General features: G+C 46.1%; 90 protein-coding genes, 4 pseudogenes and 4 riboswitches (2 of these 98 only partly in view). Of the genes and pseudogenes, 71 read left to right on the plus strand and 23 right to left on the minus strand.

The window, feature by feature from the left end; translation table 11 throughout:
- Positions 1-2492: the 5' portion of an aconitate hydratase AcnA gene (gene acnA, locus B9Y93_RS16060; protein ID WP_085495858.1), read on the minus strand. It extends 235 nt beyond the left edge of the window; 2492 of the gene's 2727 nt are visible here — the first part of the coding sequence; the start codon lies at positions 2490-2492; its stop codon lies beyond the left edge, outside the window.
- 365 nt (positions 2493-2857) lie between these two features.
- Between acnA and B9Y93_RS16065 the strand changes: the two genes are divergently transcribed.
- Together B9Y93_RS16065 and B9Y93_RS16070 are read left to right on the plus strand one after the other, a co-directional pair.
- A complete protein-coding gene (locus B9Y93_RS16065) occupies positions 2858-3850 on the plus strand; it encodes an amidase domain-containing protein (RefSeq protein ID WP_085495860.1) in 993 nt (330 codons plus the stop codon).
- 154 nt (positions 3851-4004) lie between these two features.
- Complete coding sequence (locus B9Y93_RS16070; RefSeq protein ID WP_085495861.1) at positions 4005-5108, plus strand: D-alanine--D-alanine ligase; 1104 nt, start codon at positions 4005-4007, stop codon at positions 5106-5108.
- A 397-nt stretch (positions 5109-5505) separates the two neighbouring features.
- On the opposite strand, the gene B9Y93_RS16075 is transcribed toward B9Y93_RS16070, so the two are convergent.
- Entirely contained in the window at positions 5506-6096 is a 591-nt protein-coding gene (locus B9Y93_RS16075) for a hypothetical protein (RefSeq protein ID WP_085495863.1), read from the minus strand.
- Positions 6097-6766: 670 nt separating this feature from the next.
- Between B9Y93_RS16075 and B9Y93_RS16080 the strand changes: the two genes are divergently transcribed.
- The 11 genes from B9Y93_RS16080 to B9Y93_RS16130 all read left to right on the plus strand — a co-directional run bounded on the left by B9Y93_RS16080 (position 6767) and on the right by B9Y93_RS16130 (position 20619).
- A complete protein-coding gene (locus tag B9Y93_RS16080) occupies positions 6767-7087 on the plus strand; it encodes a hypothetical protein (protein WP_085495865.1) in 321 nt (106 codons plus the stop codon).
- A gap of 710 nt (positions 7088-7797) precedes the next feature.
- The gene (locus tag B9Y93_RS16085; protein WP_085495867.1) at positions 7798-8757 is read left to right on the plus strand and encodes an ABC transporter permease; all 960 of its coding nucleotides are present in this window, start codon (positions 7798-7800) and stop codon (positions 8755-8757) included.
- A 15-nt stretch (positions 8758-8772) separates the two neighbouring features.
- Positions 8773-9684, plus strand: coding sequence for a carbohydrate ABC transporter permease (locus tag B9Y93_RS16090; RefSeq protein WP_085495870.1), 912 nt, complete (start codon positions 8773-8775; stop codon positions 9682-9684).
- Positions 9685-9785: 101 nt separating this feature from the next.
- Positions 9786-11375: an extracellular solute-binding protein gene (locus B9Y93_RS16095; RefSeq protein ID WP_085495873.1), complete on the plus strand. Its 1590-nt coding sequence runs from the start codon at positions 9786-9788 to the stop codon at positions 11373-11375.
- A 90-nt stretch (positions 11376-11465) separates the two neighbouring features.
- On the plus strand, positions 11466-12509 hold the full coding sequence (locus tag B9Y93_RS16100) for a carbohydrate-binding family 9-like protein (protein ID WP_085495876.1): 1044 nt from the start codon (positions 11466-11468) through the stop codon (positions 12507-12509).
- 32 nt (positions 12510-12541) lie between these two features.
- Complete coding sequence (locus tag B9Y93_RS16105; protein ID WP_244903436.1) at positions 12542-15130, plus strand: transglutaminase-like domain-containing protein; 2589 nt, start codon at positions 12542-12544, stop codon at positions 15128-15130.
- 50 nt (positions 15131-15180) lie between these two features.
- Positions 15181-16848, plus strand: coding sequence for an aspartate 4-decarboxylase (aspD, locus tag B9Y93_RS16110; RefSeq protein WP_085495878.1), 1668 nt, complete (start codon positions 15181-15183; stop codon positions 16846-16848).
- A gap of 323 nt (positions 16849-17171) precedes the next feature.
- Positions 17172-18176: a UV DNA damage repair endonuclease UvsE gene (gene uvsE, locus B9Y93_RS16115; protein WP_085495879.1), complete on the plus strand. Its 1005-nt coding sequence runs from the start codon at positions 17172-17174 to the stop codon at positions 18174-18176.
- A 217-nt stretch (positions 18177-18393) separates the two neighbouring features.
- The gene (gene fabI, locus B9Y93_RS16120) at positions 18394-19164 is read left to right on the plus strand and encodes an enoyl-ACP reductase FabI (protein ID WP_085495881.1); all 771 of its coding nucleotides are present in this window, start codon (positions 18394-18396) and stop codon (positions 19162-19164) included.
- A 230-nt stretch (positions 19165-19394) separates the two neighbouring features.
- Positions 19395-20252 (plus strand): inositol monophosphatase family protein, encoded by an 858-nt coding sequence (locus B9Y93_RS16125; RefSeq protein ID WP_085495884.1) that lies wholly within the window; start codon positions 19395-19397, stop codon positions 20250-20252.
- Positions 20253-20310: 58 nt separating this feature from the next.
- Positions 20311-20619 carry a hypothetical protein gene (locus tag B9Y93_RS16130; RefSeq protein ID WP_425320348.1) on the plus strand — a complete coding sequence of 103 codons (309 nt, stop codon included), beginning with the start codon at positions 20311-20313 and terminating at the stop codon, positions 20617-20619.
- A 165-nt stretch (positions 20620-20784) separates the two neighbouring features.
- On the opposite strand, the gene B9Y93_RS16135 is transcribed toward B9Y93_RS16130, so the two are convergent.
- Positions 20785-22086 carry a C39 family peptidase gene (locus B9Y93_RS16135; protein ID WP_085495886.1) on the minus strand — a complete coding sequence of 434 codons (1302 nt, stop codon included), beginning with the start codon at positions 22084-22086 and terminating at the stop codon, positions 20785-20787.
- Positions 22087-22376: 290 nt separating this feature from the next.
- On the opposite strand from B9Y93_RS16135, the gene B9Y93_RS16140 reads away from it, so the two are divergent.
- The 7 genes from B9Y93_RS16140 (at position 22377) to B9Y93_RS24610 (ending at position 29252) form a co-directional block, all read left to right on the plus strand.
- The gene (locus B9Y93_RS16140; protein ID WP_085495888.1) at positions 22377-23264 is read left to right on the plus strand and encodes an ROK family protein; all 888 of its coding nucleotides are present in this window, start codon (positions 22377-22379) and stop codon (positions 23262-23264) included.
- A gap of 409 nt (positions 23265-23673) precedes the next feature.
- Positions 23674-24504, plus strand: coding sequence for a dethiobiotin synthase (bioD, locus tag B9Y93_RS16145; protein ID WP_097676168.1), 831 nt, complete (start codon positions 23674-23676; stop codon positions 24502-24504).
- A gap of 80 nt (positions 24505-24584) precedes the next feature.
- Positions 24585-25607, plus strand: coding sequence for a biotin synthase BioB (bioB, locus tag B9Y93_RS16150; protein WP_097676171.1), 1023 nt, complete (start codon positions 24585-24587; stop codon positions 25605-25607).
- Positions 25595-27046 carry an aminotransferase class I/II-fold pyridoxal phosphate-dependent enzyme gene (locus B9Y93_RS16155; protein ID WP_244903437.1) on the plus strand — a complete coding sequence of 484 codons (1452 nt, stop codon included), beginning with the start codon at positions 25595-25597 and terminating at the stop codon, positions 27044-27046. The genes bioB and B9Y93_RS16155 overlap by 13 nt, the downstream gene beginning before the upstream one ends.
- 84 nt (positions 27047-27130) lie before the next feature.
- Positions 27131-28048 carry an alpha/beta fold hydrolase gene (locus B9Y93_RS16160; protein WP_176228951.1) on the plus strand — a complete coding sequence of 306 codons (918 nt, stop codon included), beginning with the start codon at positions 27131-27133 and terminating at the stop codon, positions 28046-28048.
- A complete protein-coding gene (locus tag B9Y93_RS16165) occupies positions 28029-28967 on the plus strand; it encodes a methyltransferase domain-containing protein (RefSeq protein WP_085495892.1) in 939 nt (312 codons plus the stop codon). The genes B9Y93_RS16160 and B9Y93_RS16165 overlap by 20 nt, the downstream gene beginning before the upstream one ends.
- Before the next feature lie 135 nt (positions 28968-29102).
- Complete coding sequence (locus B9Y93_RS24610) at positions 29103-29252, plus strand: hypothetical protein (protein ID WP_176228952.1); 150 nt, start codon at positions 29103-29105, stop codon at positions 29250-29252.
- A gap of 189 nt (positions 29253-29441) precedes the next feature.
- Here the strand turns inward: B9Y93_RS24610 and pfkB are convergent, their stop codons facing one another.
- Complete coding sequence (pfkB, locus tag B9Y93_RS16170) at positions 29442-30374, minus strand: 1-phosphofructokinase (protein ID WP_085495894.1); 933 nt, start codon at positions 30372-30374, stop codon at positions 29442-29444.
- Between the two features lie 84 nt (positions 30375-30458).
- Positions 30459-31325 (minus strand): class II fructose-bisphosphate aldolase, encoded by an 867-nt coding sequence (locus B9Y93_RS16175; protein ID WP_085495896.1) that lies wholly within the window; start codon positions 31323-31325, stop codon positions 30459-30461.
- 278 nt (positions 31326-31603) lie between these two features.
- On the opposite strand from B9Y93_RS16175, the gene B9Y93_RS16185 reads away from it, so the two are divergent.
- From B9Y93_RS16185 to B9Y93_RS24615, 7 genes are all read left to right on the plus strand, one after another.
- On the plus strand, positions 31604-32383 hold the full coding sequence (locus B9Y93_RS16185) for a DeoR/GlpR family DNA-binding transcription regulator (protein WP_085495900.1): 780 nt from the start codon (positions 31604-31606) through the stop codon (positions 32381-32383).
- A 352-nt stretch (positions 32384-32735) separates the two neighbouring features.
- Positions 32736-33218, plus strand: a complete 483-nt coding sequence (locus B9Y93_RS16190; RefSeq protein WP_085495902.1) for a PTS sugar transporter subunit IIA — start codon at positions 32736-32738, stop codon at positions 33216-33218.
- Positions 33219-33275: 57 nt separating this feature from the next.
- The gene (locus B9Y93_RS16195; protein ID WP_085495904.1) at positions 33276-33536 is read left to right on the plus strand and encodes an HPr family phosphocarrier protein; all 261 of its coding nucleotides are present in this window, start codon (positions 33276-33278) and stop codon (positions 33534-33536) included.
- A 63-nt stretch (positions 33537-33599) separates the two neighbouring features.
- A complete protein-coding gene (gene ptsP, locus B9Y93_RS16200; RefSeq protein ID WP_085495906.1) occupies positions 33600-35339 on the plus strand; it encodes a phosphoenolpyruvate--protein phosphotransferase in 1740 nt (579 codons plus the stop codon).
- Positions 35340-35624: 285 nt separating this feature from the next.
- Entirely contained in the window at positions 35625-36482 is an 858-nt protein-coding gene (locus B9Y93_RS16205) for a BglG family transcription antiterminator (RefSeq protein ID WP_085495907.1), read from the plus strand.
- A 228-nt stretch (positions 36483-36710) separates the two neighbouring features.
- Positions 36711-38171 carry an N-acetylglucosamine-specific PTS transporter subunit IIBC gene (nagE, locus tag B9Y93_RS16210; RefSeq protein WP_085495909.1) on the plus strand — a complete coding sequence of 487 codons (1461 nt, stop codon included), beginning with the start codon at positions 36711-36713 and terminating at the stop codon, positions 38169-38171.
- Between the two features lie 310 nt (positions 38172-38481).
- A complete protein-coding gene (locus B9Y93_RS24615; protein ID WP_169027088.1) occupies positions 38482-38658 on the plus strand; it encodes a hypothetical protein in 177 nt (58 codons plus the stop codon).
- A 68-nt stretch (positions 38659-38726) separates the two neighbouring features.
- Here the strand turns inward: B9Y93_RS24615 and B9Y93_RS16215 are convergent, their stop codons facing one another.
- Together B9Y93_RS16215 and B9Y93_RS16220 are read right to left on the minus strand one after the other, a co-directional pair.
- A complete protein-coding gene (locus tag B9Y93_RS16215; RefSeq protein ID WP_085495910.1) occupies positions 38727-40049 on the minus strand; it encodes a glutamate-1-semialdehyde 2,1-aminomutase in 1323 nt (440 codons plus the stop codon).
- Between the two features lie 162 nt (positions 40050-40211).
- Positions 40212-41258, minus strand: a complete 1047-nt coding sequence (locus B9Y93_RS16220) for an LCP family protein (protein ID WP_085495912.1) — start codon at positions 41256-41258, stop codon at positions 40212-40214.
- A gap of 278 nt (positions 41259-41536) precedes the next feature.
- Here B9Y93_RS16220 and B9Y93_RS16225 point away from each other — a divergent pair.
- The 5 genes and pseudogenes from B9Y93_RS16225 to B9Y93_RS16245 all read left to right on the plus strand — a co-directional run.
- Positions 41537-42574, plus strand: a pseudogene (locus tag B9Y93_RS16225) (ABC transporter ATP-binding protein); the annotation flags it as partial.
- A gap of 193 nt (positions 42575-42767) precedes the next feature.
- On the plus strand, positions 42768-43562 hold the full coding sequence (locus B9Y93_RS16230) for an ABC transporter permease (protein WP_085495916.1): 795 nt from the start codon (positions 42768-42770) through the stop codon (positions 43560-43562).
- Positions 43563-43570: 8 nt separating this feature from the next.
- Positions 43571-44356, plus strand: coding sequence for an ABC transporter permease (locus B9Y93_RS16235; protein ID WP_085495918.1), 786 nt, complete (start codon positions 43571-43573; stop codon positions 44354-44356).
- Between the two features lie 171 nt (positions 44357-44527).
- The gene (gene bcp, locus B9Y93_RS16240; protein ID WP_425320349.1) at positions 44528-44998 is read left to right on the plus strand and encodes a thioredoxin-dependent thiol peroxidase; all 471 of its coding nucleotides are present in this window, start codon (positions 44528-44530) and stop codon (positions 44996-44998) included.
- Between the two features lie 292 nt (positions 44999-45290).
- Complete coding sequence (locus tag B9Y93_RS16245; protein WP_085495923.1) at positions 45291-46019, plus strand: N-acetylmuramoyl-L-alanine amidase; 729 nt, start codon at positions 45291-45293, stop codon at positions 46017-46019.
- A gap of 450 nt (positions 46020-46469) precedes the next feature.
- Here the strand turns inward: B9Y93_RS16245 and B9Y93_RS16250 are convergent, their stop codons facing one another.
- A complete protein-coding gene (locus B9Y93_RS16250; protein WP_085495925.1) occupies positions 46470-48263 on the minus strand; it encodes a flavocytochrome c in 1794 nt (597 codons plus the stop codon).
- A 230-nt stretch (positions 48264-48493) separates the two neighbouring features.
- Here B9Y93_RS16250 and B9Y93_RS16255 point away from each other — a divergent pair, with 230 nt between their 5' ends.
- The 7 genes from B9Y93_RS16255 (at position 48494) to B9Y93_RS16285 (ending at position 59488) form a co-directional block, all read left to right on the plus strand.
- Positions 48494-50110 (plus strand): sensor histidine kinase, encoded by a 1617-nt coding sequence (locus B9Y93_RS16255; RefSeq protein WP_176228953.1) that lies wholly within the window; start codon positions 48494-48496, stop codon positions 50108-50110.
- A 7-nt stretch (positions 50111-50117) separates the two neighbouring features.
- Entirely contained in the window at positions 50118-50909 is a 792-nt protein-coding gene (locus B9Y93_RS16260) for a response regulator transcription factor (RefSeq protein ID WP_085495929.1), read from the plus strand.
- A 294-nt stretch (positions 50910-51203) separates the two neighbouring features.
- Positions 51204-52427 (plus strand): polysaccharide deacetylase family protein, encoded by a 1224-nt coding sequence (locus B9Y93_RS24620; RefSeq protein WP_085495931.1) that lies wholly within the window; start codon positions 51204-51206, stop codon positions 52425-52427.
- 77 nt (positions 52428-52504) lie between these two features.
- Positions 52505-52641, plus strand: a riboswitch (cyclic di-AMP (ydaO/yuaA leader).
- Between the two features lie 153 nt (positions 52642-52794).
- On the plus strand, positions 52795-53964 hold the full coding sequence (locus B9Y93_RS16270) for a KamA family radical SAM protein (RefSeq protein ID WP_085495933.1): 1170 nt from the start codon (positions 52795-52797) through the stop codon (positions 53962-53964).
- Positions 53965-54241: 277 nt separating this feature from the next.
- Positions 54242-55477: an AAA family ATPase gene (locus tag B9Y93_RS16275; RefSeq protein WP_217809696.1), complete on the plus strand. Its 1236-nt coding sequence runs from the start codon at positions 54242-54244 to the stop codon at positions 55475-55477.
- Positions 55474-56754 carry a DUF58 domain-containing protein gene (locus B9Y93_RS16280; protein ID WP_085495934.1) on the plus strand — a complete coding sequence of 427 codons (1281 nt, stop codon included), beginning with the start codon at positions 55474-55476 and terminating at the stop codon, positions 56752-56754. Before B9Y93_RS16275 ends, B9Y93_RS16280 begins: the two co-directional genes overlap by 4 nt.
- On the plus strand, positions 56726-59488 hold the full coding sequence (locus B9Y93_RS16285) for a transglutaminase-like domain-containing protein (protein WP_085495936.1): 2763 nt from the start codon (positions 56726-56728) through the stop codon (positions 59486-59488). The genes B9Y93_RS16280 and B9Y93_RS16285 overlap by 29 nt, the downstream gene beginning before the upstream one ends.
- A 323-nt stretch (positions 59489-59811) precedes the next feature.
- On the opposite strand, the gene B9Y93_RS16290 is transcribed toward B9Y93_RS16285, so the two are convergent.
- Positions 59812-60747 carry an alpha/beta fold hydrolase gene (locus tag B9Y93_RS16290; protein ID WP_085495938.1) on the minus strand — a complete coding sequence of 312 codons (936 nt, stop codon included), beginning with the start codon at positions 60745-60747 and terminating at the stop codon, positions 59812-59814.
- A 340-nt stretch (positions 60748-61087) separates the two neighbouring features.
- Positions 61088-62095 carry a LacI family DNA-binding transcriptional regulator gene (locus tag B9Y93_RS16295; RefSeq protein WP_085495941.1) on the minus strand — a complete coding sequence of 336 codons (1008 nt, stop codon included), beginning with the start codon at positions 62093-62095 and terminating at the stop codon, positions 61088-61090.
- 346 nt (positions 62096-62441) lie between these two features.
- On the opposite strand from B9Y93_RS16295, the gene B9Y93_RS16300 reads away from it, so the two are divergent.
- Positions 62442-63236 carry a Cof-type HAD-IIB family hydrolase gene (locus tag B9Y93_RS16300; RefSeq protein WP_176228954.1) on the plus strand — a complete coding sequence of 265 codons (795 nt, stop codon included), beginning with the start codon at positions 62442-62444 and terminating at the stop codon, positions 63234-63236.
- Positions 63237-63263: 27 nt separating this feature from the next.
- Here the strand turns inward: B9Y93_RS16300 and B9Y93_RS16305 are convergent, their stop codons facing one another.
- The 3 genes from B9Y93_RS16305 to B9Y93_RS16315 all read right to left on the minus strand — a co-directional run bounded on the left by B9Y93_RS16305 (position 63264) and on the right by B9Y93_RS16315 (position 66348).
- Positions 63264-63461 (minus strand): hypothetical protein, encoded by a 198-nt coding sequence (locus B9Y93_RS16305; protein WP_085495945.1) that lies wholly within the window; start codon positions 63459-63461, stop codon positions 63264-63266.
- A 94-nt stretch (positions 63462-63555) separates the two neighbouring features.
- Positions 63556-65277, minus strand: a complete 1722-nt coding sequence (locus tag B9Y93_RS16310) for a phospho-sugar mutase (protein ID WP_085495947.1) — start codon at positions 65275-65277, stop codon at positions 63556-63558.
- Between the two features lie 48 nt (positions 65278-65325).
- Positions 65326-66348 carry a LacI family DNA-binding transcriptional regulator gene (locus B9Y93_RS16315; protein ID WP_085496132.1) on the minus strand — a complete coding sequence of 341 codons (1023 nt, stop codon included), beginning with the start codon at positions 66346-66348 and terminating at the stop codon, positions 65326-65328.
- Between the two features lie 415 nt (positions 66349-66763).
- Between B9Y93_RS16315 and B9Y93_RS16320 the strand changes: the two genes are divergently transcribed.
- The 10 genes from B9Y93_RS16320 to B9Y93_RS16365 all read left to right on the plus strand — a co-directional run bounded on the left by B9Y93_RS16320 (position 66764) and on the right by B9Y93_RS16365 (position 80824).
- The gene (locus B9Y93_RS16320; protein WP_085495950.1) at positions 66764-68077 is read left to right on the plus strand and encodes an extracellular solute-binding protein; all 1314 of its coding nucleotides are present in this window, start codon (positions 66764-66766) and stop codon (positions 68075-68077) included.
- The gene (locus B9Y93_RS16325) at positions 68077-68955 is read left to right on the plus strand and encodes a carbohydrate ABC transporter permease (RefSeq protein WP_244903443.1); all 879 of its coding nucleotides are present in this window, start codon (positions 68077-68079) and stop codon (positions 68953-68955) included. The genes B9Y93_RS16320 and B9Y93_RS16325 overlap by 1 nt, the downstream gene beginning before the upstream one ends.
- Positions 68942-69781 (plus strand): carbohydrate ABC transporter permease, encoded by an 840-nt coding sequence (locus B9Y93_RS16330; RefSeq protein WP_085495953.1) that lies wholly within the window; start codon positions 68942-68944, stop codon positions 69779-69781. Before B9Y93_RS16325 ends, B9Y93_RS16330 begins: the two co-directional genes overlap by 14 nt.
- A 156-nt stretch (positions 69782-69937) precedes the next feature.
- Entirely contained in the window at positions 69938-71581 is a 1644-nt protein-coding gene (locus B9Y93_RS16335; protein ID WP_085495955.1) for an alpha-glucosidase, read from the plus strand.
- 208 nt (positions 71582-71789) lie between these two features.
- On the plus strand, positions 71790-72737 hold the full coding sequence (locus tag B9Y93_RS16340; RefSeq protein ID WP_085495957.1) for an MTP-1 family protein: 948 nt from the start codon (positions 71790-71792) through the stop codon (positions 72735-72737).
- Between the two features lie 24 nt (positions 72738-72761).
- Positions 72762-73823 carry a BtaManbiosPhlase gene (locus B9Y93_RS16345; RefSeq protein WP_085495959.1) on the plus strand — a complete coding sequence of 354 codons (1062 nt, stop codon included), beginning with the start codon at positions 72762-72764 and terminating at the stop codon, positions 73821-73823.
- Positions 73824-73929: 106 nt separating this feature from the next.
- Positions 73930-76506, plus strand: coding sequence for a beta-mannosidase (locus tag B9Y93_RS16350; RefSeq protein WP_085495962.1), 2577 nt, complete (start codon positions 73930-73932; stop codon positions 76504-76506).
- Positions 76507-76619: 113 nt separating this feature from the next.
- The gene (locus B9Y93_RS16355; protein ID WP_085495964.1) at positions 76620-77780 is read left to right on the plus strand and encodes an iron-containing alcohol dehydrogenase; all 1161 of its coding nucleotides are present in this window, start codon (positions 76620-76622) and stop codon (positions 77778-77780) included.
- Positions 77781-78195: 415 nt separating this feature from the next.
- Positions 78196-79734, plus strand: coding sequence for a glutamine-hydrolyzing GMP synthase (gene guaA, locus B9Y93_RS16360; RefSeq protein WP_085495966.1), 1539 nt, complete (start codon positions 78196-78198; stop codon positions 79732-79734).
- A 160-nt stretch (positions 79735-79894) separates the two neighbouring features.
- Positions 79895-80824, plus strand: coding sequence for a tyrosine-type recombinase/integrase (locus tag B9Y93_RS16365; protein ID WP_085495969.1), 930 nt, complete (start codon positions 79895-79897; stop codon positions 80822-80824).
- A 287-nt stretch (positions 80825-81111) separates the two neighbouring features.
- On the opposite strand, the gene B9Y93_RS16370 is transcribed toward B9Y93_RS16365, so the two are convergent.
- The gene (locus B9Y93_RS16370) at positions 81112-81339 is read right to left on the minus strand and encodes a helix-turn-helix domain-containing protein (protein WP_085495971.1); all 228 of its coding nucleotides are present in this window, start codon (positions 81337-81339) and stop codon (positions 81112-81114) included.
- 179 nt (positions 81340-81518) lie between these two features.
- Between B9Y93_RS16370 and B9Y93_RS16375 the strand changes: the two genes are divergently transcribed.
- From B9Y93_RS16375 to B9Y93_RS16385, 3 genes and pseudogenes are all read left to right on the plus strand, one after another.
- A complete protein-coding gene (locus B9Y93_RS16375) occupies positions 81519-82001 on the plus strand; it encodes a hypothetical protein (protein WP_085495973.1) in 483 nt (160 codons plus the stop codon).
- A 193-nt stretch (positions 82002-82194) separates the two neighbouring features.
- Positions 82195-83367: pseudogene (locus B9Y93_RS16380) on the plus strand (IS3 family transposase).
- 510 nt (positions 83368-83877) lie between these two features.
- Positions 83878-84525 (plus strand): hypothetical protein, encoded by a 648-nt coding sequence (locus B9Y93_RS16385; RefSeq protein ID WP_085495975.1) that lies wholly within the window; start codon positions 83878-83880, stop codon positions 84523-84525.
- Between the two features lie 204 nt (positions 84526-84729).
- On the opposite strand, the gene B9Y93_RS16390 is transcribed toward B9Y93_RS16385, so the two are convergent.
- The 5 genes from B9Y93_RS16390 to B9Y93_RS16410 form a co-directional block, all read right to left on the minus strand.
- A complete protein-coding gene (locus B9Y93_RS16390) occupies positions 84730-85092 on the minus strand; it encodes a hypothetical protein (RefSeq protein ID WP_085495977.1) in 363 nt (120 codons plus the stop codon).
- Positions 85093-85178: 86 nt separating this feature from the next.
- The gene (locus tag B9Y93_RS16395; protein WP_085495979.1) at positions 85179-85358 is read right to left on the minus strand and encodes a hypothetical protein; all 180 of its coding nucleotides are present in this window, start codon (positions 85356-85358) and stop codon (positions 85179-85181) included.
- Positions 85359-85484: 126 nt separating this feature from the next.
- The gene (locus tag B9Y93_RS24625) at positions 85485-85853 is read right to left on the minus strand and encodes a hypothetical protein (RefSeq protein ID WP_085495982.1); all 369 of its coding nucleotides are present in this window, start codon (positions 85851-85853) and stop codon (positions 85485-85487) included.
- A gap of 295 nt (positions 85854-86148) precedes the next feature.
- A complete protein-coding gene (locus B9Y93_RS16405) occupies positions 86149-87351 on the minus strand; it encodes a hypothetical protein (RefSeq protein ID WP_176228955.1) in 1203 nt (400 codons plus the stop codon).
- A gap of 501 nt (positions 87352-87852) precedes the next feature.
- On the minus strand, positions 87853-88428 hold the full coding sequence (locus B9Y93_RS16410) for an NUMOD4 motif-containing HNH endonuclease (protein ID WP_085495984.1): 576 nt from the start codon (positions 88426-88428) through the stop codon (positions 87853-87855).
- A gap of 1353 nt (positions 88429-89781) precedes the next feature.
- Between B9Y93_RS16410 and B9Y93_RS16415 the strand changes: the two genes are divergently transcribed.
- From B9Y93_RS16415 to B9Y93_RS16480, 14 genes and pseudogenes are all read left to right on the plus strand, one after another.
- Entirely contained in the window at positions 89782-90036 is a 255-nt protein-coding gene (locus tag B9Y93_RS16415; protein ID WP_176228956.1) for a hypothetical protein, read from the plus strand.
- On the plus strand, positions 90029-93058 hold the full coding sequence (locus tag B9Y93_RS16420) for a hypothetical protein (protein WP_176228957.1): 3030 nt from the start codon (positions 90029-90031) through the stop codon (positions 93056-93058). The genes B9Y93_RS16415 and B9Y93_RS16420 overlap by 8 nt, the downstream gene beginning before the upstream one ends.
- 1006 nt (positions 93059-94064) lie before the next feature.
- Positions 94065-95153 (plus strand): hypothetical protein, encoded by a 1089-nt coding sequence (locus B9Y93_RS16425; RefSeq protein WP_085495985.1) that lies wholly within the window; start codon positions 94065-94067, stop codon positions 95151-95153.
- Positions 95154-95922: 769 nt separating this feature from the next.
- Entirely contained in the window at positions 95923-96555 is a 633-nt protein-coding gene (locus B9Y93_RS16430; protein ID WP_085495987.1) for a GIY-YIG nuclease family protein, read from the plus strand.
- Between the two features lie 20 nt (positions 96556-96575).
- The gene (locus tag B9Y93_RS16435; RefSeq protein ID WP_280522897.1) at positions 96576-96896 is read left to right on the plus strand and encodes a Fic family protein; all 321 of its coding nucleotides are present in this window, start codon (positions 96576-96578) and stop codon (positions 96894-96896) included.
- Positions 96897-96955: 59 nt separating this feature from the next.
- Positions 96956-97990 (plus strand): hypothetical protein, encoded by a 1035-nt coding sequence (locus B9Y93_RS16440; RefSeq protein ID WP_085495991.1) that lies wholly within the window; start codon positions 96956-96958, stop codon positions 97988-97990.
- A gap of 555 nt (positions 97991-98545) precedes the next feature.
- Positions 98546-98884 (plus strand): nucleotide pyrophosphohydrolase, encoded by a 339-nt coding sequence (locus B9Y93_RS16445; RefSeq protein ID WP_085496134.1) that lies wholly within the window; start codon positions 98546-98548, stop codon positions 98882-98884.
- A 3-nt stretch (positions 98885-98887) separates the two neighbouring features.
- The gene (locus B9Y93_RS16450; protein WP_085495993.1) at positions 98888-100633 is read left to right on the plus strand and encodes a DUF2075 domain-containing protein; all 1746 of its coding nucleotides are present in this window, start codon (positions 98888-98890) and stop codon (positions 100631-100633) included.
- A gap of 179 nt (positions 100634-100812) precedes the next feature.
- Positions 100813-101016: pseudogene (locus B9Y93_RS25225) on the plus strand (hypothetical protein); the annotation flags it as partial.
- On the plus strand, positions 100979-101386 hold the full coding sequence (locus tag B9Y93_RS16460) for a winged helix-turn-helix transcriptional regulator (RefSeq protein ID WP_085495995.1): 408 nt from the start codon (positions 100979-100981) through the stop codon (positions 101384-101386). The pseudogene B9Y93_RS25225 and the gene B9Y93_RS16460, both read left to right, overlap by 38 nt.
- 211 nt (positions 101387-101597) lie before the next feature.
- Positions 101598-101801: pseudogene (locus tag B9Y93_RS16465) on the plus strand (GMP synthase (glutamine-hydrolyzing)); the annotation flags it as partial.
- 335 nt (positions 101802-102136) lie between these two features.
- Complete coding sequence (locus B9Y93_RS24905) at positions 102137-103966, plus strand: flagellin N-terminal helical domain-containing protein (protein WP_085495997.1); 1830 nt, start codon at positions 102137-102139, stop codon at positions 103964-103966.
- Positions 103967-104043: 77 nt separating this feature from the next.
- Positions 104044-104454, plus strand: a complete 411-nt coding sequence (locus B9Y93_RS16475) for a hypothetical protein (protein WP_085495999.1) — start codon at positions 104044-104046, stop codon at positions 104452-104454.
- Positions 104455-104760: 306 nt separating this feature from the next.
- Positions 104761-104876: riboswitch (glycine riboswitch) on the plus strand.
- 151 nt (positions 104877-105027) lie between these two features.
- Positions 105028-106371, plus strand: a complete 1344-nt coding sequence (locus tag B9Y93_RS16480; protein WP_085496001.1) for an alanine/glycine:cation symporter family protein — start codon at positions 105028-105030, stop codon at positions 106369-106371.
- 118 nt (positions 106372-106489) lie between these two features.
- Here the strand turns inward: B9Y93_RS16480 and B9Y93_RS16485 are convergent, their stop codons facing one another.
- Positions 106490-108061 carry an MFS transporter gene (locus B9Y93_RS16485; protein WP_085496002.1) on the minus strand — a complete coding sequence of 524 codons (1572 nt, stop codon included), beginning with the start codon at positions 108059-108061 and terminating at the stop codon, positions 106490-106492.
- Between the two features lie 178 nt (positions 108062-108239).
- Between B9Y93_RS16485 and B9Y93_RS16490 the strand changes: the two genes are divergently transcribed.
- The 4 genes from B9Y93_RS16490 to B9Y93_RS16505 all read left to right on the plus strand — a co-directional run bounded on the left by B9Y93_RS16490 (position 108240) and on the right by B9Y93_RS16505 (position 112505).
- Positions 108240-108779 (plus strand): PadR family transcriptional regulator, encoded by a 540-nt coding sequence (locus B9Y93_RS16490; RefSeq protein ID WP_240968298.1) that lies wholly within the window; start codon positions 108240-108242, stop codon positions 108777-108779.
- 231 nt (positions 108780-109010) lie between these two features.
- On the plus strand, positions 109011-109229 hold the full coding sequence (locus tag B9Y93_RS16495; protein WP_085496004.1) for a hypothetical protein: 219 nt from the start codon (positions 109011-109013) through the stop codon (positions 109227-109229).
- 47 nt (positions 109230-109276) lie between these two features.
- A riboswitch (FMN riboswitch) is annotated at positions 109277-109425 on the plus strand.
- 125 nt (positions 109426-109550) lie between these two features.
- Positions 109551-110498 (plus strand): DMT family transporter, encoded by a 948-nt coding sequence (locus B9Y93_RS16500; RefSeq protein WP_085496006.1) that lies wholly within the window; start codon positions 109551-109553, stop codon positions 110496-110498.
- Positions 110499-110841: 343 nt separating this feature from the next.
- Positions 110842-110941: riboswitch (purine riboswitch) on the plus strand.
- 151 nt (positions 110942-111092) lie between these two features.
- On the plus strand, positions 111093-112505 hold the full coding sequence (locus tag B9Y93_RS16505) for an NCS2 family permease (RefSeq protein ID WP_085496007.1): 1413 nt from the start codon (positions 111093-111095) through the stop codon (positions 112503-112505).
- Positions 112506-112622: 117 nt separating this feature from the next.
- Here the strand turns inward: B9Y93_RS16505 and B9Y93_RS16510 are convergent, their stop codons facing one another.
- From B9Y93_RS16510 to rihC, 3 genes are all read right to left on the minus strand, one after another.
- On the minus strand, positions 112623-113639 hold the full coding sequence (locus B9Y93_RS16510) for a LacI family DNA-binding transcriptional regulator (protein ID WP_085496009.1): 1017 nt from the start codon (positions 113637-113639) through the stop codon (positions 112623-112625).
- A gap of 187 nt (positions 113640-113826) precedes the next feature.
- On the minus strand, positions 113827-115242 hold the full coding sequence (gene dcuC / locus B9Y93_RS16515; RefSeq protein ID WP_085496011.1) for a C4-dicarboxylate transporter DcuC: 1416 nt from the start codon (positions 115240-115242) through the stop codon (positions 113827-113829).
- 74 nt (positions 115243-115316) lie between these two features.
- A protein-coding gene (gene rihC, locus B9Y93_RS16520) for a ribonucleoside hydrolase RihC (RefSeq protein WP_085496013.1) crosses the window boundary here: on the minus strand, positions 115317-115343 show its end. 894 nt of this gene lie beyond the right edge of the window; only the last 27 of its 921 coding nucleotides appear in the window; its start codon lies off the right edge, out of view; it ends in the stop codon at positions 115317-115319.

Below are 115343 nucleotides of genomic sequence, written 5' to 3' on the forward strand. Positions count from 1 at the left end.
CTTTGGCCTTGCTCGAATTGAAGCGGGAGAACGCCCATGCCGACAAGATTCGAACGATGGATACGCTCGAAGCTTTCCGCGATGACGGCTTTGACGCCAAGGAGATACGTTCCTTTTGCCGCCCAGTCACGGGAGCTTCCTGTACCGTACTCTTTGCCTGCGATAACCACGAGATTTTTGCCGCTGTCCTGATACTTCATGGAAGCATCATAGATGGACATCACTTCGTCAGTTGGCAGGTACTTCGTCACGCCGCCTTCTGTACCCGGCGCCACTTGGTTGCGGATACGGATGTTCGCGAACGTTCCGCGCATCATGACTTCATGGTTACCACGGCGGGAACCGTAGGAGTTGAAGTCTTTGCGCTCTACGCCATGCTTGGTCAAGTATTCGCCAGCCGGGCTGTCGATCTTGATGTTGCCTGCAGGCGAGATATGGTCTGTCGTTACAGAATCGCCAAGCAGGGCAAGCACGCCTGCATCCTTGATATCCTGGATATTATTGAGCGTATCGCCAAGGTTCGTAAAGAACGGCGGGTTCTGAATATAAGTGGACTTCTCATCCCACTCGTACAATTCGCCTTCAGGAACCGGAATGGCGTTCCAGCGCTCATTTTGCGTAAAGATATGCTCATATTTCTCACGGAACATATCCGGCGTGATCGCTTGAGCTACAGCTTCCTTGATCTCTGCGTTTGTAGGCCAGATATCCTTGAGATATACAGGCTGATCGTTCTGATCGTAACCGATTGGATCGTTCGCAAGGTCAATGTTCACAGTGCCTGCCAGCGCGTAAGCGACAACCAGCGGCGGAGATGCCAAGTAGTTCGCTTTCACTTGAGCATGCACACGGCCTTCGAAGTTGCGGTTACCCGACAACACAGCGGCTACAGTCAAATCATTGTCTGCAATCGCTTGGCTCACTTCATCTGGAAGCGGACCGGAGTTGCCGATACAAGTTGCGCAGCCGTAGCCGGCTACGTGGAAGCCAAGTGACTCAAGGGAGTCAAGCAGGTTCGCTTTTTGCAAATACTCCGTAACGACAAGGGAGCCTGGCGTCAAGCTGCTCTTCACATATGCAGGCTTCTTCAAGCCGCGCTCTACTGCCTTCTTCGCCACCAAGCCAGCACCGATCATGACGCTTGGGTTGGATGTATTCGTACAGCTCGTAATCGCCGCGATCACGACAGCGCCAGCACCAAGCTTGGTCTCCTCGCCATTGGCATGCTTCACGGTAACCGATTCTTGAATCTTCTCATCGGACAAGCCGTATCCGCCTTTGTCGATTGGCGTGCGAATAATCTCGTTAAACGCATCTTTCATATTTGTCAGTTCTACGCGGTCTTGCGGACGCTTAGGACCTGCCAAGCTTGGAACAACAGAACCAAGATCAAGCTCAATTGTATCCGTGAAGACTGGATCTTCCATATCATCGGTACGGAACATGCCTTGTGTGCGATAGTAGGATTCTACAAGTGCGATTTGCTCTTCGGAACGGCCTGTTCCTCTCATATAGTTCAGTGTTTCGCTGTCTACAGGGAAGAAGCCGACAGTTGCACCATACTCAGGCGCCATATTAGCTACAGTAGCGCGGTCTGCGAGACCGATGCTGCTAAGGCCGGAGCCATAGAATTCAACGAATTTGCCGACAACGCCTTTTTTGCGGAGCATTTGCGTTACGGTAAGGGCAAGGTCTGTTGCCGTTGCGCCCTCAGCCAGCGTGCCAGTCAGCTTGAACCCGATTACCTCAGGTGTAACGAAGTAGAGCGGTTGGCCAAGCATTCCAGCTTCTGCCTCGATACCGCCTACGCCCCAACCGACAACGCCAAGGCCATTGATCATGGTCGTATGGGAGTCAGTGCCGACGAGGGAGTCAGGGAACACTTCTGTTGCGCCATCAACTTCCTTCGTTGCCGCTACAGATGCGAGATACTCCAAGTTCACTTGGTGAACGATACCGGTTGCCGGAGGCACAGCGCGGAAGTTGTTGAACGCAGTCTGTGCCCATCTTAAGAAGCGGTAGCGCTCTTCATTGCGTTCAAACTCTATATTCATATTGTAATCAAGCGCATCCTTCGTGCCGAATGCGTCTACCATGACGGAGTGGTCGATGACGAGGTCAACCGGCACAAGCGGATTGATGGATTTTGGATCTCCACCAGCCTTCTTCACCGTGTCGCGCATGGCTGCAAGATCGACGACGACAGGCACACCTGTGAAGTCTTGCAAGACGATTCGCGCAGGGATGAACGGAATCTCTTTATTATTGTCACGATCTTTTGCCCAATTCGCGATCTGTTGAACATGCTCTTCTGTAATCGCTCTGCCGTCAAATTGACGAATGGCAGCTTCAAGCAGCACCTTAATTGAAAAAGGAAGACGGGATATGTTGTCGAAGCCACGATTAGATAAAGCGTCCAGACTGAAATAACGGTAGTTCTTGTCTCCAACGCTCAGTTCGCGAGCAGCGGAGAATGCGTCAGTTCTTGCCATAAATGTACCTCCTCCATGGTTGTGTGAATAATGGTATCAAGCAGTGGTTTGAATGGTCGTTCATGTACAAAGCGATACGAGGATCCACTTTGTATTCTCTGTATGTTCCATCAGATGAAACCTTATTTCAAAATATAATTTACAATTTCAGTATACCGTTTCTTCGTGTTTTGGTAAAGAACTTTTCCTGCAAAAAAATGCCTAAAGTCAAGCCTGTTCCGCATACAATGTCTCAAAAGAAGTGATGCAGGTTGGTCAAGCTTAGCCAGTAATAGAAGAAGGGACAACTTAGATGAAGAAAGCGTGATCGATCCTTTGCATCTTCAAATAAAATGGATGATACATCATCATTGGAGGCGAGAGGGATGCAGCAGGTGTGGAAAAATACGCTCTACTTATATGTCGATCAGCATAATCGTCAAGAGGTGGATGACCGGCATCATGCGATCAAGGCTCCGATTACGGATATGGACTATAACCTCCGCATGAGCGAACGAAGCGCAAGATTGAAGGATTGGTATAAGCAGCGTGGAGCGATGCCAGCGAAGAGCCAGACCAAAGCCAAGCTAGTCAGAACCTACGAAGGAGACGGCGAGGTGCTGGTGGATATGGAGTTTCACATCCAGCGCACGATGGATCAGCAGGGCTTTCTCATGCTGGAGGAACGTATTGAGAAGGAGCGGATTACACTAAGTAAAGAAGGCGATAGCTGGGTTGTCGCCAGAGTGGAGCATAAGGAACCAGAACGCGCTGTACGAAGGGATATAAAGGAAGAGGAGCAAGCCTTGATCAAGAGCCGCTCCAAGCCTTACTTGAATCCAAGTCTACTTGGTAGTGCGAGAACGGCCAGAAGAGTCAATTATCGTCGCGATAAAGCGGTGGAGTATGCGGAGCAGTGGTGGAACGAGCCTAATCCACGCTTTGAGATCTTTGAGCTTGACTGCACCAATTATGTCTCGCAGTGCCTCTTTGCAGGGGGGGCGCCTATGGACTATACTGGGAGAAGAGAATCGGGCTGGTGGTATCGGGGGAAAGTCAATGGCAAGGAGAGCTGGAGCTACAGCTGGTCCGTTGCGAACAGCTTGGAGCACTTTCTCTTGAGCAGCAAGGCGGGACTCCGGGCTGAGCTTGTCGATCATCCGAATGAACTGAAGCTTGGCGATGTGATTCAGTATGATTGGGATGGAGACGGCAATTATCAGCATAGTACAATCGTAACTGCATTTGATCTATATGGCATGCCGCTTGTCAATGCACATACCACCAACAGCCGACATCGGTATTGGGATTATCAGGATTCCTATGCATGGAATGAAGCGACCAACTATCGCTTTTTTCATATCGCAGACATCTTCTAAGCAAGTCGTTCACTGACAATGAAGTGCAGATTAGGCATGATATCTGTTGAGTTCGCGATTTTATCGTCTCGTTAGCAGCAGCAAGCCAATGTCAGTACAGCATTAAGAGATGTCTTCAAGAGATATTGGCGCATTCGCGCTGACGGAGGGAATTATGGAACAACAACGCAAATTGCGCGTCGGGATCGTATACGGCGGCAAATCAGGGGAGCATGAAGTATCTTTATCTACCGCACAGGCAGTCATGAATGCCTTTGACTATGACAAGTATGAACTGATTCCTTTCTATATTATGAAGTCGGGGCAATGGCGAGTAGGAAGCACGCTTGAAGGGCCGCTCTCCTCACAAGAGGATCTGCAGCTTGAGAGCGCCGCAGGCGGCACGGTGAAAGCAATGGAGATGCTGTTCACAGGCTTAGAGTCGCCTAGCGCACACCAGCAGGGTATTGATGTGATGTTCCCGCTTGTGCATGGCACAAACGGAGAGGACGGCACTATTCAAGGCTTATTCGAAATGGCAAATGTGCCTTACGTCGGCGCTGGTGTACTGGCATCCGCTGTCGGGATGGATAAAGCCTTTATGAAGCAGGCTTTCCACATTGCAGGGTTGCCGCAGTGCAAATATGTAGACTTTATTGCAGCTGAATGGAATCGCAATCAAGATGAGGTGCTTGACCGCACGGAGCAAGTGCTTGGTTATCCTTGCTTCGTAAAGCCAGCCAACCTTGGCTCCTCAGTCGGCATCTCCAAGGCTCGCAACCGTGCAGAGCTTGTTGACGCTGTCGCTTATGCCTTGAAGTACGACCGCAAGGTTGTTGTCGAAGAGTTCGTAGACGCTCGTGAAGTCGAAGTCAGTGTGCTTGGCAACGATGAGCCTATGGCTTCTGTGCCAGGGGAGATTATGTCTTCCAATGAATTCTACGATTACAAAGCGAAGTATGTTGATGGGAAGTCCAAAATGGCGATACCGGCACCAATCGATGTTGAGCTTGCGGCACGCATTCGGGAGATGGCCGTTACCGCTTATCGAGCGATTGATGGCTCAGGCTTGTCGCGTGTCGATTTCTTCGTGCGCCGCTCTGACATGCAGGTATTTATTAATGAAGTAAATACAATGCCGGGCTTTACTCCGTTCAGCATGTATCCTCTGATGTGGAAAGAGACGGGCGTATCGTATCAAGAGCTGCTGGACCGACTGATCGAGCTGGCGTTAGAGCGATTTGAAGCGAAGCAGAAGCTTTTTTATGAGAATATATAAATAACGAAATGCACATAGCCTATGGTCAAAAGCCGTTTATGCAGCCAGCATAAGCGGCTTTTGCTGTATTCCAGATCAACATGGCGAAGCGGCGCCACAACGTGATCAATCGCATTGATTAGGATTCTATTACTTCATTATAAGCTTTGTGCTCTGATAAAGCCCAATACATTGACAATGGTCCGATGGAGTTGTTCTGGGGAACCTTAAATGCGAGAAGTATTATTTACACACTTACGAAACCTTCGAGGCTCAAGAGAGACGTTGACGCATACATGTGCTTCTAAGATTACGAACTGCTGCAGAGAAAATTAAATGGCCTCAGTCCAATGGAAGACCAAGGCCGCCTAACTGATTTTAATTTTTTATACTGTCTACTTGACGGGGAGCAGATCACTTATTGGACAGCCCCTTTTAATTCCTTAGCAAAATTCGTTGTAAGTTCTGTAAACATACGCTGCTTGCTTGGACTTCCTTTTGAGTCATCTGAATCCGTTCCATCAAGATTGAATTTACCAGCCTGCATATTAATTACGCTGTACTGGCCATAGCTGTTTTTCTTCAAAAAGATCAAATATTTGCTGCCTTTTTTCATTTCTGTATACCCTTCATACGCAATTCTTTTCTTCCCTTTGAACGTTTGATATACTCCGATGGGTTCGATCACTGTAAGATTTACTGCATCCTCTTCGGGACCTTTTAGTACCTTTTCCACATTGATCTCTGTAAACGTAACAATATCAGCAACAAAGCCTTTAGGTAATTCAGTCAAATGTACCTCACGGTCACCAAAATCTTTGGCAGGGGTTCCAATAACAATCAATTCAGCACTGTTAAATAGTCGATTACCTGTAGAGTATCCAACATAATCCGAGGATACATATACGTCACTAACAGAATGATAAATAGCAAAATAATAAAAGCAGCAAGCTCCGAGCATGAGAGCCAGAACAAGAGAAATAATTGTGCTTTTCTTTTTCAATAACATTAGATAATCCTCCGGTGTATTTAATTTCCTCATTTGTACTTCAATTCGCCTTTGTCATAGGTTGAAGGCGAGGTTACGTTTCGGTCTCGATTCGTGATGCGCATAACCCCTTTTGTGTAGGGGGAATTTTCGCGAAGGGTAAATAGATTGTAGAAACCAACTTTGTTTATTTCAATGTACGGCTCAGTCTGAGAGACTAGTTCAGACCTGCTTACATATCCTGTTCCCTTATCTTCTGTTTTTTCTAAAAAAATCTACAATTCCAATGATCAATAAGAACGCTGCATACAAAGACATCATGATTAAGTTAGCATCTGACACATAAATAACGAATGCAGTGATGAAAAATAATAATAGAAATAAAGATAATCTTTTCAAGACACACCCTCCTAACTAACAAGTATTCCTGATGAGAAACGGCTTGCTGTACAAGTGCGGTTAGTACTTTCAGTGTTTGATGTTAAACTATCTCATGTTAATAGTGTAATATATTGGTAACCGTACATCAAAATGATCTATTCTGCAATTATCGGATGAAAGACCGATTACGGGGATGATGATCATATTGATTGTTCAGACACTGCAATAGGAATTGTGAAGCTTAAGGATTGCAGTCCCTAACAAGCCATGGTTCAATAGAGAGAGATTACATGATGGGAGGAAGGCACGGATGGGATTCCAGACGGAGTTCAACTCTGTTTGCAAGTTCAAGAGCGAGCAGGAATTGTATGAACTATTGGAGTACGGCCGCGGCAAGATGAAGAAGTCGGGACTTCGCATCTTCCCAACAGGTCAAAAGGTCATTGCCTACACACCTGACAATACAGCGGTTGCGATTGTACGAATTGTTGCATCGATTGCTGAGATTAACTTTCAAGGTGAAGAGGTAACGGAAGTTGAGATGGAACTGGTTCGCAAGCTGACAGACGAGGAGTCCAACATTCAAACGGCGTTAGCGGATGAAATGTTTTTTGGACAACAGCAGGCGTAAGCAGCAATAATGAAATCGAGAAGCAGAAGCATGGATCAGCAGTTCGGATCCGTGCTTTTTTGTGCTATATGAGCCAATTGGTCAAATATGCACCTGACAATCACATCAAGATTGACACATTACAATCTTCAAAGCCATGGGCGGGCATGAATAGAGGCAGGGGAGAGCGAATCCTGCGGCAGTGGGAAATAAAAAGAGTAATCAGATAAATGATAGCGATAACTCCAAAAAGGGAATCAGGATCGCCATAACATTTGACAATGGCAGATTACCACTGAGATCAGCAATGGATGATTCGGAATAAGCAGAATAGGGAGTGAAGGAGGAAACTAAAAAAGAAAGCTGTTCCAGTATTGTGCAAAAGTCATAAAAATAGTAACAAGAATATGCTAAATATTTTGGAAAATGCTAGGTCTGATTTGATGCCAAAGGGCAAATGTAACACATTTTAGCCTCGGTTTTTGATTGTCATTTGGTAGTGAAATCAAGCAAAACCCTTGGAGCGTAAGGGATTGTTTGCATTTGACCTAGTGTGAAATCAACATATTTACGATTTCATTGTTTAAATCTACAATCAAATTTGTAAACGCTAACAATAACAGATATATCCTAGGCAAGCCGAAAGGGTTGTTGGCAAGACAGGATGTTTAAATCTTACACACTTTTCATTATTGTCATCAGCGTTACTTACACAGAAAGGAATGAACACCATGCAGCAAAATGGGGTAACGGCCATGCCTGTACAAGGGGTTCCACTAAAGAAGAAAAACACATTGTGGAAAAGGATCGCTCAGAACTGGGAGCTGTACTTATTAATTGCACCAGCCTTCTTCTACTTCTTGATCTTCCATTATGGTCCTATGTACGGCATTCAGATTGCATTTAAGAATTTCATTCCGGCAAAAGGGATTTGGGGCAGCCCATGGGTAGGATTTGACCATTTTACACGATTCTTTGATTCCTACTACTTCTGGGACCTGCTTTGGAACACCTTGAGCATCAGCTTGTACGAGCTTGCTGTCGGGTTCCCGCTGCCAATTATTTTGGCACTTGCCTTTAACGAAATTCGGACCGGATTCTTTAAGAAATCCGTGCAAACGGTTACTTATGCACCACACTTTATTTCCATGGTTGTTATGGCAGGTATCATCATCACTTTCTTATCCCCTTCTACAGGGATTATTAATCACATGATTCAATGGTTCGGCTTTGAACCGATCAACTTCCTGACGGAGCCAAAATGGTTTAAGACCATGTACGTCTTGTCTGGCGTGTGGCAGGGAACCGGCTGGGGAACGATCATTTATCTTGCCGCCTTGTCTGGTGTTGATCCACAGCTTCATGAAGCAGCGATTGTGGACGGCGCAAGCCGCTGGCAGCGTATTCTTAACATTAACATTCCGGCAATTCTCCCTACGATCACGATCCTCATGATCTTGAACATGGGCGGTATCTTGGGTGTCGGTTACGAGAAGATTCTCTTGCTCCAGAACTCGCTGAACATGAGCTCTTCCGACGTCATCTCGACTTTCGTTTATCGTTCAGGTCTTGTGGACGCGCAGTACAGCTTCTCCACGGCCGTTGGCTTGTTCAACTCGGTCATTAACGCTGCGCTGCTCATTATTGTGAACCAAATCGCCCGCAAAACGAGCGAAAACAGCCTGTGGTAAAGGAGGGAGAAGGATATGTCAGTCGCAGCAGTAAAAGAAACAAAAACGGATAAGATCTTTCTGACCTGTAACTATATTTATCTCACAATTGCCTTGCTCTTGGTGTTGTACCCATTGCTCTATATTGTCAGTGCATCCATCAGTGATCCTAAGCTGGTCGCTTCTGGCGAGATGTGGCTGTTCCCGAAGGGGATCACCTTTGAGGGCTACAAGATGGTATTCCAGAACGATAAGATCTGGATGGGTTACGGCAACACCATTCTATACACCGTTATTGGTACATGTGTGAACTTGATTGTCACGATTCCAGCAGCCTATGCGCTGAGCCGTAAAGACTTTGTTGGACGCAACTTCTTCATGGGAATGTTCATGGTCACGATGTTCATTGGCGGCGGTCTTGTACCGGGTTACTTGCTCATTAAGAACTTGGGACTTGTGAACAGCATGTGGGCCTTGATTCTGCCAGGGGCAGCGTCGATCTGGAACATTATCGTATCCCGTACCTTCTTTGCATCCACCATCCCGCGTGAATTGCAGGAGGCGGCACAGATTGACGGGTGTACGAACATGCGTCTCTTTATCAAGATTGTGTTACCGCTATCCGCCCCGATTATTGCGGTTATGGCCTTGTTCTACGGAGTAGGACACTGGAACAGCTACTTTAGCGCCTTGATCTACTTGAATGATGAATCGAAGTTCCCACTTCAGATGATCTTGCGCCAAATTCTCGTCTTGAACGAGATCTCTGCGGACACAGCAGGTGCGATTAACGCCTCTGTAGCAGAAGCGATGAACAACAAAGCCGAAGTTGCAGCACTGCTCAAATACGGCGTTATCATCGTATCGACCTTGCCGGTCATCGCGATCTATCCGTTCTTGCAGCGCTACTTCGTGCAAGGGGTTATGATCGGTTCGGTAAAAGGTTAATAAGCTCGCGTTTAACTATCAATAATAACTTGGGCAAACGCCTCTGTTTATTGCATACTAGTCAGTTATTTCGTTGAATTAGCCATTAGGAGGGTTTTGAAATGATGAAAGGAAAGAAGCTTGTCGCACTGCTCTTGTCATTGACATTGTGCGCTTCTCTGCTCGCTGCATGTGGAGGTAAATCCTCTTCTGGCAGCTCGGCTTCTGAAGTAGTAGTAAATAAAGAAGGATATCCCGTTGTAAGCGAACCGCTTACCATGACGGTGATGGGTCCGGATATCGGGATCACAAAGTGGGATACGATGCCTTTCTTCAAGACGATGGAAGAAAAAACAGGCATTAAGCTTGAATTCCGCAACGCCCCTAACGACAGCTTTGAAACAAAGCGCAACTTGGTACTCGCTAGCGGCGACTATCCTGACATTTTCTTCGGCGGGCAATTCAAATCCGCGGATGAAGTCAACTACGGCGGCCAAGGCGTATTGCTTCCGCTAGAAGAGTTGATTGAGCAATATGCACCTAACATCAAAAAGATCTTGGATGAGAATCCAGACATTCGCAAGTCGATCACAACGCCAGACGGTCATATCTATACCTTGCCTAAGATTGATTTGAACGCAGTATGGTATATGGGACCATTGTGGTATAACGGCGAATTCCTACAAAAGCTTGGCTATGACAAAGTGCCGCAAACGGTAGATGAGCTGTACACGTACCTGAAGCGCGTGAAGACAGAAGATCCTAACGGCAATGGCCAAGCGGATGAGATTCCTTTGACATCCACGAAGCTCAAAGACGGCGTTCGCATGTGGCTGATGAGCTCCTTCGGCTTGGGCTTGGAAGATATCTACTCCGATGCGAATGACAAAGTCCATTATGCATTCACAGCTGATGGCTATAAGGATTACCTGACATTCATGAACAAGCTGTGGAATGAAGATTTGCTTGATCATGAGACATTCTCTCAAACCGATGAGCAAAAGAAAGCAAAAGGTAAAAACAATCAAGTCGGCCTGATTCCAGATTACTATGCTTACTTCAGCTACGGCGGCGAGCCTAGCGACAAGCATCCAATGTATCAGCCGGTAGCAAGCAGCATTGACGGAACACCTGTCATTCCTAAGCATCCAGGTTTGGCGAAGGGCGCATTTGCAATCTCAAGCTCTAACCCATCCCCAGAAGCTACAATTCGCTGGATTGATTACTTGTACTCCACAGAAGGCGCTGAATTGCTTGCTAAGGGTCCAGAAGGCACACTGTGGGATTATGTAAACAAAGATACACATGAGAAGAAGTGGAACGAGGCACCAAATGGTGAAGATCGTGAAGAATATCGTGGCAAGTTGACGCCAGACTATGGTATTGTTGTACCAGGTATTGTAAATGAAGAAGTAAACAACGGCTTCACAAGCGACTTTGACAAATGGATCACGCAGCAAAATGAAGAAAAGATTCTTCCGAATGCAAAAGTTCCATTCCCAAGCGTATACTTGTCTGAGAGCGACCAGCAGCGCGTATCTGCTATCCGTTCTGACTTGAACACGTTCGTGGAACAAATGGAAGCGAAGTTCATCACAGGTCAAGAGCCGCTTAGCAACTACGACAAATACCTCGAAACAGCGAACAAAATGGGCGCTGATGAAATGGTGAAGATCTATCAAGCTGCGTACGATCAGTGGAAACAAAACTAATCTGAACGCCTTGTAGCGAATATCCCCGAGATGAGCCTATTCGTCTCGGGGATTTGTCTTCATAGGGCGTTACTGATGGGAGGCAACAGGATGAACCGAAGTGGTATGCCGGAACCAAACGGCACGTTTAACCCGAAGCATTATATTTGCCATCGTGCACAAGGTCCTTTGGAGCTCGATGGACGCCTTGACAAGCCATTCTGGGAGAGTGCGCCTTGGACAGATGACTTCGTCGATATCGAAGGAGATTTGAAACCGCATCCATGGAAGCGCACGCGGGTCAAGATGCTCTGGGATGATGAATATATGTATTTCGGATCAGAGATGGAAGAGGATGAGATCTGGGCAACGTTGACAGAGAGAGATTCCGTTATTTTCTATGATAATGACTTCGAGATCTTTATTGATCCAGATGGAGACACCCATAATTACTACGAGTTTGAGATCAATGCCTTGAATACGGTATGGGATCTGATGCTGCCTAAGCCTTATCGGGATGGCGGCCCTCCAATCAACGGCTGGGACATTCAAGGCTTGAAGACGGCTGTGCATATTGAGGGAGAGCTTAACAATCCGCAAGCGAGCAATAAGAAGTGGACGCTTGAGGTGGCGATGCCTTGGAGCAGCCTGAAGGAGGCGGCCTTCGAGAGCCGCAAGCCGAATGCAGGCGAATATTGGCGCGTGAATTTCTCGCGTGTAGAGTGGCATGTCGATATTGTGGACGGACAGTATGTGAAGCGAATCAATCCGGAAACAAATCGCTCGCTGCCTGAAGAGAATTGGGTATGGAGCCCGCAAGGCGTCATTAATATGCATTATCCTGAAATGTGGGGCTTTGTGCTGTTCTCGGAGCAAAATGTTAGCGATAGCTCTAATGATGAGCAGCGCTTTATCCTGCCGCGTGACGAACAGATCAAGTGGGAGCTGCGCAAGCTGTATTATCGTGAACGCAATTATTATGAAGCCAATGGCAAGTTCTCCAGTTCCTTTGAGGAGCTGCGTGGGACGGATGAGTGGAGCATTGAGCCTGTGATTGAGGTGACAAGCGGGTTGTTCCAGATTACTGCAGCAGCAGAAGACGGCAAGAGCAAGCTTATTATTCGAGAAGACGGCAAGACATGGCGTGAGGCTTAATATTAATCATAAAAGCAGAGGGTGGGATGATCATGAATGCAACAATTCAAGAAGGCATTAACATGGATGTACTTGAACAAAAATGGCAGCAAAAGCGCAAGTGGGGAGAAAAGCGTGAGGCACAGCTGTTTGCAGCGCTTCAAACCGCCAATCCTCCATTAAATGAAGAAGAAGAGCGTCTGTTGAAGCACTTGTTTGCTTACATGCCTATTCACGATCTGGCTAACTGCGATGGCGAATTCTTCGTCAAGCATGTTCGTGATTCCTTGAAGGTCCGTGAAGCAGCACCTTGGGGCAGCAAGATACCAGACTACATCTTTGTTAACTTTGTACTTCCGTACCGCGTGAATAATGAGAATGTGGACAACAGCCGCGAAGTGATCCGTGAAGAGCTGATGGACCGCGTGAAGCATCTGTCTATGAAGGAAGCCATCCTTGAGGCCAACTATTGGTGTCATGAGAAGGCAACTTACATTGGCACGGACATGCGCACGGTATCTCCGCTTACGATCATGCGCACAGCGCTTGGCCGCTGCGGGGAGCAATCGACCTTGGCGGTAGCTGCGCTGCGCAGCGTAGGCATTCCAGCTCGTCAATGCTATACACCGCGCTGGGCGCATAGCGATTCCAACCATGCTTGGGTAGAGGCATGGGCGGATGGCGAATGGTATTTCTTCGGTGCTTGCGAGCCTGAGCCTGTTCTGAATGAAGGCTGGTTCCGCGCCCCATCCACGCGCGCGATGCTGGTGAATACTCGTGTAGGCGCAGATTACACTGGACCAGAGGAAGTGTGCTCCGATCACCCATGGTGGGCAGAGATTAACCTGCTTGATAACTATGCGAACACGAAGAAGATTACGGTTAAGGTAGTTGACGAAGCCGGCAAACCGGTTGCGAACGCTATCGTCGGCTTCCAAGTGTACAACTATGCTGAGTTCTATCCTATTGTGGAGAAAAAGACGGAAGCGAACGGTGAAGTGAGCTTGACGACAGGTCTTGGCGATATTCTTCTGCATGTGCGCAATGAGCAGGGATGGGGCTTCTCCAAAGTATCCGTAGCAGATGCGGATACGTTTGAACTGGTTCTGTACCGCAATCCGGAGCTTCCAAGTGAAGTGGACTGGGACATGGCAGCGCCAGCAGGCCATAACAGCGATTCTGAAGTGCAGGTGTCTGACGAAGCGCGCGAGAAGCATGAGGCGAGAGTGAAGGAAGGGGTTCAGATTCGCACAGGTTTCGAAGCTGCCTTCTGGAATGAAGAGAAGAGTGCGGAGCTTGCGAAGGAGCTTCAGCTTCCGACTGATCGTGTGGCGAAGGTGCTTATTACAGCGAAGGGCAATGGAGATGAGATTGCTCAATTCCTGAAGGAAAATAAAGCTCATGGCGAATGGCCGCTCCGTTTGCTGGAGGCGATTCGTGAGAAGGATCTTCATGATACATTCCGTGATTCACTGAATGATCATCTTGCAGGCGCGCTTAAGCATACGCAATACCAAGACAACAAAGAGCTGTTCGACGCTTATATTTTGAATCCGCGCGTGTATTTTGAAATGATCGCGCCTTACCGTTCGTTCTTCCAAGAGACGGTTGCAGCAGCGGATCAAGCGAAATATCAGGACAATCCTGCTGCTCTTGTCGCCATGTTACAAAAAGAAATCGAGATCGTCGAGAAGGTTGATCGTTATGCAGGCATGGGCATGCCGGCTGGCACGTATCAATTGCGCATTACGGATAAATTAAGCCGCGACATTTGCTTTGTTGCAATGGCTAGAAGCTTTGGCATTCCTGCGCGTCTTGAGCCATTCAACTTGAATGCACAGTACTGGCATGAAGGACAATGGCACGATGCGGCATTCGAGCAGGCTGCTCAGAAGCATGAGGAAGTGTTTGCCAAGGGCACGCTGTTCTTTGACAAAGTAGAGCAGGATTCAGACCAAGTTGCTGCCTACAACCAAAACTTCAGTGTTGCAAGGCTTGAAGCAGGACAATTCCGAACCTTGACAATTCCGTTTGGGGAAAAGGATGTGTATGATCGTCCATTCGAAGTGCTGACAGGCCAATATCGCTTGACGACAGGCACACGCTTGAGCAGCGGGGATGTTCTGGTTCGCTGCAGCTTCTTTACCGTAGAAGCAGGCCAAGAAGCTCATGCACCGCTTGTCTTCCGTGCGGAGCAAATCGAAGTTCCGGTTCTTGGAGAACTTGCACAAGCAGATCTGTCAGTCTTCCCTGGAGCTGACAAAGCGATCACGATTCCGGCTTCAGGCGCTGTATTTGCTTGGCTTGATCCGGAGCGCGAGCCAACGAAGCACTTGCTGCGCGAGCTTAGAGAGCTGAAGATTGAGCTCGACAGCTGGGGAGGCGATATCCATCTGCTCGTGGGCGACGATAAGATTATGGGCGAGCTGGATACGAAAGGCCTGCCTAGCGGAGCACACTATACGATGGATATCGGCAATGCCTTCTCGAAGCAGATTCAAAGCACGCTGACCGACATTCGCGGAATTGAGCTTCCACTTGTGGTTGTCGCAGATCAGGCGGGCCAAGTCCGCTACATTTACGAAGGCTACAAGCTTGGCATCGGTGCAGACATTTTGAAAACAGTTATGAATATGAAATAAAGCCAACTATTCAATTCACACAGGCGTATAGACATCAGGAGGGTGCGGAAATGTCAGTCGAACCTATGCAGCGTAAAGACATGGAACAAATCTACGCTGGCATCAGTCCGTTTGAACTCGAAGGCAAGTTAGTTCATTTATGTGATCATCAAGTCAAAAAGAAAGTGAAGCAGCTCTTGAATGCGGGGCGGGGGAATCCGAACTGGATCGCGGCTACACCTCGTGAGGCCTTCTTTGCGCTAGGGCAGTTCGCAGTTGAGGAAAGCCGACGCACATGGAGCGCTGGCGATCTAGCGGGCATGCCGAAGAAATCTGGCATCGCCGGGCGTCTGCAGCAGTATGTGGAGACACATCACAGTACTGCTGGCGTGGAGGCGCTGGAGCGAATTGTACAGTACGGAATTGCTGAGCTCGGTTTTGATCCAGACAGCTGGGTCCATGAGCTGGCCGATGGAATTATCGGCGACAACTATCCAGTCCCTGGACGCATGCTTGTCCATACAGAGGAGACGGTGAAGGCCTTCTGGCAGCAGGAGCTGTGCGGGGATGCGCCGCTTGGCGATTGCGATATGTTCGGGGTTGAGGGAGCGACAGCCGCGATCTGCAACATCTTCAGCACCTTTATGACGAATCGGCTGCTGTCTCCAGGAGATCGGATTGCGATAATGGTTCCGGTATTCGTGCCGTATCTAGAGATCCCGCATCTGCCGCATTATCAGTTTGATATTGTGGAGATTCATGCGAGCGGCAAGCTTGAGGACGGCTCCCACAGCTGGCAGTACCCGGATGAAGAGTTGGAGAAGCTGAAGGACCCGAGCATCAAAGCCTTATTTGTGGTGAATCCAAGCAATCCATCCTCAGTAGCCATGGCGCCAGAATCGGTAGAGAAGCTCGTTCAGATCGTGAAGCAGCATAATCCTAACTTGATGATTATAACGGATGATGTGTACGGGAACTTCGTGCCTGATTTTCGTTCACTGATGACCTACCTTCCGTACAATACGATCGGTGTCTACTCGTATTCCAAATATTTGGGCGTGACGGGATGGAGATTAGGTGTCGTATGCATTGAAAAAGACAATCTCTACGACCGGCTGCTGCAAGAGCTGCCGGAGGACGTGAAGCAGGTAATGAACGAGCGTTATGCACCGCTGAAGCCGAATCCAGAGGAGACGACCTTTATGGAGCGCTTGGTAGCGGATTCTCGTTCTGTTGCTTTGAATCATACGGCAGGTCTGTCCACGCCGCAGCAGGTGCAGATGGCGATTATGTCCATCTTCTGCCTGCTTGACCATGAGCACGGCGACACTTATAAGCAGCAGACCATTGAGATTTGCAGGCGGCGCTTGAAGCTGTTCTATGAAGGACTAGAGATGGAGATTCCAAGAGAGTCATACAGTGCTTCCTATTATTCCGAGTTCGATGTGCTGAACTGGGCCTTAAAAGAGCACGGCAAGGAATTCGCCGCCTATCTCAAGAAGACATACAAGCCGCTCAATATTCTGTTCCGCTTGGCTGAGCGATCAAGCGTTGTGCTGATTAGCGGCAGCGGCTTCCATGCGCCGGAATGGTCAGTGCGCGTCTCGCTCGCCAATCTTCATGATGAAGCGTACCCAGAGATCGGCAGAGCGCTGAAGGAAGCCCTCCACAGCTATGTCGAGGAGTGGAAGCAGAGCAGACAGCATGCAGTAGAGGAGAATCTCATTCCAACACGATAAGCCGCTAAGGAACTGGAGGATTGAACGCCTCTATTCTAGCTGCCGCTTCGCAATTAGGGCTGAAGCTGTGACTGCTGCGTGCAGATGAATCCATAATTGTACACATTAAAGCTAGGCAGAACCAATGTGAAGCATACTTGAGCGCCAGATCAGTGCGCTGGCCCCTTTCCAAGCAGGAGAGGGGCTTATTTTTATTGCCGAAGGTTGGTTATGTTCAGGCTTATGTTTGAGCGGATTAACGGTTACTCTAAGAAACAGCAGCGGACTGCAGGGAGCGTTTCCTGCTGTCTAGACTAGCCTTGACTTGAGAGGAGACCTATCTTATGATTGTCCGCTTTGGCTATGTTGCGATGTCTATGGTTGTACACAACAGTTCACCTTCCAAAACGATGACCTATGCGACCTTTAGCAAGCTGCAGGATCGAGAGGCTGCAATAAAGAAGCTGCTTCGCATTGGAGAGGAGAATCTCCATAATACCTTGCGCTTATTAAAGCACAACAATGCCCATGACATTCATCTGTATCGGATGTCCTCGAAGCTGATTCCCCTAGCGACGCACGAGGCGCTTCAGGGGGAACTTGACCCTTATACAGCGTTGGCGGAGCCTTTTCAAGCGATTGGTCGCTATGCTAAGGAGAGAGGGATGAGATTATCGTTTCATCCAGATCATTTCACGGTTCTTAGTACGCCTAGACAAGAGGTGCTGAGCAAATCCATTCAAGATTTGGAGCATCATGTTCGCATGCTTGAGGCAATGGGACTCGACGCAAGGGCAAAGAACAATATTCATGTTGGTGGTGCCTATGGCGACAAAGCGGCGGCAGGAGCTCGTTTTATTGACCATTTCAGCGCTCTCCCTGAACGGATTCAACAGCGATTGACGCTTGAGAATGATGATAAGACGTTTAATGCGCTTGAGACGCTGGAGATCGCCGAAGCGCTTCAAGTGCCCATGGTATTTGATATTCATCATCATGAGGTGAATAATGGAGGAGAGGGCTATGAGAAGCTGTGGCCTCGCATTCTGAAGACATGGGAGTCGAAACTTGCCCAGGCAGATGCCCTACGGGATGCTCCGCTTCCGCCGAAGATTCATGTATCAAGCCCTAAGAGTGACACCGATCCCCGTGGGCACGCTGACTATGTGGCGGCAAAGCCGCTGCTTCGATTTTTAAAGGAGATCTCGGCATACACACCTCGCCTTGATGTGATGATAGAAGCAAAGCACAAGGATGAGGCTTTATTTCAGCTCATACGCGAGTTGATGTCTTATCAGAATGAAGGGGTTCGCGTGGTCGATCAAGCGACATTGAGCATTGATGAATAATATATGATGTGGTATTATGATCTGGTACTAAGTATAGAATTATGAATCATGGATCATTTGAAATTTTTGTGATCATTGGATAATATTCCTTGATTCTCCTATGTAATTACGATACGTTGAATTCAATGAAGCTCATCCTGCTGTCTGTGTGGTCAGGTCTATCTCTTTTAGAGCGAGCAGACAAGCTTTGGGTGTGCGAGAGGAGGATATTCGACTGATGTCTCAAGTATTGACAGGCAAGAATATCATTGTGATGGGTGTAGCGAACGACCGCAGCATTGCTTGGGCGATTGCGCAATCCCTGGCGGCACAAGGCGCAAGACTCGCATTTACCTATGAGAGCGAGCGTGTTGAAGGCCGTGTGAAGAAGCTTGCAGACACGATTCCTAATTCCATCGTGCTGCCATGCAATGTTACCGTAGATGAGGACATTGATGCTCTAGCTGTGCATCTAAAAGAAGAATTCGGTGTGCTGCATGGTATCGTGCACAGCATTGCATTTGCAAATACAGCTGAGCTGGAAGGCATGTACGTCAATACTTCTCGTGCTGGATTCGCACTAGCGCATGATATTAGTGCTTATTCCTTGGCAGCTGTGGCACAGCGCTTATATCCGCTTATGACAGAAGGCGGCAGCATCATGACGATGACTTATCTTGGCGCTGAGCGCGCGCTTAAGAACTACAATGTCATGGGTGTGGCGAAGGCTGCGCTTGAAGCATCTGTACGCTATTTGGCTAACGACCTCGGCCAGTTCAATATTCGTGTCAATGCCATCTCAGCCGGGCCAATTCGTACGCTTGCAGCGAAAGGAATTGCTGATTTCAATTCCATTTTGCGCGAGGTAGAAGAGAAAGCGCCGCTTCGCCGTACGACAGAGCAAGCTGAAGTAGGAGACACCGCGATGTTCCTCATGAGTCCATGGTCACGCGGAATTACAGGAGAAGTTATCTATGTAGATAGTGGCTTCCATATAGTCGGAGTGTAGAGCTCCATCACGGATGAAGATAGAGTCCGCCTTGGTATGTCAGATAAACCGCATATTCAAGGCGGATTTTTGTATACTTAATGGGGGACTTTCTTGAATGAGATTGATGAACTCCGCATACGATTAACTTCACATAAGTCAGGCGAATACCATGAAACTTCACTTCATCGTAAGCGTATAGTAAGAGAGTGACTTTTGGATGATCATAGAATGAAAGTAGAGTGAAGCGAGTGAGCAATGAAGAGAACATTCCTTATGTTGTAACGGGTAAGAGTTATACAGCAGTCGCAATTAATTGCGCAGCGAAGGCAGGCGAATGGATCAAGACCCGACTCGGACAATTCACCTCGTTGAATATAAAGTCATCGGCAGCAGATCTTGTGACCGAAGTGGACAAGGGCGCAGAGATCATGATCCGCAAGCTGATTATGACGCACTTTCCCCATCATGAGATCCTTGGAGAGGAGTCGGTAGATCCCGGTCGGGAAGCCTCAGCACAAGCTTTGCAGGAAGCCAAAGAGGCTGAATACTTATGGATTGTCGACCCAATCGACGGCACCACCAATTTTGTTCATGGCTTGCCATTCTTCTCTGTTTCGATTGCACTGGCGCATAAGGGAGAAGTTATTGTAGGCGTAATTTACGACCCGATGCGTGATGAGCTGTTTGTAGCTGAGAAAGGCAAGGGGGCCTATGTGCATGGGAAGCGCATGCGCGCTGCGAAGGACCCTGCCTTAAGCGACAGCTTAGTTGCAACTGGCTTTCCTACAGAACATGATGAAGCGCTGCCCAATAACTTGGCGACGATTGCAGCATTAGCGCCGCAGGTTCGCAATATTCGTACGATTGGTTCTGCAGCACTTTCCATGGCATATGTGGCGGATGGACGATTGACAGGATTCTACGAGTGGAATCTGAATGCTTGGGATATGGCTGCAGGAAGTTTGCTGATTACCGAATCTGGCGGACGGGTAACAGATATTGACGGCAACCCATATCACTTAGGCGTACGCGATGTTGCAGCGTCTAATGGAGCAATTCATGAATCGCTCCTGAATGTGCTCCGCGACGCTGTGCCACAACGCTAAATCGCATACCTCAAGGTTCCGACGGGCAAGCTGAATCTTGTGAAGGAGGTTATACGAGATGGACAAAGTGAACCGCGAGCATAAGCCGCAACGCGAGATGGAAGCGAGCGAAAGCTTGGCCTCAACCCCACTGGAAGCAGAGCTCCATGAGCTGCTGACTGTAGGCGAGATGGAGACAGAGGAGCAGGATGCTGCTGTAAGAAGACGTGTGATTCCACGGACGGAGATTCGCATCCAGACGAAGATGGATCCAATCGTGGAAGAGACGCTTCTTTTTCGCAGCATGGCTAAAGAAGTGGACAACCGCTATGATCGATATATGGGAAGCACACAGGCAGCAGAGGAGAAGCGAAAAAATAATTCGTAGACTCCATCCGTTGCTTTGCCCTACAAAGATCATGAATTGCATCATAACAACTCATACCAATAAGCCTCCCTTAGACTGCTCGATTGAGCGGTCTAAGGGAGGCTTTTGTGTTGTGATGCATGCTTGGCTGTAACGATTGGTTTGAGTGATTCCTTGGCACAGCTGTTAAGACGCAGAAGGAGGTGCCAAGTATATCGCTTGGCTCCCCATTTGCTCCCAGCCTCGCTTGAAGGCCTCACGCTTGATCTTCTTTGCTCTGCCGAGCGGGTCGTGGACATAGACATACGATTCGTCATAGCCTGTGATCAGCAGGGAGTGCATATAGTAGGTGATCTGAATCTCTCCTGTTGGCGTCTGCCACGTCTGCCAGGACGAAGCGGGAACTTCATCATATAAGGTGGTGTGAATGACCCACACCGTGGTGCCTTGGCCCACAGTCCACATCAGATGATCAAAGGAAGTGCCCGTAATATCAATGACTCTTCCAGGAGCATACTTCTCGGCTAATTCTGCAATTGGCTCATGATACACCCCTAAGCCAGGGTTCTTAAACGTATAAATATCCCCTACGAATCCGTCGTGCGGATTGCCAAAGGAGATGCCTCCTCCAGCCTTCACGTAAGGCGTAGGGTCCTTCCGAATGCTCTTCGCAAGCTCCATCTTGTCCACTTGAACGCCGTCATGCTGCAAGAGCATGGCCAGGGCTGTCACCTCACAGCCTCTAGGCAGTTCAGGCAGCTGCAGGATAAGCGGAGCTCCACTGTTATGAATCGTTGCAGGCGGCTTCTTCGTCGGGTCCCATAATGTATGTTCGCCGCGATACAATACCGTTCTCCCTGGTGCTTGACTAGCGAAGGCGACCGCTTCAGACCAAGTCTTGAACAGAGCTAGGAATCGGCCCTGCATATCGACGGAATAAGGTCCATATGCATCATAAGCGAGATAAGCGGACAGCTCTCTTCGCCATTCCTCCCATTCATCATTGGAGGGCGAACGTGTTGTCTTAGACAATAAGACGACGCCATTATGCACCTGCAGAGTTCGTCCGAATGCTTCGCTCGTCTTGCGCAGCGGTATATAGGTAAGGCCTTCCTTGACCTCTGTCATCTTGGAATCAAACTCGATCTTGCCCTGCTCGGATTGGAGCTTGATGCTGCCTGTGGATGAATTGTATGTCATGGTTGTATCAAGCCGCTTAGCTAAGAAGCGAGCGGGAACAAAGGTTTCCCCTTTGGATGTGTAAGGCGCTGCGTTCTTTGTGTTATCGTCCAGCGGGACAAGATAGCGTCCGTGGCGTGCTGTATGGCTGTAGTTCATCAGGACGAGATCATCGGATGGCATTGAGAATGCAAACGGAGTTCGTCCATCCTTCTCGTCAACCATCATCAAAGAGAAAGGCAGCGCACATATCGCAAGCAAAATACAAAAAAGAAGCCATTTGTTCAAAAGTCGAATACGGCGTGACACGTGTTGAAGTTCCTCCTTGACGATCTTACATGCTCTTGTATATATCGGTACAAAAGCTAAAATTGTTTATTTTACAGCAATTCCATTATAACGCCTTTCCGCGCTGAATGGGCGAGAGTTGCTTATGCCAATAATATTCGTGACTTCTGATGTTGGATCGATTGGGGCAAAATGCTATAATAATAAGACGTAAGCGTTATCTTTCACATTGTTTTTTGATTGCTTGAATGACGCTGTATTATTAGACAGACAAGACATAAGAAAGCTTGGTACGGAGGGCGAGAAACGTTATGACACGAATTGGTGCAATCGAAGGCGGCGGAACGAAGTTCGTCGTAGGCGTGGGTACTGTAGATGGTCAAATTGAAGTGATGGAATCATTTCCAACGACAACACCAGAAGAAACAATGGGCAAAACGGTAGAGTTTTTCCGTGATAAAGGCGTAAGCGCGATTGGGTTCGGTTCTTTTGGCCCCGTTGATCTGAATACGCAAAGTCCGACATATGGACATATCGCAAAGACACCTAAGCCGCATTGGAGCGACTATGATGTTGTCGGTCACCTTAAGCAGCATTTCGATATTCCGATTGGCTTTGATACTGATGTGAATGCGGCTGCGCTGGGTGAAGCGACATATGGAGCAGCAAAGGGACTAAACAGCTGTTTATATATCACGATTGGGACCGGCATTGGCGCTGGAGCTGTCGTGGAAGGCAAGCTGGTGCATGGATTGACGCATCCTGAGATGGGGCATATCAATGTTCGCCGTCATCCTGAAGATACGTATGCAGGCAAGTGTCCTTATCATGGAGATTGCCTCGAGGGTCTTGCTGCAGGTCCAGCGATCGAAGCGCGTTGGGGCGTGAAGGCTTATGAACTGCAAGAAGACCACAAGGCGTGGGAATTCCAAGCCTACTATATTGCACAAGCCTTGATGAATTACATTCTAATTATTTCTCCTGAGAAAATTATTCTTGGCGGGGGCGTCTCCAAGCAGCGTCATTTGCTGCCTTGCATTCACGAGGAGCTTCGCAAGCAGTTGAATGGTTACGTACATCATCCAGCCATTCTTGAGCACACCGATGCTTATATCGTAACGCCAGGACTTGAGGATCGTGCGGGCATTACAGGCTCCCTCGCGCTTGGCGTGAAAGCACTAGAAGAAGCACAAGCCTAATCAGGATACGTTGTTAGGGAAAAGTTACCGTTCACATTAGCTTTGCAGCAATCGAGCCTGCTCAGCAGCCTATGTGGATGAGAAATGAAAATAAAGCTGCGCTAAGATAGCCGCAGCAGAAGAGATGGAACCGATCCAACAGGTTCTATCCTTCTGCTGCGGTTTTTTGTTGTCCGCGCTCCTGCATAGGCATTAGTGGAGACAAGAAGCTTGGTGGAACCGTGTTCATTTTTGCAGCATAAATGAAGAACAGAAACGAAGCAGATATGATAAATGTAAACTTCTTTTAATAATAACTAGTTAACGATTGTCAGAATCATTGAACTGATTTACAATGTAAAAATAAATGTTAACCATTAATTATTTTATTTGGTTTACGCAAGATTGTTTGAGGGAAGTGAAGTTCGTAATGCCTGCTAGCAAAACAAATGTGGAATGTGCTGCAAACAAAAAAGGGATATTTGTTTCCTCTACAGGTACTGAACAAGGAAAAACGATTCTTGCTTCAGGAATTGCCGCATGGTGGAAGTCCGTTACAGGAGCAGCGCCAGCCGTGTGGAAGCCTGTTCAGAGCGGCGTTCAATGGGGAGCTTCGAATGCGGACAGCTATCGATTAAAGTGGGGCGGCGGATTGGAGGATAAGCAGGAACAGGACATCGTGTCTCTTGCTTTTTCAGCACCCTTGTCTCCTCTAGCAGCTGCTGCAAGAGAGAATGTATCGATCAACTGTGCTGCCCTAAGAAGAGAAGGCATAACACGATTGTCACAAGGCTTGCCGCTTGTTGTAGAAGGAGCGGGAGGCGTGGCAGTTCCTTTTGCGAACACTTATACAATGTGCTCGCTGGCCAGTGATCTAGAGCTGCCGATGCTTATTGTGGCTCAACCGCTGCTTGGAACGATCAGCCATACCGTGACCGCTGTGCATTATGCAAGAGAACAAGGCATACCTGATATTGCAGTTGTAATGGGCGGCTTGGCCCCTGAACAACTAGAACGTGAGCACGAATGCGAAGAGAATGCGCAAATAATCGCTGAGCAGGCACAGGTTCCAGTGCTTGGTAGACTGCCGTGGATTCCGCAGCCCGTTATGCATGATCCGCATGCTTGGAGCAGCTGGCGAGCGCAATGGGTCGAAGCGATGAGCCGGGTCTCTTTGCTGTGCGATTGGCTTATGGGACGCATGAACGAAGTCAATAAGGAGCGGTGTGCTGACTCGTCTAGTTTGACTAGCGATTGTTAGCCGTCCAATTAGCTGCTCCATTATGTAAGCAGCCATATTAGAAGAATCCAAGAGTGTGATTAGAGGAGGAGTATACATTTATGAATGACCATAACACTGTCATGACAGTAGATCGCCAGCAAGATACGGACTGGCAGGCATTAGCAGCCAAAGCCATTCAAGGCGAGGCGATTACGGAAGCGGAGGCGCTTAATGTGCTGCAAGCAAGTGATGATGAGCTGTTGGCTGTTATGGACGCTGCATTTCGCATCCGCAAGCATTATTATGGGAAAAAAGTGAAGCTGAATCTGATTGTAAATGCCAAGAGCGGCTTGTGCCCAGAAGATTGCGGCTATTGCTCGCAATCGATCGTGTCATCAGCTCCCGTAACGAAGTACCCTCTTCTAGAGAAAGAGGTGCTAGTAGAAGGAGCGAAGCGTGCCATGGAGCTTCAGGCAGGAACCTACTGCATCGTAGCGAGCGGCAGAGGACCGACGAAGCGTGAGCTGGCTGAGGTTACGTCTGCCGTCCAAGAAATCAAGGAGACGATGCCGCTTAAGATATGTGCATGCCTTGGCATTCTTACGGATGAACAGTCGAAGCAGTTGAAGGAAGCGGGCGTGGACCGCTATAACCATAATTTGAATACAAGCGCAGATCATTATGCTCATATTACGTCAACCCATACGTATGAAGATCGGGTACATACAGTTGAACAAGCGAAGCAGGCAGGAATATCGCCATGCTCTGGGGTTATTATCGGCATGGGCGAGACAGATGAACAGCTCGTGCAAGCCGCAATAGCGCTTCGAGAGCTTGATGCGGACTCCATTCCGGTTAACTTTCTAAATGCGATTCCCGGCACTCCGCTTGAAAAGCTATCGCATCTTAACCCAAGAAAGTGCTTGAAGGCGCTTGCGATGTTTCGCTTCGTGTGTCCCACCAAAGAAATTCGGGCTTCTGGAGGGCGCGAGGTCAATTTGCGCTCCATGCAGGTGCTGGCCTTGTATGCAGCCAATTCGATTTTTATTGGCGATTACTTAACGACAGAAGGGCAGGAAGCCGCTTCTGACCATGCGATGATTCAAGATATGGGGTTTGAGATTGAGACATGTGCGCTGTAAATGCTGAACGCGAGGATCGCTGCAGAATACGTGAGACTGAAGTACTTACAGCTGAAACACATGAAGGTGATACACGCAATGCGGAAATACACAAGGCTGAAGCTCTCATAACCCAGACACTCAAAGTGGAAACGCCGAAGGCAGGTACACTCAAAACTGAAACAATTAAGGCTGCTGCTCAAGCAAAGTCGGTTATCGATGCAAGCTCTTTTAGCAAAGAAATGACAGTTCCATCGCGATATCCTTGGATGGAATCGGCACTAGATCAACTGCATAGCAAGCAGCGGCTTCGCACGCTGTGTGAGACCCAGTGGGAAGCGAGCGGCTATATCCACCGAGGAGGATACTCTCTGTTGAACCTGGCTTCCAATCATTACTTGGGCTTTTCTCCTTGGCTTGAGCCCTATATGGAACAGCTTCAAGCCTTATGCAGGTCCGGCGGCGAGCCTTATGTTCGGATGGGCAGCGGGGCTTCAAGGCTGATTGCCGGTCATGACCCTCAGCATGCAGCATTGGAGCGCGAGCTTGCCGAATACATGATCCGCGAAGCGGCTTTGGTATTTGCAAATGGGTATATGGCGAATATCGGGATCATACAGGCATTGGTCGGAAGAGGGGATGCCGTATTCAGCGACCGGTTGAACCATGCCAGCATCGTGGATGGCATACAGCTCAGTCGAGCGGAGCATTTTCGCTATTCGCATCTCGATTATGAGCAGCTAGAGCGCATGCTGCAGCGCTGGAGGGGGGCACATCCTGACAGACGGGCCTTAATCGTGTCGGATGCTGTGTTCAGCATGGATGGCACGGAGGCTAGGCTGGAACAGCTCGTGAAGCTGAAGGACAGATACGATGCTTTGCTGATGTTGGACGAGGCTCACAGCATTGGCGTGTATGGCCATGGAGGAAGAGGACTTGCCTATGAAAGGGGATTTCATCAGCAAGTGGATGTGGTGATGGGTACGCTTGGCAAGGCCTTTGGATTGGAGGGCGCGTTTGCTGCTGCTGATCACGTTCTTATTCGGTATCTTGTGAACCGCTCGCGTTCCTTTATCTATAGCACGGCCCTGCCGCCTGTCATGGCCGCCATGCTGCGGATTCGGCTAAGGGAGGTTGAAGCAGCAGATGGATTGAGGCAGCGCTTGAAGGAACGAGTGGGCTGTCTTCGAACCTTGCTGCAAGCAGGCGGACTTCATACAGGAGAAGGTGCCAGCCACATCATTCCGGTCCTCTTGGGAGAGGATCGCATAGCGGTTCGAGCAAGCGAGCAGCTGCAAGCAGCAGGCATAGCCGGAATTGCCATCCGGCCGCCTACCGTTCCAGAGAACGAAGCGCGAATTCGGCTGACGCCGATGGCGATTCATACGGCACAGCAGATCGAAGAGGCGGCAGCTCTAATCATCAGAAAGGTACGGACTGCATCCTCCTGCCCCTTATGAGGAGCACAGAGAACAGAGCACAGAGATAGAGAACAGTGGGCGGATAACAAACAGCCAGCTGGACTCATAGGAGGTGAAGGCTGCTTGAATATACAGCTGATATGGATTCACGGCTGGGGCGCCTCTCCAGCCGTATGGGATATAGGACACGGCTCTCGATTCTCTTCAAGGGCAGAGAATTGCGACGCGAAGATGCACATTCATCATCGTGATGTATCGCTTGTGGGCTGCACTACGATTGAAGACATGCTTGCGACCGTAACGAGTGCCTTTGACGAGGCTGCTAAGCGGGAGCAGCCTTGGCATGTCATCGGCTGGTCGCTCGGCGGCATGCTGGCTATTGATGCGCTTCTGCGCTGGATGAAGCAGCAGCCTTGCAGCGGAATTGGAGCGCATGAGCTGCATGGAGCCAGCACAAGCGGAGTTGGGTCGCATGGATTGCATGGAGCAAGCACAAGCGGCATGCTGCCGGCAAGCTTGATTGGCGTAGGCGCAACATGCCAGTTTGTCGATGAGCAGGGCCATGCGGGCTGGCGCCCAAGGATTCTTGAGCGCATGCGGCGTAAGCTAGAGCGTGCGCCTGAGCAGGTGCTCGCAGACTTCGCGGACCAATTCTGGTCGCCCACAGAGCGAGCAGACGAGCGTTATCTGACATGGCAGACAGAGATGAGCCATGTGATCCGCTCTGCTGGTTATTCGCTTGAAGGGCTCAATGCGGGGCTTCAGTATCTGCAGCAAGCTGCATTGGAGAAGCAGCTGATTGAACTGGCGCACGAGCTTCCGATCTTATGGGTTCAAGGAAGCGAGGATCAGATATGTCCTGCGGCTGCAATGGAGCAATGGAATGAAGTTCCCCTGCATACAGTACGGTTTTCGGGAGCGGGACACGCTCCCTTTTTGACAAGGAAAGAGCAGTGGGAGGCGGTCCTGCGTCAATGGCTATGGTCGCAATGCCCGCAAAGACCGCGGGAAGGGGAAGAACGTGAATCTCAAGCAGATTGATAAGCGCATTGTAAAAAAGAGGTTCAGCCGTCATGCGCATGAATATGACCAGTATGCGGATGTTCAGTGTGATATGGCTGCAGCGCTGCTTGATGATGAACTGGTGCTGGAGCGGCTTAAAAGATGGAGAGAGAATAAGCAGCCTATCAAGATACTGGATATCGGCTGCGGCACAGGGCTCGTAACCACGCTTATTCTAGAACAGCTTGGCGAGGCGCATATTACCCTGCTTGATTTGTCCAAGGAGATGCTCGATGAGGCAGAGCAAAAGTTGGTGGAATCGGGACTGTCCATTCCATTGCATAAGATCGAAGCTGACGCTGAAGCATGGATCAACAGCCAAACCGCCACCTTCGATATGATCGTGTCAAACGCGGCGCTTCAATGGTTTCATGAGCCTTGCCGCGTACTCCAGCATGCGGCGGCTCTACTGCGTCCTGGCGGACTGCTCGCTTGCTCCACCTTTTTGCCGGGAACCCTTTATGAGCTGCATCATTCCTGTTCAGCCGCCGATCACTTGCTCGGAAGAAGTAGAGAGGAGCGAGGGCAGACATATGCTGAGCTTCATACCCTGACAAATGCTGTGAGTCTCGCAATGAATAGCCGCTTGGCGCATAAAGCAAGAGTTAAGAGAGCAGCTTGTGCCGCCGAACCTACTAGCACGGTGTTCGGCACAGAGCAAATGCAGGTATCCAGTCGGGCGCTAACCTTGACCTATGAATACGACAGCGCACGGCAGATGATGAAGCATATAAGAGGGGTTGGGGCGTCGAATGCGCTCCATGATCGCACGCATATGGTGACGCGCAGCTGGATTCATGAGATGCTCGCTTATTATGAGCATACCTATCCAGGCTCGGATGGAGAAGGGGTACAAGCGACATATGAAGTTGGGCTGCTGAGTGCGCTGAACCGTTAGAGGCACAGGCTGGACTTGTTTCAATATGAATGCATGGGGTATCGATGTTAAATGAGCAGAATCGAATCAATTGCTTTGTTCATTTTGCATGCGTATTCCTGAAGCGTTGGATACGGTCAACGAGGTGATACCTTAATGAAGACATCCAGTCGTGCGTCTCACATTGTAGATACCGAGCGGTATGAGGTGCATTGCAAGCAAGAAGTACACACATTTCCATCCTTGGATTGGACGAGTGAATTTGCGATGCACGAGTGCATGGAAAGGAAACCGGATTTGCAATAGGGGACCGGGAAATTCAAGCTGTCGGGGTAGAGATGAAGCTTACTCTTAAGCATATGGAGGACATATTGGGACCATAACGACACTTCTGGTGAAGATGTAACAGCTGTGTAGAGCAGGCAAGGATCTTGAACTGCTGCTCTACACGGCTGTTTGGTGTTGTCTTTTATCATGATGAATGATTATGATCGATCAACTGATCTGCTGCACGCTAATGCTCTTCATCAGCTCTTCGACTTGAGTAAGGGATACCATGCCTGCTGCAGGGGTTAGCGCATTGGCTGTGCCGCATGCAGCGCCAAGCTTCAACTGCTCCTCTGGAAGCATCCCGCGCTTGTCGCCGACCACCAGTCCCGCGATCATGGAGTCCCCGCTGCCAACCGTATTGAGCACGTCTACCTTTGGAATCGTGACCCGATAGATGCGGTTGTACATGCCAGCGAGCGCACCTTGCGCGCCCAAAGATACAACCACACTCTGAATGCCTTGTTCCATCACGGCATGTATAGCTTGAAGGATAGCGTCCTCATCGGCATGATCACTGCCTGTCAGCTTCAACACCTCATGCTCATTTGGCTTTATTAATAGCGGTCGTCCTTCCATACCGCTTACTAGGGCGTCGCCGCTCGTATCCAGTATCGGACTTGCGCCATTCTCGCGAATAATGTCCACGCAGTCTTTATAGAAGGTTACGGGACAGCCTTGAGGAAGACTTCCGGACATGACGACATGAGTTGAAGTACGTGCAAGTCTCGCGATAGTGAGCTTCATCAGCTCCACGTCCTCCTCAGTTAATGCAGGCCCTGCTTCCAGCAGTTCTGTAACAGAACCGGTTGAGGGATCGGTAATGGCCAGGCACAGCCGAGATTCGCCTTCCACCGCTACGAATTGATGAGCGATTCCTTCTTCAGCAAGAGCGGCTTCAATGAACTTGCCGTTATGGCCGGCAATGATGCCAGAGGCTGTAACAGGCTCCTGCAAGGCATGCACGACGCGGGCCACATTAATGCCTTTCCCGCCGGCAAAGGCATACATCTCCTTAACGCGATGCAGCTTGTCGATTGCAAAGGAAGGGGTGATATACGTCTTGTCTATGGCTGCGTTCATCGTTATGGTCGTGATCATATGATATCCTCCAGCTTTCAATTACAAATGCCGACCTTGGTATGCAGCAACGGCTAACCAATCATGATACTGAGCCCATTATGCTTATACCAAGTGCGCTTTCCCGTCGCAGCCCGCCATGCGGATCTTATCCATGGCAAGAGCCTTCACAGCTTGCTTCGCAGGAACCATATATTTGCGCGGGTCATTCTCCTCTGGATTCGCATCGAACACAGCTTTAATCGCATTGGAGAACGCAATGCGCAGTTCTGTCGCAACATTCATCTTCGCCATGCCAAGCTTCACGCAGCGCTTCACCTGCTCTTCTGGAATGCCGGAGCCGCCATGCAGAACAAGCGGAACGCTGACAAGACGAGCAATCTCTTCCAAGCGGCCGAAGGCAATATTCGGCTCGCCCTTGTAGATGCCGTGCGCAGTGCCAATAGCTGGTGCGAGTGTTGGCACGCCTGTTGCTTCAACAAAGCTTACGCATTCCTGTGGAACGGCGAGCTTCGCATCTTCATCTTCTACGACGATATCGTCCTCCACGCCGCCAACTTTGCCAAGCTCAGCTTCGATATTGACACCAGCAGCCTTCGCAACCTTCACAACTTCCTTGGTTCTTGCGACATTCTCGTCATAAGGATGCATGGAAGCATCAATCATGACCGATGTATAGCCTGCGCGAATGCAGGCAACTAGCAGGTCATAGTCCGTGCAATGGTCGAGATGCAGGGCAATCGGAATGGAAGCCTGCTTGGCTGCGACCTGGGCAGCAGCGACGATATATTCGGGACCGAGATGCTTTACTGTACCGACAGTGGTTTGGAGAATAAGCGGTGCTTGCAGTTCTTGTGCAGCATCCACAACGGCCTGCAGCATCTCCAAAGTGTGGACATTGAATGCAGTTACAGCAAATCCTTGCTCCCGTGCAGCTTGCAGCATTGATGTTGAGCTAATTAAGTGCCCCATAGTTGGTTCCTCCCACTACAATGATTGAAACGATCAAAATAATGATTTATAATTTCATTACCATGATTATACGCAAGCTTATTCCTTACTGTCAAACGAGAATCCGCTTGAAAATCGCAAGGTTTGATGACAAAGTTAGACGTATATTGCAATATCCTATTGTTGTCGATACAATGGCAGACGAGATCTTCCTCGATGTGTTTAAGCGATTCGCTTCGCCCATTGCGTCAACCATAAGCCGATTCGGCATTTATTTATAGAATAGGAGAGAATCAAGAATGAGTGAAAACCTGTCTAAAGGTGAGCTACGCAGGCAGCAGCTGCTGCAGTGGCTGAAGCAGCACGGGCGTATTTCGATCGCAGAAATCATTGAGAATTTTGACTGCTCCGAGGCGACAGCAAGACGGGACTTGGATCTGCTCGAACGCAAGGGAGCGCTAATCCGCACGATCGGCGGCGCAAGGTATGAAGGGACGAGCCCTGTTCGGGAGATTCCTTTCCATGAGAAGAAGCAGCTCTTGTGGCTGGAGAAAGAAGCGATCGCGAAGCGCGCAGTGGAATACATTGAAGAAGGCGACAGCATCTGCTTGACTGGCGGAACGACGACCTACTTGATCGCGAAGCAGTTAAAGATGCGTCAGGGGATTACCGTTGTAACCAATGCGGTAAATATCGCGATGGAGCTGTCTGATTCCGAGGGCATTCAAGTAGTGGTAATCGGGGGCGTCATGCGTAACAACTCCTTTGAATTATGCGGGCCGCTCGCGGAGCGTACCATTGAGCATTTGAACATTGAGAAGCTGTTCATGGGGATCGATGGATTCAGTGTTACAAAGGGGATTACAACGTATTCCGAGCTTGAGGCAGAGACGGCGCGCATGCTGATGCGTCAGGCCTCCTCTACTTATGCGGTCTTTGATCATACGAAGGTCGGGAAGGCCTCCTTGTTCACCGTTGCGGGACTTGAAGAGCTGACGATGTGTATTACGGACAAACCGCTGCCTGAGGACGCAACAGCAGAGCTGACACGGCTTCAGATCGGGTTATCCATCGTGTAAGCCATTCTTGAATAAAATGGATGGACCATGCACATCTTAATGAGGATGGGAGGCTTATGGATATAGGCCTTGTGCATCGTGCATATGGTATTTTTAAGCAGTGGCCCGCATTGCTTGCATCCGTCTATTCAGCATGTTAGAATAATGATGAATTTTACGGCATACGGCGTGTTACTAGTACGACTAGGCATGAGCTAAAGCAGCTGTTCGAGGGGTGAACTGCAGCTATTAGCGCATGCCTTTTTTGTGCTTGAGTAGACTTGCTAGCAGGGTAGAGAGACCGTGATAACGGCGTTTATAAACATAATAGAGTGGGTACAGTATCCACAAGGATTTTGGAGGAGGGCTTAATATGTTTGGTTTCGGAAAAAAGAAAAAGAATATCTCAGTTACAGTTCCCATGACAGGTAAGATTGTTCCTTTGGATCAAGTTCCTGATCCAGCATTTGCACAAAAAATTATCGGTGATGGTGTTGCAATTGAGCCGGAGCAAGGCTCCTTGGTGGCTCCTTTCGATGGTGAAGTTGTTCACTTGATCGATACGCTGCATTCCTTGGTCATCAAGCATGACTCTGGTCTTGAAATACTGATTCATATTGGCGTGAATACTGTTTCATTGCAAGGAAAACCGTTTACTGCATTTGTAAAGACCGGGGATTCCTTTAAGAAAGGCGATAAGCTTATTGATTTTGATATCGCAGCGATTAAGGAAGCAGGCCTTCCTGTTATTACGCCTATCGTAGTGGCGAATGGAGACGTTGTTGAAAGCCTTAAAATTCATGAAGGATCAGCAGCTGCCAGCTCCGGCGAATTGATGGAAGTTGTATTGAAATAATGGGAATCGATTCATACGTTCGAATAACAACACTAAACGGAAACGGGGAATAGAACCATGGAAAAACAATTCACAATTAAAAATCCACAAGGCATACATGCTCGTCCGGCAGGTGCCATTATGAAAAAGGCAAACGAGTTTCCAAATGCGACAATTTCGCTTGAATTCAATGGCCGCAAAGTAAGCGCGAAGAGCATTACTGGCGTATTGACGCTCGGCATGAAAGCAGGAGATGCTGTGAACGTGATTACAGAAGGCGATCAAGCGGCTGAAGCGCTTGATGCAGTAGGCGCAGTGTTGGAAACAGTCCTCGATTAATTTCGAGGCGTTTCTTTTTAGAGATCGGGCTACCAAACATTACGAAGGAGTGGGGAAACCAATATGCAACTTAAAGGTATTGCTGCAGCGTCTGGATATGCAATTGGGCCGGCTTTTATCATGCAAGAGCAAGCTCAAGATGTAGAACGCAAAGTCATAGATGCTTCTCAAGTTGAAGCAGAAGTGTCACGCCTCCAGCATGCGGTAAATCAGGCGATGGCAGAGCTTGAGAAGATCAAGGACGATACGGCTGCGAAGCTTGGTGAGCATCATGCGGAGATCTTTGCAACGCACATCCTGGTGCTTCAGGATGAGGAATTTGTTGGGCAGGCGCTAGAGAAGGTTCGCAGTGAGTCTGTAAATGCAGAATATGCCCTTCATGAGGTAGCGCAGCAGCTAATCGATATCTTCAGCAGCATGGATAGTGAGTATATGCGCGAACGTGCGGCTGATTTCCGCGATGTAAGCAAACGTGTGCTTGCAGCTTTGTCAGGTGAGAAGTCCGCGTCTTTGAACGACTTTGAATCGCCAGTTGTATTGTTTGCTCACGACCTGACACCTTCTGATACCGCACAGCTGGATCGCAGCAAGGTGGCTGGCTTCGCAACGAATATCGGCGGCCGCACGTCTCACTCCGCTATCATGGCGCGTTCCATGGAGATTCCAGCGGTTGTAGGCTTGAAGAACGGAACAGAGACGGTAAATAACGGCGACATGATCATTCTCGATGGGGCTCGTGGCTTGATTATTGTTCATCCCGATCAAGATACCATCGCTGCCTATGAAGAGAAGAAGCAGAAGTTCGAGAAGCGCCAAGAGGAGATGAAGCTCTACAAGGATAAGCCTACAGTGACACTAGACGGCAAGCATGTTGAGCTTGTAGCGAACATCGGGAATCCAGAAGATGCGCTTGGCGCTCGCAATAACGGCGCAGAAGGCGTCGGCTTGTTCCGTACCGAATTCCTGTACATGGGACGCGACAACTTCCCAACGGAAGAAGAGCAGTATCAGGCTTATACAACAGTGGCGGAGACGCTTGGCAAAGAAAAGCCAGTTGTAATCCGTACGCTCGATATCGGCGGGGACAAAGAGCTTCCTTATCTCGAACTGCCGCATGAAATGAATCCGTTCCTTGGCTATCGTGCGATTCGCATCTGCTTGGACCAAGTGGATCTGTTCAAGACACAGCTTCGTGCGATTCTTCGTGCCAGCGTGCATGGCAACATCAAGATGATGTATCCGATGATTGCAACGCTTGCTGAGCTTCGCCAAGCCAATGCAATCTTGGATGAGACCAAGGCTGAGCTTGACAAGGAAGGCATCGCCTACAACAAGGACATGGAAGTCGGCATGATGGTCGAGATTCCAGCTGCCGCAATCATTGCCGATCAATTGGCAAAGGAAGTAGACTTCTTCTCTATTGGCACCAATGATTTGGTGCAGTACACGATGGCTGCTGACCGCATGAATGAGAAGGTGTCCCACCTGACTCAGCCATTCAACCCTGCTGTGCTTCGTTTGATCCGCATGGTCATTGATGCGGCTCATAAAGAAGGCAAGTGGGCTGGCATGTGCGGCGAGATGGCAGGCAATCTGACGGCTATTCCGATTCTGCTTGGGCTTGGTCTTGACGAGTTCAGCATGAGTGCAAGCTCTGTGCTTCCTGCACGCGTCTTGCTCAGCCGTCTTAGCCGGGAAGACATGCAAGACATTGCAGCTCAAGCTTTGATGATGGAGCATGAAGACGAGATTCAGCGCTTCGTTCAAGAGCGTGTAGAGGCTGTAAATCAACTGCTTGTGTAGGCTTGGAAAATTGAAGGAAGGCGAGTAAGAAATAATCATGAGAAATGATGGCTTATTTCTTACTCGCTTTGTAGGTTTTGACAATGTTTACAAATTCGACGATATTTGGATATTTGATATATTTTTAATAATATTCGGTATTTATGAAATAAAGTGGTTGACGAAGAGTGTCGCATATCATATAATAATGTCGAATGGATGAGTGGTAATCCCATATCGTTGAATACAAAGAAAACGGTTTCAAAACTCCATTTTCTAGCCTTTACATGAGAAAGGAGCTTTTCGTTGTCAAATGAACGTCGCTTGGAGATTGTACGCGCATTAAGTAATAATGTCGTATTAACGAACGATGTTGTGACGAACACTGAAACGATTCTCATGGGTAAGGGGATTGGATTCGGCGTAAAGCCTGGAACGACGATTCAAGCAGATGACTCTCGCATTGAGAAAAGGTTCTCTCTGCAGAATAAGCAGCATATGAATCAGTATCAAGCGCTGATTGAACAGATTGATCCAGAGGTCATCACGGTGTCAGAGAGAATCATCTCGATGGTATCCGAACAGCTGACTCCGGATCTCAACGAGCATATTCATCTTGCGCTGCCGAGTCATATTGAATTTACTCTCTATCGATTGCGCAATCAGATGCCAATTGAGAATCCGTTCTTATTAGAGATAAGAACCTTGAATCCCGATGAGTTCAACGTAGCCATTCAGGCTTCTAAGCTTATCGAGCGAACCTTTAATGTAAAGGTTCCTGAAGAAGAGACAGGATTCCTTACCATTCATATTCAATCCGCAGTAGCCCATGTCCCTGTTGGGAATGTGGTGCAGCACAGCCATCTGCTTAAGGATCTGGTTACCTTAATCGAATCTCATCGTGGAATGGAGATTCCGAAGGACAGCGTGGATTATGTTCGGTTGATCACGCATTTACGGTTTGCGATTGAGCGCATTCGCAAGGGCGAACACTCTCGCAATCCCTTTCGCGATAAGATGAAGGATATGGTTCCCTATGAGTTTGGGGTTGCGAAGCAATGTGGTGATCTGATGGCTGAACGGCTAGGTGTTGATATATCAGAAGATGAAGTCGCATACATTGCGATGCATCTGTATCGTTTATTCAGTAAGGACATAGATTAATATGGCATCTTAAAGCGTGTTACTAGTACGACTAGGCATGAGCTTCGAAGATGGGCGTATACGATTGCCGTTCTGCAGGCCTTGCAGAACAATGGGCGTCGTCTATACCTTCTTCCAAGCTCATGCCTTTTTCACGTTCTATCATCCAAGCGATGATAACAGGCGCAAGAATAGTTTTGCGGCCTTTTATCCATACTTTACTTATCTATAACTAAGGAGGAAATTCCTATGTTAGCGTTTTTGCAAAAAATTGGTCGAGCGCTTATGCTCCCAGTCGCAACGCTTCCAGCAGCAGCCATTTTGCTACGCTTTGGTGCTATTGACTACGTCAAAGACTTCCATATGGGCGAAACGGTTGGCGGATTCTTAAACCAATATGTTGCCCCATTCCTGTTGGCGGGTGGTGACACCATCTTTGGCAACCTGCCATTGATCTTCGCTGTCGCAATTGCCATTGGTCTGGCGGGAGATGCGGTAGCCGCGCTAGCTGCAGTTATTGCTCATATCATCTTGATTAAGGTGCTGGCAACGGTGCCTACAGCATTTGCTTTTATTCCAGACGATGTAAAGCTTGATATGGGTGTTCTCGGCGGTATCTTGGCGGGTGGACTTGCAGCCTTTATGTACAACCGCTACCACGATATTAAGCTCCCTGACTGGCTTGGCTTCTTCGGGGGCAAACGCTTTGTTCCAATCGTAACTTCGGTTTCCATTATCATTGTTGGTCTATTGTTCGGACTCATCTGGAGCCCTGTACAAGATGCAATTGATTCCTTCGGTAACTGGGTAGTAGGCTTGGGTGCAATTGGCTCAGGCGGGTTTATGGTCGCGAACCGCTTGCTGATTCCAACGGGTCTGCACCATATCTTGAACAACGTGGCCTGGTTCCAAATCGGTACCTTTACTGATGCAGCAGGCGAAGTCGTGCGCGGGGATATTAACCGCTTCTTCGCTGGGGACCAATCAGCGGGAGCCTTTATGACAGGGTTCTTCCCGATCATGATGTTCGCGCTGCCAGGTGCTGCGCTTGCCTTTATCCACACGGCTAGACCTGAACGCCGTAAAGCAGTAGCTGCTATCTTTATTGGTACAGCGTTCGCTTCTTTCTTGACAGGTATTACAGAACCAATCGAGTTTGCGTTTATGTTCGCAGCTCCAGTATTGTACGGTGTGCATGCTGTGTTGTCCGGTCTATCCGGCGTTATTACATCCATGCTTGGCATTAAGCACGGATTTGGCTTCTCCGCAGGTTTCATTGACTATGCGCTGAACTATCCGCTGGCAACGAAGCCGCTCTTGATCATTCCGATCGGTATCGCATACTTCATCGTATACTATCTGTTGTTCAGATTCTTGATCGTGAAGCTGAATCTGAAGACACCAGGCCGCGAGGACATGGTCGAAGAGAGCGCGTCCGATGCAGCAGCAAGCAGCAGCAACAACTCCTTGTCTGAGAAGGCAACAAAAGTATTGGAGTACATTGGCGGCGGAGATAATATCCTCGTGAATGAAGCTTGTATCACACGACTTCGTCTTACCCTTAAGGACGATAAGGTCGTGAACGAGAACGGCCTCAAATCCTTGGGCGCTGCAGGCATTATGAAGCTTGGCTCCGGAAATGTGCAGATCGTATTCGGTACGCAATCCGAACTTCTGAAGGACGAGATCAAGAAGCAGCTCAATAAGTAAGATCGGCTACTCCTAACCCCATGTGAGCTTATATATAGACTTGAAGCCTTTAGCATCGCAACTGCGCGATCGCTAAAGGCTTTTTTTCAGCAGCAGCTTGTGTGTCGTCTGTTCAACGGGGCTATAGCTTCCTCCTTCAAGCAGGGGGAGGGAGTGGACACGTTATCATCACACGTGCTATCAACTTCGTCATTGAGTCTTTAGGACTAGATGAATTATAATGTGGGAAAGAATTCCTTTGCCAGAGTTCTAACCTCGAACCTAGACTTCATCATCGGATTGGCAAGTACAGTCAGGAGGAGTCGGAACTATGCTGAAGTATCGATTCATCGTGTGGGGGAGTCTCATTTGTGCTGTACTGTTTATTGGAGGCAGCCTGCTGCTTGATTTTAATGCCATCTGGCAGGTGCTCTTAAGCTGGCTGCTTGGTGGCGCAAGCATTACGATTGCGGTTTATTTCACAGACAAACTGTATCGTGATTTGTAAAGAAAGAAGCGCCGCTTCTCCGTTTCTATGAAGAAGGACGCTTCTGTTACTTCGTAAATATATAGATGTTACTTTATTGCCATCCGGCGGAAGCTTTCGTTAGAAGCCTCAATGGTACGATCAATATCCTCTTCGCTATGCGCTGTCGTTAGGAACCAAGCCTCGAATCGGGACGGGGCGAGACAGATGCCTTGATCAAGCATATGACGGAAGTAGGCACCGAACAATTCCGCATCAGACCCTTGCGCCTCATCATAATTCGTGACAGGATGGCTGCAGAAGTGTGTGGAGAAGGCTCCGCGAATCCGGTTAATCGTCATCGGGATGCCGCAGCGGTCTGCGCCTGCTTGAATGCCCTCCACGAGCTTCATCGCTTGTGCTTCCATTCGCTCATAGATGCCAGGCTCCTGAAGCACTTCGAGGCATGCAATCCCTGCGGAGATTGATGCTGGGTTGCCGGCCATCGTACCCGCCTGATAAGCAGGCCCAAGCGGAGCGACCTGCTCCATGACATGCTTGCGTCCACCGTAAGCGCCGATTGGAAGTCCGCCGCCGATGATCTTGCCAAGAGCTGTCAGGTCTGGCTCAATCGCAGCATGGTCAGGAAACGCATGATACGTTTGCGCAGATCCATAATGGAAGCGGAATGCGCTGATTACCTCATCATATATGACGAGGGCGCCGTATTCTCTTGTCAGCTTGCAAAGTCCCTCCAGGAAGCCTTCTTTCGGCATTACCATTCCGAAGTTGCCTACGATCGGTTCTACCATGACTGCAGCTACATCTTCTCCCCAGCGCTCAAGTGCTTCTTTCAGGCTATCAAGATCGTTGAAGGGCACGGTGATGACTTCGTGCGCAATGCTCTTCGGAATTCCTGCGCTGTCTGGAATCCCAAGCGTGGACGGACCTGAGCCGGCAGCGACGAGCACAAGGTCAGAGTGGCCGTGATAGCAGCCGGCAAACTTAATGATCTTGTTGCGCTTCGTATATGCGCGCGCCACACGGATCGTGGTCATAACAGCTTCGGTGCCGGAGTTGACGAAGCGAACCTTGTCCATTGAAGGGATCGCTTCTTTCAGCATTCGCGCAAGCTTGATCTCAAGCGCTGTAGGCGTTCCGTACAGGGTGCCGTTTTCGGCTGCCTTGACAATCGCTTGTGTGACATGCGGGTGTGCATGTCCGGTAATAATAGGGCCATAGGCAGCCAAGTAATCAACGTATTGGTTGCCATCCACGTCCCAGAAATGTGCTCCTTTGGCGCGTTCCATAAACACAGGGGCACCGCCGCCAACGGCTTTGAAGGAGCGTGAAGGGCTGTTTACCCCGCCCACAATATGGGCTAGCGCCTCTTCATATAGTTCACTGGAGCGCTCGCGTGGTTGCATTGTCATTGTTTGTCCATCTCCCTTAATTGGTATCAAAATGAATGCATCACGCCATTCAGGTGGCAAGAGAACTTTACTCACGGCCTGACTGCGTGATGGATAGTGATGTTTAATGATGTGCTTTCTAGTAGGCTGCGTCATTCCGAGCATGATGCGTCTTTCGCTGCTCTATGGTGCAGTGGAAGAGCCCTGGGGCTCTATAGCAGGCTGGAGTGGGTCGGGATTGCCGCTCGTCGAGCTTCCCTGAATAGCGCCGGCTTCCTCCAAGTAATCCTTAATGAATTTGCGCAGCGCATCCTCGTCCCGCACGCCAAGCACAGCTTCATTATGGATGCGCAGCTCCTGCAGGAGCTCATTTGGCGGCAGCTGTTGGCTCTTGCCTATCTGAACATCAAGGCCAAGAATGCCCAGCTTGATCATGTCCTCAGGCTTAAGATTCGTCTCGATATAGGGCGCCATCTGATTGATCAGATGGGGCAGCTGGATCAATGACCAAGCTGTCTTCAGCTTGTCGGCAACAGCGCCGAGCAGCTTGCGCTGCCGTTCTGTCCTCGCGTAGTCGGACAGCGCATCATAGCGGAAGCGGACATATTGAAGCGCCTTGTCTCCATCCAGCACCTGCAGCCCTTTTGCAAGATGAATATCGAATTCATGGTTATCGGCCTTGCTTGTATAGTTCATATCCTTCTCGACATCCATTTCTACGCCGCCCATGGCGTCGATCAGTGCGATAAAGCCGCGGAAGTCGGTGTACATATAATACTGGATATCAAGACCTGTCCAGTCACTGAAGGTCTTCATGGCAGCATTCGCGCCTTGTTGAAGCGCGGTATTGGCTCTTGCCTTGCCTTCATCCGGAATGTCCACCAATGTATCGCGCATAATGGACATGAGGTGCGCGGTCTTGGTTACAGGATCTATGGAGGCAACCATAATGGTATCGGTCCTAGGAATCTCATGCTCGCTGAAGCCGCGGGCATCTGCTCCAAGCAGCAGGATGTTGACGCGTTCTCGGCCTTCCCATTTAGGCGGCTCCTGCACTTCCTTATCCTTGCTGCTGTTCTCATTAGGAGGATGGAGCTTCGTCACCTCAGGGGGCTTGCTCAGGCTGTTCAGGCTGTCGTACAGCCACCACGCGTAAGACCCCGTACCAAGAACGAGAAGCAGTACGAGGGACAGCAAAATGGCTTTCCATTTTTTACGTATCCAGTTCATGAAGATCGATCCATCCTTTCTGCAGTCGGAGACTATAGAAGCAGGTCTGGTTGCTGATCCGTTTGGTATTCGTAGCAAGCAAGCATCATCGAAATACGCATCAAGCCTGCCGATGCGGTTTGCCTTCTTATCATTATATGTTGTTCATCTAGGCTTATCAATGAATGTAGAGCGTCCTGCTCATACAGCGAAGAACGGCGGAGAAACTTATAGTATAATGGTAGCTGTCCATTCGAGCGCATTCCAATGGATGGCTGGAGAAGGGGGTTATCATACGAATGAATGCGATAGAGGTAGAGAAGCTGCGCAAGACGTTTCGAGTGCAGCGCAACCGTGAAGGCTTGAAGGGAGCATTTCAGGATCTGTTCAAGCGTGAATATAGTGAGGTCATGGCCGTAAAGGATATCTCATTTGCGATTCCTCAAGGCGAGATTTGCGGCTATATTGGCGAGAACGGAGCAGGGAAGTCCACGACGATCAAGATGCTTACCGGCATTCTTGTCCCAACAGCCGGATCTTTGAAGGTTCAAGGCTATGTGCCGCATCAGGAGAGGGAAGCCTTTGTGAAGCATATTGGCGTTGTCTTCGGCCAGCGAAGCCAGCTGTGGTGGGACATCGGAGTGATTGAGTCATTTCGTCTGCTTCGCAAAGTATACCGTGTGCCCGAGCAGGACTTCAATCGCCGCTTAAACGAGCTGATAGAGCGCTTGTCCTTGCAGGAGCTCTTGAACCGGCCCGTAAGGAAGCTGAGCCTTGGCCAGCGCATGCGCTGCGAGCTGGTGGCTGCTCTATTGCATCAGCCCGAAGTGGTCTTTCTAGACGAACCGACGATCGGGCTTGATATTGTGGTTAAGGCGGAGATCCGGGAATTCCTGCTGCATATGAACAAGGAGTATGGGACGACGATTCTGCTCACGACACATGATCTGCAGGACATTGAAGCGCTGTGCTCCAGAGTGATCATGCTGGATGATGGCAATATTATCTATGACGGCAGTCTGGATACGCTCAAATCAACATGGGGCAAGGGACGCGAGGTTCGACTTCAATTCGCGAAGCCTATGGAGCTCTCGGAGCTTCATCAATTAACCGCTGAGCTTCCGGTTACATGGGAGGCGGCATCCAAGCTGGAAGCCAGTGTCTATGTGCCGAAGGAGCTGAATGTGTCTGATGTAATCGGCTTAATTGTCGGACAGGCTTCTATCTTGGATCTCAGCATTCATGAGACAAATACAGATGATATCGTGCGGGAGATTTATAAGACAGGCTCTGCAAGCGCGCCGGCAGTAGAAATGCTTCAGCGAAGCCAAGAGGCGGAGTACGTAAGTATGGGCGAGCGCTCTATAATCGATTCGGGCGCAGTTAATCCTCAAGATGCAGATATCGCGGCGGCTCCTGTTGACAAGACTTCTGAGAATGGCCACGCATCAGGCGAGCCTGCTGCGGAGACTGCTGGTCGAGAGTTTGCAGGCGTAGGCGGACGGACTTCGGCATCGGAGGGGAAATCCGATGAATAGCGCGTATATGGAGCTGATCCGCATTCGCTTTTTGACGATGCTTGCCTACCGTGTGAATTATTATTCCGGTATACTCATCTACACTTTGAATATCGGCGTTTACTACTTCACTTGGCAGGCGATCTATGGCGGACAGGGGACATTGGCAGGCTTTACAGCAGACCAGATGACGACCTATATTGCGGTTTCTTGGATGGCGCGTGCATTCTACTTCAACAATTTGGATCGGGAGATTGCCAATGAAATTCGCGACGGCAGCGTCGCGATTCAGTTTATACGTCCGTACAATTATATTATCGTGAAAATGATGCAGGGCTTAGGAGAGGGATGCTTCCGTCTGCTGCTGTTTATGACGCCAGGGCTCATTATTGCTTGTCTTCTCTTTCCTGTGAAGCTTCCGACAGACCCGAAGCTATGGATTATTTTTGCGTGGATGCTGTTTATGAGCTTTTTGATCAATACACAGATTAATATCATTACGGGCTTAAGTGCCTTTTTCGTGGAAAATAATGAAGGGATGATGCGGATGAAGCGAGTCATCGTGGATTTGTTCTCCGGGGTTATCGTTCCGATCTCCTTCTTCCCAGGATGGCTGATTACGCTGAATGAATGGCTGCCATTTCAAGCGATCACCTATCTGCCGAGCTCTGTCTTTACAGGACGTGTTCCTGGGGACGAGATCTTAGGTGTGCTGCTGGTTCAGGTGGTGTGGCTCGTGGCCCTGTCTATTCCAATTCTATGGCTGTGGCGGCAAGCTAGACAGCGACTGTTCGTGCAAGGGGGGTAATTACAAGGATGTACTATGCAGGCTTAGTATCGGAGTATCTTAAAAATTATGCGAAGACACGGCTTACGTACCGCGCCGACTTCTGGGTCGAGGTTATCTCGGATCTTCTATTTCAGTTCACTAACCTGATCTTTATCTTTGTCGTCTTTATGCACACGCCTACGCTTGCAGGCTGGACAAGAGACGAGATGGTGTTTGTGTATGGCTACTTCATGATTCCATACGGCATTTTCAGCTGCTTTTTTAATCTATGGAGCTTCAGCGAGCGCTACATCGTCAAGGGAGAGATGGACCGCGTATTGACGCGGCCGGCCCACAGCCTGTTTCAGGTGCTGCTAGAGAATGTCGATCCTCCTTCTCTGATCGGATCAATGGTCGGAGCGCTGCTCATGATCCTGACAGGCATGAACCTTGGCTTAAGCTTCAGCCCGCTCGATATGGCTGTGCTGCTCCTATTGATTATTGGATCTGTGCTAATCTATTTTGGCATTTATACCGCCTTGACCTCCATATCGTTCTACTCGGATGCCCCGACAGGCATACTGCCCTTGGTGTGGAATATTCAGAGCTATGGGCGCTATCCGATGACGATTTACAATCGCTTTATACAAGTGCTGCTGACATGGATTCTGCCGTTTGCCTTTGTCGGCATTGTGCCGGCCGCATACTTTGTTGAAGGGAAGGGCATGCAGCAGATGGCCTTGCTAACGCCAGTCGTAGGGCTGATTACCTTCCTCATTGGGATTACGCTGTGGAATATTGGGGTAAAGAGGTATCGAGGCGCTGGGTCTTAAATAGGCCCAATGCCATGGATCTAACGTTAGCGGCACCAATGGACGAATCAGCAATCAAGTCCATCATGACAATCAAGCACAACATGGAGCATAGGGTCGACATGCTTGGTCATGTACGCGAGTGTCCCAATTAAGGGATAACCAATATCACATAAAAAGAGGTGTATGGCAATGACACAACAAATAGAGATTGGACAAGCCGTTCCAGACTTTACACTGCCGGGCTCTAATGGCGAGCAGGTAAGCTTAAGCCAGTACCGCGGCCAGAAGGTTGTTATCTACTTTTATCCAAAAGATATGACCCCAGGCTGCACACAGGAAGCCTGCGACTTCCGGGATTATCACGGTGACTTCGCGAAGTACAATGCTGTTGTGCTTGGTATCAGCCCTGATGATCTCAAGCGCCATGGCAAGTTTGTAGAGAAGCATGAGCTGCCATTCACGCTGCTGTCCGATACGAAGCATGAAATTGCTGAGCTGTTCGGCGTGTGGCAGCTGAAGAAGATGTATGGCCGCGAGTATTACGGTATCGTGCGTTCCACCTTCCTCATTGATGAGAATGGCCTATTGGCGAAGGAATGGAGAAGTGTGAAGGTGAAGGGACATACCGAAGAAGTGCTTGCCGCAGTAAAGGGAGAGTAATGCGGTAAAGATAGATGATATAGGATAAGCCAGCCTGGATGATCGAAACTGAGGTGAGGTGGTGCATGTAATAGCCCTGCCCAGCCTGTTCCTGATCACAGGCTGGTTTTTATTTGGCATAAGTTTATTAGATTCGTTGGCATGGTCTGCCAAAGTTGCGCTAAGTCCAACATATCGGGCTGCCGCATAGGGCATTCACACGGTTATAACTCTATTGATCGACATAAATTAATCATAGATTGATGGAAGCGAGGCTGTGTGAAGTTCACGATCAGATAGGGTGGTGTGGGCAATGCCAGACAAAATTGTAATGTGGGACCCGGGACATGGGGGAACGGACTCGGGTGCGGTAGGCAATGGGCTGCGAGAGAAGGATATTGTGCTTCGAATTGCACTGGAAGCCTCTCGAAGACTAATGGCAGAGTATGATGGAGTGACCAGCCTGTTAACGAGATCGACGGATGTCTTCATTGAGCTGACAGCGCGTACGGATATGGCCAACAAGGCAGAAGCAGACGTATTTGTTTCAATACATTGCAATTCAGGCGGCGGGGCTGGGGGATTTGAATCATATATCTATAATGGGACAACCGATCAAACAACCGTAGCGCTGCAGAAAGTGCTGCACAGCGAGATTATGTCGCGGCTCAAGCCGTTCTCTGTCAATGATCGCGGGCAGAAGAAAGCGAATTTCCACGTGCTGCGCCAGACCTCCATGCCTGCTATTCTAACGGAAAATTTATTCGTAGACGTGGTCTCTGATGCAGCGAAGCTGAACAATCCTGATGTTATCGAAGCATTGGTCAGTGGACATGTCGCCGGGGTGGCGAAGACGCTTGGCTTAGTAAAGAAGCCAGTTGATCCGAATGCTGTGACCATTGCTGTCGACGGGCAGTTCGTCTCAACAGGCATTAATATCAATGGCACAACTTATGCGCCTGTGAGAGCCCTTGCAGAATCGCTTGGCGCTGCGGTCAGCTGGAATCAGGAGAAGAAGCGGGTTGATATTACGACATCGTAACAGGCGCTTGGCATGCAGGATGTCAGTTATGCGTACTGCAGGGCATTATTGCAATCGATGATTCGAGGCATTTATAATGCTGTATAAGGATTGTACGTCGTCTGCAAGTGATGAGAATGTTATCGATATATTAGGGAGGCTGGGACAAAAGTGGCGCATGCTTAAGGGGACGCTCTTGTCCTGGCCTTTTCTTATGCCCATATGCGATAGTCAGAACTTTTAGATTGATGTAAGGGCATCTCTTGATGAGAACACTAGGCGACAGGACAGTTCTCCAGTAGGACAGAGCATGCATGGCGTACACCTTTAGGATGTGTAAAAAAAGATCGAGCCGCGAGCAGGCGCTCTATGGCTCGATCTTAACTTGATATCAGATAGATGAGGCTCCTATCGGATTGATCCTTTTAAAAATGGAGGAAACCGTTACAGCAATTTGGAGTTAAAGGGGGTCTATTCAGCAACAACTTGCTGACCCGCGATGCGGCCAAACGTAAAGATGTCGGCAATGGCGTTGCCGCCGAGGCGGTTGGCGCCATGGATGACGCCCGTCACTTCACCAGCAGCATACAAGCCAGGGATAATTTCACCTTTTTCATTCAATACATGTGTCTTCTCATCGATAACCAAGCCGCCCATGGTGTGGTGAACAGATGGAACAGCCTTTTGGATATAATAAGGGCCTTGCTCAAGGGACTTGAGTCCAGCACGATGCTTGAAGTCGAGATCCTTCCCTGTCTTCGCATACTCGTTTACTTTCTTGACGGTGTCCTTCAAAGCATTTACATCGATCTTGAAGAACTCAGCTGCTTCTTCAAGGGTATCTGCTTTGTAAAGCAGGCCTTGTTTCACCAGTTGGTCATACTCATCTTGATGAGCTTCAATCGTCTTGCCGATATCAGCGATGCCTTGGTTCCACAGCTGATAGGTGTAGCCGCCAGTCTGTGCAAGAATAGCCTTTGAGATCACGTCCCGACGCTCAAGCTCTTCGACGAAGCGTTTGCCCTCTTGGTTGATCAGGATAGCACCGTCAAAGCGGGAATCCGCAACCAGCGAGATGACGCCCGTTTCAGGGTTACAGATGGGATACGTTTGGATGTTCTCCATGTTGGTCAATTTCGCTCCGAGAGATTCTGCCATCACAATACCGTCGCCTGTGGAGCCTGGAGTGTCAGTGGACATGTATTTTTCATCCATGTCAGGATTGTATTTCTTACGCATTTCAACGTTGGACCCGAAGCCGCCAGAGGCAATAACGACACCTTTGTTGGCGTGGAACGTAATCTTGTCGCCAGATCCGGAAGTTGCCGTTACACCTGTTACTTTGCCTTGATCATTCGTGAGCAAAGTATCAGCCTTCATATTGGTTTTGATCGTAATCTGATCAGCATCTGTCTTAGCCTTGAGCTTCGTGATCAGCTCAGCGCCAGTATGACCGACAGGAATCAACGCACGTTTTCTGGAATGTCCACCGAATTGGAACAGATGGTCAGGCAGGAATTCGACCTTAATCTCATCACGGAGCCACTCTGCTGAAGCGAGTGCGTTGTCAGCCAGGATGCGAACCATCTCAGGGGAGCCTAGATTGTCTCCGCCTTTCATCGTATCTTCATAGAATAGATCGGCTGTATCATCAGTGATGCCAAGGGCACGCTCAACCCAGTTGTCAGGAGCGTTCATCTCACCGCCAGAGATTAACGTATTGCCGCCTACAGTCGGCATTTTCTCCAGGAGGACCACGCTTGCTCCCGCTTTTTTCGCTTCGATGGCCGCACTGAAGCCGGCACCGCCAGCGCCAATAACGACAACATCATACGTTTGCTCAGCTTCCTCTTTGTTCTTGTCCGTATTGGAGGAAGCGCCTGCAGCAGCCAGCGTCAAGCCAGACTTCGCAATGGCATCGGAGATGGCATCAAGATAGCCTTTGCTCGTTACAGTAGAGCCGCTAATCGCATCAACTTCCGCGCTGTTGGCATTCATGACGTCCTGCTTAAGCTGCGTATAGACAGGTTCTGCGAGCACTTCATTTTCTTTTTGCTCTAGCACCTTAATGTCTTTTATTTTGTTATCTGCAAATGATACCTCGACTTTAATATCTCCATGCTTGCCTTCGCCAACGCCTTGAACGACGACGGTGCCGTTGTCATCTGTCTTCGCTGTATCTTTGCCTCCGCAAGCAGCCAAGCTGAACATCAGGCTTGCGACCAATAGGATCGATAGCAGCTTTCTCATGTGAGTACCCATCATTTCTCCCTTATCTCCTTTTGATGTAAATGTTGTTCAAACGGCCCTGTGAAAGATTTGCTAGACAAACCTTTCACAAAAGGCCTAGACATGAAGGGGGGCTTCATGTGAAAATGTGCACAAGAGATATTATAGGCTTGAAAGCTCTATATGTATTTGCACGATCCAGCGTTTTTTTGTCTTTTTCGGGCTTTTATGCACATGATGATTGCTCATGGAGGGTTGATTTAGCCATGATTTCTATTCAGCGAAAGATTACGATTTATGCAGGGAGCTGCTTTTTACTGTTGTTTCTTGCTTTGCTGGCTGCCATTTATATGGAAATGAATCATACGGTTGTACCATTGAATAAAAGCTTGACGCAGCAGGTCGTGAATGCAAGAAGCGACCAGATCAATTATTGGTTCGATCAGCGCATTGTCGAGATCGAGATGCTGGCATCTCTAGCCTCTGATCATCAGTGGACAAGGGATACGCTGCTGGAAGAAATTAATAAGTTCGAAGCGAAGAAGCAGGAGGAGTACGAGTCGATCCGGGTTGTTGACCGTAAGGCCAACTCTTGGTCATCCTATGACCAGCCCTTCTCCATATTGAATCGTGCGTATTACCATCGGATGATTGAATCGAATGCTTCCTATGTGGTCAGCAATCCTATTCTCTCCAGGGCCAACGGGGCTGAGATCGTCGTGATTTTGTATCGGATAGAACCTTCTGTGAATGAGGAGGTTGCTTACATTGCGGCAGCTGTGTCGATTCAGAAGATGAAGGAGATTGCTCAGGATATATCGCTCTATGACCGATCTGGACAGCTTATTGTGGATTGCCGGCCTGCGGATCATGCCTCATCCAATGCCGGACAAGCAGACAGCATCTCGCTTGCTCGTAAGGATGTAAGTGTATTCGAAGCGCCCATTGAGCGCGTTCCGGGTTGGAAGCTTGTCCTTGAGGTGCCAAGTTCAGAGCTGTCCCTTGCCATTGTGAAGACGCAGCGGACAGCTCTATTGGTAGGTATTCTTATTGGAGGCGTGTTTATCGTGTTACTGACACTTCTGGCCTCATCGATCATTCGACCGATTCAATCGCTGCGGCGCGTGATGAGAAATGTGCAGGAAGGCGATCAGCGGGTTCGCGCTGACGAGGGCCGCGCCGATGAGATTGGAGACCTCGGAAGAAGCTTTAATGAGATGCTGGTACAGATGTATCGCTCTGAGCAGGAAAAGAAGGAGATTGAGCTTCGGCTTGTGCATGAGCAGATTAAGCCTCACTTTTTATACAATACTCTCGATACGATTCAATGGATGGCCAGAGACTATGGCGCAGATAATGTGGTCGGCATGGTCGAGGCGCTCAGCACCTATTTCCGACTTGGCTTAGGTGCGGGAGAGCCTTTTATTCCTTTGGAGCAGGAGCTAGAACATGTTGAGAGCTACCTTCATATTCAAAGTGTGCGTTATGAGGAGATCATGGAATATGAGATGGAATGCGAAGAAGGGCTTCTAAGCTATCCCGTCATTCGGTTTATGCTGCAGCCGCTCGTAGAGAACGCCATCTATCACGGCATTAAGCCGCTTGGAGATCGCAGAAGCTTCATTCGAATTGCGGCAGAGCGAGTGGAGAATCAGCTGGTTATTAAAGTGGAGAACAACGGCATGATGATTCCAGCAGAGAAGCTTGCCAAGATCAATCAAGCACTGCGCATGGATGTCTATGACAGCTCTGCTACCGGCTTCGGTTTGTACAGTGTCAATCATCGAATTCGGCTTGCGTATGGAGAGCGCTATGGCCTTGAAGTAAGCAGCCTTGATCAGGTGACACGGATGATCCTTCATATTCCATTTGAAGAGGAGTGACAGACAGATGTGGAAGCTTGTGATCGTCGATGACGAAAAAATAATACGCAAAGGCCTGCTGCAGTATATCGAAGATAGTTCGTACCCCTTTGAGGTCATTGGTGAGGCGAAGAGCGCGGGTGAGGCGCTTGCTCAGTTGGAGGAGACGCTGCCCCACGTATGCTTTGTCGATATCAATATGCCAAACATGAACGGGCTTGATATGATCAGCTGCATGCGAGAGCGCTGTCCGCAGGTGGAAGTCGTCATCATCAGCGGGTATGACAACTTCGAATATGCTAGACAGGCTGTTCAGCTTCGGGCATTTGACTATGTGCTGAAGCCGGTGCCGAAGAGTGACCTGAATAAGCTCCTTCATCGGCTGGATGAGCATTTGCAGGCCAAGTACCCGGATCAGCCAAGAGAAGATAAAGCAAAAGAAGAGAAGCCGGCCTTCACGGGGGATGGAACGGTGCTCGTGCGCAAGGTGACAGAATATATTGAAGATCACTATCAGGACCCGGAACTATCGATTCAGCGTGTGGCTGCCTTGTTTCACATCAATGCGACGTATCTTAGCAAGCGGATGAAGCAGGAGCTAGGTTCATCTTTCCTCGACTATGTGACAGCGCTAAGAATTGCGAAAGCGATGGAACTATTAGAAGATGCCGCTTCCAACATTAAGATTGGCGATCTTGCAATTAAGGTAGGTTATAAGAGCCCGTATTATTTTAGCCGTGTATTCAAAAATAGAGTAGGCCAAAGCCCTTTGGAATACAAACAACATCCAATCTCACTTGCTTCAGAGAGTCCTTCTTAAGCATGGAGTAAAAGGGTAGGGCAGTGGTTTAGGGTGACAAAAAATGGTGTAATATTAACCGATGAATGCTTGTACAATCTATACGAGAAGCTAATAAGGCGAATAGAACAGGACCATGATTGGATTGGTAGTAAAAGGGTTTTGTTTGCTTATTGGCGAATGTAGAAGACGATGTAGAAGCCGACATGCATCGTTTACTCGAATCGTCTTCATGTTCGAAGAGGCGCGTCCTCACTCTCCTTACAACGATGTTGCGCTTCGAACCAGTGATCGAAAGACAAGGAGGCATAGATAATGACAGAACGCAGTCGCCACAGTACTGGGCGAATATTAGCAGGGCTGCTGCTCGGATTGGCTGCATTGATGATCGTTGCGATGATTCCGATGCAGGGCAGACTAGGCTCCATTGCATTTGCGGCCGATCAAGGGAAAGCGCAGGGTGAAGTAGAAGTGCTCGCTCCTAAGGCTGAGAAAAAGGTTTACCTTACCTTTGATGATGGTCCGAGCACGCATACGAAGGCTGTGCTGGACATTTTGGCAAAGGAGAAGGTTACAGGCACGTTTTTTGTACTCGGCAAGCAGGTAAAGCAGTATCCCGCACTTATTCAACGCATTGTTGATGAAGGTCATGCCATCGGCAATCATTCCTACAATCATCAATACAATGAATTGTACAGCGACTTCCGCAACTTCTGGTCCCAGATTCGCAAGACCGGAGACGCGATCAAAGACGTCATTGGCTATGAACCTCGGCTGGTACGAGCTCCAGGGGGAACATTCCTGAATTTTGACCAGCAGTGTTTCAATCTGCTGGAACAAGCGGGTTATATTGTTCACGATTGGAATGTCGACAGCAATGATTCGAAGCGTGTCGGGGTGCCTGCACGAGAGATTATGCAGGGGGTGAAATCAGGGGCGCTTGGATCATCGGTCATTGTGCTCATGCATGATGGAATCGGTCACGGCGAGACGGTGAAGGCGCTGCCGGAGATTATTCAATATTACAAACACAAAGGCTACAGCTTCGAGGTGCTTACCCCGGAGATCAAGCCTGTGCAATTCCAATTAGCCTCGCGCGATCGCTGGCATCGAAATCCAGTATCGAAGACATGGATTGATGCGAATGTGGCTTCTGTTCAGGTGACAGGCAAACCTGAGATCAAGCAGCAGTTTAAGATTTGGACGAATAACGGGGAAGTGCTCTTCGAGCCAGGACAGTATCGTGCTGTAGCTGGCGTCACTTATGTACCTGTTCGTACGCTCGTTGAAAAATTAAAGGGCACGGTAAGCTACAGCGCTATGGATCGTGAAGTCGTAGTTACCATTTCCGGTGTGCAATGGGGAATGGATGCTGTAACGGGCAAGGCTCGGCTGATTCATGAGGCAGGAATGTCAACTTCATTGCCTTGGAAGAGTACGGAATACGACCACCAGATCTATGTTCCGCTTCGTCAAGCCCTTGAGGCTTCCCGCCTGTCTTTGACTCAATATGAGCTTATCCCTGTCGAGGAAGCTTGATTGAACACGTACATAGAGCATTCATGTTACAGCATCATTAGGGAGCTTTCATTGACTGCTCGTCCTCGTTGTATTAAAATGGAAGAAAGCTTAGTTCCCGATTGACCTCGGGAAGCGGGGGAACCATTTCCTTGGGGCGTATCACTTTTGTGTGTAGGGAACCATCTTTCCCGAGCCCGTCAGCTAACCTCGTCAGCTCTAGATGGGTCGAACTTTACATGTTGAATTATTATCGTGTTTAAGGGACCCGCACCGTCGGGTCCTTTTTTATTTATAGCTGACTCGATGGATTCGCAAGCTAGACAATCGTCTATATTGCGGATGTCGGGTCTTTTTGTTTTTACTACGAGGAATGGAGGAACAAAGGATGCAGCCTAAGTACATTACGAACATCGACAAGATCTTGGAAATACCGGAGCAGGATCGCAATAAGCTGAAAGCGATTACCGAGAAATTTGTGTTCCGCGTCAATGACTACTATTTGAACCTTATTGATTGGAGTGACCCGTTGGACCCGATCCGCAAGCTCGTGATTCCCAATGAGGGCGAGTTAATGGAGTATGGAAGATGGGATGCATCAGATGAAGACACCAACTATGTGGTGCCAGGATGTCAGCATAAGTATAAGACAACTGCGCTTCTTATGGTCTCAGAGGTGTGCGGCGCTTATTGCCGGTACTGCTTCCGCAAGCGCTTGTTCCGCAATGACGTGAAGGAAGCAATGAACGACTTGGAACCGGGTCTTGCTTATATTGAGAATCACCCGGAGATCAACAATGTGCTGCTGACAGGAGGAGACAGCTTGATTCTTGCGACACCGAAGCTGGAAATGATCTTTAAGCGGCTTCGCGCTATCAAGCATGTCAAGATTATTAGACTCGGCTCGAAGATCCCGGTATTCAATCCAATGCGAATCTATGAAGATGAAGCTCTGCTTAATCTTATTCGTGAATATTCCACTGTTGACCAGCGCATTTATGTTATGGCCCATGTGAACCATCCAAGAGAGATTACTAACGAAGCGAAGCAGGGCTTCGATGCGCTTCACCAGGCAGGCGCAATTGTCGTGAATCAGACCCCTGTGCTGCGTGGAATCAATGATGATCCTCAGGTGCTCGCCGAGCTGCTTGATAAGCTCTCTTGGGCGGGTGTTACGCCGTATTACTTCTTCATTAATCGTCCAGTGGCGGGCAATCGCGAGTTTGTACTGCCGCTTCAGGAAGTTTATGAGATCGTAGAACAAGCCAAGGGAATGACTTCAGGGCTTGGCAAGCGTGTCCGTTTGGCGATGAGCCACACTTCAGGCAAGATTGAGATTCTAGCGATCGAAGATGGCAAAGCCTATCTGAAGTACCATCAGTCAAGAGACAACCAATATGGCAAGTTCATGGTGCTTGGCTGTCCGCCAGAGGCAGCGTGGTTCGATGATTTAATCGGCAGTGAGCATGAGTGGGAGAAGCCTGAGAAGAAGCGGGAGGATATTGTCTCTGTGAATGAGCTGCCGGATCTGCCTCGTAAAAAGGTCAGAAGCTATTAACAAAGCTTTCAAAGCTGATAAACATAGAATGAATGGTAAGGCTGTTTATCTTCCTATTATGTTATGAGAATGTTCATAGGTTTAATCTCTATCAATTTGGGTGAGACTGTTTCATAGGGCGGCCCGGAGATCGGTTCATGTGACGTGCTAGATTACGCGCGGGAACCGGCCTTCGGGCTTTTTTTATCTTAAAGCTGGATTGCGCAATGATTCCTATGATAGCAGATCGATCGTCATAAGCGTGCATTCAATAGAATAGGGAGGGGTATGAGAACCTATGGAACAAGATCAATCATTGAAGATGGAAAGATGGACCACTGCATTTGCTTCGTATGGCTGGGAGCAGATGCAAGATAAGCTTAATCAGCAGATCGTTGGGAAAAAGGAAGCGATTCGTCTTGCTTGCTTAACGATGCTTGCCGGTGGCCATTTGCTGATTGAGGATGTCCCTGGAGTAGGAAAGACGCTGCTTGCTAGAAGCCTTGCTCAGATCGCAGACAGCTCCTTTCGCCGTATTCAGATGACGCCAGACATGATGCCTGCGGATATTACCGGCAGCATGGTGCTTCATCCTTCTACAGGAGAGCTGCGCTATAGCGAGGGTCCTTTGCAGGCGCATGTTGTATTGGTTGATGAACTGAATCGAGCATCCTCTAGAACACAAGCTGCCTTGCTTGAAGCAATGGAGGAGCACGCGGTTACGGTGGACGGAGTTACCAGGCCGCTGCCGCAGCCCTTTATGGTAATTGCCACCCAGAATCCTTTTGTGTTCGAGGGCACGTATCGGCTGCCGGAAGCAGAGCTTGATCGCTTTATGATCAAGCTGTCGATCGGATACCCAGAGGTGCATGCCGAAGCCGACATGCTTGTCAGAGAGCAGTCAAAAGGCGAAGGGGGACGCATCCCGCGGCCTGTATTGACAACGGCGGAATGGGGTTTGCTCATTGCGCGCAGACGCTCGATTCACGTGGATGCTGTGCTGTGCCGCTATATCTCTGAGCTGGTTCGTGCAACAAGACAGCATGAGCATGTAGAGCTTGGGGCAAGTCCGCGCGGCTCGGTGGCGCTTATGCAGGCAGCGCAAGCACAAGCATTGCTGAGCGGCCGCAGCTACGTGATCCCGGAGGATATTAAGGAACTGGCGGTTCATGTCCTGTCACATCGCTTGGTGCTTCGCTCCTCGCCGCATATGTCCCCTGAGCAGGTGATTCGTGAGGTCGTGCATCAGACCGCTGTACCAAGCTTCTCGAAGGAGGCTAGGTCCTTGCAGGAGGGAAGAAGCCAGGCGCCGGAGGCATCTCCCTACTCGCAGCAGCAAGCAGGAACAGGGAGCCTTGATCGAGCTTGGCCGTCTGCTTCAGCTCCTTCACGCTTGGCGAATGATGCCTCGGAAGCGAAGCCTAATCCAACTGAAGCCGATATTGTGGATTCCGGCCCTGAGTGGAGCTCAGGCCGATCTCGGACCAGACGCTCGAAAGAAGGCAGCTCCTGGTTCAGGGGGCTGTTCCGATGACTAAGGGACGCATAGGATTAGCTGTTCTCTGGCTGCGTATTGGAATCACATTCGCAATCGGCGGCTCTCTATTGCTGTATGGAGGGTTGGAGCAGCATGGGGCGCTGGCCTTTATCGGGGGCTTAGCTCTAGGGTATGCCTGTTACGGGCTGAGAATCGCAATAACTCCGCTTCGAGGCATACGTGTAAGTCGCACGCTGCTTAGGTCAGACGATATGCCTTATGCTGCAGAGCTTCGATGGCATACCGAACTGATGCTGGATAAAGGTTCGCGAGCCTTAATCCAGCTCGAAGACCAGTGGAGGGTTGCAGGCAGGGAAGAGGGAGTTGTGGGCAGCGTGCGGTTATGCTGTCCTGCCAAAGGCCAGACAGCTTCTTTTACCCAATCCATTGAGGAGCCATCCCGAGGCCGATACACGCTTGAGAGCTGGAAGGTGACGGTCAGCGATCTATGGGGATGGTTCAAGAAGTCGCATGTCCAATTGACTGCTGGAGCGGATTCGCTGCAAAGCTTTGTTCTGCCTTCTCGATCACAGTGGGGGCAGCCCACAGCATGGAATCATGCTGGAGCGGAATTCACCTCAGAAGGAAGTCCATCCGAGCGGCGAAGCGAAGCGGCAGGCTTCTTGACGAGTGAACTCCGTCCTTATCAGTGGGGAGATGCCCACCGGCGTATTGATTGGCGCTATTATGCGCGCCGCCGAGAGCTTGCCGTTCGAACAACTTGCAAGGATGAACGGCCTGCCTTCATATTGTTCGTCGATGATCGCTTGCCGCTCGAAGAGGATGCGATAGAGCCGTTGGAACGGCTTCTGGCTGCAGCAGCTTATGAATGCATCCGTGCGTATCGTGCAGGTGCTGCCGTGAAGCTGTTATTTGCAGGCTCAACGGTGATAAGCCAAGGGAATAAAGCAATTGCTGAACGCATCGTCTGCTTCAGCAAGGCACATGAACAGAGCCTTCAAGCTCGCTTGCGGGATGCCGGCATTCATGCCGCGAATCCTATGAACCGTCAGACCATGGCTTCCGTTCAGCAGCTGAAGGGAAGCGAGGTTCATGTGCTTAGTTATAAAGCGATCGAGCAGTCGGCACAGGATCTGCCGGACTGGCTTTCAGAAGCTAGAATAAAAGAATGGAGAGCACTTCCTTACCCAGCTCCTTCAAAGATGGCAGCTCACGCTGACGGTAATCGCAAGGATAAGAACGAGAATAGATCTAGAGGTCAAGAGCCGCAAGGAGGTGGTGTGCATGCCGCTTCATTTGACATTAAGGCGTAGGAATCATCCAGCAGCCTCAACTTCTCAAGCCGATTTTTCCAAAGGCATAGTCGCTTCATCTGCAGACAGCCTTGCTCTGTGGAAGCGGCTTGGCTGCAGTCTCTTGTTGCTGGGCTTATTTGCCGAGTGGCTTCATCCCTTGGCACAGCTTAAAGGCTATACAGATCTTCAGCAGCTGTCTCCGTTGTTTTTGACCATTCTAGGGGGATTCTTAATTGGCGTTTGGGTTCAGTCTACGCTCTGGAGCAGGAGCTTGAAACTCTTGCTGATCCTGATGATGACAGCTTGGGCGTTTGGTCGAGTTATCGTAGGGTGGCCTGAAGAGCTTGGCGTGGTCTCTTTCATGCAAGCAAGTACAAGTATGCTGATTATAGGCTTCGAGAAGCTGCTGCTAGCCATAAAGCATGATTTTCTTGGGCTTCTTGATGGGTTGACCTCTGGCGAATGGATACTTGCATCAGGAGAAGTTCGCACCTTGCTTTTGCTTGCTGTCATTATGGTGCTTGTCTCATTGGTACAGTCTTTGATGCTTGTTAATTATAGCGTGCTGCTTTTTTGTGGGGCAACCGGGCTGTATCTCTTTTTTCTACAAATTGCCTTGGGGTTTGATACCTCGATGGGTTTAATTCGCACGCTTGCATGGAGTGCGGCATTGGTCGCTTGGGTTCGCATGCTTGAGGCAAGTGAACGCGATCAGCAGCTGGCGGCACAGGCGTGGCCTACAAGATGGTGGCTGTTGACGGTAGGAACGAGCGTGGCAATTATGCTGCTCTTTGCCGGCTGGAATCAGCTGAATCGCTGGGAGGCTCCCGAGGCTTGGCCTGAGGTGCATGGATGGATAGAGGAACAGCTTACAGGAAAGCCTGCTGCACGTTCTTCGCTGAGCGCAGCAGAGCAGCTGCTGGCGACTGAGAAGCAAGGGCAGCAGTGGAAGCCATCAACGATGATAGCGACAACCGGCTATGGCGAAGATGATGAACGGCTTGGCGCTCCTTTGCAGGACGATCATCGCATGCTATTCACTGCTATTTCGCCGGAACCGACCTATTGGAAGCTTGAAATTAAGCGCGATTATACAGGAAAAGGGTGGACATCACCCGACATGCCAATGGAATGGATCGATGCCAGCGGCAGTTTACAGGGCTACTATGAAGCGGAGTCTGGAAATGAGCCCATGATAGGCTGGTCGGCGCCGTTTACGCAGTCGATTGCCATCCCTCATTATCAAGGGCAATTTCCGTTGGCATTCGGGGGCAGGCCTGAGCAGCTATTGACTTGGGGTGCAAATGATAACGAAGCGCTGCCCGATGCACTGAAGTTAAAGTATGAACCCGCTTATGAACGATATCGCGCCAATAGGGATAACTCCGCTGAGGCGGGGAGCTTTACGTATTCCTATCAGACACGAACGTGGAGCGGCCAGCATGTTCTGTCTGCTGTTGATGACAGCTCTCTTGCTGATCAGGAGACTGCGATTCCAGCAGCTATTCTGCAGTCGTATACTGCGCTTCCGGATTCACTTCCTGAGCGAATCCGCACCTTAACTGCTCAGATTACGGCAGGTGAGAAGACCCGTCTAGCTAAAGCAGCTGCAGTACAGTCTTTTTTACTGAACAACTATGCCTACACGAAGGCGGAGACTCAGGTGCCGAGAGAGGAGGCAGACTTCGTCGATGCCTTTTTGTTCGAGCAAAAGCAGGGCTATTGTGTCCATTTCTCGACGGCGATGGCTGTTATGCTGAGAACACAAGGCATTCCGACGCGCTGGGTGAAGGGCTTTGCACCGGGTGAGAGCAGCAGCCCAGGCCAGTACATCATTCGCGCCTCTGATGCCCACGCTTGGGTGGAAATCTATGAGCCAGGCTTAGGATGGATTCCATTTGAAGCGACCCCAGCTTCTGGTGTCGGCTCAACTAGCACAGTCTTACTGGAGTCGGAATCGGCTTTGCCGCAGGCGGATTCCTCTGAAAAGGTTGATGAACGTTCACAGCTGCTTGCAGGCTCTGACGTAATCCAGCCGCCGCTTGTTGAAGGGAGAGCGCCGTCTGTTGAGGTTAAGACGCTGGAGGAGCGGGAGGTCCACCCTTTATCTATGAATGGAGGAGTGATGGCTTTGATCACAGAGTGGAGTCAAGCTGCACTAGAGAAGCTTCAACAGTGGAGCGCAGGTGTATCAGAATATAGTGCTTCGATGCTTCAACAGTGGCACATGGAGAGAGAACAGCTCGCTTCATATTCTTGGTGGCAGCAGATGTTTGAGGTTGTCGGAGCAGGAGACAGCACACCATACCGAAGCCCGCTGGAACTGTACCCTATGCATATGAGCTTGCTAGCAGTACCCTGTGTATTGCTGCTCCTATTTGCCATATTCCATGCAAAGCGTTGGATATATTGGAGAATGCCTTTGTGGAGAATGAAACGTCTGATTCATGCACAACAGCTGCATTTCCATGAGGAGAGAGTGCAGCAGATGGGTGAATTGGCTTGGCGGCTTATCGAACGCAAGTACGGGGCGCGACCTCGTTATATGACACTTGAAGAATATTCGCGTCAGTTGTCAGATGTCGGCTTGCCAGCAGAGCAATCGCAGCTTCTGATTCAATTCGCAGCCGATTGCCAGACGCTGCTATTTGCTAGACATCAAGGCGATCGTACAGCACGCAAGAGATTCATAGACGGCTGTCTTAGCGTTTTAAAGGGAGTCTCCAGTAGAGAACGTAAGCTTGCTCAATAATGTGGTGCACGGTTATATGTGGAAGCAGGATAACAAGCCCTCTCGTTTATGATGAGAGGGCTTGCTAGCTTAGAGGGTTAATGAGAATGAGCTGGAATAGATGCCATGTGTGATTCACGAACCGAAGGGCAAGACATATGGGTATGCAATGCTCAAGGTGGCTAGGCGAAAGGATAATCGCTATAAGTTGTGTTCAGGTTGTCTTGTTTCTAATCATTCGATCCGTGGAATCATAGGTACTCAGGCTCATCCGCCATCCATTTTCTTTTAAGTCTCGTTATCGATGATAAGCTGTTCTGAATAAATTATTCTGAATAATTTACTTACTCAAGAATATGCTCAATCGCCTGGATGACAATGTCAGGGCGGTAAAGATTGATCTCATGCGCAGAATCCTTGGCGATCATAAAGGTTCCTTGTGTTGATTCTGCTGCAAGCTCTGCCTGAAGCTCATGCCAACGAAGATCGGACTGATCTAGGTCAATGAATTGGAGTGTTTCTTGATCCTCTACTGGTGAATAAGGCATGATTTGCTTTTCGGAAGATAACACAAAAATAGGGAGATTCGCTAATGCCTCGCGATAACCATAGGCTTGAGCATTGGAATAGATCATATCCTCATAATTTCCAAGTCCCATCTCACCGGCATCATCAATAGCAGGTATGTACATATTAAACAAAAAGTCATGATCAAAGTAAGGGAGGAGGATGTCCTTCTCAAATGTATCCACAGTACCATCTACACTCACAATTCCCGCTACTTCATCAGGATATAATCCCTGAAAGACACGTACATAGTTCCCACCCATGGAATGTCCTACTAATAGATATGGCTTAGGAACCTGGAGCTCCTCTAGAATCTGATGCAGTTCAGTTGCGATGCCCACAGCATCGCGATTAGAGCCCATCGGCGTTGCATCGCTTTTTCCTAAAGAGGACCGATCATAAGAAACGGTAAGGGTTTGCTCTGCAATAACAGGCTGTACATAGCGCCATGCAGTTGAGTCTTGTCCAAATCCAGCTTCGAACACAACGGTAGGTCTATTGTTATCTGCTTCTCCTTGGATGTTCGCATAGATCTGATGTGTTCCAAGATCAACATACTTTTCGACTAAGGATACCGGCGCAGGCGGGTCCACCGTATAAGGGTTATTTACCTCAGGATAATCATCGAATGGATTGCTGGATGCTGAGGCCGCGCTTGTGAACGCAACCATGGATATCATGACTGCCAACAGGAAAGAAAGTGATTTTTTCATTTTGAAGCAATACCTCCGTCAAATTAGAATATCAGCCTGACCGACGGAGACTTAAAAGAATTCACCCTCAAAGAAAATATAAAGATTATAACAGCGAATATAACCACCTTGTATTCGTAATTGCACATTTTATTATCCCAATAATTAACTAGGATGGCAATATTAATAGGGTCGGTGCCTGTGACAATATCGTGTTAGCAAACATATCCAAAACCATTTCATTAAAAATGATCAATCTACAGAGCGATACTGATAAAGCCGTTCATAACTGAGCTGCTATGGGTTGATTAACGGGCTTATTGTCCTCGGAATACGAACCTCAATAACTGGCCTGCTATCATTACTGCTTTTTAGGAGCAGGACCTACGGTCGAGCGAGCGATAATTTGGCAGGGCAGCTCATGCTTCTCAACAGGACCAGAGTCTGCTGCTTGTGCTTCCCATTGTCTATAGAAGGTATCAAAGGCGGTTGTTCCAATATCGTAACTGACATAATCAAAGGTTGATAATTCAAGCACCTTCGCAATTGGAATGTTGTCAAATCCAATCACGGATAAGTCGCTCGGCACCTGAATACCTCGCTTTCCCGCTTCAATGACAATGCCGCATGCGGCTTGGTCTCCAGCGACAAGCAGTGCGGTTGGAGGCTTGGAGAACGCTAGCATCGATCTCAGAACTTCAGCGCCCTCATCAAAGTGGTAGCAGTGAAAGAAACAGTACTCCTCACGCACTTCTTCACCGATCGATTGAAGCTGAGCCTTGTAAGCGGCGAGGCGCTGCTGGCTGTTGTAGCTGTTGGTTCTGCCAAGACAATAGCCAATCCGTCGATGTCCTTCAGCAATAAGCGTATTCATAGCCTCAATCGTACTTTTATAGAAATCGGCATACACCGAGGATAGATATGGCGAGTCTGTATATTCGCACACGACGATAGGACCATAGGAGGCATAGGTTTCGAATAAGGCCCAATCTCCTTGCTTCGAACAGACAATGATGCCGTCAACGAGCTTGTCACGGAGCATCTGCAGAGCCCGCTCCTCTTCAGCAACGTCGTAGTTGGTCTGGCACAGGATAATGTCATAATGATGCTCTAGCGCATGAGCAGATATCCCTTCAAGCATCCCCGAATAATAAGGGTGATTGGTAAAAGGGAGGATGACACCAATCATGCGCGTTGCGCCTATAGCTAGATTCACCGCATTCCGATTGGGTGTATACTGCAGCTCATGGATGGCTTTCAATACGGCTTCACGCTTGTCTGCGGCTACATAGGGATGATGATTGAGGACCCGTGATACGGTCGATACCGATACACCGGCAAGCGCTGCAATTTCACGAATATTTGCCATAACAACCCGTCCCATTCCTTCCTGTCTTTATGCAGAAGGCGTCATCGCGGCTCTGTTCAGCGAGCAAACAGATTGTTAACGGATGAATACCCTCTGAGTATGATCACGAAATGATAGCTGGAGTCTTTATTGTACCCTATCCATTTTATTCGATGAAAGAGGTTGACCTGAAATGCGTTTCATAGTTTATGCTTACATTAGCAGGTCGATCTGCTGCACAGGGCTGATGCTTCGGCGTTACCGTTACTGGGCGTTACGGAGCCGGTCCTTGTCAGCCATGGATAGGAAGCCATACACAAAAAGAGAGAGAACGACAGCATCTAGAACAAAAAGGGAGAGTGTGAGGATGGCGATTCGTACTGTGTTTTTTGATATCGACGGAACGTTGTTGGATGAACAGAAGCAGATTCCTGAATCTGCAAAGCAGGCGGTTAGACAATTGCAGGAATCGGGAGTCGAGACCGTCATCGCAACTGGAAGACCTCCTGTGAACTTTGAATGGATTCGCGAGGAGCTCGGCATTCATTCCTATGTGAGTCTAAACGGTAACTATGTGGTGCGCGAAGGCGAGCTTATTTTTGATAACCCCATCCCAGCAGAGCTCGTAACCACCTTCAAGGCAACAACGATGAAGAACGGGCATGGTCTTGGACTTGTGTCCCATGATGAATATCGTCTTACACTGCTCACGCATGAGGCGGAGAGCTGCCTTGGCAATCATGGATTAACGGTGCCAACTGTAGCGCCCTCCTTTGATGAGGAGCATAAGATATATCAATGTCTATTGTTTGCAGACGAGAACACAGGCCGCGACTATGAACAGCAGTTCCCAGAGCTTCATGTGATGCATTGGGATGAGCTTGCTGCAGATGTGCAGCTTCGCGGTTCATCGAAGGCGCTTGGCATCGAGCATTATTTGCAGGCTGCCGGAGTGAAGCAAGAAGATAGCATGGCATTTGGCGATGGCATCAACGATCTTGAGATGCTCCAGTATGTGGGCACTGGCATTGCAATGGGCAATGCAGGCGATGCGCTGAAGGCAGTAGCGGATAAAGTCACACTAAAGGCAAGCGAAGGCGGCATTGCCGCAGCGCTGCAAGAATTAGGGCTGATTCAAGCGATGGAGCTAGAATCTAAATAAAGAAGTTTCATTTTTAGCTGTGCCGCTTTATCTATTACGCTGCCTGCTGTAGTGAATAAGACCACGGATAATAAAAAGCACTCCAACGAGGTAACTAAAGGCTGAGAAATATTCGTTAGGACCAGAATCTTTGCTCATATGAGCTAGACTGGTGGCAATATGATTAAGATAATACGTGATCATGATTAAAAAAATTCCTGAGCATGCATAGATGAAAGGCTTCATATACGATCCTCCTTAATCAATCAGGATATGATGATTATAAAATATGAACAAAAAGCTGCGATTGTTGGACTCAACATCGCAGCTTTTTTATTATCTATTGATTATTCGCCTCAATAAACGCATCGATTCGTGCGAGTACATCATCGCTCATAGCCTGCAGCTTCGCTTGTGCATCAGCATGCGATTCGCCTTGTACCGCGAAGTACATCTTGATTTTCGGCTCAGTGCCCGATGGGCGAAGGCAGAACCAGCTTCCATCCGCGAGATGGAACTTAAGAACATTCTCCTTCGGCAGGTCATATAGGCCAAGGCTGAAGTCTTCTACCTTGGTCAATTCAACACCGCTTACTTCTGCAGGCGCTTCGTTACGCCACGCCTCCATGATGCTCGCAATAAGCTGCACGCCCTTCATGCCCTTCAAGGTGCGAGTGGCAAGCTTCTCCGCGAAATAACCATAGGTTTCGTACAGCTCTTGGAGAACCTCATACAGCGATTTGCCCTGTGCCTTATAATAAGCGCCGGCTTCACTGATCAGCATAGCGGCAATAACCGCGTCCTTATCACGCGCATACATGCCGGCGAGATAGCCGTAGCTCTCTTCATAGCCGAAGATGAATTGATAAGCGCCAGTTTCCTGGAACTCCGTCATTTTTTCCCCGATATACTTAAAGCCAGTCAGCGTATTGAATACAGTCATGCCATAAGACTTCGCGATGGCTGCTCCCATCTCGCTTGTTACAATTGTTTTCACAACTGCGCCATTGGCAGGAAGGGTGCCTTTGTTTTTCATGGATTCGAGCAAATAATGCACCATGATCGCACCGGATTGATTGCCGCTAAGCACAAAGTATTCGCCTTGCCCGTCCTTGATGACAGCCCCCATACGGTCAGCGTCAGGGTCGGTGCCCATAATAAGGTCAGCATTCCATTCCTTGGCTTGGCGGATCGCAATCTCGAAGGCGGCATGCTCCTCAGGATTCGGGGATTGCACCGTAGAGAAGTTCGCATCTGGCTTCTCCTGCTCGGGAACAACATGCACCTCACGGAAGCCGACCCGATCTAGCACCGCGCGTACCGGCATATTGCCTGTGCCGTGAAGCGGCGTGTACACGATGCGATAGTTGCTGCTCTTTGTCTTAATCACTTCTGGATGCTGGCTGACTGCGGCAACCGCTTCGATGTATGCCTTATCCAGCTCTTCGCCAAGCCATACAAGCAGGCCTTCACTCTCCGCCTGCTCGCGGCTTAGTTTTTTTACATCCTCAAAAGCTTGTACTGCACGAATCGCTTCAATTACGCGCGAAGCGGTCTCAGGGGTGATTTGACCGCCATCTCCGCCATACACTTTATATCCGTTGTATTCAGGCGGATTATGGCTTGCTGTAATCACAATGCCCGCATCCGCTTGCAAATGGCGTACCGCAAAGGAAAGCTCAGGGGTTGGACGAAGCGATTCAAACACATACGCACGGACGCCGTTTCCTGCAAGCACAAGCGCTGCCTCTAAAGCAAATTCAGGAGAAAAGTGGCGTGAGTCGTAGGCGATGGCAACAGATGGCTTCGCATGAGCTGCTGCAAGCGTTGCTGCTAATCCTTGCGTGGCTTTGCCTACGGTGTATACATTGATGCGGTTTGTCCCATAACCGATGACCCCGCGAAGCCCCCCTGTTCCGAATTCCAGCTCTTTATAGAAGCGATCTGTTATTTCGTCCTCTTGATTGGCAATGCTGCGAAGCTCCTCTCTTGCCTCATCGCAGATTACGGGGCTATTCAGCCATGTTTGATAGGCCTCATAAGCTTGTTCTTGTATCGTCATTGCAGTCTCCTCCAGTCCCAATCCTCTATATATGAATCTACACCGCACTCATGGTTGGTCTTTCCTTAATTCCCTTGGCGGCGCGGTGGAATCCCGCTCGATCAAGGTGGTAGGCAGCAGCAGCTCGGTAAAAGGAGCGTCTCGATGCTCCATTCGCCAGAACAGCTGTTCAACCGCCCTCACGCCATACGTCTCCAGATCTACAGCCATCGTCGTGGTGGCCGGTGTTGCAATCTGAGACAGCTGGCCATTGTCAAAGCTTACGACGCTGATATCATGAGGAACCTGATAGCCAAGCAGATTAAGCGTGGAAATAGCGAGAAAGCCAAGGCCGTCGTTAACGCAGAACCAAGCAGTCGGCTGTTCGCTGAGATTGCTCATCTTCTGCATCATGTCTTCTTGCTGCTCCAAGGCATCATGGATAATCCATTCCGGATTCACATCAAGCTCCAGCTCGTAATGGGCGAGATTAAAGCCCTCAAGCCGTTCATAGTAGCTGGGCGAGAAATTAATATTCCCGATGAATCCAATGCGGCGATGACCAAGCTTGTACAAATAGCGCACCACATGATAGGCGCTAAAGCGATTGTTGGTCAAAATGCAATCCGCTTGAACATTCGGATGATGGTGATCGATCAGAACGGCGGGAATGCCCGTATTGATGAGCGTGTTCATGTAAGAAGTGCTTAGATGAGACAGGATGAGAATGCCGTCTACTGTTCTATTTTGAATAAAAGGAGGGAGCGCAAGCTCGTCCTTCATTTGCTGGGAGATCGATTGAATAAGCAGGTGTTTGCCGCGCTTGCGTGCTTCCTTCTCGATCGTTAAGTAAATCTCGCCGAAGAAGTTTCTTTTCGAGAAAGCAAAGTCAGTGGCAATTAACGCAATATTGCCGGTTTGCATGCTGTCGGCTGATGGTTTGCGCCGATTGCCGCGTAGATAGGTGTAGCCCATCTGCTCGGCGGTTTCCAAAACGAGCTTTCTGGTTTCTTCGCTGACGCCATCCTTGCCAGATAGTGCCTGAGAGACAGAGTTCTTCGACAGCTGCAAGCGATCTGCAATATCCTGCATCGTTATTTTAGGCTTCGTCAAAATAATACGTTCCTTTCCCAATATCGAAATTGTAGAAAAAGGTTTCTCCATAGTATGTCGCATAAATCCAAGGTTGTTAACCTCATACTATATTAGAAATTATGCCAGAAAACACAAGATTACAACATAGACATTACAAAATTAATTGTAACGTTACAAAAGATATTAGTAAAGTGACTGTAAAATCATTCTTATATTGTGACAATAAAGAGAATGGAATGATTAAACAAAAAAAATGGCGTTTATTGTCGTTGACAAACGATAATATATATTTAATAATGTGAAACAGCGCTTACAATAATTTTAAGTCATTCTATTTTGTAACGTTACAAACATTTTAATAATGTTTAAAGTTTAGTTGAAGGCATTTTGCAATTAGGGAGGCTATATCAACATGAAAAAGAAACTTTCACTTATTTTAGCTTTAACAATGGTGTTCAGTGTACTTGCAGGTTGTGCGAAGGGCGGAGGTGCGGAGAGCGCAGACGGCGTCACGACGATCGAATTCTGGGCAGCGCCAAACCCAACTCAACAAGCATTCTGGCAGGAGATGGCGGACAAATACGCAGCGGTTAACCCTAAGGTTAAAGTAAATGTAAGCGCGATTAAAGAATCTCCAAGCTCTGAAGCAAGCATTCAGGCAGCGATCGCAGGCGGCAACGCACCAACGATCTCTGAGAATATCAACCGCGGCTTCGCGGCTCAATTGTCCAACAGTAAAGCGCTGGTAGCACTTGATGAGCTTCCGCAATTCAAGGAGATCGTAGAGAAGCGCAACATGACAGAAACGATTAAGCCTTGGGAGTTCGCAGATGGACATCAATATGTGCTTCCGATCTACTCCAATCCGATGCTCATCGGCTGGCGTACAGACATTCTTAAAGAAATCGGCTACAACGAGCCGCCAAAAACATACAGCGAAGTGCTCGATGCCGCTAAAAAGCTGAAAGCGAAATATCCAGACAAATTCATGTGGGGTAAAGGTGCCGATCTGGCTGACCCTACCGCATGGAAGCGTTGGTTCGACTTCTTCATTTTGTACAACGCTGCTTCCGACGGCAATAAGTTTATCGAAGGCTCCAACTTTGTAGGAGATGAAAAGGCTGGCGTAGAGATGCTTACGTTTGTAAGTGATCTTGTTAAAGAGAAAGCCGTGCTTGCCAAACAAGCGACAGATCCATTTGAGACAGGCCTAGGCGTATTCACGGATATCGGTCCTTGGACATTCGATATGTGGAAAGAGAAATACCCTGAGTTGAAATTCAAAGAGAACTATGACCTCACATTGCCGCCGGTGCCAGACAATGTGGATCCAGCGAATTCCAAGACGTATGCAGATGCGAAAGGTCTTGTCATCTTTGCAGGTGCTCCAAAAGAAAAGCAAGAGGCAGCTGCGGAATTCCTGAAGTGGGTGTACTCCGATAGTGCAAATGATGTGGCTTGGTTCGAAAAAACCAATCTGCCTCCAGCACGTGACGATTTGATGGAGCTCCAAGCGTTCAAAGATGTGGTTGCAGAGAAGCCTGAGCTTGGACCGTTCGCTGAAGCAGTGTCCAAAGCGGTTCCTTCGATCGACAACCCTCGCTTTAATGAACTGCAAACGTTGATTGGTTCTGAAGCGTTCAACAAAATTGTTCGTGGCGAAATTGATCCACAAACGGCGTGGGACAATATGAAAAAAGCCATTGAAGGGGAACTTCAGCAATGATTGACAAACAAAATAACAGGTTGGGCTGGCTCTTTGCCAGTCCCTACCTTATTTATGGGCTTATCTTTTTCATAGGCCCGCTGATATGGTCGTTCTATCTTGCCTTTACGAACTGGGACTTGATTGCGCCAACATATGATTTCGTTGGATTGAAAAACTTCACGAAAGCCTTGGCTTCACCAGGTGTACAGGCTTCTTTCTGGGTTACGTATAAGTTCATGATGCTATTCGTGCCGCTCGTAACGGTTATGTCTCTCGCTGTAGCGGTATTGGTGCAGGGATTGCCAAAGTTCAAGAGCTTGTATCTGATCGGCTTTTTCCTGCCTTATCTGTCTTCAGGGGTTGTATCATCCTTGATTGCAAAAGGGTTCTTGTCCTACAACAGCCCTGTTAACAACTTTTTGCGCAATACGTTCGGGTTGGATATTGATTGGCTTGGAACACCGATCTCGGCACTTGCCATTGTTGGTATTATTCTAGCTTGGAAATTCACTGGCTATTATGCGCTTATTCTTACTTCGGGTCTTGAGAGCATTGATCGTGAGGTATATGAGGCAGCGGCCATTGACGGTGTAACGAATCGTCAGCGATTCTGGAGAATTACGTTGCCGCTGTTGTACCCAGCTCTATACACAACCTTGATTCTATCCTTTGGGGTAACGTTTGGGATCTTTACAGAGGTGTACCAATTAACAGGCGGCGGACCAAACTATGCAACGAATACATGGCAGATGGAGATCTACAGTCAGGCCTTCAAGAACCTGCAAGCGGGATATGCATCCGCGATCGCCATTATGGCGTCCGTAGTGACCTTTATCTCCATTTTCGTGATTCGAAAACTTCTGGAAGGTTGGGGTAAGCGAAATGGTTGGGTCTAAAGAAAAAAGCAAGCTGCGTCTGACACTCCGATACATCATTGCTTCAGCACTACTGCTCGTGATGGTTTATCCGTATCTATATATGGTGCTGAACTCCTTTGCCGATTGGACGCAGATCGATAAGCAGCTCGTGCCGTCGAAATTTACGCTCAAGTCGTACGAATGGCTGTTCACTGGCGGTGAGGTTGGCATTGCTAGGCCGTGGGTAAACGCCTTCTTTAACAGTATTATCGTATCCGTGGCATCTACAGCCTTGATGATGGTGTTCGGTGTTATGGTCGCATACGCCTTGTCCAAGCTGAACTTTAAAGGACGCGATACAGTGAACAACTTCGTGTTGTTCCACATGTTCTTCCCGGCGATCATCCTGCTCATTCCTCAGTTTCTCGTGATTCAGAAGGTAGGGCTGTATGATACGTACTGGGCCATGATCATTCCAAAGGCCGTCAGCCTATGGGCGATATTCATGTACACGAACTTTTTTAAAGCGATTCCGACCGTATTTATTGAAGCGGCGAAGCTGGATGGAGCATCGGACTTCAAGATTCTATATCGCATTATGATGCCGATGTCGAAGTCTATTACCGCTGTTATCTTCTTGTTCTTGCTGATGGAACGCTGGACAGAGCTCTTATGGGATATGCTCGTTGTGCGCAGCGACAACATGCTGACGCTGAACGTGCTCTTGTCTCAAATGTTTGGTCCTTACGGAAGCTACCCAGGTCCGCTGTATGCGGCATCCGTTATTCTAACCGTTCCGATTATTATCATGTTTGCGATCTTCGGCAAGAAGTTCAAGGAAGGCATGCAGTTCAGTCTTAAATAAGCAGTGATGCATATCTGCATAAGGATTAGGCACAACGCTTGACAAAGTGGGCTGGATTCACATGCAGGTGTGCATATCTTTTACTTTAAAAGGTTTAGAAGCCATTTTGATGCTTGGGGAAGTTCAGCTTGAAGTGGTTTGAGGGGAGCAGAGGAGATGGATTCAAACGTTCCATGGTGGCGTCGTACCGCCTTCTACGAAATATACATGCCAAGCTTCTGTGATGGCAATCAAGACGGTATTGGCGATTTCAGAGGAATAGCCTCGAAGCTTGATGAGCTGAAGGCTTTAGGGATCGGCGGAATATGGCTAACCCCGTTCTACAAGTCGCCAAAAGTGGATAATGGCTACGATATCGCAGACTATTACGCGATTGATCCTGATTACGGAACGATGGAGGACTTTGATGCTTTCATCAAAACTGCTCATGAGCGTGATATTCGCGTCATCGTGGATCTTGTCTTGAACCATACGTCTTCTGCACATCCGTGGTTTCAAGCGTCCAAGTCTTCGAAGGATCACCCGAAGCGGGATTGGTACATCTGGCAAGACCCAGTCGATGGCGGCATGCCAAACAACTGGGAGTCCTTCTTCGGAGGTCCTGCTTGGGAGTACGACGAGGCAAGCGGTCAGTATTACTATCATGCCTTTGCCACAGAGCAGGTTGATCTGAATTGGGCGAATCCAGAAGTTCGAGCAGCGATGAAGGATGTTATGGGCTTCTGGCTGGATAAAGGCATCGATGGGTTCCGTCTGGATGTCATTAACTTTTTAAAAGTATCGGGTCAGTTCCCGGACAATCCGTATCAGGATAATGGTGAACAGGATCATCGATACGATAAGGATCAGGCTGGCATTTTGGATGCGATTCGTGAAATATGCGAATTTGTCCATCAGCGTGAGGGTGCCTTTATGGTTGGCGAGGTTGGATCCGAGGAGATGTCGCTCTTGAAGCAATACAGCGGTGATGGCTTGCTCGATGTCGTATTCAACTTTAATCTTGGCAGCCAAGAGACGTATCAGCCAAGCAAGCTGATTGAGCAAGTTCTGCTCATGGAAGAGGTGCACCGTTCGAATCAGGTGCCAACGTTATTTTTCAGCAGTCATGATATGGCAAGGCATATCAGCCGCTTTGGGGAAGGAGATCCTGAGCTTGAAGTGCTTCGAGCGAAGCTGATGGCTGCCTTCATGCTGACAGCCAAGGGAGTGCCTTTCCTTTACTACGGCGATGAGATCGGCATGAGGGACTATTACTCCCTTCGGATTGAAGATATGCGGGATATTCAAGGCCTAACGCATTATGATCTGGCAATTAAGGAAGGGCTGTCAGAAGAGGAAGCGTTAAAGCGTGCGAATGAAAAGAGTCGTGACAAGTCGCGCACCCCGATGCAGTGGGACGGAAGCGAATATAGCGGCTTCTCTCAAGTAAAGCCATGGATCGCGATGGGGCCTCGCCACAATGAGATTCACGTAGCAGCGGAACAATCTAATCCAGATTCGATTTATGTGTATTATCAACAGCTGCTGAGGCTTCGCCGACTTCATCCTTCGCTTGCTGAAGGAGGCTATTCTAGGATCGAGCGAGCGGGAGAAGTGTTGATCTACACAAAGATTGTTGCAGATGATATCTCGCTTGTTGCACTTAACTTTGGAGCAGAGCCTGTGGAGATAGACCTGTCAGAAGTGAACAAGCATTCTCTGCAGCTTGCACTCACCTCACAGTCTATTGAGGATCATCAAGCAGGCGAGAAGACAGTATTGCCTGGCTATGCTGGCGCAGTATGGACCACTCGTTTATAAAGTCATTGTTTAAGATGCAGCAGGGTTCTTGATCCTGACAAGTAATATAACTGCGGAAAGAATGATCTAACACAGACATGGGAGCGAATGCCTGCGATCGTGTCCCATACTTATTTTAGTTTAAGCCCTATATCGAACTTATTATCGTGATCATTTATAGAGTGAAGATACAGAGCGCAATTATTGGATAGGAAAAGGAGAAATCCATATGGCATTGCACAAATCCGATGTGAAAACATGTGAAACGTTATTGAAGGAGTACCTGGATAAGGCTCCGCTTGCCAAAGACCCAGTAAAGCTGAACTTCACTGGCGTTGGCGACAAGGATGTCTATAACATTACGGCTCCTTTTGAAGATCAAGGAGAGTCGGTTATCGCAGGTCGCGTGGAGTCTCGGGACAGCGAACATTCTGAAATTCATTTCTTTGTTGAAAAAGAGGGTGCTTGGGTGCCTCGCGAGGGTGCGCCTGTATTCACCCTTCAAGATCCATTCTTTACTTTTATTCAAGGAGAGCTCGTCCTAGGCGGTGTTCAAATCTATCCGCATCCTACACAGGAGCATGCGTTGATGTGGCGGACCGTATTCTACAAAGGCAAGAGCATTCAAGAGCTGGCGCCATTCTTTGTTGGTCCAGATGCGATGAAGGATCTTCGCCTTGTAGAGCTTCCTAATGGACAGATCGGCGTCTTTACTCGTCCTCAAGGAGAAAAGGGCGGCCGCGGAAAGATTGGCTTTACGACAGCGAAGAGCCTGCAAGAGCTGTCTATCGAGCTTGTAAATGAGGCTCCGCTGCTTCAAGGGCAGTTCGTTGATGAGGAGTGGGGCGGCGGCAATGAGCTTCACATTCTAAGCAATGGACTCATTGGCGTTCTCGGCCATATTGCTTCCTTTGATGATGAAGGCAATCGCCACTATTATCCGATGGTCTTCGCACTTGATCCGACAACGGGAGAGCATTCCGACATGGAGCTGATTGCGATTCGTGACAAATTCCTCCCAGGTGCAACGAAGCGTCCGGATTTGGTTGATGTTGTATTCAGCGGTGGATTGGTGCGCAAAGCGGATGGAACCGCGGATTTGTATGCAGGCATTAGCGATGCTGAAGCGCATCGTTTGACGATTCAAGACCCCTTTTTAACATTTGAGCAAATTTAAGCCTTAGGATTGGAGTACGACACCATGAATATCTATAGATACGAAGAGAACCCAATCATTACACCTGCTGATGTCAAGCCGCATCGGGATGACTTTGAAGTGATTGGCGCATTCAATGCAGGCGTTGCGGAGTACAAGGGAGAGATTCTACTGTTGCTTCGCGTGGCAGAGCGTCCGATCAGCCATGATCCAATGATTGTGAAAGCACCTGTATATAATGTGGAAACGAAGCAGCTTGATATTATCGAGCTGCGCACAGATGACGAGCGCTACGATTTTTCTGATCCACGTGTGATTCGCAATGTATCGAAGAGCTCGACGTTTGAGTATTTGACCAGCTTGTCCTATATCCGCGTTGCGCGCAGCAAAGACGGCCACAACTTCACGATTGATGATGAACCGTTGGTATACCCATCCCAATCCCTTGAGACGTTTGGCATCGAGGATCCGCGTGTGACTCAAATTGGCGATACGTATTACATCTACTTCTCGGCTGTCTCTCCAGTTGGCGTTGGCGAATCCATGGTATCGACGAAGGACTTCAAGATCTTCACTCACCATGGCATGATCTTTGGTCCTGACAACAAGGATGTATTGATCTTCCCTGAGAAGATCAACGGCAAGTACTATGCGCTGCATCGTCCAACGACGAAGAGCACAGGCAATCCGGAAATGTGGATTGCGGAATCCGACAATCTGCTGTATTGGGGCAACCATAAGCACCTTGCAGGTCTTCGCGAAGGCATGTGGGACAGCGGCCGCATGGGCGGAGGCGCCGTTCCATTCAAGACAGAGAAGGGATGGCTTGAGCTCTATCATGGTGCCACACTCGATCATCGCTACTGCATGGGGGCGCTTCTCTTGGATCTGAATGATCCATCCAAGGTGATTGCTCGCTCCGAGCATCCGATCATGGAGCCCGATGCGGAATATGAGAAGAATGGCTTCTTTGGCGACGTAGTGTTCTCCTGTGGCGCTGTCGTTCATGGCAATGTTGTGAAAATGTACTATGGCGTTGCCGATACCTCGATGGCCTGTGCGGAACTTAGCGTACAAGAGATTCTAGATAGCTTAAAATACGAATAGAAATCACGGTGCAGTTATGGAATAATGAGATGTTGCAGCACCGGAATATAGTGAGCGCCAAGGCCCTGCGGGAGCCTTGGCGTTTCGCGCACGATAGGAGAGCAGCATGAGAATATCAGACAATTGGAAGCTCCGGGATTTTAAGGTGGGAGAAGCAAAGGATTTAGAAGTGGCTTCGCCGGAATACATCGATTACTTTTGGATGACGACCAAGGTACCTGGCGATGTCCATTCTACCCTGATGGAACATGGTGTGATCGATAACCCCTTTTTTGGGCATAACGATCAGAAGTGCCGCTGGGTGGAGGAGAAGGTATGGTGGTATCGCACGGTATTTACCCATGATGAAGGTGTAGATCCTGAAGCGGGAGAGAGAATGGAGCTCATCTTTGACGGGCTCGATACGTTCGCAACGGTGTATCTGAACGGCGTAGAGCTTGGCTCTACAGACAATATGTTTATCGAGCATGCCTTTGATGTTACGCGCGAGCTGAAGAAGGGGAAGAATACCCTCGCTGTGAAGTTTGATCCGGTGCATCTGTATGCGGAGAGCAAGAAGCAGTATTATTGGTCGGGCTTTAGCAAGAAGCGAATCTGGACCCGCAAGGCGCAAAGCCATTATGGCTGGGACTGGGGACCTCGTCTTGTATGCGCGGGCATCTGGAAGGATGTTCATCTTGTGAAGCGCACGAAGGCTGCCATTCAGGATGTATTTGCACGTACGACTATGGTGGACGAAGAGAAGGCTGCAATCGATGTCACCTTGAACATTCAAGCTTACGACCGTAAGGCGGATTATTCCGCACAGGTGACGCTGAAGAATCAAGAGGGCCAAGTTGTCAGTGAAGCGCTGCTGCAAGTGAATCAAAACGAAGGTGTTCATACGGACGGTGCAATCATTGCGCAGGGATTAAGCGGTGAGGCGACTTTGCATGTCCATGATCCTATACTGTGGTGGACGCATGATCTAGGAGAGCCTTACTTGTATCAGCTTGAGGTGAAGCTGTTTACTGGCGATCAGGCGATCGATCATTTCGTTCAGTCTTTCGGCATTCGTACATTAGAGCTGATGCTTCATGATGAAGAAGGCGAGCATGCCTTTACCTTCAAGCTGAATGGCATCAAGCTGTTTGCCAAAGGGGCGAATTGGATCCCGATCGACAGCTTTATTGCCTCCGTACCGGACGAACGTTATACGCATCTATTGACGATGAGCCGAGATGCTAACATGAATATGCTGCGCGTATGGGGCGGCGGCATTTATGAACGCGATATTTTCTATGAGGAATGTGATCGTCTTGGGATGCTTGTATGGCAGGACTTCATGTTTGCCTGCGCCTTATATCCGGACTACAATCGCAACTTCATGGATAATGTGAGACGTGAAGTCGAGCAGGTCGTCAAGCGTCTTCGCAGTTGCACCTGCCTAGCCCTTTGGTGCGGCAACAACGAGAATGACTGGCTGTATGAAGCGCTACATGCAAGCGGCGAGATTGCGCATCCCTTCTATGGAGAGAAGATCTATCATGAGCTTATGCCTGTCCTAATGGAAGAGCTGGACCCAACTCGATTGTTCTGGCCAAGTTCCCCTTATGGAGGCAATGATCATAATTCGCGTGAGGTTGGGGATACCCATAACTGGCAGGTGTGGCATGGCAATATCGAGCCGCGCGTATTTGGCGAGCCTCAGCTGCAGGATTACAGCGTGGAAGGCTTGTCTTTTACAAATTTTAAAAAGGATTATACGAAGTTTGCCAGCGAATTCGGCATGCATGCTTCTTCGAACCGTTATACGCTGGCCCGCAATATTCCGGCACAAGCATTTTATTGGGGCAGCGAAGAGATGATGTATCGCAACAAGGACATGCATCATAAGAAGGGCATTCTGCTTATGGAAGGCTATACCGGCGCGCCAAGCGATATAGAGGAATATATGAACTTCTCCATGCTTACCCAAGCCGAAGGCCTGAAGTATGGCATTGAGCATTATCGCCGCAATAAGCCAAGTACAAGCGGGGCACTGTTTTGGCAGCTGAATGACTGCTGGCCGGGTACAAGCTGGTCTGTGATCGATTATTATGGCCTGCCGAAGGCGGCTTATCATTACAGCCGCAAGTTTTTTGCGCCTGTGCTGTACACGATCGATTATGATGCAGATCAAGAGCTGCTGATCTGGGCCCTTAATGATCGCAGAGAGGTCTTGCAGGATGAGGTTACGCTGATGGTATGGGGACTAGACGGAGATCTTCTCTGCCAGCGTGATTATTCGATCGAAGTATGCGGCAATGACAAGCGACTGCTGGATGTTATTCCGGAACAAGATCTCCTTAAGGGAATGGACCCTGCCAAGGTTGTAATGGTGCTTCGCTCCAAGCACGGTGCAGCAGAGGATCAATTTGTATATTTGCGCAGCCATAAGGAGATGGAATTCCAACCAACAAGAGTACAAGTTGCAGTTGATGAGCAGGAAGGGCTCGTTCGCCTCAAGGCAGACGGCGTCGCACGTATGGTTAAGCTTGAGCTTGATGAGGCATGGCTTAGCCTAAGCGATAATTTCTTTGATCTTCTCCCAGGCGAAGAGAAGGTGGTTCGCATCACTCATTCTGCAGGCAAGATGATTCCTTGGCATACGCTCAGCGTCTCGGCTTTGAATGCAAAGGCAGAAGAGATCCCAACTTCGTAAGCTTGATTTGTCTGCTATGGATGGACTCGCACAAAAGTTTTCCTATATAATGGGCTCAATGCAATTTAACGATTTCATGATCGCCAACTTCTAATCCAAGGAGGGCTTTAGCGATGCAGGCATTTCAATTTCAGAATCCAACCAAGCTTATGTTTGGCACGGGACAGATCGCCAAGCTTAAGGAAGAATTAGCCCCTTATCAACGTGTATTGCTGGTGTATGGTGGAGGAAGCATTAAACGCAATGGTTTGTATGATCAGGTGAGCGCTATCCTTCATGACATGAAGCTTGAAGTTGTAGAGCTTGCAGGAGTAGAACCGAATCCTAGGCTTCATACGGTCCATGAAGGCGTGAAGCTGTGCCGCGAGCACGATATTGATTTCATCCTTGCTGTAGGAGGGGGCAGCGTTATCGATTGTGTAAAGGCGATCGCTGCTGGTGCGAAGTATGAAGGAGATCCATGGGACTTCATGACCCATCGTGCGGCGCCGAAGGCTGCGCTGCCGCTGGGAACGATTCTTACGATTGCGGCTACCGGATCTGAGATGAATGGCGGCTCAGTCATTACGAACTGGGAGACGAAGGAGAAGCTCGGCTGGGGCAGCCCTCATGTATATCCGCAGTTCTCCATTCTGGATGCGGAATATACAAAGTCTTTGCCTAAGGATCAGACGGTATATGGCATGGTGGATATCATGTCTCATGTATTTGAAGGGTACTTTCATCATGATGCGGACACTTCCATTCAAGATGGCTGGATGGAGAGCATACTGAAGGCTGTTATAGAGACCGCGCCGAAGCTTGTTCAAGATCTTGAGAATACGAAGCTGCGCGAGACGATTCTGCTGAGCGGTACATTGGCTCTTAACGGCATGACGACGATGGGCGTGCGCGGCGACTGGGCGACACATAACATCGAGCACGCGGTATCGGCTGTATATGATATCCCGCATGGCGGCGGCTTGGCGATACTGTTTCCGAACTGGATGAAGCATGTGCTGAAGGAGAATCCGGCGCGCTTCAAGCAGCTGGCGGTCAACGTCTTTGGAGTTGATGCAAGCGGGCTTACGGATGAAGAAGCTGGACGAGCTGGCATTGAGGCCTTGCGGACATTCTGGAAGGCAATTGGCGCTCCAAGTCGACTGGCGGATTATGATATCGACGACTCCAAGCTGGAGGAGATGGCGGATAAGTGCATGAAGTTCGGCGCATTCGGCGGCTTCAAAAAGCTTGAGAGAGCGGATGTGCTGGCGATCTATCGGGCCTCTCTATAATAAGTAGAAAGGGTTGCTTGAAGGTCCTGCTCCTAAGGCTCGGCAAGCTTCCTTTCGGAGTGCATATTAAATAACAGATCGCTTGTCCTGTATGACATGACTGATATCGATCCAATCAAGCCCTGCCCGGCTTATGCTTCACGCGGGTCGGGCTTGCTATATGCTTAGCGAAAGTTCCAGTATTCCCTTTTTGACGAATAAGTCAATTCAGCGTATCATCATAAAGAATAAGGGTTAGTGGGACGCTATAAGAAAGTGCTGATCAGGGTCTAGTCTTAGGGCATTGACGAGAGGCAGACTCTTGTTTACGATATAAGAATTGAATTCTGCTGTACGATGCAGCACGATTAGTGTCGAAATCCTCCCTTTGGAGTTTTTCATAGAACTTGAACAATAAGAATTAGGAGGCACATTGATGAGCAAGCACCATGAGATGATTGTCGTTCTCGACTTTGGTGGACAATACAATCAATTGATCGCACGCCGTATCCGTGATCTAGGCGTATACAGTGAGTTGATTCCATTCAACACTCCAGCGGAGAAGATTAAGGAAATGAATCCGAAGGGGATCGTGTTCTCTGGCGGACCGGCTAGCGTATATGAAGAGAATTCCCCGATGGTTGACCCAGCTGTATATGATATGGGACTACCGATCCTAGGTATTTGCTACGGCATGCAGATGATGTCTCATCAACTGAAGGGCAAGGTTATGCGCGCAGGCAAGCGCGAGTATGGCAAGGCAGACGTTGTCTTCCAAGCAGACAGCCTGTTGACGAAAGGCCTTGAAGCAAGCCAAACGGTATGGATGAGCCACAGCGACAAAGTCGTTGAGCTGCCTGAGGGCTTCCGTATTGATGCAAGCACAGAGCATGCGCCAATCGCTGCAATCAGCCATCCGGAGAAGCGCTTCTTCGGCGTTCAGTTCCACCCAGAGGTTCGTCACTCTGTGAATGGTAATGAAATGCTCAAGAACTTCTTGTTCGAAGAATGTAAATGTACGGGCGACTGGACGATGGAATCGTTCATCGAAGATAAGATCCAAGAGATTCGCGATCTTGTTGGCGATCGCAAAGTACTGTGTGCACTCAGCGGCGGCGTAGACTCCTCCGTAGTGGCAGTATTGATCCACAGAGCAATCGGCGATCAGCTGACTTGTATGTTCATCGATCACAACCTGCTGCGCAAGGATGAAGCTGAAGGCGTAATGGAGACCTTTGGCGGCAAGTTCGATATGAACGTGATCAAGATCGATGCTCGCGAGCGCTTCATGAGCAAGCTTGCTGGCGTATCCGATCCTGAGCAAAAGCGCAAGATCATCGGCAACGAGTTCATCTACTGCTTCGACGAAGAATCTGCGAAGCTTGGAGACTTCGATTTCTTGGCACAAGGTACTCTGTACACGGATATCGTAGAAAGTGGTACTGCAACTGCTCAAACGATCAAATCCCACCACAACGTGGGCGGTCTTCCTGAAGACATGAAGTTCCAATTAATCGAGCCATTGAACACGTTGTTCAAGGACGAAGTTCGCAAAGTGGGCGAAGAGCTCGGTATTCCGCGTGAGATCGTATGGCGTCAGCCATTCCCAGGTCCAGGACTTGCGATCCGCGTGCTTGGCGAAGTGACAGAGGACAAGCTCACGATCGTGCGTGAATCCGATGCAATCCTTCGTGAAGAGATTGCAAAAGCTGGCCTTGATCAAGAGATCTGGCAGTACTTCACGGCTCTTCCAGATATGAAGAGCGTTGGCGTTATGGGTGACGTGCGCACATACTCCTACACAGTAGGTATCCGCGCGGTAACTTCTATCGACGGCATGACAGCGGACTGGGCGCGTATTCCTTGGGATATCCTTGAGAAGATCTCCGTTCGCATCGTTAATGAAGTCGACAACGTCAACCGCATCGTGTATGACGTAACATCCAAGCCACCAGCAACGATTGAGTGGGAATAATATAGGATAGTTTTTAATTGATTTGTAGCTGGGGATCCTTTCTGGATAAGGGTTCTCAGATAATTCGATTAAATTATCTTTCATTCACCTGCAACTATTGGTCTTCAAAAATTACTCTCTTTTATTTGTGTTATTTAACCAAATGAAAGGGAGTTTTTTTATGTCCAGAATCAAAGAACTGATTGATGGCTTTAAACTAAATCAAGAGATACAAGGTAGAAAAAAGGAGTACATTGAAGGATGCATGTACCGTTTACATCGTTGGAGGCATTTCACGAAAGAGCAACTTGGTGTTGAGGAAGCGGAAGAAGTAACTTCTATGCACATTAAAAAATATATTCAGTATTGTCAAAGTCGAGGTAAAGAAGCCAATATTACAATTAACAATCAAATCGCAACAATTAAGGTCTTCTATCAGTATCTTGTCGATGAGGAATATATAGACGAGAAGGACAACCCAATGCGAAGAATTAGGAACTTAAAAGAAGAGAAGCGGGTTATCATTACATTTAATGATGAAGAGGTACGGCGAATAATTAATGATGTTCGAGAAGACACTTACTCTAATCTAAGGGATAAGTTAATACTTATCATGCTATTTGATACGGGAATACGTGTTTCAGAGCTGTGTAACATCAAGAACGATGATGTATCAAGAACGAATATTCTGATTCATGGAAAGGGTTCTAAGGAGCGGCTAATCTACATTAGCAAGATCATGAGAAAGTATATGAGGAAGTACGAAGAAGCGAAGCTAGTTCGGTTTAAACACAGGTTAGAAGACGAGATTGAGGATTACTATTTCCTAGACCAAAGCGCGGAAAGGTTGTCTCGTTCCCGCATCAACAAGATACTGAAGGAGCACTGCAAGAATGTGGGAGTGCGGAAAGAAGTGCGTTGTTCACCGCATGATTGCCGCCATTATTTTGCCCAGAAGCAGTTGAAGAATGGAATAGATATTTACAGTTTAAGCAGACTTATGGGACATTTTGATACTCAAATTACATCAAAGTATTTGAGAGGACTAGAACAGCATGATATTTTGGAAATAGGAAAAGTGTATAGTCCTTTAAATGAGGTGAAGATTTAATGTGTCTGCAAAAGGCTCATGATCATGTTGACTGTTTGTGTTTTAAATCTAAAGTTGCTTGAGAAATATTTATCAATTTTGGGGATGGTACTTATAAAACACATTCATGAAAGTATGTATCTGGTCATTCAGTCATTCGCAAGTTACATGTGAAATAAATCAGATTGTATGTTAGACACAACAATCGTAAAACCTACGTGGTTGATAGCACTTTATAGTGGTTATGCGTCGTAGGAAACTATACAACGCCTTACAACTGATCCTAGAAGCAATTAGAGGACTCCTGATTAAAGGGAGTCCTTTTTGTCTTCTTCAAATTGAAGCAACTCGGATATATCTGAGATATTCAAAGCATCAGATATCTTCTCAAGCATATGTAAATTAACCTCTACACGGTCATTCCTACACAGCTCTGAAATTGCAGCTTGTCTGACTCCAGACATTTCTTTTAGTTGCATTTGCGTAATTCCTCTAGACTTCATTGCTTCTTTAAGTTTGATTTTTATTTTCAACATAAATAGACCTCCCTAAAAAGGTTAAAGTGTATTGACATTATACGCATGAACGTGTATTATGAAAGTAATTAAATAACCGTTTAAGCGTATATTTATCTTATCATCATCTCCCAAATACTGCAACATGTTTGGTTTATTTGCTATGCATTTTTTACAATTTATTTTAGGAGGATTTTATTGTGATAACTCAACAACAGACAATGGTAACAGATGAGCAAGTTATGAATGGGTATTGGTTTAACATTAAGGAAGAGTTAGAATTAGTGGGGTTTAAAGGGTTGTTGTTAGAAAAACTGCTTCAAATTATTACAGACTATAACACGATGGAAGAGTTTTGGAATTTTATAATACTTAACGAAGAAAAACAAATGACAAAGGTATTATTAGTACATAAGTTCCTCATATACATGCAATCTAAATATAGTTTTTCTGATGCAGGAGAATTCAAAAGAGTTTATTGTTCTGTTAAAGAACGTAACGATAGACAAAATGTTATTGCAAAACTCTTCTTCTCAAAGTCAGATGAATATTATAAAGTAATAGACTGGATTGATACTGGAAAAATCTCATTTGAAGAAATTTATAAACTTGTTGTTGATTATCGACGGATATTTACTGCAAAGGAATCAATATCTTTAATTGAAATTATGCTTATTAAATAGGTAGAATGATAACTAATCACCCATTCGTAAGATTTAAGTATCTTAGAATGGGTGACTTTTTACAGCTAAGATAATCATAATTTATGGCATCCTTTATGGAGTCGAAGTGGCACTATGAATCGGCTACATTTAGTTGGACAATAAAAATAAGGGCTAGTAGAATGAAGAGAATAATACTAGGAGCGGATCTACTATGCCAATACAAAGACGTACATTTACAGCAGAATTCAAAAGACAAATGGTCCAGTTATATGAAAATGGAAAGCCAAGGGCAACGATTGCGAGAGAGTATGAACTTAGTCCATTTGCCCTCGATCGCTGGATTAAGCAAACGCAAACGTCAGGTTCGTTTTCTGAAAAAGATAACCGAACAGCTGAAGAAAATGAACTCATCGCTCTTCGTAAGCGAGTTCAGCGGCTTGAAATTTAAAATGACATTTTAAAGCAAGCCGCGCTGATCATGAGACGAAAGTAAAGATCATTAAGCAGAATAGTGATAAATACTCGAATCAGCATTGTGCGAATTCCTGCAAATCTCCCGAAGTACCTTCTACTATGAAACGAAAGCAAAAGACAACGATGACGAAATAACGACGGCTATCGTAGAGATCTTTAAGGCCAACCGAAAAGCGTATGGAACACGCACATTGAAGGTCAAACTTCAGGAACAAGGCTATACGGTTTCAAGACGTCGAATCGGACGGATTATGAAAGAGCAGGGTCTGGTGTCCACGTACACAATAGCGCAGTATAAGCCGCACAAGACTGCTTGTAACGAAGCAATAACGGCGAATGAGTTAAAACGTGAGTTCGATCAAACTGAAGCTAAACGCTTCGTAGTCAGCGATCCCACTTATGTCAAAGTCCAGCACAAGTGGCATTACATTTGCGTGCTGATCGATTTATTTAACCGAGAAATCATTGGCCACAGTGCAGGTCTACACAAGGATGCTGCTCTGCTTTCCTGTGCCTTTGCCACAGTAGAAGGCGATTTAAGCGACATTCAGTGGTTTCATACGGATCGTGTGGAAGCGAGTTTAAGAATCAGACCATGGACGATCTATTAGAAACGTTCAACATTGGTCGCTCCCTGAGTATGAAAGGCTGTCCTTATGACAACGCCGTTGCTGAAGCTACTTACAAAGTGATGAAAACAGAATTCGTCAATCAGATGAATTTCCAGAGTCTTCATCATCTAAAACTAGAATTATATGATTATGTAAACGGGTTTAATAAACATCGTGTTCATGGCACACTAGGCTACATGACGCCAGTCAGTACAAAGCAGAGGCCCTTAAAAAAGTTGTCTGATTCACTGTTGACAGTCCACTATACTTTTTCGGTGTTTATTAAAAGGCGGTATTGAGTCTAATTATTGACCGCCTATCTGTCCAATTTTTACAAATTTATTCTTTTCATTAGATAATAATGAATTTTTCCATTCATCATAGGTATAACACTAAGACTTTGCTCTGAAATAGTGACATTTGTGAATATTTGTGAGACTATTGTCTTGGGGTTCCTGACTGTCCACCTAAAATTTAGGTGGACTTCTGTCTTATATGGTTTTGCCTATTGTAAGGGTTTACTCTTCAATGCCCCAATTAAACTAATTGGGCATCAATCTAATCTATCAGTGACTCTGCTTTATTCGATAAGGATTCTTGGATGTAACCATTTTCTTTGCGTAACATTTTGATGTGTTCTCCAATGAGTTATAAAGAATCAGAAGACATTCTTATCCGTCCATTTCATACAAATGTATGGAAGGACCTTTATAGTTTTCAGATTAGCATATCAGAAATTTGGAACTTTACTTGTATTCTATAGCATGAAATATTAGAGCTATTCACAAATTACAACAGGAGGTACTATCTTGAAGAAGTCTGTATTATGTATTATTTTCATAATGATATTGGTATCATGTAGAAATATTGGGGATACTTCTCTAAATACAAGCGACAATGTAAATCAAAGTAATTTTAGTGTTAGTGAGATAGGTGGTTGTAAATTAGAAGGCGAGACAGATTCAGACATAAAAGCCCAAGTCTTATGTTTGATTGATAAAGGAATGTATTCCGAGGTTGGAGAGGTTATAGTATCTCATAACAAGCAGGATGATAAAGTATTTAGTACTTTAGCTTCATATGCATTCTTGTATTTAATGGAAGGTTCAAATGATATATTTCGTGAGGAATGGGAAAAAGTTAGCGATAAATTACGTGAGGTTTATTATGATGATAACGAGCTTACTGACGCATCGTACGACAAACTCAGAGAAGATTTGACAGAGTTTCTTGATACAAGAACAACTAGACAAATGAAAAAAGAAAGTAAGGAAGAAGGCTTTTTTGATCCCGAAATCGGCATGAAAGCAGAAGAGCTTCTAGAATCGAAATCTTGGGGTAAACCAAAAGATATTAATAAAACTACTACTGAATACGGTGTACATGAACAGTGGGTTTATTCAGGTGGCAGATATGTGTACTTGGAAGATGGAGTTGTAACGTCAATTCAAGAGTAGCTAGAGATATTTTGCACTATTGAGCTTGAATATCCCATTTTAACTTTATATATGCCGTTCTATATAATCTAGGTGCTGATGTCTTGAATGAGTAAATAGAGGACATTGGGGCAGATTGTTTATTAGACAGGAAAATAGGCTCAATGAGTAACTTGAACAAACCAGAAATGGCTAATCCATTTCTGGTTTGTTTTCTTGAAGGACTTATTTATCGTCAACCAACTTACTTATCTTTAGGATTAGATTTGTAGTCTTGGAATCGTAAAAAGTCTCACCACAACCTGAACACTTAGCACCGCGTACTTTGATGCTCTTGATTTTGTCGTTATTCATGTTAAGGTCAAAGTCAATATCCACATTTGGAACATCATCACAACCACACATCGGGCATTCTAATATATTCATCGCATCTTCCCGATAATCAGGCTTTAACTTCCGTGCTTCATATTTTGCTTTTCGTTCTTCTAAACCTTCTTTCCCCAACAGAAGTTCCCATAATTCCTGTAAGCTTTTGCCTTCGGAAGACTCAGGAATGCCGCTGTTGTGATTATAGTTATTATTATTCATAATCCCGCTCCTTAAAGTATCAATAAAACTCATATTTTATTTAGTGTTATCGATAGAAATAAATGAAAAGAATCACGGACAAAAAGTTATTCATCTTCATCTCGCATTGCTTGCATAGTTTCCAATCGCTGCTGTTCTGTCATCTTTGAAAACGGAACGGCTTTTTTAACTAAGTTTTTTTCTTCTTGCTTTTTTTTTGTTGCATACTTAGTAAGTGAAATGACTTTGGTGTTATCATGTATTGTGCCATCACTATATTTTTTCATGAATTTATCCTTCTCCATTAATAACATTCAACGAGGTTACTATACGTAGTAGTCCAAACTCAAATCTAATTTTGAGGGCAAAAAGATAGTCCCGCTCCTTCAAACTAAATAAAATTGATCTTCCATTTAGTTATTTTTTAGATCAGTAAGGTCAATCCATATTTGCTTCTTACCTTGTAATTCATCTTCTATAGCTATTTCAGTATCTTCTTTTTCCTGAATAGCTTCGACTTTATGACTTGAACCTACGTGAGTAGTATCTTCCGATGATTGAAAATAAAGTGTTAATAGATGCTTTACCAATCCGCTAAACGAACTATGTTGCAATAGAGCTTGTTTTAAAAGTCCCATCTGATAGGAGTCATCCTTGTTAAAGGAGACTCCTTGTGTAATGTACTGACTTTTTGTATCCTCTATCAGATCGGTGAGGTATTCGTCGATATTAGATGAGTTGAGGGAAAGGTTTCTCCATTTCTCTCTTCTACTCTTGCTCATGCTATCTCTCCTGTCGTTCTGTTACATTCGATTACTCTTTAGATTAAACAACCCGCTAGAACAACATGCCACCTCCCATACAGAGTGCCAAAGAAAGTATCGATCTAAAATTGCACAAAAAAACGAGAGTAGTTTGGTAACCACTCTCGTTAAGGTAAATATATGATAATGTCGTATGTTTCGGACAGGATTGTTGCATATGCTTATCGCACCCTTTCTAATTTAAAAAGATTAAACGGGTAACTGCAAGTAACATAACATGGATTGTCGGTTGTGTAAAGTAACCTTAAAATGGTTAGTACTTTCTTTGGCACTGCATGTTTTCGATTTTTTTCTGACGAGGACTACGCTTCGCTTTAGTCCTATCGTTAAATTTTAACTCTAAAACTGGTAATGTATCAGCATCATTGTATTGTTTTCCTAAATAGCTTGTGCATCTAAAATACTCCAACAATACTTCCCACATCGGCGCATAATGATGCATTAGTTTTAATCTGCGGATTCTATCTGTGTCTGATCTGTTGGAAGTGTTCTTCTGCCTTTTTTCTGCAAGTTCCAATGAACGCTTGCTATGCTCATTCTTGAACATCTGAGTCATAATGATTGCATTTGCTTCTGTTAAACCTAGTGCAAATTCAAGTTCACCTCTATCACGCAACTTGTCTAACGTAGCATGTAGTCCTGCATCTGAATCTTGTAGTACGCAATCATGTGCATCATAGTAGTAATGCAAACCGAATTGTGCTAGAAGATTACTGTTAAAGGCTCTCTTGAACTCTTTTACTCCTCTCATGTTAGCCTTAAACAGGTCACTTCCCTTTAAATTATGAATAATTAGCAATCTTCTTCGAAGATCGGCAACTTCCTTAATCTCAGACTTGTTTAACTTCCGATGCACACCGTGAGTGTCGCATCCCCAAATTTCCTTGATATGGATGATTGCTTTGACCTTACTTAGTTTGTTGAATACTGACACCAGACTATACTTCGTATGTTTGAGATATGTTTGGATAAATTCTTCTAACATCTCAAAGTCTTTATCGTCTTTGTCATAATCTTCGATTGCATCACTAAATTGCTTTTGAAGGCTCTCTATATGATGCCCTCTAGAACTGTACATAGCATTAGAAAGTTTCGTATCAACTATACCGAGTTCAAGAAGCCATTTGGTGGCAGACATAGGATTGATCTTATTGTTTTTCTTGATTAGATAGTCAATAACGAGTGAACATAGGTCAAATTCTCCTGCAAGTTGCCCCTGACCATTGTTTGAGCGCCTATCTTCGCGTTTGGCTTTTACAATTCGCTTGCCATCACATGTAATAATGCGCTTTGTACCTCTGCCAGTAACATCTACGTATTCCCATTCTTCACGCGCACTCTTGATAATGCTGTTAAATGAACGAGTAGGTATTGTACCATCTTTCTTTAACGCTTGCTTTTGCACCTTGTTACCGTACTTATTAACCAATTCTGTTAATGTGTATTTGTGACTCAATTTAATCGACTCCTCTTTATTTAATTAGTGTTTTTTGTCCTGTGAAATTGTGCAGAATCGAGGTAATAATATAATTTATATTAATAGGTCGATTTTGCACAATTTTTTCGATGATTTTATATGATAATTACTGATGGAGTAGGGATAGATGCACTAATATAAGCTCTAATGGAAGAAAAGATGATTGTTGCGTAACTAGCCTATCGGCACGCTAGTAAGTTTTCGCCTAAAGGCTCAAACTTGCTAGCTTTTTAGCTCGCCAACGCTACGCTGTTGGCTCACTCTGAGCTTTGGTCGAACAGATAAAGATAAACTAAAGGTATTTCATATTAGCATGATCTAAAAATTCCGGAAAGATCACCTCCGGCAACAAATAATCGCTAAACTTCAACTTGTCGTATATTTGGTGTATAAACAAGCGAAAATCCTAAGCGTTTTCGACTTAGGATTAGATAATCTATGTCAACATTGAATAGAGCAGTGACTGCTTGCCCGTCATTATTATGACGTTATCTTATATACCGAATTACTACGTTCAAATGCCCATCTACTTTCATGCGTGATTCTTCCATTGAGCGCGTTGGAGATATTCTTCGGATAAACGCCAAGTTCTCTAGAGGCTTCTTTCTGCGACTTAAACTGTCGTTGCTCACCTGTGTCCAAATGAGTTGCGATTACTGGGTTGTTGTTTCTCTTAATTAGCCCATTCTCTATGGCATGAGCGATATTTTCTTTTCGTGTCATCCAGTTAAGGTTTTCTAGTCTATTATCTAGCTTGTCACAATTGATGTGATTGACTTGTGGCTTATTGTGTGGATTGGGAATAAACGCCATTGCCACTAAGCGATGAACATAAACTTTCTTTGTAGGTTGACCCTTTTTACATAAATCAAGTTTTTCATAACCATTACGGCAAACATGACTCTTCATAATTTTCTCTTTACGTCCTTTATCGTTACCTAAACTCCTTACCTCTCCGTAGTTAGACACAATATACAGTCCTTCATAACCTACAACATCCCGCCATTCTTCATTTACCTTCTCAAACTGATTCTTATTCACTTTATTAGGTGTCATAATAGCTATCTCCTATTTGTCGAATTTTTGAGGAGAGAACGACTAATAACCCTTGCCATGATTGGCAAAGGTGTATTTGTCCTCACTCTTGGGAAAGAGGTAGATACCGTTTTTCTCCCTCACTCTTTAAAGAGTCGAGAACATTACTTTTTCTCTTGTTTTGGATAGATTAAACAATGTTAAGTAATTAACTAGAGAACAGTTCTTGCGAAAGTGCATATGAATCATTATGAAACTATCTACTTAGATGCTCACGAGACATGCCCCTTGTCGCATCAATGAATGTAATTGAAGTTCCGTATTTCTTTTGAATTGAATCAAAGCTAACTGTAAATCCTCATTTATTATTTCTTTTCACCTCCTTTTACGAAAGTGTGATGAAATATGCAAAATAATAAACTCTCCGATTGAACGGAGAGCCAATGGTTCACACTTTATAGTTCTGATAGCAATAGACTTCTACCAGTTTGACAGAAGTAATATACTTCCTAGATATAAGTCAGACAGAAGAAGTAGTAAGATACACACAGTTAAAATATGCTCTACGAAAGAGCCATATCGATTTCACGTTTTTTTAAAGTTGTCTATTCTAGGATTTGTAATGATTTATTACAGAAAAGGCGTAGGACTGATTGGGGAAATATGAATAAAGGACTCGTGTCGGGAAATCTGCTTGTAGCGTTTGTGGTTGTAAGTGATGGGGGGCTTTTTATCAGAGAAGGATTTTTTCTAAACTGTAAACCTATCCCCGTGGCAAGTATATATGAATCCACATTAGATAGTCTCTCAGACAGTCTGTAATGAGATATATCGGCGCTGCATGACGAAAATAGATTGGTTGTCATTAGAGGAAGAAAGTCGCTCTAAGTAGCCTTGAAATTCAATTGAGGGATAAAGGTATTTCTTTGTTTTTGTGTTCATTCTAAAAGTATTATTATTTTCCGTACGTATTTAAATAGAGTTAGTATTTATATTATTTATTAAGTATATATTATTAATTCTATTTATATATGTACGGCAATATTTGATACTTTTAAGAAAATCAAAAATGTAAATATCTCCAATCCACGCTCAAACCATTAGGTATGATGTTACCCTCATAAAATAAAACCCTCTCATATCAAATCTAAGCACCCTATATGATCTTTTAAACATTAAATAGAGTAGTTGCAGGTTTCAGACACTAAGCGTCTGTAATAGTGATTAGAATCGATTTTAGATCATTGTAGCTTTATACTTCCATTCTTCAAGAAGTTGGTAAGATGATTAAGTAATAACCTCTGCCAAAATCGCTTAACTTTTTAAGTCAATAGCACTTAATTAGTTAAGAAGACATTTAGAGGAGTGATATCGATGAAAAACGAATTTGATTTTAGCAAAATTAGCCTAAGACAGAATTATCAGATGTTACGCAAACTGAAAAAGATCAAGTTAAAGGACATTGCTTCAGTAGTTGGGGTTTCGATTCCAATGCTATCAATGTATGAAAATGAAGTGGTTAATCTTCATAAAGATAAGGAGAAGATGTATCGTTCATTCATAATTAGCTTTTCAAAGGAGCAAAGTGATACTTCTGCACCTTGTAAGGTGGTGAATAGTATTGAGTAACGCTACAATTATTCAGACACATAATGAATTATTTATAGGTTCTGACTCGGCAACCTCAATACTGATAGAAGGTCAATTGTACAGGCTTGATACTAAAGCAACCAAGCTATTTGTATTCGATAACTTGGTTGTTTTTTGTTCAGGTGTTCTAAATTATTGTTACCGAGTAATGGATTTGTTTTCATCTCAAAAAACAAAAAGTGTTCATTCACTAAGAGAAATTCTGCTTGAAACCTATCAAGATGAAAGTGTTGATGTTGTTATTGGTGAATATAAAGAAAATAAAACATGGTTATATCAACTTTCCCCGTATAATAATTTCGATATTGTTACATATACAGACATACCAAAGGGTGGCGTAAATATCATAACTGCAGGAATCAGAACAGAAGAATCCTATCATTCAGTTTGTAATGGCATATCAACAGGTAAAAGTATTCCTGAAATATATAAATCAGTATTTGATGAAATATCTTACGAGGGAGTTGGAGGAATATTAACTGTATTTAGGATAAATCGAAATGGTGTCAGTGAATTTATAGAATACGGAATTAAAGAAAACGAAAACCTTAAAATAGTTAGCATAGATATTTTATTAAATCATTATAAAAAACATCTAATTGTTGGAGAACGCATTTATGGCAAGATCTTTATGGGGGTCAATCTGGCACTTGAAGATGAAGATGGAGTTCTAAAATTCCAAGGTTCAAAAGGAGAAATCTTTGACCGTAATGGCAAACTTGTAATGAAACTTGGTTTGGTTGACGAAGATCCAGACAAATTCGGCTTGTGGTCTTTTAATGACATTACAAGAGTAAAAATTGATCAGCTAGAAGGGTTTGTTATAGACAAAGCATCCACAGATAAAAACAAACATCCTGATGGATGGGAGAAGGTTATGTGGGCAGACCCAAGCGATGGTACGCTTTATACTCATGATCTAGTGGCAAAGAACATCAAAGTTGTGAATAACGTTGGAGACATAATCTTAGATGCTGAAAACAATTATCTCGACATCGGAGACTTCAACACAATCGTAATGGATAACAAGCTAACTTCGATGGAAAAGATGCAGATCATTACAGAACTTTATAAAATCGAAGCTGGCTATCATAGAATGCTTGGACAAGCAGAGAAATACAAACGATCTCAACGTGATGACATCTTTGATTATGATGCTCAATTTTTCTCGAAATCCTCAAGCACAATCGATCTTTATTCAACAACACCTCTTGCGAATGCTTATAATGCACTATTAGATTATATGTCACAATACATTGATATAGTGGGCAAAGAACCATTAAACATCAACATTAACTCCCCTAAAACTGATCAAACGAGTGAAATTCCAGATAGAGCAGAATTTATATTAAAATTCAAAACGTACTACGATGAAGAAAAGAGACTAAGAAACTTAATTGAAGACGCGCAGTTCTATTCTGGTCTTAACATGGGGCAATTCTACAATAACGTTGTAATTGGTGAATATGGTTTTATTTCCCTTCGAAACGATGGGAAGTACCGTTCAGTATTGAATGCAACAAATGGTCTAGCATTGCAGAAGTGGGAGAAGAATGCATGGGTTAACAAAGTTTATGCTTCAATAGGAAACTCCTCATATGAAGATGGGACATTAATTGCAGAGGACTTGGTAGCAAAGCGATTGCGTATTGAAACAAAGCATGGAGATGTCTTGCTAGACGCCGATGCACTGAATTTTGATTTTTCTGTTCTCAATTCTATCATTCTTGACGATGTTATTGTCTCTACTGAGAAGATTACTTTATCCAATCAATATAAAAGTATTACCAAACAATACACTACACTAAAAGAGCAATTAAACAGGTACGCAACGACTATTTATAATGATAGAGATTCCTCTTACTATGGTTTGGATGATGCAAAGAATCAGTTAGTTTCTGCTGGAAAAGAGTTAGATATGACTTATAGCTCTCTAACCTCATATATGAATCCTGTTTTTGCGAATATGAATGCAACAACTCATATTGTAAACGATCTACATTCTACGCGACTCAGCTTCCATCAGAAGTGGGAAGATTTCTACAAGGCGTATGAAGGTGCTAGAGTGAAGCTTTCAGACTTCCTAGAGAAGAGTTCGCTACAGCTAGGTAGGAACTATAATAATACTGTCATTGACGCTGAAAATGGTGTTGTAGTTACTAGAGGTAACATGATGAATAAAACAACATTAAATGCAACAGATGGTATTAAGATAGAAAGAAATGTTGGTTTGTCCAGCGCTCCATCATGGCATAAAGTGTTTTATGCTGATATCAATGGAAACTTGTTCGCTGAAGATATGAGTACAAAAAGACTTCGTATTCTTGATGCAGAGCTTGGTGATGCGATTACATTCGATTCTATCGAAGGCATAACAATTAATGGTCGCAATAGAGAACAAATTAGATTGAACGCGAACGAAGGTATCGCAATTGATGTGGATCAAGAGAAGCGTTTGTGGATTGGTACTGATGGTACTCTTCGCGCTCGAAAGCTAATCATTGAGCCTGAACTTGGAGATGTAATTCTTGATGAAGAGACTGATGGATTCATTTCAGATTTGACGGTAAATAGCTTGAAGGCTGTAAAAAAGGACAAAGAAGCATATGACTATATTTATATTCGCGATAACTTCGTTAAATTAAATACTGGTACATCAGCGAAGAGTGATATAACGAAGTTTAAGCTACATTTAAATAAGGAAGATAAACAATATAGTTATCCAGAAATGATTTGGGGTCAAGGCAATGGTATTGATGGGAATATTGGTTATATAAGAAAACTTCCGAATGCAATGCAATTCCAGTACACAAATGACGCAGGGAATATGAGAGCACTAGAACTAAATGCATCTCAGGGAAATGCTGTGAGATTATATGCTGATGGAGGAGAAGTAATGATGGATTCAGATACAAAAATCATCCTTGCTTGTGGTGCTTCAAAAATCACAATGACTCCTAGTAATATTAAGCTAGAATCCTCTAGAATCGATTTAGGATAATGACTTTTGTCATTGTATACGTACTTGTGTCGGATAATTTGATTGTAGGGTCTGTGGATGTAAGTGTTGGGGGCTTATTATCAGAGAAGGATTTTTTCTAAACTGTAAACCATGCCCCCACATTTGAATCTGTTATGATGTGTGTGCGTAGGCGTATATGGAGACACTTGAAAGGAGATTACAAAACTAACTGGTGTATCAAGCCAACGATCAAGCCAACGTTATAGAGAGTTAGCCAAAAGAACTTAGGTATGAAGTCTTCCATGTGTGGGCTTCTTTTATTTTCAATCGCATATTGGATTATTACTCTTGATGTGATTTATCGAATCAAATAATTTATCAAGCGAAAGCATCGCTAATTCTTGGACTAGAACTGTCCTCGACTTTAGTGATGCTTCTTTGCTTATCAGATAGGAAAGTGATGAAGTAATGAAGGGTAAAGACGTTTGTACTGATGCAGATTTACAATACTGATGTACTTCGAACAAGCTGTAGAGGTTTGGGTAGGTGGAGAAATCGAGGAAATAGTAGTGATAGCAGATTTTAATGATACGATCATTAAAATTGTAAGGGAGATAAGTATCCAAGGCAGAATGTAATCTTGAGAATTGCATAGAAAGTTGTCTTCTTTTCGGAGCAGTTAATTAACTCTTTTTATAGACTGATAGTTTGGTTGTTCAAAAATATAAAATCCGTTCTATAGCACTCTTATTCTATAATAAATATATATTAATAAACCTGTATTGTGTTAAAATATTATTATAAAAGAGTGTCATTGGACGGATTTTATAAAATGAAAATTTTATTTTGTTACAACGCTAAGATGATGGCGCATTTAAAGATGTGCGGAATAGTTACATTTGCTCCGCATTACTTGAGAAGAGTGGTAATAGGTTCTAGTTGTTTGCTCGAAGCGGTAAGTTACAAGAGAGTATTGATAGTTTTAAGGTTTAGTTTAATTTGGATAATAAATTGTATGGGATTAGTAGACAGGAGAGATGGCAATATGGCGAGAATAAGAAAAACATATTTCACTAAGTCCAAGATGGGTAAGCTACTTGGAGTAAATGAAAAACAACATGAAGTATACATGCCTAATGAGATTTTTGAGAACTTAACAGAAGCATTTACATCAGAGGAAATGCAAGGTAAAACTTCAACTCACATAGCATATGCTTATACTTATTATTATCTTGCAAACTACCAATGGAGATATGCCCGCTATTACTATTACGATGATAAAACAGGTATGGAGACCAGTATAAATGAAGGAATAATTAAGCAAATTCTTGGTTTTCCCTCAAAATCTGAACAATACACTTATCTAACTAAGAATAATACGGGTCTATTGGTAAAGCTGGGCTATATTCGCAAAGAAACAGATAAACCTTCTCGTTATTGGTATGACGATGAAGGGAAGTATAAAGAGGTTCAATTCGTATATGAAAGCGAATATCCAGAGCTTTATGGTAACAACAAAAACTGGAAAGTGGCAATGCCTGTAAAAGGGTTCTATCGGTATAAAGAATCAGAGGAAGATAACTATGAAGATGGAACATTCTATATGATTCAAAATACTCACATGATTGATATTGATGTATTCATTTATTGTATGGCTGATCTAGAGTTGGGCGTTGAAGGATTCTACCTGTACTGTTTCTTGAAATTCATGACTGATAAATATGATAATGCGTATAATTGTTCTCAAAAGAAAATGGCTCAAACAACAAGGCTATCCATTGATGAAGTAAAGAAACAACTTGAAAATCTAGAGAAGCGTAATATGATTACAAGTGATCATAAACCATTCTGTTTAGATAAACCTGCTGATAAGGAAACAAAAACAAACACCTATGGTATTAAGGAACCTAATGAATTTGCTAAGAGCATGATACAGTTTAATGTCATTCCAAAACAACGGAAAATTACAGCGAAGCAATACGAATCAGAAGTTGGCTGGGCAAATGAAAAAGAAATTAATGGGCTGATTATTAACCAAAAGACAGGTGAGATAATAAAATCTTCTCCTGTTAATGAGTACAACATAAATGATGAAGCTGAATTATCAGACCTAGATGAGGTCTTTAGCAGATAAGTTATTTTGCATGCCATGGACTATGTTCTATGGCTCTTTTTGTGTGCAAAAAATTAATTTCAGAGGTGATGGATTTGTATATTAGCATCAAGAGAAAGGTAGCATAAAATAATGAGAATGTACTCTATTTATTTCTATGTGAAAGCAAACGAATTGAAGGAAGGGTTTTAATAAGCAGAAATACGTATTAAGTGACAGAGAACAGGATCTCGTAAGGGAGTCTATAAAGAGAAGTTTGGAACCCAATTATCAATACTAGAACATGAAGTAGTGCAAATGTTGGAGAATAAAGTATCAGAAGTGTTTGACTGATCATAATCGTGGGCTGCGATAATGATTTTCTATTAGAATTTGGTTTCTATTGTCATTTCAAGTAATAATGTTTCTGTCAAGAATTTAAAATGGGCTTTCGTATCGTGATATTTATTTGTAGGGTTCGTGAATGGAAGTGTTCGCCCCGCTCCAACGAGCTGTGAGGTGTTCCAGACTGTAAAGTATACCCCCTACTGGACAGCTTTACTGTCACAATTAGGACGATTTCACCGTCAAGTAGACAGTCCTCTTATTGTTCTAGGAGTTTATTGGTGTCATCGGTGATTTCAATGTTGTTAGAAGAAAATAAAGTGTTAGACTAGACTACAGGTTAAGGGTTTAGGGCGGGTTCCTTGCGTATTTTAGCCAGCGTCTTCAACTAATAATGTTGTTAAGTTGGGTTTATTTAAGAGAACAGAGCTAGGAGGTCGAAATATAACTGACCACACATTTCAGGGTGAAGTTACGCAATAAAGAAGGTGGATTTAAACTAACTTTCGATAACTACATTAAGATAAGTAATAAAGATATTACCCCTTCCTATGAGGAATTAGAGAGCAAATTAAAGACTGCGCTAACTAATTTAGATCTCAATATAAAATTCTTTAAATCCCTGTCTTGGGGAAAATTTAATGATGAATTGTGTAAGCTAGTAGATTCATCTAACTTTGATGAAATTACCGACCTTAATCTTGTATGCGGTGTTAAAGGATTTTATATTATGGTCTTGGATGATTACTGTCAAATTTATATTGGAATAGCTAAAAATATAAGACGAAGAATAAGGGAGCATTGGAGTACACAAATTCCGCTGAACAAACTTGTAGTTAAACATCTGCAAGATAATCGACTGTCCATAGATAGCTTTAGAGAGCTAGATACTACGAGAATATTTGTACGTCCTTGTCCTGAGTGTGACTTTGATAATTATCCACTTATATCTGGAAACCTTGAGGATCAGTTAATACGTCAATTCCCTTCAGATTATTGCATGAATAAAAGTTACGGAGGGTGGTCATTGAAGGAAATATTAGAAGCTAAGGAGCGTCGCAAAAAAGCCTTGGAATCTATATCCAGTGATTATGAGTAGGAGTTCCAAGGTGCAATGAAATTAGGTATCTACAATCAACATATAAGGCATTGAAGTATATGTATTACGCTATGAGAACACAACTATTTTGGGATGGAAATAAGCGTACTGCAAGGCTTCTTATGAACTTGATCTTGATGCAGTATGGATATCCTCCAGCAATTATAAATGTGTGTGAGAGAGTGACGTATATTAAAGCATTAGAGAATGCAAGCTCTCATGGTTATAATGAGGATTTATTTCAGTTGATTATTAAGTGTGTAGATCAGTGTTTAAAAAAGTATCTTTTAATAATTGGTTTAGATGATTTAGCAAGTGACAATAACCATTTCAATATATAGGTTCTGGTCCAGTAAAGTAACAGTAGAAAAATTAATCAATATTTAAGGGGGATGAAGAAATGAGTGTATTTTCATCGACATGGGTTGATGGAAAAATAAGCGATATTGATAAGCTATTATCAGAAAATAATGATCGAGAATTTATGTTTATCTTAGATACTAATTTTGCAATAATGTCTAGATATTATGTTACTGATAGAGAACAATTTAACAAATACTATGCAAGTCAATCAGATGATTTTATAAACGTAATTAATGTAATTAGGAATAATCCTTCAAGAATTATTTATGCATTTGCATGTGAAGAAGCATCGAGATCAAAATTGACTGGTAATATTGACGTTGAAAAGTATAAATTGATGGTAGAGTGTGTAGGGAAAGTATTTGATTTAGATTTTAATAGTAATCTTATATCTAAGAACAAATTAATGGAAGGAGATGTAAGTATTAGTAAAACACCTATTTTACTAAGAAACGGATTGTTTAATAAACAGACAGTTATTTCATATACAACTTTGTTAAAGACATATTTATATAAACATTTTGATAATAGATCAAGTAAAATAAAAATAAAAGAAATGTTTCATTATATGGCAGATGAAATAAATATATTTTCTCCAACAAGCACCTCTCTTATAATTCACTATTTAGGGGATGAACCATCAATTTTGAAAGGAATTAAACCCTCATTAGGTATAGAAAAAATCTTAAATAGATTATATGCAGCTTCAATAGACATGATCATGCCTACCCAAGCGGCTCAACTTGCAGAAATATCTGGTTACCAAGAAATACCTATATTTGTCACGTTTGATAAAGGGATAAAGTTATTATTTGATTCGTTACTTATCAAGGAAGAACGTCGTCTAGAAAATGGAAGAAAGGTGCCAGAATACTCTACTATGATTTATTATAGTTCAGGCTGGAAAGATAAAGATATTATCGAACTGTGTGGATATGCTCAGCAAGTGCAAAAGACTAAACGAAGAAAAGTAATTAATCAAGAATTTGAGTTATGTAGACTGAATGAATTAGCAGGGAAATTAGAGAAAGAATTAATGATCAAGCTAAAAACACTCTTTGAATATGAGTAATTGCTATTATCAAAATGAATAGCAGAATTCAAAGAATGTAGTATTGATGCTTGATCATATGAGCTATATACAGCTCAATTATTACGATGTTTTTGTGATTCACTTGTAGCAGGTGAAACCAGTGTTTTCAACAATAATCTATAAATAGGGATTTACGAGTTATAGCAAGGTTAATCTTGCTTAAACCACCAAACTCTTCTCCCTAATAATTGGTGTAAAGTGAAAGTAATACCCCTATCGAACTCTGAAGGGGTATTTTTTATAAGAGATAACATGATGGCGATAGTACTAATGCTCATATATCAAAAAGAAAAAGAATTTAGACTTTGATATAATAGATCATATAAGTTTGACTTAGAAAAGATGAAGTATTATACCTTCATTAAACAAGCCAAATACTTTTTGCGGAAAAATAACAATGAATAAGGCTGATAAGAAGTATTAACCATTATCTTATATTAGTTTAGGGACTCACGAGCTAGAAAAGAAACTTTTAACTGGTTTAGAAATCAAGAGACAAGGAAATATTTTTGGAAGGTGTGAATGGAAATTAATATGAATGAATCAATGCAGCGGATTAATCAATTTCGAGATGAGCGCAACTGGCGGCAATTTCATAATGAAAAAGATTTGGCCATTTCCATTTCTTTAGAAGCAAATGAATTATTAGAATTATTTCAATGGAAGACACCAGAAGAAGCCAAGGAGAATCCTGAGCGACTCAAAGAAGAACTGGCAGATGTGCTGATTTACTCTTATATGATGGCAGATAATTTAGGATTTGATATTGATGAAATCATTGCTGAAAAACTGATTAAAAATGCTAAGAGATATCCAGTTCCCAAAAGCTTTGGTCAAAAAAAGAAATACAATGAATTGGATGAGGTAGAATAAGCAATGGCTAAGTACAACTGTATAACATTGAAAGTGAAAAATGGAGAATTGATAGGCTTCGATAAACTTCGTCAGCCTGAACAGAATATTCTTACAAATGGCGATGTCGTTTATATCTACAAAGGAACGAAATCGAGAAAGATTTATATTGGACAAACAAAACAATTTACTGTGAGGAATAAGCAGCACTACAATGGTCAAGAGGAAAAATTTAATACAGCAGATTTCGACCAAGTAATTATTCTTATTTCATCTTACTTCAATGGTTCAGCCTTAGATGATGTAGAAAGCCAGCTGATTACCTACTTTATTGCCGATAATCCTTATTCTAAAAAGCAGCTGGTTCAATATGATAATGATGAGATTATTAATCGGACTAATGGCAACAGCGTGAATGACTACAGAGACCGAGAAAGGATTGCTTCAGAAGTTATCCTGCCTTTTTGGGAAAAAGATCTATATCCTAATGGATGGGTAAGTACGCCGACTTTAGAGAAGCTGCGCAATGAAGCATTGGTCAAATATAGCCCAATCAAAGAATTAACAATACAGCAAATGGAGCTTCTTAAGGATATTGAATCAAATCCTGATAGAAGCTTTGTAATTAATGGCGATGCAGGGACTGGAAAAACCGTATTGCTGACTCATTTGGTTGCTAAGCTGTTGAAAGAAAAGCCTAGTCAGCGAATAGCGGTCGTTTTGCAACCTAATTGGATTAAAACGGCAAAGGATATCTTTAGAGTATATGGAATGAACAACAGCAACCTGACACTCGCTACCTCGACACAACTGATTAATGCCGATGAAAATTATGATGTTGTGGTTGTTGACGAATCTCATAAGCTTTCTAGAAAATTCTCTAAGCAAATGGCGTCATTTAACAAAGTATATAAAGGAAGATTTGCCGAGGATGAGAACCACTTGGAGGCTATAAAGAAATTAGGACGTCAAATCGTGTTAATGTATGACGTATTACAAGCGATTCGCCCTGCCAATATGACACGTGAGCAATTTAATGAAGCAACCAAAGACTTTGAAAAGAGATACTTAACAACGCAATTTAGGATCCAAGCTCCAGCGGGAAAGAACTATACATCAGAAGATTTCGTAAATGGTATAAAGTATCTCTTGTATAAAGATACTGGTCTATTAGAACAGACGAATTTAAACCCGAAATTTGACAGAGCTGTGTTCCAAGATAGTGATGCTGATGCTTATTTTGGATATTTTGAAAAAGAACCTCTAAAGAATTTGATTGACTGGGTAGAAGAAGACAGAAATTTCAATCCTGAACATATAAACCGCGTGCTAGGTGGATTAGTTGAACCTTGGAAGCAGGCTGATGGCAAAGATCCGTCAATCACTCATTGGCATGAAGGAAATATCAAACGAAGATGGAACTCCACTCAAGAAAATTGGGTTTATTCAGAGGATGTTGATGCTGAAGAACAGATTGGCTCGGTCTTTGCAGTTCAGGGAATCGATTTGAATAAAGTCGGCGTTTTAGTTGGCAATGATCTTCAAGTAGACTCAAAAGGCCGTTTATTCGGTAATCCAGACAATTTCCATAATGTAAACGGAAAATTCTCCAAAGACGATGAAAGCCCTGAAACCGCACAAGAGTTTACCTTATTTGTATTGAATATATACTATATTCTGATGACTAGGGGAATTGACGGGATTCGGCTAGGATTCTGGAAAAATGATGCGTTTAAACAGTATATGAAGGAAACATTAGAGATTAAATAAGAACCTTGGTCTCAATTTATAGGTTGTTGGCGAGTTTATGTAGCAATTTAAGAAGGGATTTACATATTACAACCACCACTTTACAATGTAATAGTAAGCATGATTGCAAGAAGTGGTCATTGCTCTAAATTAGTTATAAATAACAGTGATATATTTGCTCATAAGGTTTTGTCTGGTACGTGAACCCTGCGAAAGTAACTCGCTCTGCACTTCAAAATGCGGCTTCCGTCGCTGCTATGTTATTGACGACAGAAGCAGTAATCGTGAAGAAGCATGTTTTCCAAAATGAAATGACAATTATCTACAAAATATACGATGCTAGTTTTTTGAAATGGGTGATATATCATGGCAGTTTCTCTGGAGAAGCAAATACAAAATACTAACTATTTAGTTGAATCTTATACACAAGTAATTAACTTGCTTCTGGAACATAAAGATAATGAAGGGATTAGTCGGATTTCACAATCTGAAATTGCGAGGAAGTTGGGCGCATCTCAATCTGCAATAGCAAAAAGGTTCTCCAATTTAATAAAGTTTGGTGCAATCAAAAAAAGTGGTTATAAAAATGCATATACTGTTATATATGTAGATTTATTTAATTTCAGCCCGTTGGGGTTGTTGTTTAAGCTTATTATTCTTCTCGATAAGAACCCAGAAATAATTAATGACTATTACAAACAAGCTGAGTTATTGAATGTAAGCTATCATGATATCCAAATTGCTAGAGGCTACTTGTCATTTGTTGTTACATAGTAGGTAATCAAACTTACATGAATCTGCTATTGAGTTATCATTGATGTTTAAACTATAGAGTATGGAAAGCCTTTGATACACTCAGGAAACATTCAAGTGTATGCAGAGGTTTTTTATATTTTTTCAGCTTGAAATCGCTACTCTAACCCGCTACAATTGATACATAAAAATAGCACAATAATAGACATGTAATGACCAATAATTGAAGCAGGTTATGGGTGACGTGCGCACATACTCCTATACAGTAGGTATCCGTGCGGTAACTTCTATCGACGGCATGACAGCGGACTGGGCGCGTATTCCTTGGGATATCCTTGAGAAGATCTCCGTTCGCATCGTTAATGAAGTCGACAACGTCAACCGCATCGTGTATGACGTAACATCCAAGCCACCAGCAACGATTGAGTGGGAATAAGCAAGAGGTTGTTACCATTTTTTTGTAGCTGAAAAATTATTGGTGGATTAGGGTATTTACCAATCACAGATCATTCATATAAATTATATAATTGTTTTAAACTCCCTTTCATTTGAGTTTTTGATCAAATGAAAGGGAGTTTTTTATGCCGATTGTCTTTGAGTTTATGAATAGCTTGATGAGCAGTTGATGAAACAATCATCTTTGAGGGATGTAATGGAAGTGAGTAAGTTATATAATATTGGAAGTAAAAGAAATATTATCTTTAAGTATTAACATATCCCATGGAATACCGATATATATTAGCAGGACTATTTTACTAGTGGGGTACAGCGATGAATATTATGTATAACATGTCTGCATGGAATACAATGAATCATATGAGGATGAATCAGAATCAAAAAATGACTGCCATGGAGCGATTAGCTTCTGGATTACGTATAAATCGTGCTGCAGATGATGCGGCTGGACTATCTATTTCAGAAAAAATGCGAGGACAGATTAAAGGGTTGCAGCAAGCTACTCGCAATATTCAAGACGGCATTTCTTTGCTTCAAACGGCAGAAGGCGGCATGCAAGAGGTACATGCCATGCTGCAGCGAATGAATCAGTTAGCCGTTCAAGCCTCGACAGGCACATATGATGATCGTGACCGCAGTAAGGCGGCGCTTGAGTTCAATCAATTGAAAAATGAGATTAAGAGTATCTCAAAGGGTACGAACTTTAACCGAATTCCATTATTGGATGGGCGCTATTCTGGAGCAGAGCAAGGAACCTATTCTCAGGTGACAGGAAGCAAGGTGCTGAATGGTAATGTACAAATTGACTCTACCAATGATACCTTACAATTTCAATTGGATAGTGGACAAGTATCAATAACATTAGGCCATGGCAGTTACACTTCGTCTGATCTTGTGCAACATATAAATACACAGCTGTCCAATCAGCATGTTGAGTTGAGAGCTTCACTTATGGATGGGAAGCTCAATTTCAGTTCTACACAAATAGGAAATCACGCTATTCATCAAGTGACAGGCAGTGGAATGAGCTTAATGCTGAATACAGTAAAAGGTGAGCCAGCTAAATATATCGTCGCAGGTGAAGCACTGCTTACTCCTTCTATAAACATTGTAAAAGGTGTAAACGATACATTGACTTTTGATGTCGATGGAACATCATATACAATTACTCTTGATGAAGGAACGTATGATACCCCCCTCCATGCTAATCCGGATACGTCACCTTTGGCTATGGAGATTAATAAAAAGTTAATGGAACAAAGCATTCCTATTTCAGCAGGATATGGTGGGTTTGTGGGTAATCATCCTTCGTTACCAGGCAATGTGTTCAGTTCTTGCTTAACATTTTATGGGAAAGTCGGTAATATCGGTAACTTCGGGGGTTCGGCAAAAGATACTTTGTTAGGTAATCTCTGGACTGATCAATTGCAAGGCGGTACCCAATCTAGAATTATTGGAGCAGCCAATGTTGCGATGGGGATGCAAATAATAAGTGGCATAAATGATACCATTGAGATCGAAATCAATGGTACGATAAAGTCCTATACGCTGTCAGAAGGAAATTACAATACTGCTGATCTGATTGATGAACTGAATCATCAATTGTTATCTGACCACATAACTGCAACTCTTTCAAATGGGAATGTAGTGCTGAGTCAAAGCGATGGATACGCCATGAAGATTAGTGGAGGCAGCCTATCAAGGGATTTATTTTTTTCTTATTCGCTTGGAGAGAAGGCCGCTACATCTAATCAGGGTATTTCCATTCAAATAGGGAATGAAGCCCAAGATCAAGTTACCTTGTCCATGCCTAGTTTGAATTTACTAGTTCAGAAGCTGGATGTGATTGATCTATCTACTGCAGCAGGTGCTAATAATGCTCTTTCTTTACTTAATCATCTTGTAGATCATGTATCAATAGAGCGTGCAAAGCTTGGAGCTTATCAGAATCGACTCCAACACACCGCTAATCATGTACTGAATTACATTGAGAACCTAAGTGCAAGCGAATCTAGAATAAGAGATGCTGATATGGCAAAAGAGATCACTCAATCCATCAGAGCCAAAATAATAATGGATGCTGGACAGAGTATGCTGGCTCAAGCAAATATGATTCCTCAGCATATTTTAAGTTTACTAAAATGATGGGAGTGCCATTAAAGCATTATTGACTACATAAGGCTGTAAACCTATACCTGTTGGACTGTAAGGAGTGAGATAAAGTGCATAATACCTATCATGCGCTGCAAACAAAGGTTGGTGTTATCAGAGGCCGGGATGCCATCTATATGGATGAATATGTGTATAACTGCCAAAGTCGAGAGCTCACCGTGCGTGGGGAATTCAATTATAATCAGTTTAGCCAGCTGGAGGAAGAGGGCGAAGCATTCATTCCTTTTGTATGGACCTTTCACAATGTGCTGTATGTGGAAAGTACGGAGCTTGATTTCTACAGCCAAGAGCGCTTAATTGAGGCGTCATTTGGCTTGATTCAGCCCTCTGCAAGGCTTGAAGCGATGCGTGAAGAGGGCAATACGAAGCTTACTGAGGAGCATCGTCACTTTGTGATTGCGACCTACGATGAGGTCATCGAAGTGATTGCTTCCATGGATTATACGTTGTTAATCCCATAGGAGAAGAGCGTGGCAAGCAGCTCTTTGCCGAATGAATACTGGACTGAATTGCATGCAGTCGGGTTGACCACTTTCGCAGCTTACGGTTAACGGAATGGATGCCAAATGAAGCAAGTTGGAAGAAGGTTGGAATTTATTAGAGGTTGTCAAACGGGAGTCATTCCTTCTATAATCAATAACAATTCAATACGGATCACTGGATGAAGTTTGCGGGAGATAGACTTAGGTCTAGCCGAAGGGGATAAGCTCTCAGGCGCGTAAGGCAGATGCAGAATTTTGCAGCAGCCAACAAGCAGGACCGTAAATGGACAGGACTCTGGAGAGACTCCTCACAAGGGAGCACCGAAGGGGCAATACGCAAGGCATGGCTGTCGTCCATGAATTGCGTGCAAACTCTCAGGTAAAAGGACAGAGATCGCAGGAAGCTTTTTTGAAATGTCATAAAACGTGAATCTGTTCACGTGCTATGATTGTTTTTCTGCATCAAATGTCCCCAGAGTCAAATCAATCTTGATTTGACTCTTTTTTATTTGGTCGAAAGACACTGAATAAGAGACAAAGGGGAAATGGAACATGAAAGGATTGGAACAAGGATTACAAGCCGTAAATGCATGGGTATGGGGGCCACCGCTGCTGATCCTGCTCGTAGGTACGGGCATTCTGCTGACCGTTAGGCTTGGACTGCTGCAGGTGCTGCGACTGCCGCTCGCGCTAAGGCTGGTGTTTGGAGCGAAAAGTGAAGGTGAAGGCGATATCAGCAGCTTCGGGGCACTCGCTACGGCGCTGGCCGCCACCGTAGGAACGGGAAATATCGTCGGTGTAGCTACGGCGATTCAGTTGGGCGGCCCTGGCGCTTTGTTCTGGATGTGGCTTGCCGCGTTCTTCGGCATGGCGACCAAATATGCCGAAGGCTTGCTTGCCGTAAAGTACCGGAGAGTGGACGAGACTGGACAGATCTCAGGTGGACCGATGTACTATATTGAACGCGGGCTTGGACGCCGCTTTAAGCCGCTTGCGATATTTTTCGCCTGCAGCGGAGTGCTGGTGGCACTGTTCGGCATCGGCACCTTCCCGCAGGTTAACGCTATTGTATCCTCCACAAAGGCAAGCCTAGGCATTCCATCTGTCGTTACGGCAGTCATACTAACACTGCTTACGGCATTGGTGACCCTTGGCGGCATCAAGAGCATTGCCAAAGTGACCACGAAGGTCGTGCCGTTTATGGCGCTTCTCTATATTGGCTGTGCCATTATCGTATTGTGCACCTTTGCTGATCAAGTCCCGCATGCTGTTAGCATGGTATTCACCAGCGCCTTTACACCTACTGCGGCGCAAGGCGGCTTTCTCGGCGCAACCGTGATGCTTGCCATCCAAAGCGGTATCGCTAGGGGCGTATTCTCCAACGAGTCCGGCTTAGGAAGCGCGCCTATCGCAGCAGCGGCAGCCAAGACCAAATGGCCCGCTGAGCAGGGGCTCGTGTCGATGACAGGGACTTTTTTCGATACGATTATTATCTGCACACTGACAGGACTCACACTAATCGTGACAGGAGCATGGAGCGGTGCGGAGAGCGGGGCTGCCATGACACAGGCTGCTTTTGACTCTGCCATTCCTTATGGTTCCTTGCTGCTCACTATTTGCTTGATCCTATTTGCTTTTACCACCATTCTGGGATGGAATTATTACGGTGAGCGCTGCTTGGAGTACCTATTTGGCGTGAAGGCGATTATGCCATATCGGATGCTGTTTCTTGTCTTTATTGCGGGTGGAGCGTTCTTGAAGCTCGAAGTGATCTGGATTCTGTCGGATATCGTGAATGGCCTGATGGCATTTCCGAATCTGATCGCTTTGGTCGGATTATCGAGTGTCGTCGCTATAGAAACGAAGCGCTATTTTACACATCTTAAACAAATATAAACAGCAAAAGAGCTTAGTCGCTTGATAAGGCGCTAAGCTCTTTCATTTTATCGTCGTGTCTTATTAAAAATTGATTCCATATTGTGATGCACGCTGCACGAAAACATAATCTGATAAATTATTTCGCATGCGCGCTGCTTGCTGGCGTTCCTGCACGCTTGCGCACTTGATGAACAATGATCACCGTGATCAGCATAATAGCGGCCACAACAGCAGCGGCATAGAACAAGCCATCGAATCCGATACCAGATGCATCATGCACGGTTTTAAGGAGAAGCTCCTTCACTTCCTTGGATGGGATCTGCTCAATCATAGACATCAGGGTTGTCATATCCTCGTCTTTGGGAAGCTGTGCCATCCCTCCTTGGGATAAGTCTACTCCAGCTTCAGCAGCATTTCGCTGCAGCACCTCACCGAACTGAGCAAATCCTCTTGTCAAAAAGCTTGCGTAGATGGTAGGCGCAATCGTCATGCCCATCTGCCGAATAAGCGAAACCCCTGCCAGTGCGACCCCTTTATTGCCTTGAATATGCTCTGTCGCAATCATGTTGATTGGGGCACCAATCAATGTGCCGAAGCCTATGCCGACGAAGATGCTGGCAATAGCCATTTGCCATGTATGCTCTACCCACAGCGGGAACAAGACATAGCCGATCATCGCAATGATGCTGGCGGCGAACATGGTGAAGGTGGGCCCTTTTTTATCAATCACGATCCCGCCCATTGCAGCACCGATCCCAGCAGCCAAGGCCAGCGGCGTAAACCAGTAGCCAGACATGGAGCTCGCGACGCCCAAGTACTGCTCGACGTAGCTTGGAATGAAGATGACAGAAGCAAGAATGCCTCCAGACAAGAGGGCCAGCACAAGCGACCAGCGGTAGGTTGGCGTCTTCAGCATGCTGATCGGAAGCACAGGCTCGGTTCCTTTAGTCTCCACTCTTTTTTCAAGAAAGAAGAACAGGACATACATCGCGATCCCTACAAGCACAAACGTCAGGAAGGATGCTGATGTCAAGACATCTTTGAAGGAGGTTCCCTTCAATTGGGTCAAGCCATACATAAGCGACAGGCTTGCGCCGCTGAGTACGAGGATGCCAGCTATATCGAGTCTTGAAGTAGAGCGCACCTCTTGCTTCTCCAGCGACTTCGAACCCAGGATGAGCAGCAGAATAGCGATCGGAATATTAATCAGGAACAGCCAATGCCAAGAGCCAGTAACAGATAGAATCAAGGAGCCGATATTCGGACCCAGCACAGATGCGATGCCGTTCATTCCGCCAAGCATGCCGAGCGCACGACCCTGACGCTCTTTGGGGAAGGTATCGAGAATATAGGAGCTGGCGAGAATAAAGATCCCGCCGCCTCCAAGTGCCTGAAAGAAGCGCGCAATCAGCAAAAAGGTAAAGGTAGGGCTAAGCGCAACGAGCAGTGAACCGATGCCGAACAAAGAAATTTCAATTAAGAATAAGGCTCTGCGGCCATAACGATCAGACAGTTTGCCGACAATAGGCACGCTAATCGTAAGTCCAAGCGTATAGATGGTAATAATCCATGCTCCCCACGAAGGCGACACCTCAAACGAATGGATGAGAGTGGTCAGCGATGAGGTAATAATCCCATTGTCCAGTGCCCCCATAAATACACCGATCATGAGGGTCATCATGGTAAGACGAACTTTGCTGTTCATCATGATTCCTCCTTACTGTTTCTGCAGCCATATAGGTACAAGAAAAAGCAACATGTATAGAACAATATTAACTAGTCACAAAAGAATAGTCACGCATGACTAAATTGTTTACGCCTAAAAATATATCTCCTTTTGATCTTATAGTCAAGTGTGACTATAATGAGGGTAGGAGGTGACATCCATGATGGACGAGCGTGAGCTGCTGGTACTTGGCTTGTTAATGGTTCAGAGTCAGCACGGTTACCAGATCAACGACTTTATTGAGAAAAATATGGGCCGGGTGTCGGATATGAAAAAAGCGACGGCTTATTCTCTATTAAAGCGATTGGACAAGGCGGGGTATGTTGCGGTTACGGTTGAGCAGGAAGGCAATCGACCGCCGCGTCAGGTGTATGCCATTACAGCCGAAGGGGAAGCTCATTTTCTAGCACTGCTTAGAAAGAGCCTGGGAGCGATGGAGAACTTGACACCGCAGGGGGATATCAGCATCATGTTCATGGATCATCTGCCTGTGGACGAAGTCATTTCTCAACTGGAGAAGCGGCTTAGCAAGGTAAAGGATTATATTGAAACGTTGCGGACCGTGCCGCCTCATTGTCATAATGTCGGTATTGATCTATCGATCAAGCATCGGATTACGCTCTTGGAATGCGACGAACGTTGGCTGAACGAGACGATTGCCGCGCTCCAGGACGGCACCATTCGCTTTGATGGCCAATAGATATTGGGGGAAGCTTGCTTGGCAGCTCCCTTTTTTGATCTTGCGAGGAATAAGGACGCTTTGAGGTTCTTGAAGAACAGAAGTGTCTTTTGGCATGGGCTTGAACTTTAGAACTTGAAATCGGCATTGTTCTTCATCAGAAGTATTGTATTCCGACATCGTTTCGTATATAGTTAAACTAACTTTTAGTAATAAGCTTTCTGTACTCTACTTGATATGAGGTGAAATGAAGTGCCACGGATTCGCAAGGGCCATGTGCTAAGATATGACGATGGGCAATTTTTTATAGAAGCAGCGCCATTTGTCACAGCTAATCTTGATGAAGCGGAATTATACTTTAAGTACTTCGATCTGATGGAGGCGCAGACAAGAGCGCTACAAGCGACTGGCAAGTCCGTGCAGATTACAGCAGTGCGCTTTACGATCACAGATATCGAAGTAGGGCAGTAGCCAAGAGCATCATTTCAAGACGACGATATAACAATAACAATAAGAATAAGGATCTTCGGGGCAAGGTGAAATTCCTGACCGGCGGTGACGCATTCTAATTATGCGAAGCCCGCGACTCTCTGCTGCATGATGCTGCAGGGACTGACTTGGTGCAATTCCAAGGCCGACGGTATAGTCCGGATGGTAGAAGATCATCATTTAGGCATATTGATCAGACACTTGATCAATAGGTTTATTTGAGATGCCCCGTCCAGCGTATATTCGCTTGTGGCGGGGCTTTTTGCCGTATGGTCCTGTATTCGCAAGAAGGGGTTAAGAATCATGAGTAATCACACAGAAGCTTCAATGTCAAAAAGCAGATCAAGCCATTCGGGATTCTGGCTTGTTGTTATCGGAGCAGCGCTTTGGGGGGTAGACCCGCTGTTTCGGGTGCTCCTGCTGGATACGTTCACGAGCAGCCAGATTGTGCTGCTGGAGCATATTATCATCATGGCGATCGCCTTGCCGGTGCTGTGGCGCAATCGACATGAGCTTCAGGGGCTGAAGCTCCGCCATATTGGCGCGCTGCTCTTTATCTCCTGGGGCGGCTCAGCGCTTGCGACGATCCTTTTTACTCAAGGGCTTGCTGGCGGGAACTTGAATGCCGTATTGCTGCTGCAGAAGCTGCAGCCGATCTTTGCAATCATCTTAGCTAGAATTATTTTGCGCGAGCAATTGCCAAAGCACTTTGGCTTTTGGTTTGTGCTTGCCTTGTTTGGCACTTATTTGCTCACATTCGGCTGGTCGCTGCCGTTTGCGGAGGTGAATGAATTCATTCAGATCAGCAGTCTGCTCTCCATTGGCGCCGCAGTTCTGTGGGGCGGCTCTACCGTAATGGGCAGCTATATGCTGAAGACGATGAAATATGAGACCGTGACTTCCCTGCGATTCGTGCTGGCCTTGCCTCTTCTGCTTGGACTTACGATCTGGGAAGGGGATGCATGGAGCTTGCCTGCTTCAACAGGACAAAGTGCCCTTGTTATCTTGAATCTGGTGCTTCAAGCGCTGCTGCCGGGCCTTCTAAGCCTGCTGTTCTATTACAAAGGGCTGAGTACAACGAAAGCCTCCTATGCGACGCTTGCTGAGCTTAGCTTCCCGATGGTCGGCGTTATCGTGAACTGGGTGGCGTTCCAACAGATTGCGACTCTGACACAGATTATGGGCTTTGTATTCATCTGGTTTACACTGTTTATGATCTCCCGTCAGAAGGAAGATGTGCTGGCGGCCTAACTCCATATGCCTTACATGCAAGATGGCCTTCGCTTCGTTTGGGGAAGGCTGTCTTTTTTTATCTCAACACCACTCCTGCTTGGATTAATATGATGCGAGAAGGTCGAGCACTCGACGTCAATTGAATGAGAAGAAGAGACAGAACAAATTGGACCAATGCATCAAGATGCCAATATAGGTCTAAAGAAAGAGAGATAATTCACAGGTTTGGTGTGATGTAGATCATAATGACTAGGTTATACACGCATTATTCGCTAATAACGAACATTCAAATTAAAGAAAGCGTGTATTATTCGTAATTAGGGTTGACAAAATTCGACCTGATCCATACAATAAAGAAGCACAACAAAAACGATTTGCTTTTCGTATAATCCCGAGAATCGGCTTGGGAGTCTCTACGAGGTCACCGTAATGACCTGGCTACGAGAAGATCATTGGACTTGATTGTTGAAGTGACAAGCCTTCTATTTGTGAGGAAGCTGTTATTTTGATGAGCGAAGCCTTGATCTGGTGAGTAGCCCGGAATGAATCCAGGGCTATTTTTTTGTTGTCAGAACTCATAAAAATGATTCTCATGAGGAGGATGTTGTATTCATGAATCGCTTCTTCAAAATCAAGGAGCACGGGTCAACGATCAGAACGGAAATTATGGCTGGTATCACCACGTTCATGACGATGGCTTACATCTTGGCAGTCAACCCAGATACACTAACAGCCTTCGGCAAGACAGGAATGGAATGGTATCCTGTATTCTTGGCTACTGCAATCGCTGCAGGGGTATTCACCATTGCAATGGGCATCTTCGTTAACTTCCCAGTTGCAGTTGCACCAGGGATGGGGCTTAACGCTTACTTTGCAACTGTCGTGATCTCGACAGCCGCAACAGGTAACCCGGTGACATGGCAGATGGCATTAACCGCCGTATTTATTTCCGGACTTATTTTCCTCTTACTTACGATTACGAATATACGACAAATGTTGATTGATGCAATCCCAGACGGATTGAAGCATGCAATCACGGTCGGTATTGGTTTGTTTATAGCGATTGTAGGCCTGAAGAACAGCGGCCTGTTGTCTGTATCGGTAGAGACATTGAACGATGTCAAAGCAGGCACATTTACATCCTTGCTCGGATTCGAATCCGTCTTCGGCATGGGCAGCTTCACAGAACCAGGTGTTCTTCTTACGATCATAGGCTTGGCTCTGATCTCGGTGCTAATGGTGCTTCGCGTTAAGGGAGCGATCCTGTTCGGTATCCTGGGCACAACTTTGATCGGGATTCCAATGAAAGTTGTGGACTTCGGGACCATCGGTGCGGTATCAGAAAAGGCGCCATGGATTCCTGATTTTACGCAATTGAACTTCTTTGAGTTCGACTTTGCAGGTATTATGGGTGTTGGTATTGTATCCATTATCCTAACCTTCACCTTCGTGGAATTGTTCGATACTTTCGGCACATTGGTAGGTACAGCAACTCGCGCTGGCTACATGAAGAACCCTGTAGAGGGCAAGAAGCGCATAGGTAAAGCGATGCTGGTTGACTCTGTAGCCGTAAGCGGCGGTGCAATGCTTGGTACTTCCACGGTAACAGCATTTGTTGAAAGTACAGCAGGTGTTGCTGAAGGCGGACGCACAGGTCTTACGGCCGTTACAACAGGGGTATGCTTCCTGCTTGCACTGTTCTTGGCTCCAGTGGTTGCCTTGATTCCAAGCGCAGCGACTTCCGCAGCATTGATTATCGTAGGTGTGCTGATGATGCAATCTGTTAGCGAGATTGACTTCAAGGATCTGGTCATCGGAATTCCAGCATTTATGACAGTTACGTTCATGCCGTTCACATACAGCATTGCAAATGGTATTTCCTTCGGTATTCTGGCATATGTATTGCTTGCCTTCATCTCCAACACGTTTACGAAGTCGGAGCAGAAGTACAAGATTCACTGGCTGATGTGGATTCTGTTCGTGCTCGTGCTTGCACGTTATGTGATGATGGGTGGCGGACATTAATTCAAGTTGTTCGACTGAACGATCTTTTTTACCTTAGTCAATAAACAAATGACCTAAGAGAAGAACACTTTGCATAAAAGTGACGTTCTCTTGGGTCTTTTTTGTTTCCTCTACACATTAAGCCTTCAAGGACTGCACGGTTTCATTTTCAATCAGCTTCGGCAGCAGGCAAATTTCCTTTACAGGAAGCTCTTCATTCCCGACTTGGGCAAATAACACCTCGAAGGCCGTATTGCCTAGCTCCGTAATATTCTGCTCGATTGAGGTAAGCTTAATATCACTTAAGAACGGAGCGATCGTATTGTCATAGCTGACAATCGAATAATCCTCAGGAATGGAGTAGCCTCCTTCATAGAGCTTGCGGAACACCCCCAGCGTCATCATATCATTGCATACAAAAAAAGCAGAAATATCGGTTGCTAACAGCTGCTCTGCCGCATGGTATCCGCTATGGATGCGATAATCCCCTTCGACGATGTATTCATCTCGAATCTCACACCCATATTCCTGCATCGCTTTCATATAGCCATCTAGTCGGTAATCGCGGCTTTGACTGGACAGCTTGTTGGCAATGCAGCCAATTCGCTGATGGCCGTGCTCGATCAGATGCCTCACAGCAAGATAAGCGCCTGTTTCATGATTGAAAAATACCTTGTTGCAATCAAATTCAGGATACACCCTGTCCACCATAACGTACGGAATGCTAAGCTTGGACAACCGCTCCATCATGGGTTTCACATATTGATAGGATTCCGTGCTTACAATCAGGAATAATCCATCCACATCTCTAGCGAGCAGTAGATCGATCATCTCCAGATCCTCCGCATACTTATCATCCGTATTCGTAATGATGAGCGCGTATCCATGCTGGCGGCAGTTGGCTTCAAGGCGCTTGGCAAATGAAGAGAAGAAGATATTTTCAATATCCGGCAAAATAAGGCCGAACGTATTAGTTTTTTTCGTAACGAGGCTTCTTGCAATCTGATTGGCGGTATAGTTGTACTTTTTCGCGATGCTGCGAATAAGCTCTTTCTTTTCCTCGGATACACGACAAGGCTTATTATTCAATACACGTGATACGGCGCTCAACGACAGATTCGCCTCACGTGCAATGTCTTTAATCGTTACTTTCATCGCAGTCGGACAACTTCACTTCGCTTGCCTATGCCTAAGAGCAGGCTTGGCTGTTCGGAAGAGAAATTGATATTCCATTGCCTCCCTTCAAATCCATGATAGTGTGCTCTTGTACCGCTGGAATAGGTAAAAAAAGCAAGCGGCAACAGTTCTATTATAAACTGTCGCCGCTTGCCGCGTGAAGGGATTACAAGAATAGCATCATCGAGAGCACGAACATAAACACAACACCTGCGATCATCGGCACGGACGTACGGCGTACGATCTCCAATGGGCTCTTTTTCACAGAGCCGGCTACGATCAGCACAACCGCCGATACCGGAGACACTGCGCGCAGAAGGTTGCCGGCAAGTCCCATCGGAATGGAGACCGCGATCGCCGAGATGCCTGCTGCAGTGGAGAGTGCGACCATCAGTGGCACCATCGCGTAGAATAGCGCAGTACCGGAGCCGCTCAGCAATACGATGAGCGCCGTCAGCAAGACGAGAATCAGCGGCAGTACAAAGCCTAAGCCAGAGCCTTGGATATTCATCATGGCTTCTTGAAGGGCTTCGATCAGACCGATGGATTTCAATCCGGTAACAAAGATCGTGGCTGCAACGAGCAGGGCAACAATCGGCATAGCGCCGCCCATTCCTTTGAAGAAGCTCTCCGTTTGCTGCAGGGCATCCTTACCGTTCTTGCGCTTAATGGCATCACAGATGATGGCAAGTGCAAAGGAGAATAGGGTTGCAACTTCAACATTGACGTTGATGTCCACGCCTGCGAATGTTTTTAAGCAGTATGTTACGATCAACAGCACGATCGGGAAGATTGGAAGCAGGGCATAAACGGTTTTGTACAGTACGCCGCCTTCAATTTCCTTCACATCTTGCAGTTCCACATTGTCCACATCATTCGAATTGTTGCGCTTGTCCATAAACTTCTGCCAGAAGTAGTGAACGATCGCCATAAGAATGATCGTCGGGATCGAGATTACCGCATGATAGCGGAATACATATTCCGTAACGGTCATACCGAGGTACTCTGGGTACTTCGCAAGCTCTTGGGCGATGGCGACATTATCGCCGCCAAGCGGAGTCGGCATGACGGTTGCGGTCGTCGCAATGACGGCTGCCGCAGTCAGGGTGCTCATTCCAGCCTTGCGCATTACCGGGTACAGCGTAGCGAGCAAAATAATAGCTAGATTCGATGCGCTTGGAATAACGAGAGACAGCGCATTTCCGAGCAGGAACACAATCGGTACGAGAATGTACGCAGATTTGATGCGGGATACGGGCTTTGTAATCACGCTTACGGTAACATCATTGGCTCCAATGGATGTCATATAGGCAGAGTAACCGCCTAAGATCAAAATGATAAAGCCGGCTGAGGTAAGCGTTTGCTGAAATTGCTGCGCGATGGCGAACAATGGGTCCAGCCAGACCGCTCCTGTGCCCACAAAGTCTTTGACCGCAATGCCGTTGCCTGCTGCGATACCGACAAACATGAGCACAATCCCCATGAGAAACATCGTAATCTTAATATCCATCTGCTTGATCAACATGTAGATAACGATGGAGACAGCGATAATAGCAGAGCCATACATAATAATTGGATTCATATGATAACCCCTATCTATTGGTTAGTGTATTTAGATTGTTATTGGGTTTTGCTGCTTAGGCTTCGGAATCCTGATTAATCACATTTCTTCAAGCTGTCCAT

Origin of the sequence: Paenibacillus aquistagni, from assembly GCF_900177815.1 — a bacterium.
GTDB classification, from domain to species: domain Bacteria; phylum Bacillota; class Bacilli; order Paenibacillales; family Paenibacillaceae; genus Paenibacillus_B; species Paenibacillus_B aquistagni.

Coding starts and splice junctions, on each gene's coding strand:
- B9Y93_RS16235 (WP_085495918.1), top strand. CDS start 43,571: ATGTACTATGCAGGCTTAGTATCGGAGTATCTTAAAAATTATGCGAAG.
- B9Y93_RS16460 (WP_085495995.1), top strand. CDS start 100,979: ATGGCAGTTTCTCTGGAGAAGCAAATACAAAATACTAACTATTTAGTT.
- B9Y93_RS16155 (WP_244903437.1), top strand. CDS start 25,595: ATGTGCGCTGTAAATGCTGAACGCGAGGATCGCTGCAGAATACGTGAG.
- B9Y93_RS16130 (WP_425320348.1), top strand. CDS start 20,311: ATGGACAAAGTGAACCGCGAGCATAAGCCGCAACGCGAGATGGAAGCG.
- B9Y93_RS16295 (WP_085495941.1), bottom strand. CDS start 62,095: ATGGCAAATATTCGTGAAATTGCAGCGCTTGCCGGTGTATCGGTATCG.
- B9Y93_RS16285 (WP_085495936.1), top strand. CDS start 56,726: ATGCCGCTTCATTTGACATTAAGGCGTAGGAATCATCCAGCAGCCTCA.
- B9Y93_RS24610 (WP_176228952.1), top strand. CDS start 29,103: ATGAAGACATCCAGTCGTGCGTCTCACATTGTAGATACCGAGCGGTAT.
- B9Y93_RS16090 (WP_085495870.1), top strand. CDS start 8,773: ATGTCAGTCGCAGCAGTAAAAGAAACAAAAACGGATAAGATCTTTCTG.
- B9Y93_RS16215 (WP_085495910.1), bottom strand. CDS start 40,049: ATGACAATGCAACCACGCGAGCGCTCCAGTGAACTATATGAAGAGGCG.
- B9Y93_RS16340 (WP_085495957.1), top strand. CDS start 71,790: ATGGCATTGCACAAATCCGATGTGAAAACATGTGAAACGTTATTGAAG.
- B9Y93_RS16105 (WP_244903436.1), top strand. CDS start 12,542: ATGAATGCAACAATTCAAGAAGGCATTAACATGGATGTACTTGAACAA.
- B9Y93_RS16070 (WP_085495861.1), top strand. CDS start 4,005: ATGGAACAACAACGCAAATTGCGCGTCGGGATCGTATACGGCGGCAAA.
- B9Y93_RS16290 (WP_085495938.1), bottom strand. CDS start 60,747: ATGAAAAAATCACTTTCTTTCCTGTTGGCAGTCATGATATCCATGGTT.
- B9Y93_RS16345 (WP_085495959.1), top strand. CDS start 72,762: ATGAATATCTATAGATACGAAGAGAACCCAATCATTACACCTGCTGAT.
- B9Y93_RS16390 (WP_085495977.1), bottom strand. CDS start 85,092: ATGAATAATAATAACTATAATCACAACAGCGGCATTCCTGAGTCTTCC.
- B9Y93_RS16230 (WP_085495916.1), top strand. CDS start 42,768: ATGAATAGCGCGTATATGGAGCTGATCCGCATTCGCTTTTTGACGATG.
- B9Y93_RS24620 (WP_085495931.1), top strand. CDS start 51,204: ATGACAGAACGCAGTCGCCACAGTACTGGGCGAATATTAGCAGGGCTG.
- B9Y93_RS16220 (WP_085495912.1), bottom strand. CDS start 41,258: ATGAACTGGATACGTAAAAAATGGAAAGCCATTTTGCTGTCCCTCGTA.
- B9Y93_RS16425 (WP_085495985.1), top strand. CDS start 94,065: ATGGCGAGAATAAGAAAAACATATTTCACTAAGTCCAAGATGGGTAAG.
- B9Y93_RS16510 (WP_085496009.1), bottom strand. CDS start 113,639: ATGAAAGTAACGATTAAAGACATTGCACGTGAGGCGAATCTGTCGTTG.
- B9Y93_RS16335 (WP_085495955.1), top strand. CDS start 69,938: ATGGATTCAAACGTTCCATGGTGGCGTCGTACCGCCTTCTACGAAATA.
- uvsE (WP_085495879.1), top strand. CDS start 17,172: ATGATTGTCCGCTTTGGCTATGTTGCGATGTCTATGGTTGTACACAAC.
- ptsP (WP_085495906.1), top strand. CDS start 33,600: ATGCAACTTAAAGGTATTGCTGCAGCGTCTGGATATGCAATTGGGCCG.
- B9Y93_RS16500 (WP_085496006.1), top strand. CDS start 109,551: ATGAGTAATCACACAGAAGCTTCAATGTCAAAAAGCAGATCAAGCCAT.
- bcp (WP_425320349.1), top strand. CDS start 44,528: ATGACACAACAAATAGAGATTGGACAAGCCGTTCCAGACTTTACACTG.
- B9Y93_RS16445 (WP_085496134.1), top strand. CDS start 98,546: ATGAATGAATCAATGCAGCGGATTAATCAATTTCGAGATGAGCGCAAC.
- B9Y93_RS16080 (WP_085495865.1), top strand. CDS start 6,767: ATGGGATTCCAGACGGAGTTCAACTCTGTTTGCAAGTTCAAGAGCGAG.
- B9Y93_RS16410 (WP_085495984.1), bottom strand. CDS start 88,428: ATGACACCTAATAAAGTGAATAAGAATCAGTTTGAGAAGGTAAATGAA.
- guaA (WP_085495966.1), top strand. CDS start 78,196: ATGAGCAAGCACCATGAGATGATTGTCGTTCTCGACTTTGGTGGACAA.
- B9Y93_RS16480 (WP_085496001.1), top strand. CDS start 105,028: ATGAAAGGATTGGAACAAGGATTACAAGCCGTAAATGCATGGGTATGG.
- B9Y93_RS16320 (WP_085495950.1), top strand. CDS start 66,764: ATGAAAAAGAAACTTTCACTTATTTTAGCTTTAACAATGGTGTTCAGT.
- pfkB (WP_085495894.1), bottom strand. CDS start 30,374: ATGATCACGACCATAACGATGAACGCAGCCATAGACAAGACGTATATC.
- B9Y93_RS16300 (WP_176228954.1), top strand. CDS start 62,442: ATGGCGATTCGTACTGTGTTTTTTGATATCGACGGAACGTTGTTGGAT.
- aspD (WP_085495878.1), top strand. CDS start 15,181: ATGTCAGTCGAACCTATGCAGCGTAAAGACATGGAACAAATCTACGCT.
- nagE (WP_085495909.1), top strand. CDS start 36,711: ATGTTAGCGTTTTTGCAAAAAATTGGTCGAGCGCTTATGCTCCCAGTC.
- B9Y93_RS16100 (WP_085495876.1), top strand. CDS start 11,466: ATGAACCGAAGTGGTATGCCGGAACCAAACGGCACGTTTAACCCGAAG.
- B9Y93_RS16140 (WP_085495888.1), top strand. CDS start 22,377: ATGACACGAATTGGTGCAATCGAAGGCGGCGGAACGAAGTTCGTCGTA.
- B9Y93_RS16350 (WP_085495962.1), top strand. CDS start 73,930: ATGAGAATATCAGACAATTGGAAGCTCCGGGATTTTAAGGTGGGAGAA.
- dcuC (WP_085496011.1), bottom strand. CDS start 115,242: ATGAATCCAATTATTATGTATGGCTCTGCTATTATCGCTGTCTCCATC.
- B9Y93_RS16330 (WP_085495953.1), top strand. CDS start 68,942: ATGGTTGGGTCTAAAGAAAAAAGCAAGCTGCGTCTGACACTCCGATAC.
- B9Y93_RS16065 (WP_085495860.1), top strand. CDS start 2,858: ATGCAGCAGGTGTGGAAAAATACGCTCTACTTATATGTCGATCAGCAT.
- B9Y93_RS16490 (WP_240968298.1), top strand. CDS start 108,240: ATGATGGACGAGCGTGAGCTGCTGGTACTTGGCTTGTTAATGGTTCAG.
- B9Y93_RS16315 (WP_085496132.1), bottom strand. CDS start 66,348: ATGCAGGATATTGCAGATCGCTTGCAGCTGTCGAAGAACTCTGTCTCT.
- B9Y93_RS16370 (WP_085495971.1), bottom strand. CDS start 81,339: ATGTTGAAAATAAAAATCAAACTTAAAGAAGCAATGAAGTCTAGAGGA.
- B9Y93_RS16260 (WP_085495929.1), top strand. CDS start 50,118: ATGTGGAAGCTTGTGATCGTCGATGACGAAAAAATAATACGCAAAGGC.
- B9Y93_RS16275 (WP_217809696.1), top strand. CDS start 54,242: ATGGAACAAGATCAATCATTGAAGATGGAAAGATGGACCACTGCATTT.
- B9Y93_RS16185 (WP_085495900.1), top strand. CDS start 31,604: ATGAGTGAAAACCTGTCTAAAGGTGAGCTACGCAGGCAGCAGCTGCTG.
- B9Y93_RS16190 (WP_085495902.1), top strand. CDS start 32,736: ATGTTTGGTTTCGGAAAAAAGAAAAAGAATATCTCAGTTACAGTTCCC.
- B9Y93_RS24615 (WP_169027088.1), top strand. CDS start 38,482: ATGCTGAAGTATCGATTCATCGTGTGGGGGAGTCTCATTTGTGCTGTA.
- B9Y93_RS16085 (WP_085495867.1), top strand. CDS start 7,798: ATGCAGCAAAATGGGGTAACGGCCATGCCTGTACAAGGGGTTCCACTA.
- B9Y93_RS16075 (WP_085495863.1), bottom strand. CDS start 6,096: ATGTTATTGAAAAAGAAAAGCACAATTATTTCTCTTGTTCTGGCTCTC.
- B9Y93_RS16415 (WP_176228956.1), top strand. CDS start 89,782: ATGAAAAACGAATTTGATTTTAGCAAAATTAGCCTAAGACAGAATTAT.
- B9Y93_RS16395 (WP_085495979.1), bottom strand. CDS start 85,358: ATGAAAAAATATAGTGATGGCACAATACATGATAACACCAAAGTCATT.
- B9Y93_RS16485 (WP_085496002.1), bottom strand. CDS start 108,061: ATGATGAACAGCAAAGTTCGTCTTACCATGATGACCCTCATGATCGGT.
- B9Y93_RS16280 (WP_085495934.1), top strand. CDS start 55,474: ATGACTAAGGGACGCATAGGATTAGCTGTTCTCTGGCTGCGTATTGGA.
- B9Y93_RS24905 (WP_085495997.1), top strand. CDS start 102,137: ATGAATATTATGTATAACATGTCTGCATGGAATACAATGAATCATATG.
- B9Y93_RS16310 (WP_085495947.1), bottom strand. CDS start 65,277: ATGACGATACAAGAACAAGCTTATGAGGCCTATCAAACATGGCTGAAT.
- B9Y93_RS16175 (WP_085495896.1), bottom strand. CDS start 31,325: ATGGGGCACTTAATTAGCTCAACATCAATGCTGCAAGCTGCACGGGAG.
- B9Y93_RS16270 (WP_085495933.1), top strand. CDS start 52,795: ATGCAGCCTAAGTACATTACGAACATCGACAAGATCTTGGAAATACCG.
- B9Y93_RS16505 (WP_085496007.1), top strand. CDS start 111,093: ATGAATCGCTTCTTCAAAATCAAGGAGCACGGGTCAACGATCAGAACG.
- B9Y93_RS16355 (WP_085495964.1), top strand. CDS start 76,620: ATGCAGGCATTTCAATTTCAGAATCCAACCAAGCTTATGTTTGGCACG.
- B9Y93_RS16440 (WP_085495991.1), top strand. CDS start 96,956: ATGAGTGTATTTTCATCGACATGGGTTGATGGAAAAATAAGCGATATT.
- B9Y93_RS16305 (WP_085495945.1), bottom strand. CDS start 63,461: ATGAAGCCTTTCATCTATGCATGCTCAGGAATTTTTTTAATCATGATC.
- B9Y93_RS16450 (WP_085495993.1), top strand. CDS start 98,888: ATGGCTAAGTACAACTGTATAACATTGAAAGTGAAAAATGGAGAATTG.
- B9Y93_RS16250 (WP_085495925.1), bottom strand. CDS start 48,263: ATGATGGGTACTCACATGAGAAAGCTGCTATCGATCCTATTGGTCGCA.
- B9Y93_RS16255 (WP_176228953.1), top strand. CDS start 48,494: ATGATTTCTATTCAGCGAAAGATTACGATTTATGCAGGGAGCTGCTTT.
- B9Y93_RS16195 (WP_085495904.1), top strand. CDS start 33,276: ATGGAAAAACAATTCACAATTAAAAATCCACAAGGCATACATGCTCGT.
- bioD (WP_097676168.1), top strand. CDS start 23,674: ATGCCTGCTAGCAAAACAAATGTGGAATGTGCTGCAAACAAAAAAGGG.
- B9Y93_RS16245 (WP_085495923.1), top strand. CDS start 45,291: ATGCCAGACAAAATTGTAATGTGGGACCCGGGACATGGGGGAACGGAC.
- bioB (WP_097676171.1), top strand. CDS start 24,585: ATGAATGACCATAACACTGTCATGACAGTAGATCGCCAGCAAGATACG.
- B9Y93_RS16095 (WP_085495873.1), top strand. CDS start 9,786: ATGATGAAAGGAAAGAAGCTTGTCGCACTGCTCTTGTCATTGACATTG.
- B9Y93_RS16365 (WP_085495969.1), top strand. CDS start 79,895: ATGTCCAGAATCAAAGAACTGATTGATGGCTTTAAACTAAATCAAGAG.
- B9Y93_RS24625 (WP_085495982.1), bottom strand. CDS start 85,853: ATGAGCAAGAGTAGAAGAGAGAAATGGAGAAACCTTTCCCTCAACTCA.
- fabI (WP_085495881.1), top strand. CDS start 18,394: ATGTCTCAAGTATTGACAGGCAAGAATATCATTGTGATGGGTGTAGCG.